This is a genomic window from Pseudomonas weihenstephanensis (assembly GCF_001043055.1).
GTDB classification, from domain to species: Bacteria; Pseudomonadota; Gammaproteobacteria; order Pseudomonadales; family Pseudomonadaceae; genus Aquipseudomonas; species Aquipseudomonas weihenstephanensis.
This window is the reverse complement of sequence record NZ_JYLF01000002.1, coordinates 629,705-745,047: the sequence shown is the minus strand read 5'-3', so window position 1 is coordinate 745,047 and position 115,343 is coordinate 629,705. Positions and strand designations below refer to the sequence as shown.

Here is a 115,343-nt window from a genome sequence, read left to right as displayed (position 1 = left end):
GGATGAATTTTCTCTTCTATATGTCACTGCGCAGCGTTCCACTAGGAATTGCGGTCGCGCTTGAATTCACCGGCCCTCTAGCAGTTGCCATTTACGCGTCGCGAAGAGCAATCGACTTTGTCTGGATCGGCCTGGCCATCACCGGACTATTGCTACTTATCCCTACCGGGGGCAGCAGCGAAGGGATTGATTTGGTGGGCGCAGGATATGCTCTTGGTGCCGGCGTTTGTTGGGCGCTGTACATTCTATTCGGACAGAAAGCAGGCGCGGACAACGGCGTCCAGACCGCCGCCCTAGGCGTAATGATTGCTGCGTTGTTCATTGCACCTATTGGCATTGTTCATGCCGGCGCAACACTCCTAACCCCCAGCCTGATCCCGCTAGCCATTGGCGTTGCCGTGTTATCTACCGCCCTGCCCTACACGCTGGAGATGATTGCTCTCACTCGCATGCCAACCCGTACGTTCGGTACGCTCATGAGCATCGAACCGGCCTTTGGCGCCCTTTCGGGGTTGCTGTTCCTCAATGAGGTGCTGTCGCTTGCACAATGGATGGCCATCTTGTGCATCATCATGGCTTCAGTGGGCGCTACATTAACAATGCGCGGCCATATAACGCCTTCAGCCAAGGCCGACTAGCATCACAATTGATACAAGCTCTAGTAATTGACTCTCATTTAGGAGATGTTTACTCCCGGTGAAAGTCACAGGGGGGGGGGGGCAATTCCGGATAGGGATATCTATAAATAGCCACAGCCAACGGCAGTTTGGTACCCACATCCCGCAAATCCGACGCTAACGCTTAAGGACAGGAATGAAACGCTTTTTGATAGCTTTAGCAGCACTGGCTTTAGCAGGCTGCGCAGCAACCTCTGAAACCTCTGTAAAACATGGTAAACGAGGTTTACACATCAACTGCTCCGGACTGTCTTCGTCGTGGGACAAATGTTATGCAGAAGCAGCAAGGTCCTGCGGGGACAAAGGGTATCGCACGATCGCCAAGTCAGGTGATTCTGCCGAAGAGCCCGGGGATTACCCATTTGGTTTGAACCCTGCCGGCTACACGAGCCGTAGCATGATCGTCCTCTGTAAATAATCATTGTCGACACTCTCAGCCACGCAACCGCTCAAGTCGACTGCGTGGCCCCCTCTCCCTACCCTGTTGCGCCAACAGGTTCAGTTCGTGCTTTCAGCCATTCGAGTGCATACCCGTCAAGCAACGGACCAAGACGCTCACGCACCTCTGCATGATAAGCATCCAGCCACTCAACCTCGTCGCGTGTGAGTAACGATGGCTCCAGACAGCGTGTATCAATAGGACACATCGTCAGCGTTTCAAACTTCAAGAATGTTCCGAACTCCGAACTCCCCGCCTCCCTGTTAAGTACCAGGTTTTCAATCCGGACTCCCCAGCGGCCAGGCTTATATGTGCCAGGCTCAATCGAAGTAATCATCCCTGGCTGCATAGCTGTCTGCGGCGCGGGGGCGGCCTGATAAGCAATGACCTGCGGCCCTTCGTGCACATTTAGAAAGTAACCCACGCCATGCCCCGTTCCGTGCCCGTAATCGACCCCGTCAGCCCAGAGTGGTGCCCGAGCAATCGAGTCCAGCAATGGAGACAAAATGCCTCGAGGGAAATGAGCTTTAGAGAGAGCAATCACACCTTTAAGCACGCGCGTGCAATCCCGCTTTTGCTCATCGCTGACCTTACCCACCGGCACCATGCGCGTGATGTCAGTTGTCCCCCCCAAATACTGTCCACCGGAGTCAACCAGCAAGAGGCCATCGCCCTCAATCAGCGCATGCGCCTGCTCGGTGGCATGGTAATGAGGCATTGCCCCATTCGCATTGAAAGCTGCGATGGTATTGAAACTCAGCGAAACAAAATCGGGGCGGCTAGCTCGCGCAGCCGTTAGGCGCTCATCGATGGTCAGTTCGGTAATACGTTCACGCCCCCAAGCGGATTCCAGCCAGGCAAAGAACTCACAAAGCGCAGCACCGTCCTGCTCCATCGCCTGACGGATATAAAAAGCGTCATCAAGGCTCTTTTGTGATTTAGCCAACGTGGTCGGATTCAAACCTTCAATCAGCTTTACGCCCGCTTTAAGATTGCCGAGCAGCCCGCACGTTACACGTGCAGGATCCACCAGCAAACGGGTCGACTCAGGTAGCGCGAGCAACGCCGACGCGATTTCGTTGTAATCACGAAGTGTCACACCCTCCTTCAATAAAGAGTCCCGCAGCTCAGAACTGACTTTCGTCAGGTCCACGAACAACGTCGCTTGCCTCTCTTGAATCAACGCAAATGAAACGAAAACCGGGTTGAAGGGTACATCCGCTCCCCGCAGATTAAATAACCATGCGATATCGTCGAGAGTGGCAATGAAATGCGCATTGGCTTTGCGCTGCGTGAGTGTTTCGCGCAGTTGAGCCAGCTTTTCAACCCGGCCAACCGTTGCCTGAGGCGCCAAGTGCTCGTACAAAGGCTTGACGGGCAAGGATGGACGCCCCTCCCAAACCAGGTTCAGCAGGTCGATATCCGTGCGTAAAAACGCACCGCGCTCTTTAAGCCGACTTTCCAATGTTCGGGCGGATGCCAGCGCAAAGACAGCGCCGTCAACGGATACGGTCTCGCCCTTAGGGGTCTGCTCCGCCAACCACTCCAGCGGCCCTGGCTGACCCGGCACCAGCTTGACCAGCTCAATAGTGCTGCCAGCCAGCTCTTTGGACGCCTGCTCCCAATAACGGCTATCAGCCCACACACCTGCAAACGTCGGCGTAATAATCAAGGTGCCGACGGACCCGTGAAAACCTGACAACCATTGCCGCCCCTGCCAATACTCCGGCAAGTACTCCGATAGATGGGGGTCGGCTGACGGCACCAGCAACGCATATATACCGTTCTGGCTCATCACCGCTCGGGCACGCGCCAAACGCTGTACCACTCCCCCCTGATTCAACGACTGAGTACTCATCCTTTCTCCTGCTGGTCACGGGTCATTATTATGATTCGCTCATGTTGTATCAGCGTCTAAGGTTGAGCAACCGCCCAAAAAGGAGCCGGTACCGTTGTGGCGACCTGTATCGCTTTGGCCAATGCATCAACATCCTGATTCGACGTAAAACGTCCGAAACTTAAACGGATGGTTCTGCGCGCCTTTTCAGCATCCAGACCTAATGCCAGCAGCACATGGGACGGCGCATTACTGGCCGAATTACAGGCTGAGGTCGCGGAATAGGCGACGGCTGCACTCAACGCTGCGCTGCTGAAGTGCCCCTCACTGAACGTAAGACTTAAGGTATGAGGTACCCGGCTTTTCTGACTGCCATTACATTGCAGCCCGGCAATGCCCGCCAGATGGCCCAACAGGCGCTCACGCAAACTTGATACATGGGCCAGCTCATCACTCAAAGACTGTTTCGCCACAGCAAACGCATGCCCCATGCCCGCAATCTGGTGAGTCGCCAACGTGCCTGAGCGCAGACCGAACTCATGCCCGCCGCCATGCATCTGGGCCTGCAACCGGTCTTGCGCCCTTGGCCCGACATACAACGCGCCAATCCCCTTGGGACCGTAAATTTTATGACCTGAAAAGGACATTAAATCGACTGCCCACTGAGCGACATCGATAGCGAGTTTCCCCGCCCCTTGAGCAGCATCCACATGGAACAGCGCACCGTGTTCACGCACATATTGGCCAATGGCAGGTATGTCATTAACGGTGCCCAACTCATTGTTTACCAGCATCAACGACACCAGCAGCGTGTCTGCACGGAGTGCAGACCGGACTTTATCGGCACTGATAAGGCCATCTGCATCGGGAGCCAGATACGTGACTTCAAAGCCTGACTGCTGCAAAAAACGCGCCGTATCCAGAACTGCCTTGTGCTCGATCTGGCTGGTAATGATGTGCCCGCGTGATTGACCACTCCCAAGGGCGACACCTTTAAGTGCCAGGTTGTTGGACTCGGTGGCACCTGAGGTCCAGACAATATGTTCTGCCTTGGCATTTATAAGTTGCGCCACTTGCTCCCTGGCCAACTCAACAGCAGAGCGGGCCTGCTGACCGTAAGCGTGTGAGCCGGAGGCCGGGTTACCAAAATTACCCTCAAACCCCAGGCAATCAACCATCACCTGAATGACACGAGGATCCACAGGTGTGGTGGCAGCGTAATCGAAATAAAGAGGTCGTTTGTCCATCGTGCAAACCCACAAAACAAGTTCCGACATCAGGCAATGCGTGATAGCAGAAGATTAAGGCCACGCTGAAAGGGATCGCTCAAACTACCCTATCGAGCCCAGTGAAAAAAGAGGTGCCAATAGGAAAGGCCGTAGGAGCCTTCCCAAATTTATGCACTGAGCGACTATGACCTTATAAAGCGCCAGAAACACGGGGAAGCGCAAGTCTTATATGCAATAAGGATATATAAATATGGAATTAGGTTAGTTTACGGAATATAAAAACCCCCTTATAAAGTCGCCTTCGGCTTACCTTTTGTGGGCAGAGCCCTCGTTAGAAGGAGCTGACAATGCAGCTTTTGACGTTACCTGCGACCCCCTCCCTGGCGACTTCCATCCGAGCCACTGCTCAGGTGTTCGAAGACCCCACGTCCAAGGCGCTATTGGCCCACCTCCAGCAAATTGCACCCAGTAATGCCAGCGTGTTGATCATGGGTGAAACGGGGACCGGTAAGGAGTTAGTCGCACGCCATATCCATCAACTCAGCGCTCGCCATCAACAACCCTTTATCGCAGTTAATTGCGGCGCGTTTTCCGAGTCCTTAGTAGAGTCCGAGTTGTTTGGCCATGAAAAAGGCGCGTTTACCGGTGCGCTCAGCGCAAAAGCCGGCTGGTTTGAAGAAGCGGATGGCGGGACATTATTTCTGGACGAAATCGGCGATCTGCCGCTGCCCATCCAGGTGAAACTGTTGCGCGTACTCCAGGAGCAAGAGGTAGTGCGCCTTGGCTCACGTAAAAGTACGCCCATCAACGTGCGCGTCCTGGCGGCCACCAATGTCAATCTGGAACACGCCATTGAAGCGGGACATTTTCGTGAAGATCTGTACTACCGCCTGAACGTCGTCAGCCTTGCACTGCGCCCCTTGCGCGAGCGTGTGGGGGACATTCTGCCGTTGGCGCGACATTTCCTGCACACCTATCGACAACGATTACCCCATGGCCCAACCGCCCTCAGCGGGTGCGCAGAAAACACCCTTAAGCACCACCCGTGGCCAGGCAACATCCGCGAACTGGAAAACGTCATCCACCACAGCCTGCTGCTGTGCCGCAATCAAACCATCACAGTCGAGGACCTGCGTTTGCCACAACCCCGCGCAACGCGCAAAACAACCACCGCGCATGCCCCTCAAGACACAGCCAACGATTTACTGCAGCGCGCCTTTCGCACCCTGTTCGAAGAACACAATGATGGGCTGCATGAAACGGTTGAAGATGCCTTGCTCCGCGCCGCTTATGAGTTCTGTCATCACAACCAGGTGCACACTGCAAAACTGTTAGGCCTGAGTCGCAATGTCACCCGTACGCGCCTGATCAAGCTGGGCGCACTGACAGTGACTACCCGTCGCCTCGAAACCGGCACCGCCGTCTGAAATCTTCAGCAGTTGCTCTGTGACAACTGCTGAAGATCGTATCCGACCCTCAGCGCTCTATACGCCGTAATCCGCGCTACTTGCCGGGCCAGTACCCGCCAGCAGGATTTTGAATCAACCTGCGTCACACCCCAACATCTCAAATATCGAATGAGGCATACGTTGCACAGCCGTAAAGTGCTTGTCGCCGCCCTACCGGGTTATGGGTAAGATGACGCCCTTGTGGCGCACCTGCGCTGTACGTCCCGCCGAATTAAGTCGATCCCATGCCTTTTGAACTCAGCGTAGATTTGACCACCCTCGCCATTCTGGCTGCCGTTGCCTTTGTTGCCGGTTTCATCGACGCCATTGCTGGCGGTGGCGGCCTGCTCACCACCCCTGCATTGCTCACGGCGGGCTTGGCGCCACATCTGGTGCTGGGCACCAACAAACTCAGTTCGACCTTTGGCGCAGCCACTGCCAGCTTCACTTTTTATCGGCGAAAGCTGTTCCATCCACGCGAATGGAAACTGGCCATATTCGGCACCTTGGCAGGCGCATTGATTGGCGCCATCGTGGCCCACTACATGCCTGCCGAATGGCTGAACAAAATGCTGCCGGTGATCGTATTTGCGTGCGGCGTGTATCTGTTATTTGGCGGCACACCCAAAACCCCGATCGACAACGATGCTCCGATCAAAAAGAAATGGCAGTTACCTCAAGGTTTCAGCCTGGGGTTTTACGACGGCGTCGCCGGGCCGGGTACGGGCGCCTTCTGGACCGTCAGCAGCATGCTGCTGTACCCCATCGACCTGGTGAAGGCCAGCGGCGTGGCGCGCAGCATGAACTTCGTCAGCAACATTGCAGCGCTGTCGGTGTTTATCTTCTCGGGCCATGTGGACTGGGTCATCGGCTTGACCATGGGCTTTGCCGTGATGGTCGGCGCCTTCTTTGGCGCCCGCAGTGCGATCAGCGGCGGGGCCAAGTTCATTCGCCCCGTGTTCATTACCGTGGTACTTGGACTGACCGTGCGCCTAGCCTGGCAGCACTGGTTCGGGCAAGCCTAAGCGGCGAGCCACATACAGGTCGATGAGATAACGCGCAATGGAGCGCGAAGCCGGCAAGGGTGGCAAATCATGCACATTGAACCACTGCGCATCTTCGATCTCATCGGCCTGCGGCACGATATCGCCGCTGGCATATTGCGCATGAAAACCGAGCATCATTGAATGCGGAAACGGCCAGCACTGACTGCCCACGTACTCAATGTTCTTCACTTCAAGCTGCACCTCTTCACGCACCTCGCGGATCAAGCAGTCTTCGGCAGACTCACCCGGCTCGGCAAACCCTGCCAAGGTACTGTAAACGCCGGGCACAAAACGCGGCGAACGCGCCAGCAAAACCTCATCGCCCCGAGTGATCAACACAATCATGCTCGGAGAAATTCGCGGATAACTGCGTAACTCGCAAAGCGCGCAGTGCATGGCACGCTCTCTGGGCACCTGCGTCATCGCCTGCCCGCAATTGCCGCAAAAACGATGCTCACGCGCCCAAGTGCCAATTTGCGCGGCATACCCCAACACTTTATAGAGCGTGTGATCACCTTCCAGCATGAACGTGCGCAAGCCCTGCCAATGACAACGCTCAAGCTCGACCGAACTCTCAAGTTCCAGCAGATACACCGGCTCGCCATCCAAATGACCAATGCCGTGCTCTGCCAGCACGGGTAAATCTTGTGACTTGAGCCATTCACGCGCGAACAGCGGGCCATTATCGTCCACCAGAAAACCTTCCGGGCTACGTGCTACAGCCCAACCGCCCGAAAGATTTGTGTCCAGTACTGCCGTGGTCCAACGCGGTGTCATACAAGGTCCTTGTCAGGGTTAAACGCAGACGCCGCGCAGGCGTCAGTCGAGGAATTCTGGCTTTTGCTTGGTCATGTGCGCCGTCATGGCCACGCGCATGTCCGTGGATTGCAGCATCGCAGCGTTCCAGGTGGCGACATACTCCAGGCCGTCGTCCACGCGGTGATCGCGCATGTAACCAATCATTTGTTTGGTACCGCCAATGGCAATCGGCGACTTGCCCGCGATGTCCTCGGCGATACGCATCACACCATCGAGCAACGCCGCTTGATCAGAATAGACGCGGTTAACCAACCCAATGGCACGCGCCTCTTCGGCATCCACCATACGCCCGGTGTAGGCCATTTCGCGCAGCATGCCATCACCAATGATGCGTGGCAGGCGCTGCAAGGTGCCTACGTCCGCCGCCATGCCCATGTCAATTTCCTTGATCGAAAATTGTGCGTCCTCAGCGGCGTAACGCATGTCGCACGCAGCGATCAGGTCAATCGCACCGCCCAGGCAATAGCCTTGAATGGCGGCCAATACTGGCTTGCGACATTGATCGACAGCCGTGAACGAGGCTTGCATTTGCAGAATTTTACGCCGCAGAAGGCGCGCATTGCGCCCCACATCCTTGCCCATCTCATTGGCGACCGAGGCCAATAACATCAGGTCGATGCCCGCCGAAAAATGCTTACCCGCGCCACTGATTACCACCACGCGCACGGCGTCGGTTTCATCAATCCATTGGAAAATCTCGATGATTTCCGTCCAGAACGCGGCATTCATCGCATTGACTTTTTCCGGCCGATTGATCTGCACATGGGCAATGCTGCCCGCTAAGTCAACCTTAAAAGCCTGGTACTCGGACATAACCTGAATCCTTTGGAGGGTGCCGTTGCCGGTCGAATAAGCCGAGGACTATAACAAGCTGAACAGGCACGAAGCAGGCCGCGATAACGCCAAAAACCGGACAAAATGACCTGCTATTGAGGCCCAATGGTCAGAATAAAACGCTCGATCGCTTGCGCTACACCGTCTTCAACATTACTGCCAGTCACGTGGTCGGCCTGCTTGCGAATCGACTCATCGGCCTGCCCCATAGCAACCGAGAGCCCTGCCTTGGCAAACATCGCCGGGTCATTACCGCCATCGCCAAGGGCCATAGTGCATGCCAGTGGCACATTCAGCATGTGCGCCAGCGCGACCAAGGCTTCACCTTTGTTCGCCTTGAGCGCTGTGACGTCCAGATAAAAGGCCTGCGAGCGGCTGGCCAGTGCCTCGCCTTCAAGCAAGCCATGCAGTTGTTGTTCAAGTTCGATCAACAATTCAGCGTCACGACTGGCGCCCACGATTTTGTCGACCCGGTGCAGATGAGGCTCAAAACTGTCAACCACCACCGGCGCGTAACCCAATGCGCTTTGCTCATGAGCAACCATCGGGCCCTCGGTGCTTTTCAAATACCACTGATCACTGGCAAATACCCAAACGTCTACCGGATAGTCAGACAGCAAATCCAGCGTGTGCCGCACGGCCGCAATCGGCACATGATGTGACAGCAAGTATTGGCCCTGCGCGTCAACCAGCACCCCGCCATTGAATGCAGCGGTCGGCAATTTAATACCCAACTGCGCGATCTGCTCACGCATCGCTCGCGGCGGTCGGCCCGTGGCGAGGGTGAAATGGACGCCTGCGTCTTGCAACTGTTTGACCGCTCTGACAGTTGCCGCACTGATGCTGTGATCAGGCAACAACAAGGTGCCATCCATGTCACACAGCACCAATTGAATCGACTCGTGCTTCACGCTGCTCATCCTATGTTCAGCCATACACGGCCATCGCGTGCCAGCAGGTTTTTGGCCGCTTCAGGGCCATCTTCGCCCGCCTTGTAGGATTGAACCTCAGCATGCTCACGCCAGGCATCGAGAAAAGGCTGAACACCTCGCCAGCCGTTTTCAATATTGTCCGCTCGCTGAAACAGCGTTTGATCGCCGGTCAGGCAGTCATAAATCAAGGTTTCATAGCCCGTGGAAGGCTGCATTTCGAAGAAATCCTTGTACGCAAAACCCAATTCGATATTGGCCATTTTCAGGCCCGGTCCCGGACGTTTGGCCTGCAAGTCAAACCACATGCCTTCATTGGGCTGGATCTGAATACGCAGGTAGTTGGGCTGCAAACGCTCAACGTCCGTGTCACGGAACTGCGCATACGGCGCAGGTTTGAAGCAGATGGCAATTTCGGTATCACGCGCACTCATGCGTTTGCCGGTGCGCAAATAGAACGGCACACCCACCCAACGCCAGTTGTCGATCATCACCTTGAGTGCAACATAGGTTTCGGTCGTGCTGTCGGGCGCCACGTTGTTCTCTTCGCGGTAACCCGGTACCGTCTTGCCACCCGACTCGCCTTGGGTGTATTGCCCCCGCACCGAGTTTTTGCGTGCATCTTCAACTGACCAAGGGCGAATGGCACCGATCACTTTGGCCTTCTCCCCGCGCACGGCATCCGCGCCGAAAGCGGCGGGCGGCTCCATCGCCACCATCGCCAATAGCTGGAATAAGTGATTGGGCAACATGTCGCGCAATGCGCCAGTGTGTTCGTAAAAACTGCCACGTGTCTCTACCCCCACGGTTTCGGCCGCAGTGATTTGCACATGGTCAATGTAATGATTGTTCCAGAAAGCTTCAAAAAGCCCATTGGAAAAGCGGCTGACCAAAATGTTCTGGACGGTTTCTTTGCCCAGATAGTGGTCAATCCGGTAGATCTGCTTTTCGCTCATGACACTCAACAGGCAAGCGTTCAACGCCTGGGCTGTTTGCAGGTCCGAGCCAAAAGGTTTTTCAATCACCACCCGGCGAAAAGCTTCCGGGGTTTCATTGAGCAGCCCGCTGGCCCCCAGACGCTGCACCACTTCGCTGAAAAAGCGCGGCGCAGTGGCCAGGTAAAACACCGCATTGCCCGTGCCACTGGCGATGATTTTCTGTTCCAGCGCCGCATAGGTGCTGTCCTCCAGAAAGTCGCCTTGCACGTAACTGATGTTTTTGGCCAGCGAGGCCCACAACTCGGCGTTTAAGCCATGACCCTCAGGATGATCCACTTTGCCGGCGGCTTCGGTGCGAATGAAGTCCTCCAGCTTCTTGGCAAAACCCTCATCGCTGATCGCATTGTGGTCAACCCCCACAATACGCAAGCCATCGTCCAGCAAACCGTCACGGCTCAAGTTATAAAGCGCGGGCATCAGCAAGCGCTTGACCAGATCACCGTGGGCACCAAACAGAAACAGCGTGGTGGGCGGTGCTGGTTTGGCGGTGGATTTGCTGGACAGGTCGGTCATTTCTTAGCTGTCTCCACGTGGCCGCCGAAACCAAAGCGCATGGCCGACAACATTTTGTCGCCATACAGGCTTTGTTGGCGCGAGCTGTAACGGGCAAACAAGGCGCTCGACAATACCGGCACCGGCGTCGACTGCTCCATGGCCGCTTCAATCGTCCAGCGACCTTCGCCGCTGTCCGCCACCGCGCCCGAGTAACCGTCCAGCTGTTCGTCGGTTGCCAGTGCATCGGCTGTCAGATCGAGCAACCAGGAGGACACCACGCTGCCGCGACGCCACACTTCGGCAATATCACCCAGGTTGAGGTCAAAGCGCTGATCTTCAGGCAGGTTTTCAGAAGCCTTCATCTTCATCACGTTGAAGCCTTCGGCGTAGGCTTGCATCAACCCGTACTCAATGCCGTTGTGCACCATTTTCACGAAGTGCCCAGAACCGGCAGGACCGGCGTGAATGTAGCCACGCTCGGCGCGATCATCGTCAGAAGTACGGTCTTTGGTGCGCGGGATATCGCCCATGCCTGGCGCCAATGTAGCGAACAGCGGGTCCAGGTGCTTAACCACCTCAGTGTCACCACCGATCATCATGCAGTAGCCGCGTTCCAGCCCCCACACCCCACCCGAGGTGCCGACATCGACATAACGAATGCCTTTTTCCGACAGCGACTTGGCGCGACGGATGTCGTCTTTATAGAAGGTGTTACCCCCGTCGATGATGATGTCATCGGCGTCGAGCAGTTGGCTCAAGGTTTCAATGGTGTCTTCGGTCGGTGCACCGGAAGGCAGCATCACCCACACCGCACGAGGTTTGGACAGGCCGTCGACCAGCGCTTTAAGGTCGGCAACGCCCGTGGCGCCGTCCTTTTGCAGCGCGCTGACGAAGTCGGTATTGCGGTCAAACACCACGGTGGTATGCCCATTGAGCATCAGACGCCGCGCGATGTTACCGCCCATACGGCCCAATCCAATAATTCCCAACTGCATGTACTGATGCTCCAAACGACAAAATAAAAAAGGGTTACAACACTCTAGTGCAGCGATGCTTCAAGTGCCTCGCTGAGGATTAGTCCTAGCGCATGGCGCATAGTTTCGCACAAGCAGGGTGTCAGATTCCCTATTCAATACGTTCTGGCGACGGATGAAGGCACGCAGACCGCAAAAAATATAAAAGTTCACTTGGCAGGCAAAAGAAATCACAATCGGCCCCGACAGTGACCCACGACCCGCAGCGGGCCGTTCGGGTACTCGATTGAACGATGTCCGCTACGAGGTGAACCATGAACACAGTACTGTCCGCGCGCCCTGCACAAACCCTCTATGTCACGATCCGTCGTGATGAGTTGCGTCAACTCAAGGACGAACACGCACAGTTGCTGCAACAGGTCGAACAGTTGCGTCAACAGTTGGCCCTCGTTCAATCCCCGCTTTCTGTTTCCCACAACACCCCGCGCATCGCCTGACACAGGCCCGCCACGGCGAGCCTGGCTCGCCGCTCCCCCCCGCAACAAAGTTTTCACATGCCCTTGTTGATACTTAAACACTTTGTTGCTGCTCAGCCTTGAAGCAGCACTGACGCGTTGGCCGCGCATTGCAGTGCCAACCATCCAAGTGGTTATCAGCTGGAGCGCGGTATGGGGATGTTCAAACGCAGTAACACCTCTGCAAAAGGTTTCGATTGGGCAGGTCTGGGTTGGCTGTTCCTGTTTTTCTGGTACTTTTCCGGCATCACGCAGTTACTGATCCAGCTCACAGGCACCTCGGGCTTTTCCGGGTTTCGACAAGCCTTTGTGATGAGCGCCATCTGGTTGGCGCCGATGCTGCTCTTCCCCGCCCGCACCCGCGCATTGGCAGCGATTATCGGCGTAGTGTTGTGGGCTTGTTCCATGGCCAGCCTCGGCTACTTCTTCATCTATCAGCAGGAGTTTTCCCAGAGCGTCATCTTCATCATGTTCGAGTCGAACATCTCCGAAGCGGGCGAATACCTGACCCAATATTTTGCCTGGTGGATGGTGCTGGCCTTTTTGGCCCACACCGCCATTGCCGTATTCCTGTGGAGCCGCCTGCGACCGGTGTACTTGCCCCGCGTTCAGGCATGGGCCGCAGCCGTCGGCATCCTGGTGGCCGTCATCGGATACCCGCTGATCAAACAAACCCTCAAGCACGACACCATGGCCGCAGCGATGGAAAGCTTCGAAAGCCGCGTGGAGCCGGCGGTGCCGTGGCAGATGGTGGTGGCTTATCGCCGCTACCTAGAGCAACTGGACAACATGCAAGGCATGCTCGCCAGCGCCAGCAAGATCCCGCCACTGACCCACCTCAAAGACAATGAAGCCGGCAAACCGACCACATTGGTGCTCGTCATCGGTGAATCAACCAACCGCCAGCGCATGAGCCTCTATGGTTATCAACGCGAGACGACACCCAATCTCGACAAATTACGCGACCAACTGGCCATTTTCGACAACGTGGTGACCCCGCGCCCCTACACCATCGAAGCGCTGCAACAAGTGCTGACCTTTGCTGACGAAGAGAACCCGGACCTCTACCTGAGTACGCCTTCGCTGGTGAGCGTGATGAAACAGGCGGGGTATAAAACCTTCTGGGTGACCAATCAACAGACCATGACCAAGCGCAACACCATGCTCACCACGTTCTCCGAACAAGCCGACGAACAGGTCTACCTCAACAACAACCGTAACCAGAACGCCCGCCAATACGATGGCGACGTGCTGGCGCCGTTCTCCAAGATCCTGGCCGACAGTGCACCGCGCAAGTTGATCGTGATTCACCTGCTCGGTACGCACATGAGCTACCAGTACCGCTACCCGCCTACGTTCGACACGTTCACCGACCGTACCGGCGTGCCAAGCGGCTTGAGCGACGATCAGGTGCCGACCTACAACAGCTACGACAATGCCGTGCTGTACAACGATTTTGTGGTGTCGAGCCTGATCAAAGACTTCGCCAAGACCGACCCTAATGGTTTCTTGCTGTACCTGTCAGACCATGGCGAAGACGTCTTTGACTCAGTGGGTCATGACACACTGGGCCGCAATGAAGCCAAACCGACAGCGCCGATGTACACCATCCCGTTCATGGTATGGGCCTCGCCAAAATGGCGTGAAACACATGCCTGGAATTTTGCCAGCGACTTGAGCCGCCCCTACAGCAGCTCACAGTTCATCCACACCTGGACCGATTTGGCCGGGCTCACGGCCAATGAGCTGGACGACAAAAAGAGCGTGGTGAGTGATCAATTCGTCGCCCGACCTCAGTTGATTGGCGACCCCTACTCTCGACCGCAAAAAGCGTTGATCGATTTCAGCTTGCTAAAACCCAAGCATCCAACGCCCAGCGAAATCGCCAAGCACTAATTAAACGGCGGAGTGCCCACCGCTCCGCCGCTTTTAAGTTCCCCAAAGAAACACCCGGAAACAAGAATCGTTCTCGATTATCTAATTCCCAGCCTTGCCATTCGTTTGAAGCACTAAGCAACTTCACAACAATGACAAGGAGCCGGCAGCGATGTACGCGCCCACTACCCGTTCGATGACGTTAACCCTCGGCCTGCTCAGCAGTACACTCAGCCCGCACCTGTGGGCAGACACCGAGATCAAGGATGAAAGCCAAAAAAGCGCCCGTTCACTGGAGCTCGACAGCACCCGCATCACGGCCCAAGGACTGGGCGCAACGACTGAGAACACCGGCGCCTACACCACCGGCTCAACAAGTACTGCGACCAAACTCAACCTGAGTATTCGCGAAACACCTCAGTCTATTTCGGTGGTCACCCGCCAGGAAATGGACGATTTCAACCTCAATACCCTGACCGAAGCCATGCGCCACACCACCGGCGTGGTGGTGCAGCACAACGACTCGGACCGGGTCAGCTATTCATCGCGCGGTTACACCCTCCGTAACTTCCAGATTGACGGAATGCTCAACACCTTCAGCTTCATGAAATCTGACGCCGACACCATCATCTACGACCGCATCGAAGTCATCCGTGGCGCCACCGGACTGACTACCGGCGCTGGCGATCCTTCGGGCACCATCAACATGATCCGCAAACGCCCCACCCACGAACTTGAAGCCAAGGTCGGCGTTAGCGGCGGCAGTTACGACGACTATTACAGCTTCGTGGATGTGGGTGGCCCGCTGGCATTTGACGGTCGCTTGCGCGGGCGTACCGTTTTGGCTTACCGCGACAGCAAATCCTTTCGCGACAACTACGCCCTCAAGCGCGAAGTGGCTTACGGAATTCTGGAAGCCGACCTGACAGACGACACCACCGTCGCCGTGGGTTATGACTATCAAGACAAGCAAGTAAAAGGCACCACATGGGGTACGCTTCCGTATTGGACGGGCACAGGCGAAAAAGCCCATCTGGGCCGCTCCACCAACTGGGTTGCTCCGTGGAGTTCATGGCCCATGAAGGATAAAACCGCGTTTGCCACCCTCGACCAGCGGTTGTTCTATGACTGGCGACTTAAAGCGGCCTACACCTATCGCACCAGCGATTCAGACGGTTCTGTGTACAACGCCAGTGCGGGCTTCCCCAACGCTGACCGCAGCGGAATGCTCGCCAACAGCAAGCATATGACCGGCGACGAATACATGACGGCCGTCGACATCAATGTCTCAGGTACATACCCGCTGTTCGGGCGCGACCACGATCTGATGCTCGGTTATGGGCAAGCCAAAAACGACAACACCTCACCCTGGTTAATCGAGCGTAATCCCGATAACTATGGGGTGATCCCTGACTGGAGCGATTTGGGCAGCGTGCCCAAGTTCAATGACATCGACACCGGGCGTGAGGGCAGCCGAGACATCATCAAGCAAAAAGCGGGTTACCTGGCCACGCGCTTTAACCTGACGGATGACTGGCATGCCGTACTGGGAACACGCTATGGCAGTTGGAAAAGCTCGAACAGCAGCAAGGAATATGACGAAAATACCTACCAACTGACTCAAGCCACTAAGGTTACCCAACAACACAACGACATGCTCACCCCTTATGCGGGGCTGCTGTATGACTTCACCGAACACTTCACGGCTTACGTGAGCTACACCGATATTTTCAATCCCTCTGACGAGAAAACGGTCAACAAGACCTACCTGGAACCGGTGGTCGGCAGTAACTATGAAGTGGGCATTAAAGGCAGCTTTATGGATGAGCGCCTGAACCTCTCCAGTGCCGTGTTTTGGAGCAAACAAGACAACGTGCCCGTCATTGACGACTCCGGACCCCGAGGCCCTAACGGTGAGGAATATTACAAATCCGCTGGCAAAGGCAACAAGGTCAATGGCTTTGAAGTAGAGCTGGCCGGTGAAATCATGCGCGACTGGAACATGATGGCGGGTTACACCTACACCCACTCACGGGACGGTGACGGCAACCGCATGAACAGCACATCACCCTTGAACATGGTCAAGCTTGCCAGCAGCTATCGCCTGCCAGGCAACTGGAAGGCCATGACCGTGGGCGCCGCCGTGAACTGGCAGAGCGACATATTCCGCGGTGCCTGGCGCCCGACAGGCGAAAAAGACGCCGATGGCGAACACATCACCGTGAAGGAAAATATTACTCAGAAGTCCTACACCCTCGTCGACCTGATGGCCCGCTACGAATTCGACCCCCATGTATCGGCTACGTTGAACGTTAAAAACCTGCTGGATCAGAAATACTACGACAACGTTGGTTTCTATAACGGCGTGTTCTGGGGAGATCCACGCACCGTCAGCCTGGGCCTTGAATGGAAGCTCCTGTAGTCGCTGCCGAGGGACGAGGCTGCGATCGGCCGCGAAGCGGTCGTAAAACCAATCACCGCGCCGTGTCTGGCACACCCAGGTTGAAGGCGTTACGACGACGCTGTCGCCGCGCGTAGCCTCGCGTTACTCGTCAACGCCTACAAAAACTGCATTCATCACCTGTAGTCGCTGCCGAGGCACGAGGCTGCGATTGGCCGCGAAGCGGTCGTAAAACCAATCACCGCGCCGTGTCTGGCACACCCAGGTTGAAGGCTTTACGACGACGCTGTCGCCGCGCGTAGCCTCGCGTTACTCGTCAACGCCTACAAAAACTGCATTTATCACCTGTAGTCGCTGCCGAGGGACGAGGCTGCGATCGGCCGCGAAGCGGTCGTAAAACCAATCACCGCGCCGTGTCTGGCACACCCAGGTTGAAGGCTTTACGACGACGCTGTCGCCGCGCGTAGCCTCGCGTTACTCGTCAACGCCTACAAGAACTGCATTCATCACCTGTAGTCGCTGCCGAGGCACGAGGCTGCGATCGGCCGCGAAGCGGTCGTAAACCCGATCACCACGCCGTGTCTGGCACACCCAGGTTGAAGGCTTTACGACGACGCTGTCGCCGCGCGTAGCCTCGCGTTACTCGTCAACGCCTACGGGCCTGCATTTATCACCTGTAACCGCTGCCACCACGACGCGCCTTACAGGTATTTATTCCAGAACAGCATGTGTCCGTAGGCCGGGTCCAGCTGGCCATCACTGAAACCAAACTTGCGATAGGCACCCTGCGCCACCGGGTTGCCTTCTAGCACTTCAAGGGTGATTTTGCAGCAACCGCGCTCACGGGCGATGTCTTCAACCTTTTCCAACATTTTGTGGCTCAAGCCCAAACCCCGAAACGTATCCACCACCGACACGTCGTGAACGTTAACCAATGGCTTGCCAGCAAACGTAGAAAACCCTTCAAAACAGTTGACCAACCCTGCCGCCACATCATCGACAAACGCGAGCACGCTAAAGGCATGCGCACGCTTGGCCAGTTCAGCCGGCAAAGCGTCCAGCACCTGCGCCGAGAGTGCTTCACCGCCACCCATAGGATCCTTGGCGTAATGATTCAGCACATCCCTGAGGGCCTGTGCATGAACGGGGTTTGAATAGTCTGCCTGCACCACAACGATGTCCGACATACCACTTCTCCTCATTGAGACTGCTGATAACAGCCCCGGACATTAACGTGGCCCAGGGCGCGTATTCAAGTCTCAATCAGGTGCCTGAGCAGATACATCGACGGACTTCATCAGCGTCTCGATCTCACCTGCCAGCAGGGCCGCATGGGTGTAGATGTGCACATGCCTGAACTGTGAGTGGTCTGTGCGCAACTGCGCCTGATCCAACCCCGCTGCATTTGCCAAGTCTTGACTGATGAGCAATACGTCAAAAGCATCCACCTCTGCATCGCACAACCCCAATAACGCTTCAACACGCTCCAAGGGTGCAATGCGGTAATAGCCCAAGCCGTTAAGCGCCTTCTCTATCTTTAAAGCCTCTGTTCGCTCGGCATCGGCGATCAAGATTCGTAATGATTTAGTCGGCATTTGCGTTGAACCGTCTTCAAATTATGTTTCATCGAAAATTCAAACAATCCACCTCTGTGGACAGCCACACGTCACAGCTAGATAAGTACAAACGTATGGATTTCAAGAGGCCGCTCACCGCCTCAGGCCCGCAATTCATCGCTGTCGGCGTAGGCTTCAAGCAACGCCTCAAGGCGCTCCATACTCTGGTGGAGTTTATTGACATAGTCGGTCAGCGCTAACGCCGGGGTCGATGCACACGCAACTTCCAATTGTTCACAAGATTCAACCAACACCTGGGCATCAATGAGCATGGCGCCGCCTTTGATCCCATGTGCCAGTTCCATGAGGCCTTGACGATCATCGCTGACAAAAAAAGCCAGCAGACGCCCAATATCCTTGCGATTACTAATGGCCAGTTCGTCCAGCATTTTTCTAACCAGGCTTTCATCACCTTGGCTCATCTGCTTGAGATAACTCAGATCCAGCTCTTTAGCCCCCTGTACAGGCTCATAAATCGGCCCGGCTGGTACTACTCCAGCCAGGCAATCATCCAGGTCCTTGAGACTGATGGGTTTAAACAGGCAGCTGTCCATCCCGGCAGCCAGGCAGCGATCAACTTCTTCGGGTTGAGCGTTAGCCGTAAAGCCAAGAATCAGGCAGGGTTCTGAGCCGAGCAAGCGCTCTTGCTCGCGTATCGAGCGCGTTAATTCGTAGCCATTCATAACCGGCATATTGCAATCGGTGATCACCACATCAAAAGACCTGGCGTGCCAGACTTGAAGTCCAAGCGCACCATTTTCAACATCCACTACGCTGTGCCCCAGATAGCTCATTTGCTGTACCAGCAGCATGCGGTTCGCGGGGTAGTCGTCCACCACCAGTACGTTTAGCGCGCTGTGTTGTTGCTCAGCCTCAGGTTCTGGCGCCACTTTGATGCTCTCAGGCTCAAGAACAGGCACCTGCACTGCCATCTCAACCTGTGTACCCACACCCTCCACGCTGTCCAGCCGCAAGGTGCCTCCCATCATCTCGCAGAGCGTTCGACAAATGACCAACCCCAGGCCAGAGCCACTGCGTGCCGATTGGGTGTTATTGCTGGCCTGAATAAACGGGCTGAACAAACGCGCCTGATCCTCCTGTGAAATCCCCATGCCGGTGTCCTGCACACGCACGCGCACCGAACGATGAGTGGGCGCGTGACCTGCTCCCACGTGCAACTCAATGCGTACTTCACCCCGATCAGTAAACTTGATCGCATTGCCCACTAAATTGGAAATAATCTGTTTAAAGCGCAAAGGATCAATCAGCACATCTGAGTCAGGCACCTCAAAGGTCAATGTACTCACCAAACTCAGGTGTTTTTGCCGCGCCAGCCCATCAAACATACGCACTACCGATTCAACCAGTGCCTGCAAGTTGGCGCGTTCGGGGCTTAATGAAAGATGCCCGGACTCGATGCGTGCGATGTCCAGAATATCGCCGATTAGCTCCAGCAGTTCACGGGCCGAACCTGATGCCACCTCAATAGCAAAACGGTCCAGTATCCCTTGGTCGGCTTTTTTCATCGCCAGCTCAAGCATGCCGATCACGGCATTCATGGGGGTGCGAATTTCATGACTCATCGTGGCCAGAAACGTGGTTTTAGCCCGATTGGCTTCGTCTGCACGTTGCTTGGCTGCCTGTAGTTGGTCTAACAGCTGCTGGCGTTTACTGATCGCACGGCGCAAATAAGCGATCCACACCAGCGCCACCAACAGCAAAGCCGCTGCAATCGCAAAGCCTTGCACAATCGCGGCACGGTTACGCAACCAGTAACTGTTGCCCGCTTGCGTGGCGGTTCGCCAGCGATTGGTCAAAGTGCCCATTTCCTCAGGGGTGATGCTGAGCAGAGCTTTATCCAGAATGGCGCTTAATTGTGGGGCGTTGTGCGAGGTTGCAAAACCAATCTGCCCCGGCTGTGTCCCCACGGTGCTGGTGATATGCAATTGATCACTGAAATGGAGCGAGATCATGTAGCGGGCACTGACCAACGCATTAATTGCCGCATCCGCCTTGCCCTGGGCCACCCAACTCATGGCATCCCATGCGTTTTCGGCCTCCAGCAGTTGAACCTGCGGGTAGTGTTGCTGCACATAGTCGCGCAGCACATTACCCCGCACCAACACCACCCGCTGCCCCGCCATCTGGTCCAGCGTGACAGGGCTTTGCGTTTTCAATGGCGTTACCAACACAAAGGGGGTGGTGAGATAGGGTCGGGTGAAACGCAATTGGTTTTCACGCGAGACGCTGGGTGTAAAGGCCCCCATCATGTCAGCTTTACCACTGGCCACCAGCACTGCCAGATCCTCGACTGACTGGGCTTTGACCGCCTCGAATACAAGTCCGGTTCGGGCGCTGATATGGGCCAGCACATCGGCACTGATGCCTTTAAATGCGCCTTGCTCATCAATGAACGACAGCGGCAGGTATTGATCGTTGATCGCCACTTTAATGCGCGGATGTTGGTTGAGCCAATGCTGCTCACTGTCGCTGAGGTTCAGCCGCCAATGGCTGGTTATTTGGGGCCCTTCCGAACTCCAGCGGCGCAGGATGGTCATGCGTTCACTGGCAGGAATCGCCGCCATCGCCGCATTCACCACACGCAGTAACCGAGTGTCGGTGCGCCGTAAAGCAAAGGAAAAGGGCGTGACCTCCAGACGTGAAAAATCCGCCACCTGCACATTGTTCAAGTAGTTTTTGTTGATCAGGTAATTGGCGCTGATGAAATCACCCAAATACACATCGGCTTGGCCAAACGCCACGGCACCGATCGCCGTCAGGGTGGAGGGATACAGTTGCAACGTGGCTCGGGGGTAAAACGCCCTGACTTTGTCTGGCGGCAAATAGTGATCCAGTAACGCCACACGCTTGCCCGCCAGGTCAAAGGGCAAGTTGTTGCGGTTACTGGTGCGGGTAACCAGCGTCGGGGAGTCTTCGGCGTAGGCCCGGGTTAACTTCAGCGCTGGGTCCTGCGTTTCAAAGTCGTTGGCGCTGCCCAGTAAATCCACTTCGCCCTGTTTGAGCGCCGCCATGGCCACGGGCCTTGAAGGATAGCGTTTGACCTCGACGCTAACGTTCAGTAACTCCGAAACAAGCTCGGCATAGTCCGCCGTCAAACCTTCAAAATACTGCCCGTCCGCCGTTACATCGAAGGGGGCGTAATCGGGCGCAGAGACGCCTAAGCGCAACGTACCTTTTTGGCTCAGCCATTGTTTGTCCGCTGGTTCAAGCACCACGCTGTAATCTTCAACGTTGGAGCGGCCTAGCAATTGCAGGGTCTGAACCGATGCCTGCGCCGCCACGCTTGACCAGCACACGCTCATCAAGCACAGCCCCATCACACATTGGCGTACAAATACCTTCATTTAGAGCAGGCCGTTACGCTTGGCAAACTCGGCCAAGTGCACCACAGATTCAATCTTTAGCTTTACCTTCAAGCGGGTCTTATACGTACTGATGGTTTTACTGCTCAAAGCCATGTCTTCGGCAATCTTTTTATTACTTACCCCCTGCGCCAGATGCAGCAAAATAGTGAGTTCACGCGGGGACAAACCTTCAATCAACACCTGCTCACTCAAACTCCCATCACTGTTACGAACAGAACTGCTCGCCACACTCGGAAAAAAGCTATAACCCCCCATCACGACTTTGACACCCCGCAAAACGTCGTCCATCCCCTTGGTTTTGTTAATAAAACCATTGGCACCGGCACGCATACATTGCGCCGAGAAATGCGAATCCTGGTAAGAAGTCAGCACCAGAACCCGAACTTCGGGCTTGTAGGTTTTTATTCGATTAAGGACATCCAGCCCATCAATGCCAGGCAGGCCAATGTCCAGAATCACGAGGTCAACCGGGTGATTGCGAATAAATTGAATGGCTTCGCTGCCCGTGCCGACGTCTCCTACCACCTCATAGTTTTGTGCTGCCAGCTCGAGCTTCATCACAGAGCGGATCAAAGGATGATCATCGACAATCAAAACTTTATACATAGGTACCTCAGTCCATTGCATCAACGCCGGTGCAAACTTCGTGCTAAACACCGTTTTGAATAGATACGATTTTTCAGAAACCCAAAAAGACAGATTTATTGACACTCGAGTGAAGTATAGGAAATTTCCCACAAATTTCTTTCAAATATCCGAAACAAATAAAACTCCCCTCTGAAGGCCGCGTGAAATTCAGCCGAGGATAATCGCCAATTAAGCACTAGGAGCATGAAGGGTGATTTCGACTACGCTTGTAGGGTATTTCTTAAGCTGGCCACGCCGACACCGGCATTATTCCGTGGTACTCGGGCTCCAAAAGGCTTGAACCACCAACGTTGAGGTCGAGATCCGGGCAATCAACGCATCCAGCTCATCCCCGTCCACAGAGGTTGCAACCAGCGTGCCTTCAATTTCGACTTCATCCTGACCAAAGGCATGCACATCCAAATCCCGGGCCGGGTAATTGCTGCGCTCCAACTCTGCTTCGAGCAAGGCCAGCACGGCCTTTTGCTGATGACGTCGCGCAATCACGTACACCATGTAGGTCACTTCGGACGAAATCACGTCCAGTGGCTGACGGTTAATATTGTTGACGATGGGACGCAGCAAGGTGTTGGCCGCCAACACGAATAACGTACCCAGCAACGCCTCCAGAATCAGGTCTGCACCTGCACAGGCGCCAACGGCCGCTGACGCCCATAACGTGGCTGCCGTGTTGAGACCGCGCACATTGCCTTCTTCGCGCATGATCACCCCGGCCCCTAAAAAACCTATACCTGAGACCACATACGCCACCACCCGCACCGCACCTTCAGCGCCGCCCAGCCGGTTGGCCATGTCGACAAAAATCGCCGCGCCCACCGCCACCAGCACATTGGTGCGTAACCCGGCGGTACGTTGGCGATACTGGCGCTCGAAACCGATCAAGCCGCCAAGGATAAAGGCCGCACTGAGGCTGACCAGCGTGTCCACCAGCGAGGTGAGGTTGATATTGTTGAGTGCTTGCATGATTTCATCCTTGACTCGATCACTATGCGCAGTCGCTGACGCCCTTGGCGCCAGCGACGCCAGACGCCTGCTTTACTGCCAGCCAAACTTACGAATGTAGAAGCCTTTCACCGCTTGGGTCAGGGCCATGTACGCCAGCAAGATCATCGGCAAAAACACGAAGTACAGCGGTGGCAACGCCTCCAGTTTAAAGTAGCTGGCCAATGGCCCCATCGGCAGAAAAATACCTACTGCCATGATCACGCCCGTCATCACCATCAATGGCATCGCCGCGCGGCTTTGCAGGAAGGGAATTTTAGGCGTACGGATCATGTGCACAATCAGGGTTTGCGTCAGCAGGCCGACCACGAACCACCCGGATTGGAACAGGGTTTGATGCTCAGGCGTATTGGCCTGGAACACGTACCACATCAGGCCAAACGTCAAAATATCGAAAATCGAGCTGATCGGGCCAAAGAACAACATGAAGCGCCCCACTTCAGCAGGCTGCCAGCGCTGTGGTTTTTTCAGCATGTCTTCATCGACGTTATCGAACGGGATGGCGATCTGCGACACATCGTAGAGCAGGTTTTGCACCAGCAGGTGCATCGGCAGCATTGGCAAAAACGGAATAAACGCACTGGCCACCAACACCGAGAACACGTTGCCGAAGTTGGAACTGGCGGTCATTTTGATGTACTTGAGCATATTGGCGAAGGTACGACGCCCTTCAAGCACGCCCTCCTCCAGCACCATCAGGCTTTTTTCCAGCAAGATGATGTCCGCCGCTTCCTTGGCGATGTCCACTGCACTGTCCACCGAAATACCAATGTCCGCTGTGCGCAAGGCGGGCGCATCGTTGATCCCGTCGCCCATGAAGCCAACCACATGGCCATTGGCTTTGAGCAAGCGCACGATGCGTTCTTTGTGGGTGGGTGTGAGCTTGGCGAACACATTGGTGGTTTCCACTGCCACCGCCAGCTCAGCATCGCTCATGCGTTCAATGTCATTGCCCATCAGCAGCCCCTGCTGATCCAGGCCCACTTCGCGGCAAATTTTCGCCGTTACCAACTCGTTATCACCCGTCAGCACTTTGACCGCGATCCCGTGCTCAGCCAACGCCTTGAGTGCGGGCGCCGTGCTTTCTTTGGGCGGATCAAGAAACGCCACGTAACCGATCAGCGTCAGTTGCTGTTCATCCGCCAGGCTGTAAGTGTCACGGCCTGGCGCCATGGAACGCGCCGCGACACCCACAACGCGCAAGCCTTCTTCGTTGAATGCCGCGGTAACGCTACGAATCCGCGCCAACAGTTCATCCGTCAGCGCCTCTTCAGACTCGCCATGACGCACGCTGTTGCACACCGACAACACTTCTTCGACAGCGCCTTTGCAAATCAATACGTGAGGCTGGTCTTGCTCGGCCACCACCACTGACATCCTGCGGCGCGTGAAGTCGAAAGGAATTTCGTCAACCTTGTTGAACGCCGTGCCCACGTTCAATTCACGGTGAACCTCAACGTGCTCCAGCACGGCCACGTCCAGCAGGTTTTTCAACCCGGTCTGGTAGTAGCTATTGAGGTAAGCCATTTCCAGCACGTCGTCAGACTCTTGCCCCCACACATCCACGTGCCGGGCAAGGAAGATTTTATCCTGGGTCAGCGTGCCGGTTTTATCGGTGCACAGCACATCCATCGCGCCAAAGTTCTGGATCGCGTCCAGCCGTTTGACGATGACTTTTTTACGCGACAGAAATACGGCGCCTTTGGCCAGGGTCGAGGTCACGATCATAGGCAGCATTTCGGGCGTCAGGCCCACTGCCACCGACAGCGCGAACAGCAGTGCTTCTGTCCAGTCGCCCTTGGTAAAACCATTGATGAACAGCACCAGCGGCGCCATCACAAACATAAAACGGATCAACAACCAGCTGACTTTGTTAACCCCGGTCTGGAACGAAGTCGGCCCGCGGTCGGTCGCCCCGACTCGTTGCGCCAAGGCCCCGAAGTAGGTGTTGTTACCCGTGGTGAGTACCACTGCCGTGGCTGCCCCGGACACCACGTTGGTGCCCATGAACACAATATTGTCCAGCTCCAGCGGGTTGCGGGTGTCGCGGTCAGTCTGGTGCGCAAATTTTTCCACGGGCATCGATTCGCCCGTCATTGCGGCCTGGCTGACAAACAGGTCCTTGGCGCTGAGTACCCGGCAATCGGCAGGAATCATGTCACCGGCAGACAGCACAATCAGATCACCCGGCACCAATTGCTTGATCGCCAGCTCGATGCGCTGCGCGCCTTTGATGTTCAGCGACGCGCCATAGAACTTGCCAAACATTGGCGCGGCATCGGCACTGAAATCGCGACGCATCACCGTGGCCGTGTTGCTGACCATCGCCTTAAGCGCATCTGCTGCTTTATTCGACTTGGCTTCCTGCCAAAATCGCAGCACGGTGGACAACACCACCATGGTGCCAATCACCACCGCGGCCTGAATGTCATCGGTGGCCAACGACACGGCCGCCAGTAAGGTCAACAGCAAGTTGAAGGGGTTTTTGTAGCAGTGCCACAGGTGCACCCAGCGGCTCAGGGGCTGTTCGTGCTCGACCTCGTTAAGCCCATGCTGCTGACGCAGCGCTTGCGCTTCAACTTCACTCAGGCCATCGGTGTGGGTGCCCAGCGTGTCGATCAGTACCGCACTGTCGCTGTTGGCCGCAGCGACCAGGGTTTGCGCCAATGTCGCGGGAACTTCGCGGCTGACCGTGGTATGGCTCAGGCCATCCAGAACGGCCAGACGACGAAAGTGCCGCCCGATGTGACGCGTGCGCAGAAAACCTGCGAAGAATTCTTTCAGGGTGAGTTTCATGGTGCTACTCCTGCGCCGCCTGCGCTCACCCCCAGCGGGGGCTTACCCAGACGGCCTTAATCTCGAACCGTCATTCATGGTGTTACAACCCGGATACAGGCCAAATGCCTGTGATTTTAGTGAGGCAGTCGTACGCAGCCCGGCAAGGCAGGCCGATGATGACGACGGTGGATGAGTCTGAAAATGTTGCCCATGGTGATTCCCCTAACACGTGGTGTCAGCGGTGTTGCGCAGCAGGTACAGACGAGCGCAAGCCGTGCGCCATAAAGGCGGGGCATGAACCTGCGCCCTGATGCGATCCGCGGCCGTAGAGGCTGTGATCACACAGGTTTCAGTGTCGAAGAGAAGGTTTCGAGGTTCAGGTCACCACTGACCCGATCAAGACACCGTTTCTCGCTGATCAGCAAGAAACGGCAGGGGAATCTGCGCGTTAGCTTGCCGAGGTGATGCCGGTCTTTAACACCGGCCGACTACTGTCACTCGAACTGGTACCCACTGAGGGACTCCGCTATTGATGAAAACGCCGGCAGCTTACGCCCGACGTTTTAGAGAGTAAACCGTAGGAAGGCTTACGTTTGATGAATCAGAAGGTTCTTCAGGAAGGGTTCAGAAACCAAAAAGCGCTTACCTGAATATCAAGCAAGCGCTTTGGGGATGCCGTGGGTCGCAGGCAAACATGCGGCCATTGTGGGTTCGCGACAGGTTCAGCCTTAGACGGCGGTGGCCAGCAATTGCTCCGCGTTGATGGGGCCCTTGGTGCGGTGTTTATCGTGGGTGTACAGCGACCCGCAAATTTCCTCGGCACGGATCGGCAGCACCGACAGCAACGTGTCGCTCAGGCCGTGGCTGGCCTGGCAAAAGCCCTGCATATAGATGCCCGCCTTGCAGCGCGCGTCGGTGGCGATGCGGTAATCGCGGCCCACTTCAAAGTCGCCCAAGTACTCGGCCAAAGGTGCCAGCAAATGACGATGCATCTGGCGCTCATAGCCTGTGGCCAGAATCACCGCATCGTAATGCTGCTCGCTAAGCTCACCGCTGGCGGTGTTGCGCAGCGCCAGCTTGATGCCCTGCGCGTCAACCACTGCGTTTTCAATGCTGGTCAGGCTGCGGAACGCGTGACGGGCAATGCCCGAGACTTTCTGACGATAGAAAATCCCGTAAATACGTTCGATCAGGTCAATGTCGACCACTGAATAGTTGGTGCTCTGGTACTCATTGATCAGCCGTTCGCGCTCGGCGGTGTTTTGCTGGTACACCAGGTCAGTGAACTCCGGCGAAAACACTTCGTTGACGAAGGGACTGTCATCGGCCGGTTTGAGCGCCGAGCCGCGCAGGATCAAGTCCACTTGCGCCGACGGAAAGCTGTCATTCAAGTCAATGAAGGCTTCGGCGGCACTCTGACCGCCGCCAATGATCGCGATGCGCATTGGCTTACCGTTCACACACGGCTGTTTGGCCATACGTTCCAGGTACTGCGAGTGGTGGAATACCCGGCTGTCATCTTTGAGCGCGTTGAAGGCCTCTGGGATTCGCGGTGTGCCGCCTGCACTCACCACCACCGAGCGGGTCGTGCGCACGTGTTGTTGGCCCAGAGCATCGCGCGAGATCACGCGCAGCGCTTCAACCTGTTGCTGATGCAATACCGGCTCGATGGCCAGCACTTCTTCGCCGTAACGGCTTTGCGCTTCGAAGTGCGACGCCACCCAGCGCAGGTAATCGTTGAACTCCATGCGGCACGGGTAAAAAGTACCCAGGTTGATGAAGTCCACCAGACGCCCGTGCGCCTTGAGGTAATTGACGAAAGAATACGGGCTGGTCGGATTGCGCAACGTCACCAGGTCTTTGAGGAACGAGATTTGCAGTTCGCTCTGGGTCACCAGCGTGTTGCCGTGCCAACGGTAGTCGGCCTGTTTGTCCAGAAACAGCACGTCCAGCGGGCCTTGCACCTGTCCGCGCTCTTCCAGGGCGATGGCCAAGGCCAGATTGGAAGGCCCGAAACCGATGCCGATCAGATCATGAACGACGGCCGAAGCGATTGCCTGTGTCATTTCCAGTGTCCTCTGGATTACCCCTCAACAGAGGGAAGAAAAAGCCCATGACCTGATTGCTCTGTGGCAGAACAGCAGGTCGTCTGTTGAGTAGGAACGAGGCTACAGAAATAAAATTTAGGCGTTATCCCACTGCCGAATACGAAACCGGCAATGCTTCATGGCATTCACGATGTGCTTCTCCACCACACTGCGTGACACACCGAGGCGTTCGGCAATCTCGGGGTGAGACAGGCCCTCAAGCTTGCGCAACAAAAAACTGTCACGGCAGGCTTCAGGTAACTCGCTCAACGCACGCTGCACCATCTCCAGGCGCTGACCGTGGTCCATGGTGGCTTGAGGAGAGGGGCAGAAAAAACGCTCATCGGTGTCCAGCACCTCCAACGGTTCAACCTGACGCAAGGTATTGCGCCGATGACCGTCGATCACCAGATTGAGCGCCGTGCGGTACAAGAACGCCCGCGGCTGCTCAATCGGCTCATCACTGGAACGTTCCAGCACCCGCACATACGCGTCATGCACCACATCTTCAGCGGCCTGAGCATTGCCCATGCGGGCACTCAAAAAGCTCACCAATTCACGATAGTAGTTTTCCAACATGACTCCTGACCGCAGCGGGGCGCGGTAACTTTCCATGAGCGCAGAACATGGCCGTATGACATAGCGGCATGATGATGGCACTTTTGCAGACGTAATTTATAGTAATTCTCATATAGATTTAAAGCCCGACCGTTCAAACTCTCAGGAAATATTCAGTAACAGCCCGCCCTGCACAGCCTTAAATTGCGCGCCTGAGCGTTCGTTTACTCAACAGCTCCCCGTGTCTGTCGCCTCGCCGACAGCGTTAGCTGTTGGGCATTTCGGCTCAATGACATGACGACGGGCCGAATCTCATTGGCCGGAACCCTGCATGAAACGCCCCCGACAGACCCTCCGCGCACTGCTGATTACTCTCTCGTTACTGCTGGTTGCCGCGCTCGTTGCGTGGCCTTTTCTCACGCCCAGTCGGGACGCGTATGACACCGTCCCCGTCACACGTGGCGACATCGAAAACAGCGTCACGGCCCTCGGCACATTACAACCGCGCCAATATGTCGATGTGGGAGCACAGGCTTCGGGGCAAATTCACAAGATCCATGTCGAGGTCGGTAACGAGGTCAAAGAAGGCCAATTGCTGGTCGAGATAGACCCCTCCACGCAGACGGCCAAGCTCGATGCCAGCCGGTTCGCCATTGAAAACCTCAAGGCCCAACTGCAAGAACAGCGCGCCCTGCACGACCTGGCCGAACAGAAATACCGGCGCCAGCAACATCTGGTCCAAGGCGGCGCCACCCGCGAGGAAGACGTGCAAAGCGCACAGGCCGAGGTCCGCACCACTCAGGCCCGCACCCAGATGTTCCAGGCCCAGATTCGCCAGGCACAGGCCAGCTTGCGCAGCGATGAAGCGGAGCTGGGTTACACGCGCATTTTTGCGCCGATGGCCGGCACCGTGGTGGCGATTGACGCTCGCGAAGGCCAAACCCTCAACGCGCAACAACAAACACCGTTGATTTTGCGCATTGCCAAACTGTCTCCGATGACAGTCTGGGCCGAGGTCTCGGAAGCCGACATCGGCCACGTCAAACCCGGCATGCAGGCTTACTTCACCACCTTGAGTGGTGGCAACCGGCGCTGGAACAGCACCGTGCGGCAAATTCTGCCGGTGCCCCCCAAGCCGCTAAACGAGGCCAGCCAGGGCGGCGGCAGCCCCGCCAGCTCAGGCAAGAGCGGCAGCGCGCGCGTGGTGCTGTACACCGTATTGCTAGACGTCGACAACACCGATCAGGCGCTGATGCCCGAGATGACCACCCAGGTCTTCTTCGTGGCCGATCAGGCCAAAGACGTACTGCTGGCACCTATTGTGGCCCTGCAAGGCAGTACCGACAGCGATCGTCAGACGGCGCACATTGTCGCCAAAAACGGCAAAGTCGAACCCCGCGACATTCGCACCGGTATCAGTGATCGCCTGCGCGTGCAAATCCTCGAAGGGCTGAACGAAGGTGATCACCTGCTGATCGGCCCAGCCACCGGCAACGGAGGCTAAATGGCCACTCCCCTGATTGACCTGCACGACATCCGCAAGGTCTACGGCGGCATCGACACCCCCGAAGTCCACGTACTCAAAGGTGTCAGCCTGTCGATTCACGCGGGCGAGTTCGTGGCCATCGTCGGCGCCTCGGGTTCGGGCAAATCGACGCTGATGAACATCCTCGGCTGCCTCGACCGACCCACGTCCGGACGCTATCTGTTTGCCGGTGAAGACGTGGCCCGGCTGGACTGCGACGAACTGGCCTGGCTGCGCCGCGAAGCCTTTGGTTTTGTGTTTCAGGGCTACCACCTGATCCCGTCGGCCTCAGCCCAGGAAAACGTCGAAATGCCGGCCATTTATGCCGGTATGCCCGCCGCCGAGCGGCACGCGCGCGCGGCCACCCTGCTCGACCGACTGGGCCTGGCCGAGCGCACGGCCAATCGCCCGCACCAACTGTCTGGCGGCCAACAACAACGCGTGTCCATTGCGCGCGCCTTGATGAACGGCGGGCACATCATCCTGGCCGACGAACCCACCGGCGCCCTGGACAGCCACAGCGGCGCCGAAGTCATGACGCTGCTCGATGAACTGGCCAGCCAGGGCCATGTGGTGATCCTGATTACCCACGATCGCGAAGTGGCGGCACGGGCCAAGCGCATCATCGAAGTGCGCGACGGCGAGGTCATCAGTGACACTGCCAGCGACGCACCAGCATCCAGCGACAACCCCAAAGCGTTACAGGCCATCGATTTGCGCCAACGCCTGAGCGAAGGCAGCGAGGCCAGGGGCGCCTGGAAAGGCGAGCTGGTAGACGCCGTGCACGCGGCCTGGCGGGTGATGTGGATCAATCGCTTTCGCACCGCCCTGACCTTGCTCGGTATTGTCATTGGCGTGGCCTCGGTGGTGGTGATGCTGGCCGTGGGCGAAGGCAGCAAACGCCAGGTGATGGCCGAAATGGGCGCCTTTGGCTCCAACATCATTTACCTCAGCGGCATGTCGCCCCGCCCCAGAGCACCGCTGGGCATTGTCACCCTCAGCGACGTGGCGGCGCTGTCGACCCTGCCGCAAGTGAAAATGATCATGCCGATCAATGGCGCCGAGATCGGCGTGCGCTTCGGCAACGAAGACCACACCCTGTACACCGGCGGTAACGGCATCGACTTCTCGGCGATCTTCAACTGGCCCGTGGTGCAAGGCAGTTTCTTCTCCCAGGCCGATGAAGACGCTGCCGCCGCTGTCGCGGTGATCGGTAAAAAAGTGCGCGAGAAAGTGCTCAAAAACGTACCCAACCCGATTGGCCAATACATCCTGCTGGAGAACGTGCCCTTTCGCGTAGTCGGCGTGCTGGCCGAGAAAGGCGCCAGCTCCGGCGACTCCGACAGTGACACGCGCATCGTGGTGCCCTACTCCTCGGCGAGCGTGCGCCTGTTTGGCACCCATAACCCGGAATACGTGGTGATTGCCGCGGCCGATGCCAGCAAGGTGAATCAAACCGAAAAAGCCATTGAGCAACTGATGCTCAAACTGCACCACGGCACACGCGATTTCGAAATCACCAACAACGCCGCGATGATCCAGGCCGAAGCCAAAACCCGCAACACCCTCTCGCTGATGCTCGGCTCAATTGCCGCCATCTCATTGTTGGTGGGCGGTATCGGGGTGATGAACATCATGCTCATGACGGTACGCGAACGTACGCGTGAAATCGGTATTCGCATGGCCACTGGCGCGCGCCAGCGCGACATTCTGCGTCAATTCCTCACTGAAGCCCTGATGCTATCGGTCGTGGGCGGTGCAGCGGGCATCGGCCTGGCATTCATCGTGGGAGCCGTACTTTACCTGTGCGACGTTGCCGTGGCGTTTTCGTTGGTAGCCGTCCTGGGCGCCTTCGGTTGCGCACTGGTGACTGGCGTCATTTTCGGCTTTATGCCGGCCCGCAAAGCTGCCCGGCTCGACCCGGTCACGGCCCTTACCAGTGAATAAACGATTGATGAAGCCGTCTTTGAGCCTGTTGTCCGCCTGCCTGTTGCTGGGTGCTTGCAGCCAAAATACCCCCCACGACGATCACGACGTCCTTTTACCCGCCACCTGGCAGTCAGCCCACACGCTCGCCAACCCGCTGACCCAGCAACAGTGGTGGCAACAATTTGGCAGCCCCGAACTGGATCGCCTGATTGCCCAGGCTCAGGTGGGCAGTTATGACCTGGCGGGCGCCGTCGCACGGGTACGACAAGCTCAAGCCAGCGCCGTGATCGCCGGGGCCCCCTTGCTGCCCGAAATAAAACTGGGCGGCAGCGGCAATCGCGAAAAACTGTTACGCGGCAAGGGCTACAGCCAACTGGACGCCACGGACAACAAAAAGGCCGTCGATTACTTTGACGCCCGCTTGACTGCCAGCTATGAAGTCGATTTTTGGGGAGGCAAAGCGGCTGCGCGTGACAGCGCGCTACAGGCACTCCAAGCCTCCGAATTTGATCGCGCGACGGTTGAGCTGACCTTGCTCAGCGGCGTTGCCAACAGTTACGTGCAAACCCTGGCGCTCGACGAGCAGTCGCGCATTGCCCGATTTAACCTGAGCAATGCACAACGTGTGCTTGGCGTGGTGCAAACGCGCTATGACGCTGGCTCCGCGACAGCGCTGGAGCTGGCCCAGCAAAAAAGCCTGGTCGCCCGCCAGCAACGCCAACTGCCGCTCATTGAGCAACAGGCGCAAGAGGCCCGCATCACCCTCGCGGTGCTAATGGGTAAGCCTGTGCAACAACTCACTCTCGGCGACACCGCGTTCGCCCAACTGCACTGGCCGAGCATCGGCAGCGGGGTACCCAGTGAACTGCTAACCCGGCGCCCGGACATCGCCAGCGCCGAAGCCAAACTGGCGGCCGCCCACGCGGATGTCATTGTGGCCCGCGCCGCCATGTTGCCGAGCTTGACACTGGGAGCCAGCCTCGGCTCGGGTGCCGACCGTTTGAGCGATGTGCTGCGCAGCCCGTTTTACAACCTGACGGCAGGGCTGACCGCCCCCCTCTTCAACAACGGGCGCCTGAGTGCCGAGCGCGACAAAGCCAGTGCTCGCCAACAGGAGCTGCTGCAAACCTACCGGGCAAGCATCATCAACGCCTTCGCCGACGTTGAAAAAGCCCTCAACAGCGCCAACGGTCTGGACCAGCAGCGTCAGTGGCAAGACGAAGAGCTGAAACAGGCACAGCAAGCCTTCGACATTGCCGAAAATCGCTACAAGGCAGGGGCTGAAATGCTGCTGACCGTTCTGCAAACACAAAACACGCTGTATCAGGCCCAGGACCAACAGGTGCAACTGCGCATGGCCCGGTTGCAGGCCAGCATCGCACTGTACAAAGCGCTAGGCGGCGGTTGGCAAGCGATGTGATTTAACACCCCCCGTTTCCGTTGGCGCGATTGAATACAGACCGACGATGCTTACTTTCAGAACCCTTATAGATATGTACATCTTCATTGCGTATGCAGCGTTGTATTTTTACTCCATCTCAACACACCGCCCGCCTAAAAATATGCAGCATGGAGATTTAAATGAGCACTCAAACGCATCACACCGGTCAAACGGTCCCTCATGACAAGCAGACAGGCACTTCCGTTGAGGACATACCCTGCGAGCCCTGGGAACTGATTCTTCCAATTGAAGGCACCCAGATTGCCAGTGGCGTTGCAACGGTTGAGTTCCACGACAAACTGTACGTCTTCTTTATCAAAGAGAAACAACCCGACGTCTTAAGCCTGGGTTACTTGGTGATGATCAAGAATGCGCACAGCAAACTCGTGGTAGAGAGTAGGCATGAGTTGACCGTCGCTGCGGTTGGCCGCTTTCGACCCGCAGTGACGGTCTATGACAATCACTTGTTCTGTTTTTACACCGGCACTGATCAGCGCATACGTTACCTCGCCTATTCCGGCGTGCAATGGTCACCCACTATTTTGGTGCCCCATCTTTTAACCGCCGATGCCCCCGCGGTTGTCAGCCATGAACAAGCATTGTATTTGGCACTGCAAGGGACAGTAGAGGGGCAGTTTTTTCAAAAAGTCTTTGAAAACTTCACATGGGGAAAGAATATCCAGAGTCCCACCCTCCGAATAACAGGAAGTCCTGCTCTGTGCCTCTTTAATGACAAGCCCACTGCCGCGATCGAAGGACTGGACGGTTTATTGCACATATTTGAATTCAGTGACAATACGTGGCAAAGAACTTACAAATCTTCGTTACCCGGCACCTTTGGCTCTCCTGCGCTTAATGTGTGGAACGGTTTGCTTATTTACGGTTTGCAAAAGCACGTCAGTAAGCGCTATGTCACTGAGGCGGTACACAGTGCAGGCACTTCGCCGTATTACAGCAAGACAATAGGTGCTTATCTCTCGCCACCCTGCCTGAGCGTTTACAAGGGCGACTTTTATTTGATCGGCCAACGTCCATGTAACGACATAGGGGTCTCTTTGTTTAACCCTGAGTGCCTGTAGTTTTTCTCTGCTGACGTTCAGCGCACGCCGCCCACATCGACACGCACTCAGGTAGGCCGCGCCAACAACACATAGGCCCCGTCAGACCGCTTACGCCTTGACCGACAAATGCCGCGCATACCAAGGACGTCGCGGGACTTTGCGCAACAAATTGCCAAGGGTCTTTTCATCGCCAAAGGTAATACGCAATGCCAGCTTCATGGTTTCGGGGTCCATTTCAACCGTTTTGCCCATCGCCAGCCCCGGCGTCGTGCTGCACCCATGCGTTATCGGTCCAAGCCAGGGATCCTCCACTTCCACCCAGCGCCCCGGTGCAAACCAGGGCACGCCGTTGACCTCCTGACGCGTCAACTCGCCGGGATGAAAGCGCTGGTGAGCAGCAAACCAGTCTTCAAGGCGGTCATCGATCCAGCCGTGGAAACTCCAGAACACCGGGTTCACATGCGACGAAAACGGGTCGCCAAGAAAGTCATTTTCAGGCACATACCAACGCGCCGAGAAATCGGCCGGATCTCGCGCAAAAGGCACCGGGGCGCCATTGGATGGATCGCGTGGCACCGAGGCCCAGCGCATGTGCAGCCAGTCGTGCAAACCCAACTCCACCTCTGACCCAAACTGGCCCAGGGTCAATGTCGACAGGTAACGCGGGTCGCGATAGCGCGATTCCCACACCTCGAAGTTGCTGTGAAAGGTTTCGGGCTGTTTGATATCACTCAGCCATTGGGTATAGACCGCGTCACCTTCCGCCAGCCAGGTCGGCGGCAAGGCACTGCCGTCATGGTTATCAAAATAACGGGCGAAACCCGCCCGGTCGCGTACAAGCTCTGGTTGCGGCAACGGAAAGGCCAGCCACGAAGGCAGGTCTTGCATGGAACGCGCCGTGCGCAGCATGTGCCGGTGCATAAAAAAGAAGTCCACCCCCGAACCATTGCGGTCTTTACGCGGCCCCCGGGCGTCCCGCTCCTTGTCACGCTGACCGGGTTGCCAGCCGATACCGCGCAGGGCATTGCGCTTGTCCTCCGTCAGTTCATGCCAGGTATCGCGCGAAGCATGCCAGAGCTGGTGAAACAGGCGGTGCTCGGGCGACACCAGCCAGGCCAACAACGCAGGATTCAGGCCAGTGCGCTCACGCGCTTCGGGAAACGTATGCTTGACGGCGACAAAACGGTTATCCAGCTCGGGCCATGCCAGCGCACGATCCAGGCGCTGCACCCGACCACTCAACGTGCCACTGCCCGCGTTGCCATACAGGCCCCACACTTCATCAAGACTGAAACTGAATTCGTAATCCGGCTGGCCCTGAGGCGCGTCACTGCGCGTAAGACGCCAATGCATCCGCTTGGCGTCGGGTTCGACCAGATCACCCAAGATGCGGTAACGCGGCGTCTGCGCGCTGTGCAAGACCTGCGCGGTGTCCAGAAAGCCACGCACCCCACGGCCACGCGGTGCAATATCCAGCCACACTTGCAGGTCATCCGCAGGCAAGCCTTCAAGCCCTGCGTCGCGGCCATCGAAACGGATTGTCCACACACCCCGCAGTTGATCCGCCAGTTGCTGCCCGGCGGTGTCCGCCAGGTCGACCGTCGCCTCGCCGGGCGTGATCGGGTCATCCACCCGCGTCAACTCGCGATGCCCATAGAACGCTGCTGGCGCCACTGCGCCGGTGATCGCTAAACCCGCGATGAACCCTCGTCGAGAAATCGTCATTGTCCTACCTGTCCCAGCCTGAATGCAGGCGTATCCAAGCTAGAACGTTTGTTGCGCGCTCAAATTTAGCCCCGCAGCCACAGCCAGATTTCAGGAACTCTCCCCTCCAGCTGAACTCAGTGATTCATGACCTGTGGTCAAGAGTGCTTTGTCTGATGCCGGGTTTTTCCCACGTATCAGGCCGAGGATACTCAGCCTCATTCTTACGACACCCAAGGAGTTATCCATGACAGTTCCAGCATTCGGCCTCGGTACATTTCGACTAAAAGGCCAAGTGGTGATCGACTCGGTAAAAAACGCCCTTGAACTGGGTTACCGCGCCGTGGATACCGCACAGATTTATGAGAACGAAGCCGACGTGGGCCAGGCCATTGCCGAGAGCGGCGTGGCCCGTGATCAGCTGTACATCACCAGCAAGATTTGGGTCAGCCACTTCAGCAAGGACGCGTTGATCCCCAGCCTCAAGGAAAGCCTGAAAAAACTGCGCACGGACCATTTGGACCTGACCTTGATTCACTGGCCATCGCCCAACAACGCAGTGCCCGTTGCCGAGTTTATGGGGGCATTGCTGGAAGCCAAACAACAGGGCCTGACCCAAGCAATCGGTGTGTCCAACTTCACCATCGCGCTGATGAAAGAAGCCATTGGCGCGGTGGGTGCCGAAAACATTGCCACCAACCAGATTGAGTTGCACCCGTACCTGCAAAACCGCAAGGTGGCCGAGTTTGCCAAAAGCCAGGGCATTCATATCACCTCGTACATGACTTTGGCCTACGGCGAAGTGCTCAAAGATCCGGTCATCAATGCCATTGCCAAGCGTCACAACGCAACGCCAGCACAGGTCACACTGGCGTGGGCCATGCAACTGGGCTACTCGGTGATTCCGTCCTCTACCCAGCGGGCAAACCTTGAAAGCAACCTCAAGGCGTGCGAACTGCGCTTGACTGAGCAAGACATGCAGCAGATTGCAGCCCTGGACCGCGGGCATCGCCTGACCGATCCGCAAAGCGTTGCGCCTGCATGGGATTAAACAGACCGGTAGTCACTGACGAGTAATGCGAGGCTGTGATCGGCGCCAGCGCCGTCGTAAAACCATACGATCACGGTGTTTCAGATACGCCGCCATGATCACCTTCACGACCGCTTAGCGCCCGGTCGCAGCCTCGTGCCTCGCCAGCACCTACACAGAGCACCTACTGCACGCCAAACCTCTGCAACTGCATCTCTTGCAAGCGACTCAAGGTACGGCGGAACGCAAAGGCCAGATAGCCCTGCGTGTACAACTGGTCCATGGACACCTGCGCCTCAATGCACACCGCCACCTTGCGGTCGTAACACTCATCGATCAGCGCAATGAAACGCCGCACGCTGTCGTCATATTTGGACAGTTGCGGCAGTTCACGGTCGCCCGCCTCAACTTTTACGGCCCCATCTTCCGTACCCCGCGCGATTTTACCTTCACGCTGTTCGGCACTCAGGCATGGCACCTCGCTGAGCAAGATGACGCTGTACCGGTCACACATCTGCATAAATTCAGTGGCGGCCAGGGGCTGCTCGCACAGTTCGTGAAACGTACACCACAGCACGGTGTCGCTGGCAGACAGGGTTTTCAATACCCGATGCCCCACAGCAATCGGTTGCTCAGACACCACCTGCCCTTGGGTCAGACGCTGGAACAGCGGCCCCATTACGCTCGGTTGCCCCGCTGCCGTCAGCCAATAACGCTGCTCGGCAATCCCCGGATGCAATCGGTGATCCTGAGCACCGTCTACCGACACCACGGCCATATGTTTGACAATCGCGGTGATCGCCGGCGCAAACCGGTCGCGATTGAAACCCTCGCCATACAGCTGCTCCGGTGGCTGATTGGAGGTGCACACCAACACCACACCTTCCTCAAACATCACCTGAAACAGGCGCCCCAGGATGATCGCGTCACCAATGTCATTGACAAACAACTCGTCAAAACACAGCACTCGCACCTCTTGGGCCAAACCTTGCGCCAGTGCCTTGAGCGGGTCCTGAGTGCCAATGAGCTGAAACAGTCGCTGATGCACCCATTGCATGAAATGGTGAAAGTGCTGGCGTCGCGCTGGCACCGACACACTCTGGTAGAACTGATCCATCAGCCAGGTTTTACCGCGCCCCACCGGTCCCCATAAATACACGCCCCTGACCGGCTCAATGCCTTGGCTTAGTTGTTCGTGACAATGCTGCAACGCTTGCACCGCACGCCACTGAGCAGGGTCCTGGACAAATCCGTGCTGTGCAATGGCCCGTTCCCAGGCAGTGATGGGGGATTCAACATTCATACGATGACCGGCTCCTGAATCTGACGGGCCAGTATGCCAGCACGGCATCAGGCCGAGGCCCTTGAAACGCTGATCGACGTCACTACATTGTTACTCAAGCGGTAACAGAGCGTTTTGCCATCAAGTCTTTTTCAATCATTCAAACGGCGTAAACTTGGCGACATGCACTGAACCGCACTTGAAACTTAAACACGGAACTTCGTACGCATTCATTGACTACTTATTCGGGCGCGTAACTTCTACCCGCCTGCACGGCACATGAAGTCAGTCACTGTTCCTATTTGATTACTTTAGAGGCCACTCACATGAAACATCTGATCGCTTTATTACTGGCCGGCATAGCGACCACCGCCCTGGCCGGTGAAACAACCCCCACTTCGCAACCGACAGTTGAACACTATTCCTACGGAACAACGCTGGACATTGCCAATGTCATCAGTATGTCCAGCATCCCGAAAGTGTGCGAAGTGGTACCGGCGCAAATGACCTATGAAGACCATCAAGGCCAACGCCACACCGTCGAATACCAGGTCATGGGTGACGGTTGCAGCACTCACTAAACACAGGCCGTGCCCAAGGTTGCACGCACGGATGCGACCCCAAGCCCCCTCTTTCGAGGGGGCTTTCTTTTGCACAAAATAAAAACAGCATTGTTACCATTCCAACAATACTTCTTGGCATTCTTTTGACTTTAATCAATGTATTGATTCGGTATCCTATGTTCATCCCTCGCTGAAACATTGAAACAGGGCACGGTACTTCGTGTTGCGCCACACGTCTTAAAAGGCGCAACAACTTCTCCCGCCAGCATGGCAATGGAAGTCAGTGATACGTGATTGTTTTAAGGTCTGAAAAAAATGAAAGGTTTTATCGCACTTGCTTTGATGGGTATTGCGACAGTGGCCGCCGCTGACGACGTTCAAGTTGCACAGGCCCAACCGGTGGTTGAACAGTACACTTACGCCACTGACCTGGACGTGGCCCACGTGATCAGCGTGACCCCGACTGCCGATGTATGTGAAGTGGTGCCGGCGCAAATGATCTATGAAGACCACCAGGGTCAGCGTCACATTCTTGAGTACCGGGTCATGGGTAACGGCTGTTCCAACGGCTGAGCTAGTCAACAACGATAATGCTGCACACCAGGCCTGCGTTGAACGCGGGCTTTTTTATGCAGCCGTGGTGACCAAGTGATGCCCGGCCCTGCAATGGCAAGACCGGGCGAAAAGCGCTCGCAAGCGATTCAGGTAGCGAGAATCAGTCTTTCTTCTCGGAAATCACTTTGCCCGTGTGATCAAACGTGGTTTCGACTTCGACTTCCACTCCATCGATTTTCTTCACGCCTTCCGCTTTCCAGATACCGGTAGCCGGATTCTCCAGTTCAATTTTTTTAATGGTGACGTAGCCATTCTTGGTTTTGAGGACTTCAACCGCTTCTTTGGAGAACGCCCAGTTCGCATCGGGTGTAGCAGCCATCGCAGCGCCAGCGCTCAACACAACAGCAGCAGTGATTGCAGCAGCAAAGGTTTTCTTCAACATTGTCTTAACTCCATTAATTGATGTTGCGTCTGTTACGTAGGTTGCCGCAGTAAACGTAGCAGAGAAAAAAACCTCCATGATGGGTAAATGACATGCTTTTGACATACCTCATGTTCTCGTTCGCTCTAGCACAGGGTTAGAATGCACAAAACCAGGAAGAGCCAATGAGCGAAACACGCCTCACCGAAGCCCAATACGATGCCATCACTGAAGCGGCTGCCCAGTGGTGTATGCGTTTGCATGAGCCTGATTGCACTGACCGGGAACGTGAAGCTTTCGCTGTGTGGCTGAACGCTGACCCACTGCATGCGTTTGAATATGAGGCCATGCTCGACATCTGGGATGTCAGCGAGCACCTGCCAAGCCCCGAGCCTATAGGGGCACACGTGGTGCAACTGCCCCACGTGGCGCGGCGCAGCACCTGGCAAAAATACGCCACGGCAGCGGCCATCACCCTGCTCGCGGTGCCTGTGGCAGCGTACAGCGGCTGGGAACTGGGCTGGGTGCCCAATGCCTATGAGCGCCATCAGGCCGATGCCCAATTGCAAACCGTGACCCTGCCAGACGGCAGCCAGGTGGAGCTGAACCTGGGCACACAACTGACGTATGCCAACTACAAAGACCAACGTCGCGTCACCCTGAGCAAAGGCGAAGCCTTTTTCAAGGTGAGTCACGATGTCGCACACCCGTTCATGGTGCAGGCTGCTGAAGGCCGGGTGCGCGTGACCGGCACCCAGTTCAATGTGTGGATGTACGAAGATCAGGTCAAAGTCACGCTGCTGGAAGGCTCAGTGCTGGTCACCAGCAACAAACAACTTAGCGGTGACGGCTTGCGCCTGGAACCGGGCATGCAAGCGCGATACAAGGCTGGCGACTATACCCCGCAAATCAGCCAGACCTATGCCAACGCACCGGATCTGGCGTGGCGCAATGGCAAATTGGTGCTCGATAACCTGACACTGGCTGACGCCTTGCCCATGATCAACCGTTACCTGGGCACGCCATTGGTACTGGCAGACTCTGCCACCCGCCAATTGCGCATCGGTGGCGTATTCAACACCCAAGAAATCAACAACCTCGTGACCTCCCTGCCCAAAGTGTTGCCGGTGTACCTGAGCGTGAATCAGGACGGTAACCCCGTGCTCAACGCCCTGCCGCGGGGCTGATTGAACACCGTTCCCCCGCGCCGTTGACACAGGCTGCGGCAGCCTGCGTCGGGCGTGTGCAGAGTATTTATTGACGAATGTGCGTCAGCTCATAGTTAGGGTCGGCCTTGATCTGCGCCTCAGTGAAAGGCAGCGTTTGCCATTGTTTCTTCGAGAACGCCCGGGTTTGATCCCGTACATGTTTTGACGCCGGGTCGCTGGAAATCGAAAACGCCAGCATCCCTTGCGCCTGTGGCCCCTGCTCGTCAAACGTGACCGTTTGCAGGTAGCTGGTGCCGCTGACGACCTCTTGCTGTCCGCCTTCACCCGGCACGCTTTGCATGGCGTTGTAGACACCCAGTACCGCAGGGCCACCGTGAATCGGCGTACGCTGGCCGCCACTGTTGACGCCCTGAATCTCACCCCACGTCGTGTCGGCACTCAACCCTGCTTGCGCCACCTGCGTCGCCGACGCTTTGAGCGCGTCATGCACCGCCTGACGTACCGCCGGATGATCGATGTTCAAACCTCGCGGTGTATGTTGCGGGTCTGCGGGGTTGAACGACACGCGCCACACGTCAGGCACTTCAAACAACTGCGCCATAAGGTGCTGGAAATGCACCAGCCCCATGCCGCTGTCCAGATTCGCCTGCTGATCCCATGCCTTGAGGCTGGCGCACACCGCTGCCGGCGTGGCCTCACGCTCACCTTCACACACCTCAAGGATGTCCGGCATGACTTGCCCGGCCAGGTACACCCGGTTGTCCATCACCATGCCTTGCAAGTCCGATACACCGAGGGCACCGGGCTGGCTTAACCGCTGAAGAGCAAAGCGTGCTCGCGGCCCCAGTGGCTGGCCCTCTTGACTGATCAGCGGCGAAAAACCGCTCAACGGTGCCAGAGGGTTGGCCATCCAGGCGGAGTCGTTGGAATGCTGCACGTAGTCTTTGCGACGCAGTTGCGGTAACTGGCTCGCCGGATAAATGCCTTGTTGTGCCGCGCTGGCGTCAACCGTCCACGCACAGGCACTGCGACTACCGTCGAGCACGATCATCTCCAGCCCCACCCGTGGGTCGCTGCACGCGGCCAATTTGGCCTGATCGACATACGGCACCACGGACAGGTTCATGTACAGCGCCTGCCCTTTGTCATCCACGGCCAGGGTGTTGACCCACGGGATGCCTTGAATCTTGTTCACCGACGCTTGCAAGGCAGCGACGCTCTCCGCCTGATTCATCGCGTACCACTGCTGCAATACGCGATCGTTGCCGAGGTTCGCATCACGCAGGCTAAAGGCCACATTATCGTCCCAGTCCAGCTTGCCCGGCCATTGCACAATCGGCCCGAACACTGAACTGTAAATAACCCGCGACTGAGGCTTGAGGCTGCCATCGGCCTGTTTGACCTCAACGCTGACGGTGTGCTCTTGCAGCGGGTAAGAATTGCCGTCCAGCAGATAACGGGTCGGGTCATGCGGGTCGAGGGCAAGCCGGTACAGGGTGAAGTGCTTTGAGGTGTCGACCGTGTGGGTCCAAGCCACGTGCTGGTTGAAACCGATGTTGATCAACGGCAGACCGGGCAGCGCGGCGCCCATCACGTCAAGCTTGCCGGGGATGGTCAATTGCATCTCATAAAAGCGCATGCCGCCTACCCACGGAAAATGCGGATTGGCCAGCAACATCGCCCGCCCGGTCTTGGAACGCTCACTGCCGATAGCCACTGCGTTGCTGCCACGCTCCAGCGCAAAACGCTGCATGCGTTGCTCAGCCACTGCAAAGCCCCTGCTGTGCTGAGCCCATTGCGCCGTGGCGCGTGGCGGCGTTGCGCCCACCAGCGCTTGCGCAAACTGACCCACGCCCCCCTCGACCAACAGGCGACGGGTCAACTTGACCAGATCCCGGCTCGTGAGGGGCCGCACCGAGGCATTGTCACATTGCGCTGGCAGACCGTTGCGCTCGCTGAGCTGACGGTTGTAACCGGCCACATACCCCTCAATCAAATCTCGCACCTGCGGCGTTTGCGCCAGCCAAAAGGCATCGACCGCCTGCGGGGTATTGAGCCACTTGAAAAAAATGTCGCTGGACAGGTTGTCGCGCTCCTCCAGGGTCAACGCGTCAGGCCCGTAGTATTTAGAGCGCTCACCGTTCACCGTGACCACCTCATTGGCCAGTAAACACAGGTTGTCCTGGGCATAGGCATAACCAATGCCATATCCCAGGCCACGCTCATCGGCGGCCTGAATATGCGGTACACCAAAGGTGGTGCGGCGAATGTCGGCACTCACGTCTTTGGCCGGGGTCTGAGCCAGAGCAGAAACACTCAGCCCCAGACACAGCCCTGCAACACACGCTTTGCTCAATGACCTGAAAATAATCACGCGCACTCCTGCTCGTTCAATATAAATGCCCGTTGCGCACCATGGGGACGCCGCCACCGGGCATGTGCCTGCACTAAAGACGAAGCACATTAAAAAAAATTAATCACCGTTAAAAACCTGACTACAAAGCGGCTTGGGTCCAATCAAACGTATTTGACGACAAATTTTCTACATCCAAATGTTCATGATTTCGGCGGCTCATTCGTCTAGTACCTTAAGAGCCGTTTTTATTTTCCTGATCAGGCTCTGATAAGGAGTTATTTGCATGCACAACTCGCAAATGCCAGCGGACGGTCATCAACAACGCAAATCAGCTTTTCAGCCCGACAACGGGTTGCTGGAGGCACAGGTGCAGTTACACGGCAATGAACGTATTCGTCATTTACTTAAATGTTTTGGGCTGCGCACCAGCCTGGTGCGGCTCAAGGTCATCGACGCGCTGTTAACCGCCGCCGGCAATGATCGTCGACTCGGGGTGCGCGGCATGCACAGCCATTTACAAGCGCTGGATATCCCGCTGTCTTTTCTCAGTGTGCGCGAAGTGCTCAAGCGCCTGTGCAGCGAGGGGGTGGTGGTGCTCAACAGCGACAAGAGCTACAGCCTGCATCCGCAGGCCGAAGCTGTTTTGACGGGGCAGATCGACGCTTAGATTTTGGTTTTGCGGCGCATGACGCCGTTGATGACTACCACAATCACTGCCACGCCAATGGCGACGTACTGAAACATCTTCTCGGAGATCATGCCGGCGTTCTGCATGTACGAAAGACCAAACATGATCCCCAGTACAACCAGGGAGATCAAAATCGAGTATTTCAAGCGCTGCGAAGGAGTCATTGCCTGTTCCTGAAAAAATGGGACTTGAATCAAAGCCAAAAGGTGCACATGCGTAGGGTCTACGGGTAAGCCCACCCTCAACGGTGGGCCATGTTACAACCGCACATGGGTTTTAGCTCGTCATCTGGCGACAAAATCCGCTACCCGGTCGAGCACACACAGCCACCAACCAGTCAACAAAGACGCGCACCCGTGGGGATAACTGGCGATGTGGCGGGTATAAAGCGGTCAGCGCCAAAGGCGGCGGCAAGCATTCACTGAGCACTTCTTGCAAGCGCCCCTCACGCACCCATTGGGCCACATGATAATGCGGCGCCTGCACCAAACCATAACCGGCCACACACGCTGCCAAATACCCTTCAGCACTGTTAACCGACACCTGTTTGGCCAAGTTGATCAACTGCACGTCTGGCCCTTGCTGAAACTCCAGCCCGTAACGTTTGCCCGACACGCCAGAGAAATACTCCACCATCAGATGCCCACTCAAATCGGCCACCGTGTGCGGTATACCGCGAGCACGCAAATAGTCGGGACTGGCGACAGTCACTTGGTCCATCAGCACCAAGGGCCGGGCCACCAGCGAATCATCCACGGTCAAACCGGCGCGAATCGCGCAGTCCACACCTTCACGAATCAAATCCACCGGGCGGTCGTTAAGCCCGATTTCCAGCGCTATCTGCGGATAACGCCGGGTGAACTCAGGCAGCGCAGGCAGCACCAGACGCCCCACCGCTGCGGGCATCTCGACCCGCAGCGTGCCCTTGGGTTGGCTTGCGCTGAACACCCCTTCGGCCTCTTCAAGGTCTGACAACACGCTGACGCAACGCTGGTAATACGCGGCGCCGTCCAGCGTCGGGCTGACCTGACGCGTGGTGCGATGCAACAGTTGCACGCCCAAGTGCGCTTCCAGTTGTTTGATCAGCACCGTCACTGAAGCACGGGGCATTTGCAGGCTGTCGGCGGCTTTGGCAAAACCGCCCAGCTCGACGATACGGGTAAAGACGCGCATCGCGTTGAATCGGTCCATATCCCCTCGCTTGGCTGGCATGGATGAGTGGGCTCATCCAGACAGTGACGCATCATTCTTGCGGGCTTCACATTCGCGCTGGCTGGGCCAGTTCCTACCAACCTGCAGGAACTGACGCGTCAAGCGAGGCTGTGATCGGCGGCGTCGCTGAGTCTGGCGTTTTAAAAATCGCGTTTATAGAAGATATCCAGCGAGCTGGCAAAGCCGCTGGCCACTTCCACGTACACCCGCTTGCTCAGTTTGTAGCGCAACGCAATGGTGCTCGCTGGTTCAAACACGCCCACGCCATACCGCACACTCAAACGTTCGTTGATCTTGCCGCTTGCAACCACGGCGGTGTTGTCGCCGCTGCCCTCCGTGTCCAGTTCAAAGTCCTTGATACCCAAATGGTTAGCGAGGCCGGAGGTAATGCCTGCACTGCCCATCAACCCCAGCCCCAAGGCTGCCTGGGCCAGCATGTTGTTGTCTTCCCCGGTGCCCGACAACGGACGCCCCAGGATCAAGTAAGACAACGCTTGCTCTTGGCTCATCGCCGGTTCCGAGAAGATTTGCGTGGTCGGCTGTTCAGCGCTACCGCTCAAGCGGATGCCCGCGATCACATCATCTGTCTGGCGAATCGCTTCAATGTCCAGATACGGCTGGGCAATCGGCCCGGCAAACAATAGCCGCGCACGGCGAATGGTCAGGCGCTGGCCATACGCACGGTAACGGCCATTGTTCAGGCGCAGTTCGCCGCGTGTATCGAGGTTATTGCCAATATGCACCTGGCCCGCCAAATCGGCGTTCAGACCAAACCCGGAGAACGTCAGCCGTTCTTGCCCCACCACCACGTTGATGTCCATGTCGACCACCATCGGCACTTCGCCCTCAGCCACCTGCTGACCGACGATCACGGTGTCATCCGAAACCTTGACCGTGGACGGCGGCAGTTCGCGAACGGTGATTTCACCTTTTGGCACGTTGACCGTACCGGCAATCAACAGGGTGTTGTTTGCGTTCAGCGTGATGTTCAGATCGGGCGCCACGTCCAGCTTGGCGTACGGCTCCACCGTCACCGGCAAATGATTGCCCTTGACCAGCACGTTGACGGCCACCGTCTTGCCCCATGCCACGTCACCACTGATGCTGCCCTGCCCTTGCGGGCCGCTGGTCCAGCCGCCGTTGAGTTGCGCGGTTTCGCCGACGATGTTGGCCGTCAGTTGCAGGTTTTCAAAGTTGGTCGGTAACTGCGGGCCGGAGATTTCACCGCCAGTCAGCGACACCTTGCCGTTGATCGAGGGCGCGAGCAAACCGCCCGAAATGCTCCCCGCACCATTCAACTGCCCGGTGAGCTTTTCCACCATCGGCACAAACGGACGGATCACCGACACATCCAGCCCCGAGAGGCGGAACTCGCCGCTCACCGGTTTGCTTTTGGGCAACGGATTGATGCGTGCGTTGAGCATCAATTGCCCGAGCTTGCCGCCATTGAATTCAAACTGTGTGTCGACCCGGCTGGGCGTCAGGTGACTGGTCAACTTGAAGGTCTGGTACGGGAAGGCCAGCCACTGACCTTTGTCTTTGATACGCAAGGTGCCGCCGCTGGCGTCCACCACCACCTGACCTTTAGGACCGCTGGCCGGCACGTCCATCAGCACGTCGGCGTTGAGTTGGCCTTGCCACTGAAAGTCGTTGGGCAACCACTGCGCCAGGCTGTCGAGGGGGAATTGCTTCAGGTGCAAACGCAATTTGGGGTCGGGCATCAAGCGCTGATCTTCCGCGCACAGGCTGGCAGGCCCGGACATCCAGCACTGCGCACCCAAGGTGATACGACCATCGGCCAGCCGCTCCAGACGCGCCGGGTTTTGCAGCACCCAGCTCTGGCCGCCCGCCTTGACGTCCCCGCTGAGCAAACGCCCGCGCCAGTTGTCTTTGTCCAGCCCCCCCTCCAGCGCCAGCCCCAGTTGCAGCATCGGCCCTTGCAACGCCAGTTTCAGTTGTTGGCGCTTGAGGTCACCGCTGCCATTGGCTGTCAGTACGCCCAGTTGTGTGTCGCCGGTCTGAATCCCACTGCCTTTGAGGTCAATTCGCCCGTTTTGATTGCGATCCAGCGAGGCATCTAGCGTCAGGTTTTGCAGGTGATTGTCGGCAAAGGCCAATTGCTGACCTGTAAGTGCCACCTTGCCTTGCGGTGCCTTGAGCGTACCGCCTACATCAACCCGACCTTTGAGCTGACCGCGCAGATCCGGCCACAGCTGACCCAAACGCGGCAAGTTCAGATCCAGTTGCGCCTTGAGTTGCTGCTGCACACTGGCGCTGCCGTTGATGCGGTTATCGCCCAGGCGAATGTCCAGAGCGCTCAGGGTGAAATCTTCGCCAGCGCCTTGAGCCTTGGCTTGCAAGACGGCGGGCAAGCCGCGCAAACGGCCTTTTAAATCAAGGTCGGCATTGAGTTCAAGGCGCTCATTTTTGAACGAACCGGTGCTGCGCAACGGGCCACCCAGGTTACCCGGCAGCTCGGCGACCCAATACGCCGGGTTGATGGCGCTCAAGTCCAGTGCGGTGTCCCACGCCACGCCCTCGGCGAACTGCACGTTGACGTGGCCCTGCGCCTTGCCTTGCCCGGCGACCAGTTGCAGTTGCGGCAAAAATATTTTGCCCAGATCACCACTGAACGGGCTGGCCAGACTGAACGCCCCGGCCGGGCCATCCAGATCGGCTTTGAAATGGCCCAAATAGTTGCCATCGGTGTAAGACACTTCGCCCTTGAAAGTGCGCAGGTCTACATCGGGCTTGGCAATCAGCGGGTACAGGGTGTGCCACGGAAACTTAAGCCAGTCGATAGTGGCGTCGGCCTTCAAGCCTTCTTGCCAATCCACTTGCCCGGACAGTTTCAAACGTTGCTCGGGGCTAACGGTTAAATCCAGCGCCGAGATTTGCGCCCCCTTGGCATCCACCCGGCCTTTGAGCACCAGACTGACCGGGGCTTTTTCAGCAGGCAGGCTGGCGCTGCCGTTCAGCACATAACCGGCCTTGAGATCACCTTTGGCGCTCAATACGAGCTGGTTGACTTGCAGGGTATCGGGCAACTGCGGGCTGGCTTTGAACGCCTCAGACGTGAGGCTGATCTGCGCGGGCAAGTTCTCGGCCAGTGGCTGCAATTGGCCCTTTAACTGTGCGTTGAGATACCCCGTGCTATCGGCGGTCAGGTTCAGTGAAGTACGCACATCACCGTCGACCTTCAGCGCCAGCGCCCAGGGTTTGTCTTTATCGGGAGATGGCAGGTTGATAGCGCCCTGCAAGGTCAAAGGCCAATCGCCATTGGGTTGCAACAGGCCAGACAACTCGACGCTCATATCCTCGCGGTCTACGTGCACCGAGTCGATCTGCAAGCCCTTGGGCGTCCACTGCGCCGCCATCTGCAAGCCCTTGAGCTGCTCGATACCGTTGAACAACACGTTGCCGACCTTGATCACGCCCACCTCGATGGACAGCGGCAGTTTCAGCTCCGGCAGGCTGACCGGCCCGCTGCTGCTGTCTTCGCCGGGCGGAAATTGCAGGCTCACGCGCTCTGCCTGCAATTGATCGACACACAAGGTCAGGCGCGTCAGGCACGCGGGCGACCAGGCAAAAATCGGCCGCTCCACTTCCACACGGCTGCTGCCTTGCTCCCACAACAGATGATCGGCACTCCACTGGCCACCCAAACGACCGGCAAAGTTGTCGATCTGTAAACCCGGCACCTGGCCCAGCACCCAGCGGCTGCCCGCTTGTGTACCCAGCACGAGGCCCAGCGCCAGCAGCACTGTCAGCAACACCAGACCCGCTATTTTCACACCACGAATCACAGTTCTGGCCCCATGGAAAAGTGCAAACGAACGCCGCCATCGTCATCCAGCGCATGAGCCAGATCGAGACGGATCGGGCCAACCGGCGAAATCCAGCGAATACCCATGCCCACCCCGGTTTTTAAACTGGGGAAGTCGAGGCTGTTGAACGCGTTGCCTTTGTCGACAAAGGTCGCCCAGCGCCATTTTTCGGCGAACTGATATTGATACTCGACGCTGCCCGCCACCATGTAGCGGCCACCGATACGGTCGCCATCAGAGTTCTTCGGCGACAGGCTCTGGTAGTCATAGCCGCGCACGCTTTGGTCGCCACCGGCAAAAAAACGCAGGGACGGCGGGATCGACTTGTAACCGTTGGTGGCGCTGCCGCCAAACTGAACCCGACCCAAGAAGCGGTGTTTGTCCCACACCGTGGTCAGCGCTTTAAATTGCGCATTGCCGTGCAACAAGTTGGTGTCCGACATCAGCCCTTCCTTGGCCACTTGCGCATCCAGCGACACGCTGTAGCCGTGGGTAGGATCAATGCGGTTATCGCTGCGCAGTACCGAATAGCTGACACCGGGCATTAATAAGGTGCTCAGGCCCGAGTCATCGCCCAAACGGTATTCTTCGTGCTGCCACTTGAGCGAGACAATGCGCGTCCAGCCGTTGTCCAGTTTGCTGTGCCACTCCGGCCCCACTGTCAGCAACTTGCTCAAGGTGTCGGTATTGGCGATTTCTTCGTACTGATAACCGGCTGCAAAACGCAGTTTGTCGGTGAGCGGCGGATCAAGCGGGATGTCATACCAGGCGCCGACGTTTTGCTTGGGCTGGGAAATTTCCGACTCAAAACCGTAACTGTCGCCACGGGCGTTGTCCCAGTGGCGCATCCAGCTGGCCTTGCCGCGCGGCCCGGTATCGGTCGAGTAACCCAGGCCCAGCGTCATGGTGCGTGGCTTGCGAGTGTGCAACTCAACGTCGACCGGAATCACTTGCCCCACTGCCGTGCTGGGCGCGGCATCAACGCGCACCACTTCAAAATAACCGCTCGATTGCAGGTTTTGATTAAGCTCGTTCACCAGCTGCGAGTCATAGGGCGTATCCGGCTTGAAAGGCACCATGCGTTGCAACAGCACCTCATCAAACGGCGTGTCGCCACCAAAACTGACCTTGCCGAGCAAAAAACGCGGCCCGCTGCGGTAAACCAGATTGATATCGGCGTAGCCGCCCTTGGGGTCGACCAGCAGTTCGTGCTTGATAAATTGGCCATTGAAAAAACCGTAACGTAGCGCCCGGTTCTGGATCATTTGCTTGGCGCTTTCGTAATCGCCCTGATTGAGCACCGCCCCCGGTTTGAGGTCGTCACTGGCGGGGATCTGAAAGGCCTTGAGCGAAGCGGCCTCACCTTCGACGCGCACGTTGACGTTACGCAGATGCACCGGCTCGCCGGGATCAATGCTCAACACCAAACGCGGCGGATCACCGGGTTTAACTTCGCTGTCAATGGTGGGGTTGTAATAACCCAAGGCTTGGGAGGCTTTGAGGGCTTGCTCTTGCGCACCGCGTTTGAAGCGCAACAAGGCCGCCTCGTCACGATCGCCGAGGCTGCCTATATAGCCTTCCACGTTGGCCTTGAGGGCGCTATTGGCGGGTTTGACCTTAACCACCAGCTCGCTTTGCGCAAAGGCTGCAAAGCTGCTGAGCAGCAGGACCACACCACTGGTAAATCTTCCTGGAAACGTCATAGGCGCGGATGCTAACACGGGCAAGGAACGTCATAGAGCCTGCCTAAGGTGAGAAGTTCGCCCTTAAGCCGTTGCTGTATGTAACACCTGCGGGTTGGCGTGGAAAAACACGTGCTCGCGCACCGGCCCGACGGCCACTTCGCCAATCTCGACGTAACCCTGTTTTTTGTAAAACGCCAGGTAACGCGGATTGCCCGTGTCGAGCACCACGCCTTCGGAGTGCTCATCCTCGGCACACCAGTTGTGCACCGCCTCAAGCAACTGCTCGCCATAATGCTGGCCTTGAAACTCCGGGTGAATCCCCAACAACGGCAGCATATGCACCGCATCACCTGGCACGCACGCCAATACCGCCTGATGGTATTCCAGATAACGCCGGGTACAGCGCAGCCCTGTGCTCAGCACCATGCGCAATTGCCAGGCCCAGCTTTCGGTGATGTCCAGACGCCGCAGCGGCGGTGCGATCAGGGCAATGCCGACCAGCCGATCATTGACCAGCAGCCCAAGCCCTGGCCGATCCTGCAAAAAATGCTGCTTGACCAACTCGCGAACGGTTGCCCGCACCCGCTGCTCATAGCCCCTGCGATCAGCATCGAACAGATAGCGAAATGTCGGCTCATGCCGATAAGCCTGATACAGCAACGAACGCGCTTCGCGTGAATAACCCCCATCGAGCAGTTGAATCTGGCCTATGGCATTCGACGTTTGCGTCATGACGTTCAATCTCCCTGGCGGCGCTTGGATGGCGGCGCTTCTAGTGAGTACGAGCCCCCGAGAGCCACAACAGTTCAATCATGGCTACATGCAACCTACGTTAGCAGCGCATTTGCCCTACTGCACGCTGGCCGCTTGCGCGCCAGTCCGCTAGCATCGCAGTTTTGCTCTGGACTGCCCGCCCATGAAAATTGTGTCATTCAACATCAACGGCCTGCGCGCTCGGCCCCATCAGCTGGCAGCGCTGATTGAAAAACACCAGCCCGACGTGATCGGCCTGCAAGAAACCAAAGTCAGCGATGAGCAGTTCCCCTTCGCCGACATTGAAGCCCTGGGTTATCACGTGCATTTCCACGGCCAGAAAGGCCATTACGGCGTTGCCCTGCTGTCGCGTCAGGCGCCCCTGAGCATCCATAAAGGCTTTGCGAGCGATGAAGACGACGCTCAGCGGCGTTTTATCTGGGGCGAATTCGCGGATGAAAATGGCCAGGCAGTGACTGTCATGAATGGTTATTTCCCACAAGGTGAAAGCCGCGATCACCCGACCAAATTCCCTGCCAAGCAGCGGTTCTACCGTGACTTGCAGCAGTTGCTCGAAAGCCAATTCAGCAACGAACAGCCGCTGGTGGTGATGGGCGACATCAACATCTCACCGCAAGATTGCGACATCGGCATCGGCGACGTTAACGCCAAACGCTGGCTGAAAACCGGCAAGTGCAGCTTCTTGCCTGAAGAACGCGAGTGGATGGAACGCCTCAAGGGCTGGGGGCTGGTCGACAGCTTTCGCTACCTCAACCCGGACGTGACAGACCGTTTCAGCTGGTTTGACTACCGCAGCCGCGGCTTTGAAGACGAACCCAAACGCGGTTTGCGCATCGACGTGATTCTGGCCTCTAAGGGCCTGGTGCCACGCATCAAAGACGCGGGCGTCGACTACGAACTGCGCGCCATGGAAAAACCCTCGGACCACGCACCGATCTGGCTGGAACTGAGCTAAACCGCTCGCAGCCTCGTGCCTCGTCAGTGCCTACAAAACGTTGGCGCATAACCCGTAGGAACTGACGAGTAAGGCGAGGCTGTGATCGGCGGCAAAGTCGTCGTAAACCCCTTCAACCCACAGCGTCAGATACGACGCGCCGGGTTCAGGCGGGCTGTCATCGCGCTGCAATCTTTCTGACTTAAATTGCTGGCACGTTTATGGCCCCAGGAAGGTCGCCGCTGATGCTGCGTTTTATGTCATGGATCATGCTGTGCGCCTTGTCGGGGATGGCCCTCGCCGCGCCAGTCGCTGACTTGAGGATTCAAGGCTCCAACACCATGGGTGCCAATCTCGGCCCGGCGCTGGTGGCTGCCATGCTCGCTGCGCACGGCGTGCGCGACATTCATAGCGTGCCAGCCCCCACTCCCAACGAGCACACGCTGATGGGCACTGATGCCCAAGGCCAACCCGTGCGGGTGGACGTTGCCGCCCACGGCTCAGGCACCGGATTTACCGCGTTAAACGACGAGCACGCCGATGTGGTGGCCTCGTCGCGCCCGATCAAGGACCACGAACTGGTGGAACTCGAACGCCTCGGCGACCTGAAAAGCCCAGAGGCTGAACAGGTGATTGCCATCGACGGTTTGGCCATCATCGTGCACCCGCGCAACCCGCTCACGACCTTGAACACCGAACAACTGGCGCAGGTCTTCAGCGGCAACATACAGACGTGGGAAGCGTTAGGCGGCGTCGGCGGGAGCATTCATTTATATGCGCGGGACGATCAGTCCGGCACGTGGGAGACCTTCAAGGAATTGGTGATCAGCCGCGCGGGGCTACGGTTGAGCGCAGCCGCCAAGCGCTTCGAGTCCAGCGAGCAGTTGTCCGATGCTGTCAGCCAGGACCCGCAAGCCATTGGTTTCATCGGTTTGCCCTACATCCGCGAAGCCAGGGCTGTCGCCATTGTCGATGGGGCTTCGCAACCGATGCTGCCGCTTAACAGCCTGATCGCCAGCGAAGATTACCCGCTGTCGCGACGCTTGTACTTTTACCTGCCACCTGCAGCGAATAATCCTTGGGCTAAAGCGCTGATTACCTTCACCCAAAGTGCGCAGGGCCAAGCCATCGTCGCGCAAAACGGTTTTGTGGCGCAAAGCGTGGTGGCCGACAGCGTGCTGCCCGGCCCACACATGCCGCAGGACTATCAGGCGCTGACCCAACAGGCACAGCGTTTGTCAGTCAACTTCCGTTTTGAGGAAGGCAGTGCGTCGCTGGACAACAAGGCGCGTCAAGACTTACTGCGTGTTGTGGACTATCTGCAACGTCACGCAAAACTCACCAAGCAGGTGACGCTGGTAGGCTTTGGCGATGCCAAGGACAACCCCGAGCGTGCGCAATTGCTGTCAAAACTGCGGGCAATGGCGGTGCGCCGTGAGCTGGTGAAAAACGGCGTGATCCTGCGCGAAATACGCGGTTATGGCGCACAAATGCCCGTCGCGACCAACACCGAAGATGAAGGCCGCCTGAAGAATCGTCGCGTTGAGGTGTGGGTGTATTAGCACCAGCCTCCTAGCCGTTACTTCGATAACGGGGCGTACTTGTCCAGCTCACACTTGCCCACGGCCGCGCGGTGTACTTCATCCGGGCCGTCGGCCAAGCGCAGCGTGCGCTGCATGGCATACATATACGCCAGCGGGAAATCCGCACTGACCCCCGCCCCGCCATGCAACTGGATCGCCCGGTCAATCACTTTCAACGCCACGTTCGGTGCCACGACCTTGATTTGCGCAATCTCGCTTTTGGCCACTTTGTTGCCCACGGTGTCCATCATGTACGCCGCTTTCAAGGTCAGCAGGCGCGCCATGTCGATCTCCATGCGCGAATTGGCGATCTTGTCGATATTGCCGCCCAAGCGGGCCAGGGGTTTGCCAAAGGCGCTACGCGCCAGCGAACGCTGGCACATTAACTCGAGCGCTCGCTCGGCCATGCCGATTGAACGCATGCAGTGGTGAATCCGCCCAGGTCCAAGCCGCCCTTGGGCAATTTCAAACCCGCGGCCTTCACCCAGCAGCACGTTTTCGTAAGGCACCCGCACGTTGTCGAACAGCACTTCGCCATGACCGTGAGGCGCATCGTCGTAGCCGAACACTGGCAAGGGACGTACGATTTTTACCCCCGGTGTGTCGACCGGCACCAGGATCATGGAGTGCTGCTGATGGCGCGGGTTGTGCGGGTTACTCAGCCCCATGAAAATCATGATTTTGCAACGCGGGTCGCAGACGCCGGAGGTCCACCACTTGCGCCCGTTAATCACCCACTCGTCGCCCTCACGCACGGCACTCGCCTGCATATTGGTGGCATCCGACGACGCCACCTCCGGCTCGGTCATGGCGAACGCCGAACGAATCTCACCGCGCAGTAAAGGCTCCAGCCACTGTTGTTTCTGTTGCGCATTGGCATAGCGCACCAGCACCTCCATGTTGCCAGTGTCGGGCGCCGAGCAGTTGAACGGCTCGGAGCCGAGCATGGAACGCCCCATGATTTCGGCCAGCGGCGCGTACTCAAGGTTGGTCAACCCCGCGCCCTGTTCTGAATCCGGCAAAAACAGGTTCCACAGCCCCTCGGCTTTGGCTTTGAGCTTCAAGGTTTCCATGATGGCGGTTGGCTGCCAGCGATCACCTTCAGCCACCTGTTGATCGAAAATCGCCTCTGCCGGGTACACATAAGCGTCCATAAACGCCGTAACACGCTCACGAAGAGCCTGAACTTTAGGGGAATAAGCGAAATCCATGACTGGCTGCCTTTACCGGGAATGTGGGAAGTATCACCCGATGCTAATTCAGCGCCCCATCATTTACCCAGCCTATTGACAGCGTGTATTACCATTCATAAGCAATATATGATTCAGTGCTGCCAGCCCCCCTCAATAACAAGAGTTGCCCCGCATGAACTTGAACAAGGTCGATCTCAATCTGTTTGTCGTCTTCGATGCGATCTACACCGAGGCCAACCTGACCCGCGCCGGGCAGATCATCGGCATCACTCAGCCTGCGGTGTCCAATGCATTGGCCCGTCTGCGCGAGAGCTTCAACGACCCGCTGTTTGTGCGCACCGCCCAAGGGATGGTGCCCACGCCCATGGCACAAAACATCATCAGCCCTGTGCGCAGCGCGTTGGCGTTATTGCGCGTATCAGTGCAGGAAAGCCGCACCTTCAACCCCTTACAAGCCAACAAAACCTTTCGCATCAGCATGACCGACCTGACAGAAGCCGTGGTTTTGCCACCGCTGTTCCAGCGCTTGCGCAAGCAGGCTCCGTCGGTGGTCATTGAAAGCTTTTTAGCTCATCGACGTGAGACCACCAGCGACCTGGCGGCAGGACGTCTGGACTTTGCCATCGACGCGCCGCTCAACACTGACCCGCAAGTGCGTCACGTCAAGTTGATGGAGGACCGCTATGTGTGCGCCATGCGCGCCGGGCATCCGTTGGCCAGTCAAGCCAGCCTCAGCCTGGACGCGTATTTGGCGCTGACCCACATTCATATTTCTACGCGCCGTAACGGGCTGGGCCAGGTCGATCTGGCGCTGGGCAAAATGGGCCTGCAACGCAAAATCACCCTGCGCTCGCAGCATTACTTGATGGCCTCCAATGTGTTGCATCACACCGACATGGTCATGACCGTGCCCGAACGGTTCGCACGGCGCAATGCGTTGCATTTTGTGGCGTTGCCACTCAACGAGATGCCCAACGTGGAAACCCATTTGTATTGGCACGAAAGCACCGAGCAAGACCCGGCCAACCGCTGGATGCGCGAATTGTTGATTGAGGTGTGTCAGCAGCAAGTGGCTCAGGAAAAGAAAGTGCTGGCGGCGAGCTTGCTTGACGTATACGTCAACCAACCATTAGCTTAATCACACGATTTCTCCAGAGCGCGCCCATGAGCAGCCAGACATACAGTATTTCCGACCTTGCCCGCGAACTGGACATCACCACCCGTGCCATTCGTTTTTATGAAGAACAAGGGCTGCTCGCGCCTGAGCGCCGGGGCCAGGAGCGGGTGTATTCAGCGCGTGACAAAGTCAGCCTTAAATTGATTCTGCGCGGCAAGCGCATTGGCTTTTCGTTGGCCGAATGCCGCGAGTTGATTGAGCTGTACGACCCGACCAGCGGCAATCAAAAGCAGCTGACCAGCATGCTGGCCAAAATCGCCGAACGCCGTGAACAACTGGAGCAACAGTTGCTGGATATTCAGCAGATGCAGTTGGAGCTGGACACGGCGGAAGAACGTTGCACGCAGGCGCTGGAGCACACCATCAAAAGTCAGACGGCCTGACATCTGCCCTTCGCGAGCACGCTCGCTCCTACACAAACCGGTGACCCCATGACACTTCCTACCCATGTGCGCCTGATAGAAGTCGGTCCGCGTGACGGCCTGCAAAACGAAGCCCAGCCCATCAGCGTGGCCGACAAGGTGCAGTTGGTTGACGCGCTGACTGATGCAGGGCTCGATTACATCGAGGTCGGCAGTTTTGTCTCGCCCAAATGGGTGCCGCAAATGGCGGGTTCGGCCGAGGTCTTTGCCCATATCCAGCGCAAACCCGGCGTGGTGTATGGCGCACTGGCGCCCAACATGCGCGGTTTTGAAGACGCCGTAGCCGCCGGGGTCAAGGAGGTCGCCGTGTTTGCCGCCGCCTCCGAAGCGTTTTCACAACGCAATATCAATTGCTCGATCAGTGACAGCCTGGCGCGTTTTGTCCCGCTGATTGAAGCCGCACACCAGCATGGGATTACCGTGCGCGGCTATGTGTCCTGCGTGCTCGGCTGCCCCTATGAAGGCAACGTGCCGGCGCAGCAAGTCGCCGCCGTGGCTAATGAGTTGTATGCCATGGGCTGTTACGAGGTTTCGCTGGGCGACACCATTGGCACGGGCACGCCCACGGCCACGCGCGCACTGTTTGAAGCTGTGACTGCCTACGTGCCGCGCGAAATGCTCGCCGGGCATTTCCATGACACTTACGGCCAGGCACTGGTGAATATTTACGCCAGCCTGCACGAAGGCATTGCCGTGTTTGACAGCTCGATCGCAGGCCTTGGTGGCTGCCCCTATGCCAAGGGCGCCAGCGGTAACGTCGCCACTGAAGATGTGCTGTACATGCTCAACGGCATGGGCATTGAAACCGGTGTCGACATGGACAGGCTGCTGCTGGCCGGTGAGCACATCTGCCGTGTGTTGGGCCGTGTTACCGGCTCGCGCGTCGCGAAAGCGCGCCAGGGCTGAAAAGTGTGCCGCAGTGTTACCGAGCGGTAACCCACACGAGTAACAAGGAAACAAACCGGCCCCTCAAGGGACCGGTTTTTTTCATCAAAAAAAAATAAACTATTGATTTATAACGCTTTTTAAAAGTTGGCACGGCTTCTGCTATCTCTATGGCATAACAAAAATAAAAAGTGCAGCAACATAATAAAAACAATACGAAACGACTCTGACATAACAAAAACAACACGGCAGAGACGCAGCTAACAGATTTTTTTGGAGAAGATTTACTTTTCCGAGGAGCCATAAGCCACCTCGCAACCGGGCTGAGAATAATAAAACTACCTTCAGGTAGCACCCGTTCAGGTTGGATCACAGGTGTGATAGCCGGTGATAAAAGTGGATCAGCGCTCAAAAAAATACGTTTGCTCTTGATCCCGGATGGGGATCGCAAAAACAGCAACAAAGGGCCACGGTTCCAAAAACAACAACAGACCGCCCCTCAATAATAAAAAAAGAGCACGCAACGACACGTTAAAGGGGAGCTTCGGCTCCCCTTTGTGTTATCTGCAATGACCCTTTACCCCTCCCCAAGCTCTTGAATGCTGATTTCACGCATCTTGAATTTCTGTATTTTGCCTGTCACGGTCATGGGAAATGCTTCTACAAACTTGAAGTGACGCGGCGTTTTGAAGTGTGCGATGCGCGATTTGCACCAGGTTTGCAGCTCCAGTTCGTTAGCCGTATGACCGGGGTGAAATTTGATCCAGGCCACCACTTGCTCACCGTATTTGGCGTCCGGAATGCCCACTATCTGCACATCTGCAACGGCCGGATGGGTGAAGAAAAACTCCTCCAGCTCACGCGGGTAAATGTTTTCTCCGCCGCGAATAATCATGTCTTTGTTACGCCCGACGATGCAGACATAGCCGTTTTCATCCATGTGCGCCAAATCACCTGTGTGCAGCCAGCCCTCGCTATCAATGGCTTGATCCGTCGCCTGCGGGTTGTTCCAGTAACCGAGCATTACGCTGTACCCGCGCGTGCACAACTCGCCAATCTCACCACGGGCAACCACTTCGCCCTGCGCGTCAATCAGCTTGTTTTCCAAGTGTGGCTGGGTGCGGCCCACGGTGGTCACACGCAATTCCAAGCCATCCGCAGGACCGGTCTGTATCGACACCGGGCTGGTTTCAGTCATGCCATAGGCAATTTGTACCTCACCCATGTGCATGTCGCTGATCACCCGGCGCATCACTTCAATCGGGCAGGTGGCCCCAGCCATGATGCCGGTGCGCAAGCTCGACAGGTCAAAATCGGCCCGTTGAGGATGATCGAGCATGGCGATAAACATGGTGGGCACGCCGTATAACGCGGTGGCGCGCTCTTGAGCAACCGCTTGCAGGGTCAGGCCAGAGTCGAAGGCGTCAGAGGGGTAAATCATGGTGGTGCCGTGGGTGACGCAGCCCAGATTGCCCATCACCATGCCAAAACAATGGTAGAGCGGCACCGGAATCACCAGCCGGTCTTGAGCCGTCAATCCAAGGCTTTCACCCACCATGTAGCCGTTATTCAAGATGTTGCGATGACTGAGGGTCGCCCCCTTGGGGAAGCCGGTGGTGCCCGAAGTGTATTGAATATTGACCGGGTGTTGAGGCTGCACAGCGGCCTGGCGGGCATGCAAGTGTGCGGTGCTGACCCCCGCCCCCAGCACGGCCAGCTGTGCCCAGGGGATAAACCCGGCGGGGGGCTGCGCACCCAGACTGATCACCGCGCGCAAGTCACCAAAACGTTCGCTGTTGAGGGGGCGCTGTGCCAGCTCAGGCACCAGCGTCTGCACCATGGCGTGGTAGTCCGAGGTTTTGAACGCCTGCGCGCACACCAACCACTGACACGCCGATTGTTTGAGCACGTACTCCAGTTCAGAGAGCCGGTACGCAGGATTGATATTGACCAGAATCACGCCGATGTGAGCGCTGGCAAACTGGCAAATAAACCATTCCAGGCAGTTAGGTGCCCACACGCCCAGCCGGTCACCCGCTTGCATGCCCAGCGCCATAAAGGCCCTGGCATGCAGATCGACCGCGTGCGCCAATTGCTGCCAGGTCAATCGTTGCTGTTGATGACGCACAATCAGCGCCTCGCCGTCAGGGTAACGCATGCACGTTTGATCGAACGCCTGGCCAAGGGTCAGGCTCAGCAGGGCTTTGTCCTGTGCGCCCTGGCTGTAACTGGGGACAGATGGCAACTTCATGGCAACTCCTCTTGTGATTATTGTCGGGAGCATGAGCACGGTGCGCGCAAGCGCCGTCTCAAGGTGAAGAATAGACAATCACTCTGGCTTAAGTTGACGTTAACGTAAAGGTCATTGACAGCCCCTGACGCCAAGTTTACGTTAACGTAAAGCATACCCATGGCGACGCAGTTACCGCCTCTTATAAGAACAACGATCAAGGTGCCCCATGAGCTACCCGACTTTGAACTTCGCCCTGGGCGAAACCATCGACATGCTGCGCGATCAGGTTCAGGCCTTCGTGGCCGCTGAATTGGCGCCGCGGGCTGCGCAAATTGATAAAGACAACCTGTTCCCCGCCGACATGTGGCGCAAATTCGGCGACATGGGCCTGCTGGGCATCACCGTCCCGGAAGAATACGGCGGCACGGGCCTGAGCTACCTGGCACACGTGGTGGCCATGGAAGAAATCAGCCGCGGCTCAGCCTCGGTCGCTCTGTCGTATGGCGCACATTCCAACCTGTGTGTAAACCAGATCAACCGCAACGGCACCCACGCACAAAAACTCAACTACCTGCCCAAGCTGATCAGCGGCGAACATGTCGGCGCACTGGCCATGAGCGAACCGAACGCGGGTTCTGACGTGGTGTCGATGAAACTGCGCGCCGACAAGCGTGGTGATCATTTTGTGCTCAACGGCAGCAAAACCTGGATTACCAACGGGCCAGATGCCAGTACCTACGTGATTTACGCCAAGACCGACATCGAGAAAAACGCCCACGGCATCAGCGCATTTATCGTGGAGCGCGACTGGAAAGGCTTCAGCCGCAGCAAACATTTCGACAAGCTGGGCATGCGCGGCTCGAACACCAGCGAACTGTTTTTCGACAACGTAGAAGTGCCCGAAGAAAACCTGCTCGGCCCGCTCAACGGTGGGGTCAAAGTGCTGATGAGCGGCCTTGATTACGAGCGTGTGGTGCTCTCGGGTGGCCCGACCGGCATCATGCAAGCGTGCATGGATCTGGTGGTGCCTTACATCCACGACCGTAAACAGTTCGGTCAAAGCATCGGTGAATTCCAGCTGATCCAAGGCAAAGTCGCTGACATGTACACCCAACTCAATGCCAGCCGCGCCTACCTGTATGCCGTGGCCGCTGCGTGCGAACGTGGGGAAACCACGCGCAAAGACGCCGCCGGGGTGATTTTATACAGCGCCGAACGCGCGACCCAAATGGCCCTCGACGCGATCCAGATTCTGGGCGGCAATGGTTACATCAATGAATTCCCGGCGGGTCGCCTTCTGCGCGACGCCAAGCTGTACGAAATCGGCGCGGGCACCAGCGAAATCCGCCGAATGCTGATTGGCCGCGAACTCTTTAACGAAACCCGCTAAGGAGGACGCGCATGTCCATCTTGAACACGACGATCAACCCGCGTTCGGCCGAATTCGCGGTCAACCGCGAGGCCATGCTCAAGCAGGTCGACGCCCTGCACCGCCTGCTCGCCCACGTGCAACAGGGCGGCGGCACTAAAGCACAAGAACGGCATACTTCACGGGGCAAACTGTTACCCCGCGAGCGTATCGACCGGCTGCTGGACCCCGGCTCGCCATTCCTTGAACTCAGTCAGCTCGCTGCCTACGAGGTGTACGGCGAAGACGTGCCAGCGGCCGGAATCATCGCAGGCATTGGTCGGGTCGAAGGCGTGGAGTGCATGATTGTGGCCAATGACGCCACCGTCAAAGGCGGCTCGTACTACCCGCTGACCGTCAAAAAACACCTGCGGGCGCAAGCCATTGCCGAGCAGAACCGTTTGCCCTGCATCTACCTGGTGGACTCCGGCGGCGCCAACTTGCCGCGCCAGGACGAGGTATTCCCGGACCGCGAACACTTCGGCCGCATCTTTTTCAATCAGGCCAACATGAGTGCTGCGGGCATCCCGCAAATTGCCGTGGTGATGGGCTCGTGCACCGCGGGCGGCGCGTATGTGCCGGCGATGGCTGACGAAGCGATCATGGTGCGCCAGCAAGCCACGATCTTTCTCGCCGGGCCGCCCTTGGTCAAAGCGGCAACGGGTGAAGTGGTCAGCGCCGAAGACTTGGGCGGAGCCGATGTGCACTGCAAAATCAGCGGCGTCGCCGACCATTACGCCCAGAGTGATGAACACGCGCTGGCATTGGCGCGACGCAGTGTGGCCAACCTTAATTGGCGAAAACTGGGCCAGCTGCAACAACGCACCCCGTCGGCGCCGCTGTATGCCAGCGACGAGTTGTATGGCGTGGTGCCCGCCGAGGCCAAGCAACCCTATGACGTACGTGAAGTGATTGCACGGTTGGTCGACGGCTCGGTGTTCGATGAATTCAAAGCCTTGTTCGGCACCACGCTGGTGTGCGGGTTTGCCCATTTGCACGGGTATCCGGTGGCGATCCTGGCCAATAACGGCATCTTGTTTGCCGAGGCGGCACAAAAAGGTGCGCACTTTATCGAACTGGCCTGCCAGCGCGGCATCCCGTTGGTGTTCCTGCAAAACATCACCGGATTTATGGTCGGCCAAAAATACGAAGCCGGCGGCATCGCCAAACACGGCGCCAAGTTGGTGACCGCTGTGGCATGCGCCAAAGTGCCTAAATTCACCGTGATCATCGGCGGCAGTTTTGGTGCCGGCAACTACGGCATGTGCGGTCGCGCCTATGACCCGCGCTTCTTGTGGATGTGGCCCAACGCTCGCATCGGCGTGATGGGCGCCGAACAGGCAGCCGGGGTACTGGTGCAGGTCAAGCGCGAACAAGCCGAACGCAACGGCACAACGTTCAGCGATCAAGAGCAAGCGCAGATCAAACAGCCCATCCTTGATCAATACGAACATCAGGGCCACCCCTACTACTCCAGCGCCCGCTTATGGGATGACGGCGTAATTGACCCGGCACAAACCCGCGAAGTGCTGGCGTTGGGCTTGTCCGCAGCGCTGAACGCGCCCATCGACAGCACGCGCTTTGGCGTATTCCGTATGTAACCCCAGCCTCACGGTAGGCGCGAGCTTGCTTGCGATGGCCGCACTCCACCGCAAGCACCTGCACAGCAGGCACAATCTTTTACACGTACAGCCATCCAAGGACTGACGGACATGATTGATTTCAACACCCTTGAACTGCACACCGACCCCCGGGGTTTTGCCACCTTGTGGCTGAGTCGCGAGCAGAAAAACAATGCGTTTAACGCTGAAATGATCCGTGAGCTGATCCTGGCGCTGGACGCCGTGCAAAGTGATGCCAGCCTGCGTTTTCTCATACTGCGCGGGCGCGGCAGGCATTTCAGCGCCGGGGCCGATCTGGCCTGGATGCAGCAGTCGGCCGAGCTTGATTACAACACCAACCTGGACGACGCCCGGCACTTGGCCGAGCTGATGTACAACCTCGCCAAGTTGAAAATACCGACCCTGGCCGTGGTGCAAGGCGCGGCCTATGGCGGGGCCTTGGGCTTGATCAGCGCGTGTGACATGGCCATCGGCGCCGATGACGCCCAGTTCTGCCTGTCTGAAGTGCGCATCGGCATTGCCCCCGCCGTGATCAGTCCCTTTGTGGTGCAAGCCATCGGCGAGCGTGCCGCACGACGGTTTGCCCTCACCGCCGAACGCTTTAGTGGCGAACGTGCCCGCCAATTGGGATTGTTGTCAGAAAGTTACCCCGTGGCCGAACTCGAACAACAGGTGGCGCGCTGGACCGACACCCTGCTGCTCAACAGCCCACATGCCATGCGCGCCTGCAAAGATTTGCTGCGCGAAGTCAGCCACGGCGCACCGACGCCAGCCATTCGCCGCTACTGCGAAAACGCCATTGCGCGCATTCGTGTCAGCCCTGAAGGCCAGGAAGGTCTGCGTGCCTTTCTCCAAAAGCGCACCCCGAGTTGGCAGCTCGACTCATCCAGTCAGGAGCCGCGCCCATGAACCCATCGACAATTACCTGCGTGCTGGTGGCCAACCGCGGCGAAATCGCCTGCCGCGTGATGCGCACGGCCAAAGCGTTGGGGCTGACCACCGTGGCGGTTCACAGCGACACCGACCGTGATGCCCGGCACTGTCGCGAGGCGGATATCTGCGTGAACCTGGGCGGCAGCAAAGCCGCTGACAGCTACTTGAAAATCGACAAGATCATTGCCGCCGCCAAAGCCAGTGGCGCTCAGGCGATTCACCCCGGCTACGGTTTTTTGTCCGAGAACGCAGGCTTTGCGCGGGCGATTGAAGCCGCGGGCCTGATCTTTCTGGGCCCGCCCGCTTCGGCTATTGATGCGATGGGCAGCAAATCCGCAGCCAAAGCCTTGATGGAAGTGGCAGGCGTGCCGTTGGTGCCGGGTTATCACGGCGAAGCCCAAGACGTGGACACTTTTCGCACCGCAGCAGACAACATCGGCTACCCCGTATTGCTCAAGGCCACGGCAGGGGGCGGTGGCAAAGGCATGAAAGTGGTCGAAAACGACAGCCAACTGGCTGAAGCGCTGGCGTCGGCGCAGCGCGAAGCGTTGTCGTCATTCGGCGATGCCCGGATGCTGGTAGAGAAGTACGTGCTTAAACCCCGGCACGTCGAGATCCAGGTATTTGCCGATCAACAGGGCAACTGCCTGTACCTCAACGAGCGGGACTGCTCGATTCAGCGCCGTCATCAAAAGGTCGTTGAAGAGGCGCCGGCACCGGGCTTGAGCGTTGCGCTACGGCGCGCGATGGGCGAGTCCGCAGTGCGCGCCGCGCAAGCCATTGGCTATGTGGGCGCCGGTACGGTGGAGTTTTTGCTGGACGCCCGCGGTGAATTCTTCTTTATGGAGATGAACACGCGTTTGCAGGTTGAGCACCCGGTGACAGAAGCCATCACCGGTCTCGATCTGGTGGCATGGCAGATCAAAGTCGCACGCGGCGAAGCACTGCCCATCACCCAGAATGAAGTGCCCTTGCGCGGTCATGCCATCGAAGTGCGCTTGTACGCTGAAGACCCCAGCCATGATTTCCTGCCGCAAACCGGCCGCCTGGCCGTGTACCGCGAATCGGCCGCAGGTGCGGGACGCCGGGTGGACAGCGGCGTGAGTGAAGGGGATGAGATTTCACCGTTTTACGATCCCATGCTCGGCAAGTTGATTGCCTGGGGCGAAGACCGCGAACAGGCTCGGTTGCGCCTGCTGGCGATGCTGGATGAGTTTTGCATTGGCGGGTTGAAAACCAACCTGAGCTTTTTGCGCCGGATTATCGGGCATCCAGCCTTCGCGGCGGCTGAACTCGACACCGACTTCATCCCGCGCTATCAGGCGCAATTACTGCCGCCTGCTGAGCCTTTGCCTGACGCATTTTGGACTGCGGCCGCGCAGGCGTATGCGCAAAGCCTTACACCCGTTGTTCACGAAGAGGATCGCGCCTCACCGTGGGCGGTCAGCACCGGGTTTCGCAACGGATTAGCGGCGCACACGTTGCTGGCACTGAGCAGCAACGGCGAACAACGCACCGTCAGCCTCAGCGGTGTTGGCAGCCCGTTGCGCGGCGATCAGTTGTTGAGCGAGCACGATGGGGTGCGCAGCAAACACCTGGCCATTCGGCGCGCAAACACGTTGTATCTGCGCTGGGGCGGCGAACTACAGACGGTGAACGCCTATGACCCGCTGGCGGCTACAGGGGCCAGTCATACGCAACAAGGCGGTCTGACAGCCCCCATGAATGGCAGCATCGTGCGGGTACTGGTCGAGGTTGGGCAAAGCATTGAAGCCGGTACGCAACTGGTGGTGCTCGAAGCAATGAAAATGGAGCACAGCGTGCGTGCGCCCCGCAGCGGTACCGTCAACGCCCTTTACTGCCAGGAAGGGGACATGGTGGTCGAAGGCGCGGTGTTGGTCGAACTGGCCTGAATGTCGGGCATTAAAAAGGCGGACACCGGTGTCCGCCTTTGAGCTGGATGCATGGAGGGCTGGCAATCAGAACTTGGTCGTTGCCTGCACCACCACACCCAGAATACGGCTGCGCTCATCGAGCAGGGTTTTGGGATACGTCGGGTTTAGCGGCTTGAGATAGCGCCGACCACTCTCTTCGATCAACTGGCGAAACGTCGCGGCTTCACTGTCCGGCGTGCGCACAACCACCATCTTGCCGGGTTCGGCTTCCAGGTCCGGGTCGATCAGGATCATCATGCCTTGGGGGATGCTGATGCCCACCGGGGCCGTCATCGCATCGCCTGTCACTTGCAGCCAATAGGCATCACCTTTGGCGTAGTGATCGCTCATCTCAAACACCGTGGACGGCTGATAACCCTGCCGGGCTTTCTCGTTGATGTGCCCGGCACTTTCCCAGTCCGTGACGGGGTAGCGATACGCCGAGGTGATGTCGTAGACCGGCTCGGCGGTGTTTACGTCATCGTTACTGGCCTTGCGTTCACGTACCACGATCGCGACTTCAAGGTGCCCCAGCCCAAGGGCATGCAGCACTTTGTTCATCGTTTCGAGGTCGGGCTGACGACGTTTGTTAAGCCAATGACCAACACCGCCCTGGGAAGCCCCGACGCGTTCGGCGAGTTTTTCTTGCGTGAGTTTCAGCTCGCGCAATTTCGTTCTGACTAAAGCGATCCATTTATCCATCTGGCGAACAATACGGAATGCCTGAGCCGCAACAATACACATATTGTATTATTTAACTTTTAGATATAAATACTCATTGTACTAATCTGCATTGGCTGATTCGATTAATCTCAGAGACGCAGGAAAATCATGACTCCCATAACAAAAATTCCGCTCAAGACTGAACCCGATGCAGAGCTAGAAGCGCTCAAAGACAGTGCCGCAAGGCAGCGTGCACTCGATTATTATTTGAAACCATCTGTAACTCAGCGCAGTACTGAGCACAAAGTGTTCACTGTGCGCGAAGGTTTGAGTTTGGAAGAGGCGATGGTCCATGCCTCAGAGTTGCTGCGCTATGCACTGGCCTACGCCCATGAGTGCGCTGGAAGCCTACAAGGCGCGCAACGGGATCTCACACTTGGCGCGGTGCATTTCATCGAGATGGCCAAAGACCTGGTCGACAACACGGTGGACACACACAAGGTCGCCGGGGGCTGACACCCGGCGACCTGATTGAGAGTGCCGCCGTTGCAGGTCAAGCAGCCCTTGCCTGACCTGCTCACGTATCAGCCGTTAAGGCGCTCTTGAGCAAGGCTGTCGGCAACGGCGGTGGTATTGCGATCCTCAGCTTTGGCTCGCACAAAGATCTGACGCAAAGTTTCGCCTATGCCTTCAACGTGCCGACGGACCTGCTCGGGTGTACCGCCGTGGTACTCGTAAGACACGTCAATGATGCCGCCCGCATTGATCGCATAGTCGGGGGCGTGCAACACCCCCCTGCGCCACAATTCATCGGCATGGGCGGCGGTGGCCAGCTGGTTGTTGGCTGCACCGGCAATCACCGGCGCACGCAACAGTTGCAGGGTGTGATCGTTGATCACCGCCCCCATGGCACACGGCGAGAACACATCCACCTCCAGCCCGTAAATGTCTTGCGCACTCACAGCATGGGCACCCAATTCATCGACGGCCCGGCGTACATTCGCGTCCTGAATATCGTGTACCCATAACTGCGCACCGGCGGCCTTGAGTTGCCGGGCAAGATCAAACCCCACCTGCCCAAGCCCCTGAATGGCGACACGCAAGCCGTTAAGGTCTGAGCGACCCAGACGCTGCGCGACCGCTTCGCGCAGGCCGATAAAGACGCCAAGGGCCGTTGCCGGCGAGGGATCGCCGCTGCGCGTGCCGCCACCCAACTGCTCGCGCGTACCGGCACCCACCACATGCCGTGTGCGCTGGCCCATCAGCGCCATTTCGGCCACGCCAGTGCCCGAGTCTGCGGCCGTGATATAACGCCCGCCCAAGCTGTCGACAAACCCGCCCATGGCCTGGAACAACGCCTCGCTCTTGCCTTTGTGCGGGTCGCCGATGATCACCGCCTTGCCACCGCCCAAGGGCAGCCCGGCCAAGGCAGATTTATAGGTCATGCCGCGCGACAAGCGCAAAACATCATTCAACGCCTGCTGTTCATCGGCGTAGGGCCACATGCGACACCCGCCCAAGGCTGGGCCCAGACGTGTGTTGTGCACCGCAATGATGGCTTTGAGACCCGTGGCCTTGTCGTGGCAGAACATGACCTGTTCATGCTGATCAAATTCGGGATGAGCAAAAATCGGCATTTCATTTCTCTCTTGTTGTTAGTCAGTGAGCGACGCCAGACCTGAGGGTCACTGCGCGACCCGGCCTGCGGGTGCGTAACCCGTCGTAAGAGAGTGAAGGTTTGCCAGAGGATTTTTCTTTCTTATTTTTAGGAAATGCAGTGCTAGGCTGCATGAAACATTCAACAAAAATAAGAAATCAGATTAATTCATGCCGATTAAATTAAGCACCATCGACCGCAAGATCCTGCGCTTGCTGCAACACAACGCTGACCTGTCTGCCGCTGAAGTAGCCGAACACGTTGAGTTGTCGCAATCGCCCTGCTGGCGGCGCATTCATCGCTTACAGGAAGAAGGCTTGATCGAGCGCAAAGTCGCCCTGCTCAACCCGAAAAAACTGGGACTCAACGTGGTGGTGTTCGTCAATGTGCGGCTTTCTGGCCACGGCAGGCGCCATCTGACCGAGTTTGAAGAAGCGATCACCGGTTATCCGGAAGTCATCGAGTGCTACACCATGGCAGGCGATATGGATTACCTGCTTAAGGTCGTGACCCATGACATCGACAGCTACGAGCGTTTTTTGCGCGATCACCTGCTGCAAAAGCCACACGTACAGGAAGCCCACTCAAATATCGCCATGAGCGAAGTCAAGCGCACCACTGAGCTGTTGTTGGACTAGCGGGACAGAGCCTTGGAGCGAGGAATGGAAAAAAAATTTCCGAAATGCGCGGAAAAACACTTGCTTTGCAAATGATAATGATTACTATTGCATGCAGCTGGTCGCGAGATCAGCCGATCATTCAAGGGACCTTAGGTCGGTTCTTTGAATAATCTCCTCATCAGGCTAATCACGGTTATTTGACCCGGCTTCTGGCCGGGTCTTTTTTTTGTGGCCAGTTATCTGGCTCAGCTTGCTTCAGGCTAATGAAGTCTGGTGTGCGGCCGGTTTTTTTCGGTGACCGCTACGATGCCGGCGATGATAGCAAAAGAACATCGACCGAAGAAAGCCTGAAGTCCAAGACTATAGCCGTAATGGCAATTTAGCACTTGAGAATCAATCGCAAAAACACTAGAATTGCGCCGCGTCAAGGATGACGCCCCCCTCGTATTTTTCTCCTCTTTTTTCGCCTGCTTTTACCTACATTTTCGTATTGGCCCGACGCCATGACGCGGTACAGTAACGCCCACAATTCTTAGACTCAGGGATCTGGACGATGACTGTGGCGCCCTCTTCACTTCACATCAGCAGTGACTTCGACAGCGGCAATATTCAGGTGCTGGAGGCCAGCGACCCGCTGAACGTAAAACTGGCCATCAAGCCCGATTCCAAAAGTCAGCACTTTCAGTGGTTTCATTTCAAGGCCAGCGGTCTGACCCCAGGGCAAAGCCACACCTTTTGCCTGACCAACGCCAGCCAGTCTTCCTACAACAAGGCGTGGGATGGCTACAACGCCGTGGCGTCCTACGATCACGAGCATTGGTTCAGAGTGCCCACCACCTTTGACGGTGCTTCGCTCAACATCACCCTGGACGCCGAGCACCGCGAGGTGTGGTTTGCCTATTTCGAACCTTACAGCCGCGAACGGCACGACCGGTTGATCAAGGACGCGCAGCAGTGGTCGGGCTGCGAGGTGCTGGCCGTCGGCAAAAGTGCCGAAGGTCGCGATATTGAGCTGTTGCGCAAGGGCACTGGCGCTGCGAATAAACACAAGATCTGGATCATCGCGCAGCAACATCCCGGTGAGCACATGGCCGAGTGGTTCATGGAAGGGATTTTCAAACGTCTGGAACAAGGCAGTGACCCGCAGTTGCGCAAGTTGTTGGACTACGCCGACTTATACCTGATCCCCAACATGAACCCGGACGGTGCCTTACATGGCCACTTGCGCACCAATGCCAACGGTCAAGACCTGAACCGCGCCTGGCAAACCCCCTGCTCGCAGGTCAGCCCTGAGGTGTTCTTTGCCTTGGAGCAGATGAAAAAACACCGCGTCGACCTGTTTCTGGATATCCACGGCGACGAAGAAATCCCTTATGTGTTCACCGCGGGTTGTGAAGGCAACCCTGGCTATACGCCGCGCCTGGCCGCACTGGAAGCACGCTTTCGCGACGACCTGAAGGCTCGCACTCAGGACTTTCAGACCACCCACGGCTATACCCGCGACGAACCCGGCCAAGCCAACATGACCTTGGCCTGCAACAGTGTCGGCGAGCTTTTCGACTGTTTGTCGCTGACCCTGGAGATGCCGTTCAAGGACAACAACGACGCGCCAAACCCGCGGACCGGCTGGGATGGCCAACGCTCGATGCAATTGGGCAACGACGTGTTGAGCACCCTCTCGGCAATGGTCAAGGAGCTGCGCTAAAACCCGACATCCAGGACCACGTTGTCGATATAAGTCCCGGCGGGCGGGGTGGCCTGATCGGTGTAGATTTTGGCGTTGAAGTTAAATACCTGACTGCCGACGCCCAACCCGTTGCCAGGGTTGATCTCAGCATCCGAGCTTGCCCGTCGGGCGCTGCCGACACGGCCCTAACGGGTGGTGCCGGCACTTTTGAAAATGTCATACGCCAAAAAATTGCTCCCCGAGATCATCTGCCGTCGCCCACCCACACTTACCGCCTGGGCACCGTCACTCAAACCCACGGTATAGGCGCTGCCCTTGGTGCAAGACAGGCTGATGGTCTGGCTGGTGACCGGGGTGAATGCGCTGATCACCGGCGCGCTGCCAAAGCTGATGTTGAGCGCGGAGATGGTGCAGTCATTGGCCACCGTCAGGGTGACGGTCAAGGGCGTCGACTTGCTGCCAGCGTTGGCCCCGATGCAAATGCCACCAATGCCGATACCGGGGCAGTAGTACCAGTCCCATTGAATATTCAGCGTTTCGGTGTACACCCCCGCCGCCACATTGCTCCCCGTAATGGTGCTGATGTACAACGGGATGTATTTGGGCGACGCACTGCCAATCAGCCCCAACAACGACAGCAAACCGTTACTTGCGAAGTCAAAGCCGGGTGCCCCGCGGCTGATCGGGTAGGTGGTGGCATGGGTGGCGTAAATCGTATACCCGATCACATCACCGGTCGGCCCGACCATGCCGCTGGTGGCCGAGGTGATGGTGGCCTTGAACATCGAGGTGCCGAACAGCGTAATGCCGGTGCCCACGCAACTTAGCCCCGAATTGAGCGTGGAGGTGGATTGCCGCGTGTTTTTCACCGCCATCGACCCCACCAAACCAAACGCTGCGGGGGGTCGTGGTGCCCACACTACACGCCGCCTGTGCACTGACTGACAACCCGCACAGGCCGCCCAGCGCGAGCCACATCGCAAGGCGTTTCACTGGCACACCACCGGCCCGATCAAGGGCACTTGATCGCCTTGGGGCGGTAACGCGAATGAAGCTCTGCACTGCGCGCCGTCGGGCACTATCACCTGCAACGTGTTCTGCGCCGTCAGGTCTTCCAGGTACACCAGGCCGTCCCAGCCCACCACGGCCCGCGCGCCGTTTTGTTCATTGAGCACCGCGCTGCTCAAGGCCTCAGTGCGCGGGTAGGTCGAACGCGCCCCGATCCGTTGTTCCGGCAGCCAGTCGGGCGGTACTTGCAGCAATAGACGCTGGGCCTGGCTGTCGTACTCGCTGTGTAAACCGGGCACGCTGTCCAGCCCCACCTCTGAGGGGCCTGAGGCAGGCAAGCGAATGCCGACCGCCTGCAATTCACTGGCGCTCACAAACAGCTGCCCTTGGCGTTGTACAACCGGCACCACGCGCGGGGTGTTCATCTGATTAACCACCAGTTCCAGATACAACAGTGCATCGGCGACGGCCTCCATGCTGGCAGGCGGCGGGGGCAATTCGCCCGCCAGCACAGTCGTGCGGGCCCACCCCCCCCCGCGGCACACGCTGATTGAGCAGCGCCGCATTCAATGGCCCGGAGCCACTGTCCAGACGTGAGATACGCCCAAAATCAAGCACACCCAAAGGCTCGATCCCGGCGTTGCGGGTTGAGCCAATCAACTGGCAACCGCGTTCCACGGTCACCCGCACCTGGACTTCGTACTCAGCCGAAGGGTCAACGCACTGCGTGGCGCGGGGTGTGCGCAAATTGCCTGAAACCTGTAAACGATTAATCGCTATCATGCGCGGCACTTTTCATCGATTTACACGAGTGCACACCGCCTGCTTATGGATACCCTCGCTAAACTGCGCGCCGGTCAATTGAAAGGCCTCAAACGTCTGGACCTGGCCTGCGGGCTGACCGAGTTCCCGGACGAAATCTTCCAACTGGCCGATTCGCTGGAAATCCTCAACTTGAGCGGCAATGCCTTGAGCCGCCTGCCTGACGATTTGCATCGGTTAACCCGGTTGCGCATTTTGTTTTGCTCGGACAACCACTTCACCGCGCTGCCCGAGTGCCTGGGGCGTTGTGCCAACCTGAGCATGATCGGCTTCAAAGCCAACCAGATCGTGAACGTACCGGGTACGGCGCTGCCACCGTTGTTGCGCTGGCTGATCCTCACGGATAACCACATCAGCCAATTGCCTGACGAACTGGGGCAGCGTCCTTTGCTGCAAAAACTGATGCTGGCCGGTAACCGCCTGCAACAATTGCCGCGCAGCCTGGCCGGGTGCGAACGCCTTGAACTGATCCGCCTGGCCTCCAATCAGCTCGCTGAACTGCCCGACGGGCTACTGGCCATGCCCCGCCTGAGCTGGCTGGCCTATTCGGGCAATCCGCTGGCCGACGAAACCCGCACTCAGCAGGCAGACGACCACACACCGAACATTGACTGGTCGCAATTGACCCTTGAGCAGCCACTGGGTGAAGGCGCCTCCGGGGTAATTTATCAAGCGCAATGGCGTGAACCGGGGCAACCGGTGCGGGCGGTCGCGATCAAACTCTACAAAGGCAGCATCACCAGCGACGGCTCACCGCTGCACGAAATGAACGCCTGCATCGCCGCAGGCCAGCACCCGAACCTGATCAAGGTGCTGGGCCGGGTAGTCGGTCACCCTGAGGCGCAAGCGGCACTGGTGATGGAACTGATCGATCCCTCGTTCACCAACCTGGCGGCCCTGCCCAGTTTTGACAGTTGCAGCCGCGACGTGTATGCCGACAGCACCCGCTTCACCGCTGACAGCGCGCGACGTATTGCTCGTGGCATTGCCTCGGCCGCGGCTCATTTACACGCGCAGGGCATCTGTCATGGCGATTTGTACGCGCACAACATTTTGTTCAACGCACAGGGCGAATGTTTGCTGGGCGACTTCGGTGCCGCGTGCTTTCACGCCACAGACGACAGCCCACACACCCGCGCCCTGCAACGTATTGAAGTGCGCGCGTTCGGGATTTTGCTGGGGGAGTTGCTGGCGCGCATCGACTCAGGCTTGAGCGATGCCCAACGCGGCGACTGGCATCAACTGCACGAACGTTGCATCCAGCCGAACGTACTGGCCCGGCCAGATTTTGCAGCCATCAGCCGCGCGCTGGGCTGAGCCTGTCGCGATCCACGTTGCCGTTGCCGAAGGCGACGACCGCTACGCGCCCGGTCGCCGCCTCGCGTTACGCCTCAGCGGCCACAGGATTGAGATGCGCGTGGCTTGATCGCCAACAGATACCGATTAGGCCAATGCCACAAACATGTCTTGTACGTCGTCCTGCTCTTCGAGCTTGGCCAAAAATTCCTGCACCTCAGCCATCTGCTCGTCAGTCAGGCCCGAGACCGGGTTTTTGGGGATATAACCCAGCTTGGCGGACAGCACGGTGAAACCCTGTTCTGGCAGCGCTTTGTGCACGGCATCCAGGTCGGTAGGTTCGGTGATGAACAAGGTGGTGCCTTCTTCGTCGCCTTCTTCAAAATCCTGAGCGCCTGCTTCAATGGCCGCCATTTCAGGATCAGCGTCCGGAGTGTCAGCCTTGGCTTCGATCAGGCCGACATGGTCAAAGTCCCATGTTACCGAGCCGGAAGTGCCCAGTTGACCCTTGCGAAATGCCACGCGGATTTCAGCCACGGTACGGTTCACATTGTCGGTCAGACATTCAACAATCAACGCCACCTGATGCGGGGCAAAACCTTCGTACGTGACGCGGTGATATTGCACCGCCTCAGTGCCGATACCCGCACCTTTGTTAATGGCACGCTTGATGGTGTCGGCTGGCATGGAGGCCTTTTTCGCTTGTTCATACACTAGGCGCAAATGCGAGTTCATGTCCGGATCGGCGCCGTTACGTGCAGCAACGGTCAGTTCTTTCGCCAGTTTGCCGAAAATCTTGCCGCGGCTATTGGCGGCGTCCGCTTTGTGTTTAACCTTCCACTGTGCGCCCATTTCTTACTCTCTCAATCGTGTGTGTCGCGGCTCAAAGGCCATCGAATGGGCGCAAGTTTATACGGCAAGAAGGTCTCAATCGACCAAAAAAATTCGCGTCTACCCATTGGACTGTGGCGCCAGCGCCATAAACGCCTTGATCAGTCGCAACTCGGCACGGCGTTCCATGCAGCCAATCATGTGCCGATTGGTCAACCCCGTGCCGTTGATGGGCACGGCGCAAACCCGCGGGTCCTGGCTGACTTCAACTGAGGACACAACTCCCACGCCAAGCTGCGCAGCCACGGCCTCGGTCACCGCTTCGCGGCTGTCCAGCTCCAGCAGCACACGCGGGCTTACCCCCGCCTTGGCGCACGCCTGATCGAACGTACGCCGAGTGGTGGACGTGGGCTCGCGCAAAACCATGATCACTTGGTCCAACTGCGCAATCTCGATGCCATCCGTCAACGCCTGCCACGGATGGGCGGCCGGCACCAACGCGCATACCCGCGATTGATTGAGCGGCCGTAACGTTAACCCCTTACGCGGCTCAACGTCGGTCAGCACGGCCACGTCCACGTGCTCCGAGAGCAAAGCGGCGAGGGTTTCCTGCGCATTGCCCAGACGCAGATTCACGGTAATGCCGGGGTAACGCTCGCGCAGGTTCGCCAGCATTGGCATGACCAGATGCGGGCCATCGGCGGCGACTTCGAGGCGCCCGGTGAGCAACTGGCGATTGGCCTCCAACATGACCTGCGCTTCATCCACCAAACCGAACATGGCGCGGGTGATGGCGGCGAGTTTAATGCCCTCTTCAGTCAGCTCCACACGCCGCGCCGTGCGCCGCAACAGGGTGATCTGGTAGTGATCTTCGAGCGCTTTGATATGGCCGGTGACCGCTGGCTGACTGATAAACAACCGTGCGGCGGCGCGGGTGAAGCTGCCTTCGCGCGCCACCGCATCAAACGCACGCAGTTGGAAAAGATTCATATGTATAAGCCTCACTGATGGCCGGCATAACAACAAACAATTTGATTGATAACAACTCAAACTGCAATTTATGCCGTGTATTCAGTAGCCATCCCAAAGCTTGTGAGGAAACCAGAATGAGTTCTGCCGCGCCGACCCTGCTGACCCCAGGCCCACTGACCACCTCGCTGCGCACCCGCCAGGCCATGCTGCAGGATTGGGGTTCATGGGATGACAGCTTCAACAGATTGACGGCCAGCCTGTGCGAACAACTGCTGGCCATTATCAACGGCGCCAGCAGTCACCATTGTGTTCCTTTGCAAGGCAGCGGCACGTTCGCCGTGGAAGCGGCAATCGGCACTCTGGTTCCACGCGATGGCAATGTGTTGGTGCTGATTAATGGCGCATACGGCAAACGCCTGGCCAACATCTGCGACGTGCTGGGCCGTCGTTTCAGCACCTTTGAAACCGCCGAGGATCAGCCCACGACCGCCGCAGACGTGGAGCGCCTGCTCAACGCCGACCCGGGCATTACCCATGTGGCGCTGATTCACTGTGAAACCAGCACCGGGATTCTCAATCCCTTGTCAGAAATTGCCGAAGTTGTAGCCAAACAAGGCAAACGCCTGATCATCGACGCCATGAGTTCATTCGGTGCCCTGCCCATCGATGCACAAAAAACACCCTTCGATGCCTTGATTGCAGCGTCCGGCAAATGCCTGGAAGGCGTACCGGGTATGGGCTTTGTCTTTGCGCGCAAAGACGCATTGGCCCACGCGGCGGGCAACTCTCATTCCTTGGCCATGGACCTGCACGACCAGCACACCTATATGGCCAACACCGGGCAATGGCGCTTTACCCCGCCAACTCACGTGGTCGCAGCGCTGCACGAGGCGCTGGCGCAATACAACGAACAAGGTGGTTTGCCAGCCCGTCATCAGCGCTACAGCAAGAACTGCCAGACCCTGCTCGACGGCATGGCCACCCTGGGCATTCGCAGCTTTGTGCCAGCGGCCATTCAAGCGCCGATTATCGTCACCTTCCATGCCCCAAAAGACCCGCGTTATCAGTTCAAGGATTTCTATGAGCGGGTCAAGGCCAAGGGTTTCATTCTGTACCCCGGCAAATTGACTCAAGTCGATACCTTTCGTGTGGGCTGTATCGGTCATGTTAATCACGCCGACATGCAGGCCGCGGTTAATGCCGTGGCGCAGGTACTGGAGGAAATGCAAGTGCTGGACATCTGACAGCCGGACGGCTGTCACAAACCCAAATTTCGCCGTGCGGCACGGGCCGCTCACACAGGATCAAAAGACATGAACTACACCCAACCAAGCAAGCTTCAAGCAGCCATCCTCGATTGGGCCGGTACTGTGGTCGATTTTGGCTCTTTTGCCCCCACGCAAATCTTTGTCGAAGCCTTCGCTGAATTTGATGTGCAGGTGTCTATCGAGGAGGCACGCGGCCCGATGGGGATGGGCAAGTGGGATCACATCCGTACCCTGTGCGACCAACCGCAGATTGCCGAACGCTATAAGAAGGTATTCGGCCGCACCCCGTCTGACGATGACGTCACGGCCATTTACAAGCGCTTCATGCCGTTGCAAATCGAGAAAATCGCCGAACATTCCGCGTTGATTCCGGGCGCGCTTGAGGCCATTGCAACACTGCGTGCCCAAGGCATGAAAATCGGTTCCTGCTCGGGGTATCCGGCGCAGGTCATGGCCAAGGTTGTGGCGCTGGCAGCCACCAATGGTTACGTTGCCGACCATGTGGTCGCCACCGATGACGTCCCCAACGGCCGTCCGTGGCCCGCTCAGGCACTGGCCAACGTCATTGCCCTGGGCATCGATGATGTGGGCGCCTGCGTCAAAATTGACGACACGGTGCCGGGCATTCTCGAAGGCCGCCGCGCGGGCATGTGGACGGTAGCACTGGTGTGTTCCGGCAACGCACTGGGCCTGACCTACGAGCAATACACCGCTCTGGACGCTGTGACCCTGGCCGCTGAACGCACCCGGATTCACACCTTGTTCGAAGGCTCGCGCCCGCATTATCTGATCGACACCCTCCGCGAGCTGCCTGCGGTCATTGCGGATATCAATACCCGCCTGGCCCGAGGTGAAATGCCGCAAAGCAGCTAAGGCGCTATCAGCTGACGGCTGACGGCTGCGGCCAACCCCATCGCAGTCGCCAGCCGGGTTCTGTTTATTGTTGACGAACTTGCCAGAACGCTTGATCCGCCCAGCGTTGCTCACGCCGGTACTGAATATCCAGCATGCGCACATACGCCCGCCTGATACTCAACAGTTGCGCAGTGTATTGCTGCGTCGATTCATGCTGGCCTGACAACGCCGCCTGAACCGTCTGCGCTCCACGCATGGCGCTGTACAGCGCATTGAAAATGCCTTGGGACGACAACGGGTCAAAGGCCAGCGCTGCGTCCCCGACGGCCAGCCACTGCTCACCTGCTACTTGCTGTAAATAACTACCGCCTGCTTCGCACGCGTGAGGGGGCGACCACTCGCCTGAACCGCTGTGCCGCCGGATGTAACGCGTTTTATCCCATTGCGCCAACCACCCATGACGGTCTTTAAGTACTTTTTGTGCGTCACACGGTGTGAGGTGCAAGGCTGCAATCCGTTGGTCGCCGGGCAACGCCGCGCTGTACCACCAGCCGTTTTTCACCGCCTCGATACAGGTGCGTTGATCACCAGCAACGTGTTGCGTACGTGAGTAAAGCGCAATCAGCCGTTGATCTCGCTCGCGCTTGACCCCCAGGCGCCGGGCCACACACGCGCTGCGGCCACTGGCATCTATCACCCAGCGCGCGCCCACCTGCTCCTCGCGCAACGTCAGCAACCAACGGTTCCCTGCGCGCTGCACCTGCTCAAATCGCTGCGTACACCCGGTAACACCGGCATCACCCGCGGCGTTGCGCAACGCTGCATCAAACGCTTGGCGGCAGAGATGCCAACCCGCTCCATACGGTTCGCGCATAAAGTCCCGGCAATAGAGCGCCTCTTGGCCCCATGACACTACATTGCCCACGCAGGGCAGCGGTTGACTGGCGTGCAGCCAAGGTAACAATCCCAGCTCAAACAGCAGCGGATAGGCTGACCCCGGTAAACTCTCACCCACTTTAAGCACATGAGAGGTGTCATCAATCAGCAATACCTGATGGCCCGATAACGCCAGGCACCTGGCCGCGACAGCACCTGCGGGGCCCGCCCCGACTATCGCGACATCAAATGTTTTCACGTCTGACTATCCGGCGAAACTCCTCGCATTGCTCCTGGCTCTCCCACCCTGCCCGCTCGATATCGGACAAGGACCGTTTTGCCCCCCTACGCAGGTCCGGCGCGGGGGGCGCAACAGGGCTTTGGCCACCCGACACGCTTTCGACCATCATGATCGCGGGCAAGTCCGGGTCATTCTCAACGCCTGGCCGTGCTTCAATCACTCCCACGCGCGCCATATCGCCGACGAGTTGTGTGGCCTGGTCGATAAAGCTCCCGCGCAATTTACGCCCCCAGTAAACCCGGCGGTTAAACGCAGCTACGCGCTGCTCTCGGGGTAGCGCCATGTCGGTTGAGACGTGATAGTCCGCCTCACTGAGCACCTGATCAGGCACACCGGCTGGCCAAAACGTGGGCAGATAGGGATCGTAATCGGCGTCATACCCTGAGCGACAACCCACCGCATCCACCTGCCAGGGCAATGCCATCCACCGGCTCAGCCCACCCGGAGGTTGGGCATACAAAGGTCCGTCGACGGCCAATGCCAGGCGTTGATCCAATACGGGACCGAAGTCCGGCAATGGCTGGTCTTCAGGCAGGGCTTTAATACGAAAAGGCGCGCGGTACAGGGAGATGTGGCGCATGGGCCATGACAGCTCAATTCCTGGATGGAAAGCATCCGCCAGGCAAAAGTGCAGCGCGGCCTGATCCAGCATGGCGGGTTGATCGGCCAAATTGACATCATCCAGATGCGCGGGCGGTTTATGGTCCGGTGTCCAGTCCGCATGGAATTCACCTTTGACCCATCGTTTTAACAACTGGCTGCGATAAGGCGATGGGGCCAGGTGATCGTGCGCACTCTCTTGATCAGCGCCAAAAGTGTCGCCGTACAACCAGGGCCAGGTTCTGGGTTCATGTACCGCGTTGTTTGCCCCACGAAACGCATTGAACACCGCTTGGCGCAGATGGCTGAAGGTCTCGTCGGTGCGCGACAGTTTGGCCAATAACAGTGGGTTATTAAAATCGAAGGGCGCGCCCTGCCCGAACAGGGTTGCGAAACCTTTGTTAACCCATTGCAGGCCGCTCAGGCGCTGAAAAATCGGTAGCACATCGCGACTGAAGGAAGGCCGCTCGGGCGGTGCCAACCAGCCATTGGCGTGGTAAGTGTCTGTCATCAAGTCATAAAGCGTGCGCCAGCCGACTGTGTTGGGTGAAAAGTCCGGCTGGGCCACCACCACCCAAGCGGATTCGACGGGGATCACAACCCCATTGATTTTTACCGACGCCGAGACCGGGCCGTCAGAGGTGTCGTCAAACCAGCCGGCCGCATTGGCGAAGTGATTACTCACATTGGGATCATAAATCGGCATACCCGTGGGAGATCCGGAGTGGCCATAGCCGCCCAACACCAGCAGCCGCCCCGACTCATCGGTGCGCAACTCACCGAGCGAAACCGGCATGCCCAAAAATGTACCGCCTGTAAACTCATGGGCAGGGCCGCTGACCGTTCTGCCCGAGACGGCTCTGGCACCCGCGTCGATGACCAGCGCTTCGCGCTCAGCGCCCACCCTGTCGGCATTGCGTAAACGAAGTTGAGTGTGGGCGGCATCCTCTATGTCCATCGCCTTTTCAAACTCAAACCACTCAGCCTTTCGATTGACCACATGGGCGCGCCATTCAATGTCAGCGTCGTCCAGCGTCAGCTCACCGACCACCTCGTTCTCGAGGTTGTAGCCGTAAATACGAAAACGCGCGGCCTGACGTTTAATGGCACCGTTTGCATCGTGGCGACTTCCAGCGCTGACCCATTGCGGGGCTATGGTTTCAGGGCTGATGACGTATTCGTCGCGACTGTTACCTAAGCGTGCGATGCCAATACCAGGATGTATCGAGGCCCGCACAACTGTTTTAAGTTGTTGCCGTGTGAGTGTTTTACTGTGCATAGCATCACGTCCATGTGGGATGACTGTGTACAAACAAGCAAATGCATTCGCTCATCTATTTAAGGCTTAAGTTGCGCCGGGCGTTCAACTTGAGGTTCACCCAACACATTGCCATTGTAATGACGACGCACAGTGGCAGACGCTTGATAGATAACTTTGCGGGCATCGGCAAGACTGCCGACCGGCTGATGTTCTTTCAATGTTCGCCAGGGATTGAATGCCAGGGTTTCGCCATACACCGACTGGTTACGTGAATCGATGTCCTGTATCGGCAATATTAAAGTGGCCACATGAACGGGCGCAGACGTTACTTCATCCCACTCATGAGTCGCCGTGTCCAACGGCATACAGTCATCATCTTCTTGCAGTTGCACCATAAAACGTAGACGCACCTCTGCCGTCATCAGGCGTTGATGTAGATCGGCCTTCAAATAACCGGGCGCATCAAAATCAGGTTCAGGGCCTAACGCGATCACTTCAGGCTCAATTTTATATTTACAAAATTTTTGCAACCCAAAATGAAAAGGAATAACGCTCCACAACTCACTCTCCAAAACGCTTTTCACATCCTTGCGCATCGCGGCCAGGATTGCCTTGGTGTCTTCATGCGCCTCAATCCAGGCCGCGAAATCCCTGAAGGCCAAGGCCATGTCCTGCGCATCATTAACGAAAAAAACCGGATGATTCTGAAGCAGGAAGTCGACGGTAGGAGACGATTCGTCTGGCTCCAGGCATTTTTCACCCTCAACGCCGAAGAGCTTGATGCCCAAGCCAACCGTTTCACCCCGCTCAGGTGCACCGTCTGGAATGTCACACGAGTAACGCACCCATGCAGGGTAGGTTTTAGCCTGTGCAAACAGGCCCACTTTTAATTCATCGGGCAGATCTTCAACCACTTCAAAACGGCCATGCGCCACCCCGTTCAAACGTAAAAAAACGGGGCGCCTGACAGGGCATTGTCCGGCTCGTATTCGCCTCATTTGGGTTTTTTCAATAAACAGTTCTTCTAACTCGGCAATGGGGTCTTGTACATGAGTGCTTACGTTAATTACGGATGACGTACTGCGTAGATTCGCCATAATCATGAGCTTCCTTTCTCGAAATCAAACGTCTTGAACACTCAACATTAGTTCACCCCCCTGCTTGTGCACGCCGTGCACTCTCCCAATACGTAACAAGATACATGTAACTTATGCATCTCCGTCGCCCAACCTTATAGACATTGTTTTGACCGATATAAAAAACACCGCCTAAGCGGTGTTTTTAAAGAACAGCACTGACGCGATCAAACACCTTTAACTGTCTCCACCCACTGACTGTAAGCATCAATAAACGCTTGCAAGAACGGTCGGGTTTTCTCAGATAACTGGCCAGCCTCATCGAAGGCACTGCCTGCGCCACCCAAGTAAGCTTCAGGTTGTTGCATACATGGCACATTGAGAAACACCAGGGATTGGCGCAAATGATGATTAGCGCCAAACCCGCCAATCGCACCCGGCGAAACACTGATCACAGCGCCCGGTTTGCCACTGAACACACTTTGACCGTAAGGGCGTGAGCCTACGTCGATGGCATTTTTCAGCGCACCTGGGACCGAGCGGTTGTACTCCGGCGTGACAAACAGCACCGCATCAGCCTGGCGAACCTGATCACGAAACGCAGTGTAGGACGCCGGAGGTGGCGTAACGTCAATGTCTTCGTTATACAACGCCAGCTCACCGATCTCGACAATGTTCAGCTTCAAGTGAGGGGGGGCCAACTGCGCCAAGGCATGGGCCACTTTTCGATTGAGAGAGTCCTTTCTCAGACTGCCGACCAACACTGCAACGCTGTAGACCTTACTCATGGAAAACCCCCGCGGCTCAAGCTGTAGGAAGATTAGTTATAGATGATCGGACGCCTTTCTTGCAGCGCCATTCACCCTATCGGCCAACAAGCCTGTAAAGTAGCGAGACTATTTTTTCCACCGCGCTAAACTTCCCCTGCTGATCAACGGTCTACAAGAACCGCAAATTGGGTGTTTATCTCCAGAGGTTCTCTACAAATGGCTGCAGTTCTCGTTGGACAATTTCATGCAAGAGACGCGGAAGGCCGTGTCTATTCGGTGCATGAGTTTCAAGATTCCACACCTGGGACAGACGGTCAGCCAGTCATCACCTATAAGCTGGCTATTGGCGATCGCGTTAAGAAAAACTCTGATACCGAGTTCGAGCTGGTGCAATCAGGCGTGATCCTGATTCGCGAGCCTGAATCCGTCGTGCCAGCGTAAGAAAAAACTGTAGGAGCGAGCGTGGCACGCTCGCTCCAGCGGTGGCTACTGCAAGAACCGGCGCTGGGATTTATGTCCGGTTTTCGAACAGCAGGTACCAAAAGATCGCCACTTCAGCGGTCTGCGGGTCAATCCCGCGATAGCGCAAATGATCAATCCCACCTACCTGATAACCGCAACGTTCGTACAAGCGGCAGGCGCCGATATTGTTGTTTTGGGTTTCAAGCATGATGCCCGGCAATTTTTTTTTGTGGCTCCAAAACTTCACCACGTCTAACAATGATTTGGCCACGCCATGACGACGAGCGCCCGCGATCACTGCTAGCTCATCCACATGCGCGAAGCCGTTCCAATTGGTACTGACGACCACATGCCCCACCGGCTGGTTGTCCAGGTACGCCATGAAAACTGCGCTGTCCGGCGCACCGCGATAGCTGGCGAACTCATCCGGGTCGATGCCATAACACTTGCGGTACGGCGTGACCATTGCCAATGGCCAGTGCTCTACGTTCAGCTGCGCTTCTACTTGCGCATAGGCACGCACTTCAAAGCTGAAATCGTTACACCATACATACGGTGCAAAACCTTCATCAGCCAACCGGACCGAGACTTCAGGATTTTGAGGATTAATAACCAGATGCATAGATCAAAGAGTCCTTGTTTCTGGCACACCCGCCTGCCCACGCTGCCGCATGCTGCGCGAAGGGCCTTGAGCCCTTATTCAAACGCACAAGGGTTCGGGTTATTGCACGGTCTGGCTTTTGGCTTCGAGCAGTTGCGTCCATAGCGATGGCGCTCCGGCTGACTTGGCAATGGCTTCAAGCCGGGCAGCATGCTCAGCCATATCGCTTTCACTGGCGCGAATAATCCGACCCGGCTGGCGGTCCGCTGCCAAACGACGAATTTGCGTCGCCTGTTGACCCGAACCCTCACCCGAACCATTGCCATCTGAAGCGTTGCCGGCCAACGACAGACTGGTCTGCCCGCCGGTCATGGTCAGGTAAACGTCTGCCAGAATCTCGGAGTCGAGCAAGGCGCCGTGCAGTTCACGTCCCGAGTTATCGACCCCATAACGCTTGCACAAGGCATCGAGGCTGTTGCGCTGACCAGGGTGGCGCGCACGGGCCATCATCAACGTATCGAGGATGGTGCAGTGCTGCGTGAGGTCAGTGCGATTGGTTTGCCCGATCAAGGCAAACTCATTGTTCAGAAAGCCGATGTCGAACGCAGCGTTGTGAATGATGAGCTGAGCGCCTTTGATGAACTCAAAAAACTCATCGGCCACTTCAGCAAAACGCGGCTTGCCCACCAAAAATTCGTTAGTGATGCCGTGAACGCCGATCGCGCCCTCGTCACTTTCGCGATCCGGTTGCAGGTACACGTGAAAATGCCGTCCGGTCAGACGGCGGCCCATCAGCTCAACACAACCGATCTCGATCACCCGATGGCCATCGGTGACCGGCATACCTGTGGTTTCGGTATCGAGTACGACACTACGCATGCTTGATACCTCTCATTTCATCCACGCCACGATTGGCCAACTGGTCAGCGCGCTCGTTGCCGTAATGGCCAATGTGCCCACGTACCCACTGCCATTTCACGGTATGCCGATTGACTTGTTCATCCAGCAATTTCCACAGATCGGCATTTTTGACCGGCTCCTTGGCGGCGGTTTTCCACCCGCGTTTTTTCCAGTTGACCATCCATTCGGTGATGCCTTTCATCACGTACTGGGAGTCGGTCACCAACAGTACTTCGCACGGGCGCTTGAGCTCTTCAAGGCCACGAATGGCAGCCATCAGTTCCATGCGGTTATTGGTGGTGTTGGGTTCGCCGCCCCAGAGTTCTTTCTCGACGCCCTGGCATACCAGCAAGGCACCCCAGCCGCCAGGGCCAGGATTGCCCTTGCAGGCACCATCGGTGAACATTTCAACGCTATCGCTCATTACAACCTATCCAGAAAAGGGTGTTGTGGCCTGCCCATCATGGATGGACAGCACCAGAGACCGGATCACGCCAGCCTTTCGTTAATCAAGAGGGACTAGGGTTCACTGTGACGCCGATTGACCTTGGCCATCGGCAAAGGAATCAGTTTGCCCATGGGTTCACGGCGCAATGGATTGACGGGCCGCAAACCCACCACCATTTTGCGTGCAACTAATATGTAGAAGCCGCCACCGGCCAGTTGCCAGCTACCCGCCTTGCGCTCCCAGCCCGACAAACGGCGTTGCCAGGCAGGTGAATCGAGCGGCGGACGATAGCACCCGAAGCGGCGTTTCTCCAGCGCAAAGCCCAGCAAATTCAGCCAGTCCGCCACGCGCGAGGCAGAAATGCAGCGCGCCTTGCTTAACGCGTCCTTGGCGAAAACGTGCCGAAGCCCCCACGTGCTCCAGGGGTTGATTCCCACGATCAACAGGTGCCCGCCGGGGCGCACACTGCTGGCGGCTTCGCGTAGCAAGCCATGAGGCGACAGGCAAAAATCCAGACCGTGTTGCAGCACCACCACATCGGCGGCGTGCTCACATAAAGGCCATGCTTGCTCTTCACAAAAAATCTCGACACCCGGCAAGGGCGCACCCAAGCGCACATTGCGTTGCACCTGTGGGGCACTGGGCGGTGCGTCGGCGCCTGGGCCGTAATGCACCAGGTAACCGCCAAAAAATCGACCGAGCTCCTCTTCCAGTACTCGCTGTTCATCCTCAAGCAACAACTGCCCGTGAGGACCGGACAGCCATTCGCGCGCGGAACGGATCAGCGCCAGCCACTCAGGGTCAGCCTGAGCCAATGCTTTATCGGTCATTGCTCCTCCAACTCGCCTTACACCCATTACAGGCCCTAAGATGCGCCATTGTTTCGCACTTGGGAATTGCACAATGCTACAGATCGACGCCCTGCCCGCCTTCAACGACAACTACATCTGGTTGTTACAAGACAATGCCAGCAAGCGCTGCGCCGTGGTCGACCCGGGTGATGCCGCACCGGTCCAGGCGTGGCTTGATGGACATCCGGACTGGACGTTGAGCGACATCCTGGTCACTCACCACCATTTTGATCATGTCGGCGGCGTTGAGCACCTGCATAACCTGACAGGCGCCAAAGTTTGGGGCCCTGCACTCGAAAACATCCCCGCGAGACAGCAGGCGCTCAACGACCACGACTGCATCGAGGTATTGGGCCTGACGTTCGAGGTTTTCCTGCTACCCGGCCATACCCTCGGTCACATTGCCTACTATCAGGCAGCGCCCGCCGCCCCCTTGCTGTTTTGTGGCGATACGCTGTTTGCCGCCGGTTGTGGCCGACTGTTCGAGGGTTCCCCCGAACAAATGCATCACTCGTTAAGCCGACTGGCCGCGCTGCCTGCCAATACCTCGGTGTTTTGCGCCCATGAGTACACGTTAAGCAATTTGCGCTTTGCACAAGCGGTCGAGCCAAACAACGCCGACATCCAGGCGCGACTCGATGAAGTGACCCGATGGCGCGCAGAAGGTCGCATCAGTTTGCCGTCCACGATGGCGCTGGAATTACGCACCAATCCCTTTTTACGGGTCAGTGAAACATCCGTTAAACAAAAAGCTGACGAGTGGAACGAGCAGGACAATGCCTCGCCCTGCGCCGTCTTTGCCAGCTTGCGCAGCTGGAAAGATAAGTTCTAATCAGGGTCGCGGTTGGCACAAAAATTCTGAACAGTTGACCGCGCCCCCCCTGCTTTCTAGAATCGCCCGACATTTTTGCCCGGAACTTACTTCCAGCCAATGTCGTCATCTATACGTAACTTCATCAAAACAGACACATTGACGCGTCTTGCGCAAGCCATCGCGCTGGCCGTGTCCGCTGTACTCGCGGGTTGTCAAAGCATGGATCAATCAGCCAAAACGGCCGAAAGACCCACGTTGAAACTGACCAAACGCATTCCTCAGGAGCCGATCTGGCTCAGCGAAAAACCCAGCCCTGTAGCCCCACAAGATGTGTGGGAGCGGATGCGTCAGGGTTTCAAGTTGCAGGAAGGCGTAGAAGTTAACCCGCGAATCGAACAACAGCGCCTGTGGTTCGCCAGCAACCCTTCGTTTCTCGAAAACGCAGGTGAGCGTGGCAGCCTTTATATTCACTACATCGTAGAGCGCCTCGAAGAACGCAACATGCCGCTGGAACTGGCTCTGCTGCCCGTCATTGAAAGCGCTTACAACCCGATGGCGTATTCTCACGCCAATGCCGTGGGTCTGTGGCAGTTCATTCCATCGACCGGCCGCTACTTCAACCTGCGCCAAACCCGTGCCTATGACGGGCGTAAAGACATCACCGCCTCAACCCTGGCGGCCATGAATTATCTGACCCGTCTGCATGACATGTTCAATGGCGACTGGTTGCTGGCGCTGGCGGCTTACAACGCAGGCGAAGGCACCGTAAGTCGGGCCATCGAACGCAACGAAAAGCTCGGTTTGCCGACGGATTACTGGAACCTGCCCCTGCCGCAGGAAACCAAAGACTACGTTCCGAAATTGTTGGCTCTGTCCCAAGTGGTGATGGCCCCTGAAGCCTATGGCATCAACCTGAACCCGATTGCCAACGAACCGTACTTCGAAATGGTTGAAATCAAACAATCCATGGACTTGTCCCGCGTTGCTGCGCTGGCCGAGATCGACGAAGACGAAATGTTTCAGCTCAATCCGGCTTACAAGCAACGAGCCACCACGGATGGCCCGCAGCATCTGCTGGTGCCGACCTCCAAAGCTCAGTTACTGACCACCAGCCTGTCCAACCTCAGACCTGATGAACTGATCAGCCTGCGCCCCAAAAAAGCGGTATTCGACAATGTGGCCAGCAACACGGCCGTGCGCCTTAACCGTAAGTACAAGGTCAAAAGTGGCGACAACCTGACCACCATTGCCAAGGCCAACAAGGTCAATGTCCGTGACTTGCAGCGCTGGAACAAACTGACCGGCAAAAACCTCAAGAGCGGCCAGATGCTGGTGATGCAGGACACGCGCAAACCCGCAGCCAGCAAGAAAGCCACCCAATACAAAGTGAAAAAGGGTGACTCGCTGTACATCGTCGCCAAACGCTTTAACGTCGAGATGCAACACCTCAAGCGCTGGAACCCTAACAGCGCCAAGGCACTCAAGCCTGGGCAAATGTTGACGGTTTCAAACCCACGCTAAGCGATTGCATAACAACACTGCGGGCAAGTTGACTCCTACATAAAACCAGGAAGCCACTTGCCCGCGGTGCTTTCTAGCGCAGCCTTTTTCCCGCAGATACAAGCTGTTACTGTAACCAAACCTAAGCCCAACGCCTGGATCGGATCTCTGACGTGATGCGTCCCCTCCTTTCGCTACTTATCTACCTGGCCTTGAGCTTTCCTGCCCGCGCAACCCTCAGCGAAAGCCACGGTTATGCGCAGTTCGGCACACTCAAGTACCCGGCCACGTTCACCCATTTCGATTGGGTCAACCCTGATGCGCCCAAAGGCGGGACGCTCAAGGTCATGGCCTTTGGCACCTTTGACACGCTCAACCCCTATACCTTCAAAGGCACAAGCCCGGTATCTACCCCCAACTTTCTGCAATATGGGGTCAACGAGCTGAATGAAACACTGATGGCAGGCACTGGCCAGTACGCGCCATCAGGCGACGAGCCGACCTCCAGTTACGGGTTGATCGCGCAATCCGTGGAGTACAACGAGACACGCAGTTGGGTGGTGTTCAACCTGCGGCCTGAGGCGCGCTTTCACGATGGCACTCCGATCACGGCCTCCGACGTTGCGTTCTCCTACAACCTCTTACGCAAAGAAGGCCACCCGCAGTACCGCACTCATTTGCAAGAAGTGCAGCGGGTGGACATTTTGGGCCCCAAGCGCATACGTTTTGTGTTCAAACGCTCTGGCAACCCGCTGCTGATTCTGCGACTCGGCGAACTGCCCGTTCTGCCTGAGCACTACTGGGCCAAACGCGACTTCAAAGCCACGACCTTTGAACCACCGCTGGGCAGTGGCCCTTATCGGATCAGCAAAGTCACACCGGGCCGCCACGTGGTCTTCGAACACGTCAAGAACTGGTGGGGCGCCAACCTGCCGGTCAATCGTGGCAAATACAATTTCGACCGGGTTGAGGTCGAGTTTTATCGCGACAGCGATGTCGCGTTCGAAGCCTTCAAGGCCGCAGAGTTCGACATCTACATCGAGCATCAGGCCAAGAACTGGGCCAACGGCTATAACTTCCCGGCCGTGCGCCGGGGGGATGTAATCAAAGCTCAAATCCCTCATCACATCCCGACTCAAACCCAGGGGCTGTTCATGAACAGCCGCCGCAGCACCTTCAATCAAACCAAAGTGCGTGAAGCGATGGGTTTGATGTTTGATTTTGAATGGGCGAACAGGGCGCTGTTCAATGGGGCCTACCAGCGTGCAACGAGCTTCTACCCCAACAGTGATTTCTCGGCCAGCGGCATCCCGCAGGGCCACGAATGGTTAATGCTTTCACCCTGGCGCACACAACTGCCGCCCGAATTGTTTACCCAGGCTTTTCGCCTGCCACAGACCGAGGGGCGTGGCATCCCTCGCCAAACCCTGCGCCGTGCGCTGGGTCTATTCGCTGAGAGCGGCTGGAAACTCTCAGGCCAGCGCTTGCTCAATGCAGACGGCAAGCCGTTAACCTTCGAAATATTGCTGGTAAACCCCAACCTTGAGCGCATTCTGCAACCGTACGTGGAAAACCTGGCGAGCATCGGCATTGCTGCACGCCTGCGTACCGTCGACCGGGCACAGTACAAGCAGCGCCTGGACCAGTTCGATTTCGACATGATCCTCATGACCCTGGACCAAACCTTGAGCCCCGGTCTTGAGCAGTGGCAGTACTTCCACTCCAGCCAGGCCAACGTCAAGGGCAGTAAAAACTATGCGGGGGTGGCCAACCCGGTTGTCGATCAATTACTTGAAAAACTGCTGGCGGCACAAACCCGCGAAGAACAACTGGCCGCTGGCCGGGCACTGGACCGCGTCTTGTTATGGCAGTACTACAGCATTCCTAACTGGTATCTGAACTATCACCGCCTGGCGTACCGCAACCGGTTCGCCTTCGTGACTACGCCGCCCTACAACTTGGGCCTGAGTGCGTGGTGGCTAAAGCCTACGGAGAAATCCCAATGATGCCTTTGCGTACATTGCTCAAGCCCCTCAGTGGCCTGCTATTGGCCGGCCTCAGTTGCCTGGCGCTCGCGGCGCCACAGCACGCGCTAACCCTGTACGACGAACCACCCAAATATCCGGCCAACTTCAAGCACGTTGATTATGTGAACCCGAATGCGCCAAAGGGCGGGACATTTCGCAAATCCGCCTTGGGGACTTTCGACAGCCTGAACCCGTTTATCAACAAAGGCGTACCGGCCGACAGCATCGACCTGACGTACGACACCCTGGCCCGCCAGAGCCTCGATGAACCCTTCACCGCATATGGCTTGATTGCGCAGAAAATTGAAAAGGCGCCCGATAACAGCTGGGTGCGTTTTTATCTGCGGCCCGAAGCCAAGTTCAATGATGGCCATCCCATTCGCGCTGAAGACGTCGTGTTCAGTTTCGATACGTTGATGAAAAACGGCTCGCCCTTGTTCAAGGGGTATTACAGCGACGTCGAAAAAGCGGTCGAAGAAAACCCGTTGCAAGTGACGTTCGTCTTCAAACACAACAAGAACCGCGAGCTGCCATTGATCCTCGGCCAATTGCCGGTGTTACCAAAACATTGGTGGGAAACCCGAGATTTCAGCAAGGGCAACCTCGAAATACCTGTCGGCAGCGGTCCGTACACCATCACTGAGATCAAGCCGGGGCGCTCGATTCGTTACGAACGCAACAAGGACTACTGGGGCAAAGACCTGCCCATCAACAAGGGGCTGTATAACTTTGACGCCATCACCATCGATTATTTCCGCGACAACAACGTGGCATTCGAAGCGCTCAAGGCAGGCCAATTTGACTACTGGTTTGAGATCAGCGCCAAAAATTGGGCCAGCGCTTATCACGTACCGGCGGTCAAACAGGGCCGTTTAATTAAAGAGGAAATTCGCAATGCCAACCCCACTGGCATGCAAGGCTTCATTTTTAATCTGCGCCGACCCATGTTCCAGGACATTCGTGTGCGCGAGGCGCTGAGCCTGTTATTCGACTTCGAATGGACCAACAAGCAGTTATTCAACGGTTCATATACCCGCACCAGCAGTTATTTCGAAAACTCGGAAATGGCCGCCAGCGCTCCGCCGACTGAAGAAGAGCTGGCAATTCTGGAGCCTTTGCGCGGGCAAATTCCCGATAAGGCATTTACCGAGGTATTCAAACCCGACGTCACCAATGCCACGGGCATGATTCGCGACCAACAGCGTCGCGCTTATCAATTACTGCAGGACGCCGGCTGGCGCATCGTTGACGACAAGATGGTCGATGCTCAGGGCAAGCCGGTGCGCATTGAGTTTCTAGTGGCGCAAACCGAATTCGAGCGCATTCTGCTGCCCTTCAAGCGCAACCTCCGCGACTTGGGCATCGACATGCAGATTCGCCGGGTCGATGTTTCGCAATACTTGAACCGTCTGCGCTCACGGGACTTCGACATGATTATCGGCAGTTTTCCGCAGTCCAGTTCTCCCGGCAGCGAGCAGCGCGAATACTGGGAGTCGCAAAGCGCCGAAAAACCCGGCAGCCGCAACTTCATGGGGCTAAAAGACCCTGCCATTGACCAACTCACCGAAGGTCTCATCCATGCCGATTCGCGCCAGAACCTGATCACTCATGCCCGCGCCCTGGACCGTGTGCTGCAATGGGGCTTTTACGTCATCCCTAACTGGCACATAAAAACCTGGCGCGTGGCGTATTCCAACCATATCGGCCACCCCACCGTGACCCCGTTGTATGACATCGGAATAGACACCTGGTGGGTCAAGCCCGATGTCGAACCGGTGACCTCCACCCAATCCACAAGCGAAAGCCTGGAGCCTTAGATGCTGGCGTATATATTCAGGCGACTGCTGTTGATCATCCCGACCCTGTTCGGGATCTTGCTGATTAACTTCATCATCATCCAGGCTGCGCCGGGTGGTCCGGTGGAGCAAATGATTGCCAAACTCGAAGGCTTCGACGGGGCGACCAGCCGTATCGCAGGCGGCGGCTCTGAGGTTTCGGTGGCAGGTTCCAACTACCGTGGCGCCCAAGGACTGGACCCGGCGCTGATCCAGGAAATCGAAAAAATGTACGGCTTCGACAAGCCCGCTCCCGAGCGCTTGTGGATCATGATCAAAAATTACGCCCACCTGGACTTCGGCGAGAGTTTTTTCAGGGATGCCAAAGTCATCGACCTGATCAAGGAGAAAATGCCTGTCTCCATCTCGCTTGGACTCTGGAGCACCTTGATCATGTACCTGGTGTCGATCCCGCTGGGTATCGCCAAAGCTACGCGACACGGCAGTCATTTCGACGTGTGGACCAGTTCGGCGATCATTATCGGCTATGCCATCCCGGCGTTCCTGTTTGCCATCTTATTGATCGTGGTCTTTGCCGGCGGCAGCTATCTGGACTGGTTCCCGCTACGCGGGCTGACCTCCAACAACTTCGACGAATTGAGCCTGGGCGGCAAAATCCTCGACTATTTCTGGCATCTGGCCTTACCCGTGACGGCATTGGTCATCGGCAACTTCGCCACGATGACCTTACTCACCAAAAACAGTTTTTTGGACGAGATCAACAAGCAATACGTGGTGACCGCCAAAGCCAAAGGACTGACCCATCATCGCGTGCTGTATGGCCACGTGTTTCGCAACGCGATGTTGCTGGTCATTGCCGGATTTCCATCAGCCTTTATCGGCATCTTCTTCACCGGTTCGCTATTGGTTGAGGTGATTTTCTCGCTGGATGGGTTGGGGCTTATGAGCTTTGAGGCGGCGATCAACCGCGATTACCCCGTTGTTTTTGGGACCTTGTTCATCTTCACCCTGGTCGGCCTGCTGGTGAAACTGATTGGCGACTTGTCATACACCCTGGTGGATCCGCGCATCGACTTTGAAAGCAGGGAGCATTGAGATGAAGTTATCGCCCCTCAATCGACGACGCTTCGCCCGCTTTAAAGCCAATAAACGCGGCTGGTGGTCACTGTGGATCTTTTTGGTGCTCTTCGGGCTGAGCCTGGGGGCCGAGTTAATTGCCAACGACAAACCGCTGGTGATCAGCTACGACGGCGAACTGTATTTCCCGGCTCTCAAACGCTACCCAGAGACTGACTTTGGCGGCGAGTTCCCACTGGAAGCGAACTACAAAAGCCCCTACATCCGCGAACTGCTGGCCAAGAAAGATGCCTGGGTGCTGTGGCCACCAATCCCCTATAGCTATCAGAGCATCAACTACGACTTGAAAGTCCCTGCCCCCGCACCGCCATCCGCTGAAAACTGGCTCGGCACCGACGATCAGGGTCGGGATGTGTTGGCCCGTGTGATTTATGGTTTTCGCATCTCCGTACTGTTTGCACTGACCCTGACTATTTTGAGTTCGATTATCGGCGTGATTGCCGGGGCGCTTCAGGGGTTCTATGGCGGCTGGGTAGACCTGGCAGGTCAGCGATTTCTGGAAATCTGGTCGGGCTTACCTGTCTTGTACCTGCTGATTATTCTTGCCAGTTTTGTGCAACCCAACTTCTGGTGGCTGCTGGGCATCATGCTGTTGTTTTCGTGGATGAGCCTGGTTGACGTGGTGCGGGCCGAATTCCTGCGCGGGCGTAACCTGGAATACGTACGCGCCGCCCGTGCCTTGGGCATGCAAGACATGGCCATCATGTATCGGCATATTTTGCCCAACGCGATGGTATCGACCATGACGTTCATGCCGTTCATTTTGACCGGTGCCATTGGCACTCTGACCGCACTGGACTTTTTAGGCTTCGGCCTTCCGCCGGGCGCGCCGTCTCTGGGCGAACTGGTCGCACAGGGCAAATCCAACTTGCAAGCGCCGTGGCTGGGTATCAGCGCCTTTGCGGTGCTGGCAATCATGCTCAGTTTGTTGGTGTTTATCGGTGAGTCCGCTCGCGATGCTTTCGACCCGAGGAAATGAGATGACGCAGGACAATCTGATAGAAGTGCGCGATCTTTCCGTGGAGTTTGTAGCCGGTGAGCAGCCACAACGCGTGGTGCAAAACATCAGCTTTGATATCAAGCGTGGCGAAACACTGGCGCTTGTAGGCGAAAGCGGATCAGGCAAGTCAGTCACTGCCCACTCCATCCTGAGACTGCTGCCCTACCCCATCGCTCGCCATCCCGGCGGTAGCATTCAGTATGCCGGGCAGGACTTATTGAGCCTGGACGAAAAAAAACTGCGCCATATTCGCGGCAATCGAATTGCCATGATTTTTCAAGAACCCATGACCTCGCTCAACCCCCTGCACAGCATTGAAAAACAAATCAACGAAGTGCTCGGCATCCACAAAGGGCTGTCAGGCAAGGCCGCCACTGAGCGCACGCTGGAGCTGTTGGAGCTGGTGGGCATCCCTGAGCCGCGCAAACGCCTCAAAGCCTTGCCACACGAGCTCTCCGGCGGCCAGAGACAACGTGTAATGATTGCCATGGCCCTGGCGAATGAACCCGAGCTGTTGATTGCGGACGAACCCACCACGGCGCTGGACGTCACCGTGCAGCTCAAAATTCTTGATTTGCTCAAGGATTTGCAGGCACGGCTGGGCATGTCGCTGTTACTGATCAGTCACGATTTGAACCTGGTTCGACGAATTGCGCACAGAGTATGTGTCATGCAGCGCGGTTGCATCGTCGAACAAGCATCGTGTGAACAGCTGTTCCGTTCGCCACAGCATCCCTATACCCGGGAACTGCTCAGTGCAGAACCCCGTGGCGGCCCGGCCGATACCGTTGCGGGCCCGCCATTGCTGGAAGTCGAGAACCTGAAAGTGTGGTTCCCGATCAAGAAAGGACTGTTGCGCAAAACCGTTGATTACGTAAAAGCGGTCGACGGCATTAACTTCAGCCTGCCCCGCGGTCAAACGCTGGGCATTGTGGGGGAAAGCGGATCAGGCAAATCGACCTTGGGTCTGGCCATCTTGCGACTGATTGCAAGCCAGGGCGCGATTCGTTTCGAAGACAAACAGCTAAACTGCTTGTCGCAAAAAGAAGTCAGGCCGTTACGACGGCAAATGCAGGTGGTGTTTCAAGACCCGTTTGGCAGCCTCAGCCCACGCATGAGCGTCAGCGAGATTGTGGGTGAGGGATTGCGTATTCACCAAATGGGCACCGCGCAAGAGCAGGAATCAGCAATTATTGAAGCATTGCGTGAAGTAGGTCTGGATCCGGAAACCCGGCACCGTTACCCTCACGAGTTTTCAGGTGGTCAACGGCAGAGAATCGCCATTGCCCGCGCATTAGTGTTAAAGCCAGCGTTGATTCTGCTGGACGAGCCAACCTCTGCGTTGGACAGAACCGTACAACGCCAGGTCGTCGAGCTCTTGCGCTCGCTGCAAGCCAAGTACAACCTGACGTATTTGTTTATCAGCCATGATCTGGCGGTAGTCAAAGCGCTGAGCCACCAATTGATGGTGGTCAAGCAAGGCCAAGTGGTCGAACAAGGTGATGCGCAACGTATTTTTGCCTCACCGCAACATGCATATACACAACAGCTACTGGAAGCTGCCTTTTTGGCACCAGTGGCTGTCGATTAATCTGATAGAGGAACAACACATGGGTTTTCTCGCCGGTAAGCGCGTCCTGATCGTCGGTGTCGCTAGCAAATTGTCCATCGCTTCTGGCATTGCTGCCGCCATGCACCGTGAAGGCGCTGAACTTGCTTTCACTTATCAGAACGAAAAGCTTAAAGGCCGCGTTGAAGAGTTCGCAGCAGGTTGGGGTTCCAACCCTGAGTTGTGCTTCCCTTGTGACGTTGCCAGCGATGAAGAAATCGCCAAGGTCTTCGAAGACTTGAGCAAGAAGTGGGACGGCCTGGACTGCATCGTTCACTCCGTAGGTTTCGCACCGGGCGACCAACTGGATGGCGACTTCACCGACGCCACCACCCGTGAGGGCTTCCGCATTGCTCACGACATCAGCGCCTACAGCTTCGTGGCCCTGGCCAAAGCCGGTCGCCCGATGATGAAAGGCCGCAATGGCAGCCTGCTGACCCTGTCCTACCTGGGCGCTGAGCGCACTATGCCTAACTACAACGTGATGGGTATGGCAAAGGCCAGCCTTGAAGCGGGCGTACGTTACCTGGCGGGTAGCCTGGGCCCGGAAGGCACCCGTGTTAACTGCGTGTCAGCCGGTCCGATCCGCACCTTGGCTGCTTCGGGCATCAAGAACTTCCGTAAAATGCTGGCGGCTAACGAAGCGCAAACGCCGCTGCGTCGTAACGTCACCATCGACGAAGTCGGCAATGCTGGCGCCTTCTTGTGCTCCGACCTGGCGTCGGGCATCAGCGGCGAAATCATGTACGTAGACGGCGGCTTCAACACCACCGCAATGGGCAGCCTCGAGGAATAAACCTTCGCTGGCGCTCCATTAAAAACGCCCGACGCAGTGATGCGCCGGGCGTTTTTCGTTGCAGGGGACAAGTGGTTTTTTGCACCGATCACAACGGCGCGTATGACACGCGGTATTAAATGGTATTGATCACAGGCCATTTGATTATCGGTGTTGGTGTTGGCGTTGCCGCATGGGTAGTTCGATTGCGAAGCAGTCGTAAACCCGATGACGGCGGTGCGCTTGACACACCAACCTGAATGATTTTACGACCGCTACGCCTGTGGACGTAGCACCGACATGCCTTCGCTGCCATAAAAAATGGCCGCTCATTGAGCGGCCATTTTTAGTGAAGCGCGTGATCCAACGCTTAGTAGCGCTCGACCTTCGCTTCGTTTTCCAACTGCTTGCGATACGCAGCAAAGTCTTGCTGGCCTGCACGCGAAGCGAGGAAGCGACGATAAGACGCTTTTTCCTCTTCAGTCGGCTTGGCGGCATCGTTGACACCGTTCAAACGCAACACAACCACACTGCCATCGGCCAAGGTCACACTGCCAAACGCCGGCTTGTCCTTGGCGGCAGGCTTAGGCATACGGAACACGGCTTGCAGCACGGCCGGGTCAATCCCGTCCTGACTACGCGCCACCGCCTCCTCAACCGTCCAAGACTGACCATCAATTGGCTCATTCAACGGCAACTTGCCATCACGCAGACCTTTAATGATGTCTTCAGCTTTGGTTTTGGCCGCCGCACTGGCGTGTTCTTTAACCAACTGAGCACGGATGCTTGAAGCAACGGCGTCCAGCGGCAACTGCTCTGGCTTGCGATGCTCTTTGACACGCAGCACAACAACTGTCTCAGGATCGAGTTCGATGGCGGTGCTGTTGGCACCTTCATCCATGACTTCGGTGCTGAAGGCGGCTTGAACGACAGCGCGATTGGCGGCAACGCCCTCGCCCCCTTCACGGCCAAATGGCGCAGACGTATGAACTGTAAGCTTCAGCTCTTGAGCAGGCTGGGCAAGATCAGACGCTTCGAAAGCCGAATCTTCAAGCTGCTTGCTGGCATCGACAAAACGCTGCTCAACCTGTTGAGTCTTCAGATCACGCGTCAATTTGTCTTTGAGACTGGCAAAGCTTGGAACCTCGGGCGCTTCAACGTCCAACAGCTTGATCAGGTGATAACCAAAGCTGGTGCGCACAGGCTGCGATACTTGATCTTTGTTGAGCGCATACAGTGCTGTTTCAAAGACAGGATCGTAGACACCCGGCCCGGCGAAGCCCAGATCACCACCACTGGCGGCCGAACCCGGGTCTTGAGAGAACTCTTTGGCTAACGCCTCGAAGCTTTCGCCTTTATCCAGGCGCTGCTGGATTTCAGCAATCTTGGCCTTGGCTTGCTCATCGCTGACTTTGTCGTTGACCTCAATCAGGATGTGCGCAGCACGACGCTGCTCGGCCAGATTGGCGATCTCTTTCTGATACAACGCTTGCAGCTCTTCGTCCTTAACCGCCACCTGATCGAAAAAGGCTGACTTCTTCAATTCGATGTAGTCGATAACGACCTGATCAGGGGTCATGAACTCTTTTGCGTGCTCGTCGTAGTAAGCCTTAACTTCGTCATCGGTCAATTTCACCGCAGCCGGATCGGCCTTGATGTTCAACGAAGCGAAATCACGGGTTTGTTTTTCAAGACGGGCGAACGCGTTGACCTGTTCATCGGTTACAAAACCGCTACCTGCCAAGCCGGCACGTACCTGACCGATCAACATTTCCTCAGCCAGCATGTCGCGAAATTGCAGGCGGCCGTAACCAAGCTGACGAATCACTTGATCGAATCGCTCAGGGCTGAATTTGCCATCCACCTGGAATTCAGGCGTTTGCAAAATAACCTGATCCAAGGCTGCTTCCGAGAAAGAGAACTTGGCCTGGTTAGCACCCTGGAGCAACAGCTTGCGATCAATCAACCCTTTGAGGGCCGCTTCACGCAGCATCTTCTCGTCCAGCAAAGAGGCATCAAAATCTTTGCCTAGCTGCTGCATCAACTGGCGACGTTGCATGTCGACAGCTTGGCTGAGCTCGGTTTGAGTGATCTCTTCACCGTTTACCTTGGCGGCATCCTTGCTGGTAGAGGTGGCTTGAAAAATGGCATCGAAACCGGTCAACGCCATTAACGCGACGATGACACCGATGATGGTCTTGGCAATCCAGCCTTGTGAATTGTCCCTGATATTTTGCAGCATGCTTCCCCCAGAAACGGTCTTACTTAATGAACAACCGTGGAGCGTGGGTAGAGTCCGGATAGAAGAAAGGCGCATCCGAGGATGCGCCTTCTCGTAACTGGCGGAGCGGACCGGGCTCGAACCCGCGACCCCCGGCGTAACAGATCGATGTTGACATCAACTGCACTACCGCTCCGCTGCCAAGCCTGGCGTGCGCCTGACCCGGTTGGGTAAAAGGTATTACAGAAACTTAGTTAACCGCTTCTTTCAGTGCTTTACCGGCTTTGAAGCCAGGTTTTTTAGCAGCAGGAATTTCCAGCGTTTTACCGGTCTGTGGGTTACGACCCGTACGAGCAGGACGATCGGTCACAGAGAAAGTACCAAAGCCAACCAGTACCACAGAGTCGCCAGCCTTAAGAGCGCCAGTGACGGATTCGATCACTGCGTCCAGCGCACGGCCAGCAGCAGCTTTCGGGATATCAGCAGATGCAGCGATAGCATCAATCAGTTCCGACTTGTTCACTCTAAGTCCCCTTATATCTATCTGAGAATGTTTCTAAAGTTTTTTTGGTAAAAGCAAAACGACTGCTGAAGCACTTACGGACACTTATTGAGCCGCTTTATAACAAGGGCTCTAAACAGCGTCAAGAAAGCCCATCAGGCGAATCCGTATTAATGCGTGCTAATTCTTTCCTTAGAGTCAGACTCGCGCTTGTCGTCCTTGGCAACAATCTCGGGAGCCACATCCGGCAAGGGCTCCGGCGCGTATTGCAGCGCAATTTGCAGGACCTCGTCAATCCATTTAACCGGTTTGATTTGAAGATCCTGTTTGATGTTGTCAGGAATTTCCTTCAGATCGCGGACATTTTCTTCTGGAATAATGACTGTCTTAATTCCGCCCCGATGAGCAGCCAATAATTTTTCCTTCAGGCCACCGATCGCCAATACCTGACCACGCAGGGTGATCTCACCCGTCATGGCGACATCCGCACGCACCGGAATCAGTGTCAGTGCGGAGACCAACGCCGTGCACATACCAACACCCGCGCTCGGGCCATCCTTGGGTGTAGCCCCTTCCGGCATATGGATGTGAACGTCACGTTTTTCGTTGAAATCCAATGGGATACCAAGGCTTTTGGCACGACTGCGAACGACCGTCAGCGCCGCCGTGATCGATTCGACCATCACGTCACCGAGCGAACCCGTCTTGATCAATTGCCCTTTACCCGGCACAACCGCCGCTTCAATCGTCAGCAATTCGCCACCGACCTGAGTCCAGGCCAAACCCGTCACTTGACCAATCTGGTCATGCTGCTCGGCCAGTCCATAACTGAATTTTCTTACACCCAAAAAGTGCTCAAGAAGGTCAGCGGTGACCGTAACGCAGAAGCGTTTCTCCATCACATGCTCTTTCACTGCCTTGCGGCAGATCTTGGCAATTTGACGCTCAAGGCCTCTAACGCCCGCTTCACGTGTGTAGTAACGAATGATGTCGCGAATAGCTTCGTTATCAAATGCCAGCTCACCTTTTTTCAGGCCGTTGGCCTCAATTTGCTTGGGCGCGAGGTACTTGACGGCAATGTTGATTTTTTCGTCTTCCGTGTAACCCGGCAAACGAATGACCTCCATCCGGTCCAACAATGCGGGCGGAATATTCATCGAGTTGGAGGTGCACAAGAACATGACGTCGGAAAGGTCGTAGTCGACCTCCAGGTAATGGTCGTTGAAGCTGTGATTCTGCTCAGGGTCGAGCACTTCAAGCAGTGCAGACGCAGGGTCGCCACGCATGTCACTGCCCATCTTGTCGATCTCGTCGAGCAAGAACAATGGGTTGCGAACACCCACCTTAGTCATTTTTTGAATCAATCTACCGGGCATCGAACCGATGTAAGTACGGCGGTGACCGCGAATTTCTGCTTCGTCACGCACGCCGCCAAGGGCCATACGCACGAACTTTCGGTTTGTAGCGTGAGCAATCGACTCAGCAAGAGACGTTTTGCCCACACCTGGAGGCCCTACCAGGCACAAGACCGGACCACGAATCTTCTTCACGCGCTTTTGCACGGCGAGGTATTCAAGGATCCGCTCTTTGACTTCCTCCAGACCATAATGGTCTGCATCCAGGATGTCTTCAGCACGCTTGAGGTCAAGGCGAACCTTGCTCTGCGCCTTCCACGGCACCTGAACCAACCAGTCGATATAAGACCGCACAACCGTGGCTTCAGCCGACATCGGAGACATTTGCTTGAGCTTGTTCAGCTCAGCCAGCGCCTTGGTCATTGCATCTTTAGGTAGGCCTGCCGCGTCAATGCGCTTTTTCAGTTCTTCAATTTCATTGTGACCTTCGTCACCATCACCCAGCTCTTTCTGAATAGCCTTCATCTGCTCATTCAGGTAGTACTCACGCTGGCTGCGCTCCATCTGCTTTTTGACACGACCGCGAATACGCTTTTCAACTTGCAGCAGGTCAATCTCGGCATCCAGCAGGGCCAGGACGTGTTCAACCCGGGTTTGCAAATCGATGATTTCGAGAATTTCTTGCTTCTGCTCGATCTTGAGGGCCATGTGGGCCGCCATCGTGTCGACCAAGCGGCTTGGCTCATCAATGCTGTTAAGCGAGGACAGCACCTCAGCCGGGACCTTTTTGCCCAATTGCACATACTGCTCAAATTGAGAAAGCAGGCTGCGTACAAACACTTCAGACTCACGCTCTGGCGCTGCGGTCTCATCAATCAAAGAGACTTCAGCACTCAGATAACCTTCAGCCTGACCAAATTTCTCGACTGCACCGCGCTGCTCGCCTTCAACCAACACCTTGACGGTGCCATCTGGCAGCTTAAGCAGTTGCAAAACGGTGGCAATGGTACCCACACCATAGAGTGATTCAGCACTCGGGTCGTCGTCAGCAGGGTTTTTTTGAGCTAACAGCAAGATCTGCTTGTCGCCCGTCATCGCTGCCTCAAGGGCCTCGATCGATTTCTCGCGTCCCACGAACAGTGGGATCACCATGTGCGGATACACAACGACATCACGCAACGGCAGGAGAGGCAATTCGATGGTTGTCTTCATGATTTCGCCTCTACGGCGGCCATAAGGCCGTAATCAGATGGAAGTAAGCTTGAAGCCAAGATGGGGGCTGTCTCTAAAAAAAACAAGCGCTGAAGAGCAGGAAAAACAAAGGGGCCCTAAGGCCCCTTTGTTAACACGCACGATGTAACAAACAGCTACACAATTACGCGTCGGGTGCAGCCTTGGCAGTCGCTTCGTTGTTTTCATAAATCAACAACGGCTTGGACTTGCCTTCTATAACGCTTTCGTCGATCACCACTTTACTCACCTCGGACTGCGAGGGGATTTCATACATAGTGTCGAGCAAGACGCCTTCAAGAATCGAACGCAAACCACGAGCGCCTGTCTTGCGCTCAAGCGCACGCTTGGCCACAGCTTTCAAAGCATCAGCCCGGAACTCGAGATCAACACCTTCCATCTCGAACAGCTTGGCGTATTGCTTGGTCAAGGCGTTCTTCGGCTCAGTGAGGATCTGCATCAACGCAGCCTCATCCAGTTCGTCCAACGTCGCCAAAACAGGAAGACGGCCGACAAACTCAGGGATCAGACCGAACTTGACCAAATCGTCAGGTTCGACTTCACGCAGGGATTCGCCAACCTTCTTGCCCTCTTCCTTGCTGCGTACTTCGGCGCTGAAGCCGATACCGCCACGCGTCGATCGAGCCTGTACAACCTTCTCCAGACCCGAGAACGCACCGCCACAGATAAAGAGAATATTGCGGGTATCAACCTGCAAAAACTCTTGCTGCGGGTGCTTACGGCCACCCTGAGGCGGAACGGAAGCAACAGTGCCTTCAATCAATTTCAACAAGGCTTGCTGTACACCTTCACCGGAAACGTCACGGGTGATTGAAGGGTTATCAGACTTGCGCGAAATCTTGTCGATTTCATCGATGTAAACGATGCCCATCTGGGCCTTCTCTACATCGTAATCGCACTTCTGCAGCAGCTTCTGAATGATGTTTTCGACATCCTCACCCACATAACCCGCTTCAGTAAGCGTGGTTGCGTCAGCGATTGTGAAAGGCACATTCAGCAGACGAGCCAAGGTTTCCGCCAGCAGGGTTTTACCCGAACCGGTAGGACCAATAAGCAGGATGTTGCTCTTGCCAAGCTCGACATCGTCGTTCTTTTTGTCACGCTGGTTGAGGCGTTTGTAGTGGTTGTATACCGCTACAGCCAAAACCTTTTTGGCACGTTCCTGACCAATAACGTATTGATCAAGGATGCCGCTGATTTCTTTTGGCGATGGTAATTTATGCGCGCTGCTCTCGGCCTGGGCTTCCTGCACCTCCTCACGGATGATGTCATTGCACAGGTCGACGCATTCGTCGCAGATAAAGACCGAGGGGCCGGCAATCAATTTGCGCACTTCATGCTGGCTTTTGCCACAGAAGGAGCAATAGAGCAATTTGCCGTTGTCCTCGCCGTTGCGGGTGTCAGTCATTCGATCGATCCAAATCCGATAGGCTTGCAACACAAGATGAAGGCAACTGCGGGCTTTTTCAAGTCCGCAGGTGGTCGGTTAATCCAACCACCCACATTTGCGCTGCTTAAGCGGGCATTTGACGCTTGCTGAATACTGAGTCGATCAGGCCATACTCGGCTGCACGCTCGGCACTCATGAAGTTGTCACGCTCAGTATCACGCTCGATGGTCTCGAGTGTTTGACCCGTGTGATGCGCCAACAGCGAGTTCAAACGATGACGGATATTGAGGATTTCCTTGGCGTGAATGTCGATATCCGACGCCTGGCCCTGGAAACCGCCCAATGGCTGGTGAATCATCATGCGCGAGTTAGGCAAGCAGTGACGCTTGCCTGGTGCGCCGCCAGCCAACAGGAATGCACCCATGCTGCACGCTTGACCAATACAGATGGTCGACACGTCTGGCTTGATGAACTGCATGGTGTCGTAGATCGACATACCTGCAGTTACCGAGCCGCCAGGAGAGTTGATGTAAAGATGGATGTCCTTGTCCGGGTTTTCGGCTTCAAGGAAGAGCAACTGCGCCGCAACCAGGTTCGCCATGTAATCTTCTACAGGGCCTACCAGGAAGATGATCCGCTCCTTCAACAGGCGCGAATAGATGTCATAGGCGCGCTCGCCACGGGCGGACTGCTCAACAACCATCGGGACCAAGCCGCCAGCGGCTTGAATGTCAGAGTTCTGCTGCATATAAGAATTGCGGGACATGTCCTGCAGTCACTCCCAAATAGTTCTGTCTTGAATACGCATAAGCCAGCGCGAGGCTGGCTTATGGTAGTGTTTTCCAACGAGTCCGAAATCAGTCGGCTTGTGGAGCTTCCACCGGCTTGACAGCTTCTTCGTAAGAGACCGACTTGTCGGTCACCTTAGCCTTCTGCAGAACAGTATCCACAACTTGCTCTTCCAGCACAACCGAACGAACTTCGTTCAATTGCTGGTCGTTTTTGTAGTACCAAGCTACAACCTGCTCTGGCTCCTGATAGGCGGAAGCCATTTCCTGGATCATTTCGCGAACGCGATCTTCATCGGGCTTGAGGTCGAACTGCTTAACCACTTCAGCCACGATCAGGCCCAGCACTACGCGACGCTTGGCTTGCTCTTCAAACAGCTCAGCAGGCAGTTGATCCGGCTTGATGTTACCGCCGAACTGCTGGACTGCCTGAACGCGCAGGCGGTCTACTTCGCTCGACATCAGAGCCTTTGGCACCTCAATCGGGTTGGCAGCCAGCAGGCCTTCCATTACCTGATTTTTGACCTTGGACTTGATGGCCTGACGCAGCTCACGCTCCATGTTCTTACGAACTTCGGCGCGGAAGCCTTCAATACCTGTCTCTTTAATACCGAACTGAGCGAAGAATTCTTCGTTCAACTCAGGCAGTTTTGGCTCCGAAACAGTATTCACAGTCACCGTGAACTCAGCAGTTTTACCTGCCAGGTCCAGGTTCTGGTAGTCCTCAGGGAATGTCAGGGTCAGAACGCGCTCTTCGCCTGCTTTGGCGCCGACCAGGCCATCTTCAAAGCCCGGAATCATGCGGCCCGAACCCAGTACCAGCTGAGTACCCTTGGCGGAGCCGCCTGCGAATACTTCACCATCAACCTTGCCAACGAAATCGATATTCAGTTGGTCTTCGTTCTGAGCAGCACGCTCAGTCACTTCAAAGCGGGTGTTCTGCTTGCGCAGCACGTCCAGCATTTTGTCCAGGTCGGCATCAGCCACTTCAGCGCTCAGGCGCTCAACAGCGATGGTGTCCAGACCCGTGACTTCGAACTCCGGGAAAACTTCGAAAGTTGCGATGTATTCCAGATCCTTGCCTTTTTCGAACACTTTAGGTTCTACGGATGGCTGGCCCGCCGGGTTCAGCTTTTGCTCAACCACTGCTTCATAAAAAGAAGCCTGGATGATGTTGCCCAGCGCTTCTTGACGCGCATCAGCTTCGTAACGCTGACGGATCACGCTCATTGGCACCTTGCCTGGACGGAAGCCCGGGATCTTGGCCTTTTGGGCAGTCTGTTGCAGACGCTTGTTGACTTCAGCCTCAATACGCTCAGCTGGCACGCCAATGGTCATGCGACGCTCAAGAGCGGAAGTATTTTCAACAGAAACTTGCATGGATATTCCTCGTTGCACAGACGTTAGCCGGCCGTTTCCGACCCCATAATCAAGGGCATGCATTCTAGTGGGTCAAACTCAAGAAGTCACCCTACCGCATTCGTGCAAAGAAACAGCAGACACATTAATAAGGTGCAAACAATCATTTGCTTACCACCTCAGTACACATTTTTTACGCTCAAGCCCTAATTTAGAGGCTCAACAGATGCCACCCACTCACCCAGCAGACACCTGAGCACACCGTTACAAAAAACGAACGATGCGCTGCACGCATTAACGCAACACGTACAAAGCTAACCAGGAACGCATAACGAACCCGATAAATTAAATCGCCAGAACGAAAAAAGCGCAGCCCTTTTCAGGTGCTGCGCCTTTTTTCAGCTGGTAGATGAACTACCAAATTTGGTGCGGACGGAGAGACTCGAACTCTCACACCTTGCGGCGCTGGAACCTAAATCCAGTGTGTCTACCAATTCCACCACATCCGCATTTCAAACTTTTGAAGCAAAGACGCCAGACTATTAATCTGGCGTCTTTCTAAATATGGGGTGGACGAAGGGGATCGAACCCTCGACAACGGGAGTCACAATCCCGTGCTCTACCAACTGAGCTACGCCCACCATATTGCCTGTGTTGCCTTACTTGTGCCAAAGCTGCCTAATGGCGCACCCGGCAGGACTCGAACCTGCGACCATCCGCTTAGAAGGCGGATGCTCTATCCAGCTGAGCTACGGGCGCCTTATTAATCTGTATTCTGTGACGACTACAAACTAAGTGCTTTCAGTATCACCAAGCTAGACATCAACTTCGCTCTACCTTCTTAACCAGTGCTAGGCTGTGCCCGACAAGTGCGACGAATGTTATAGGTGAGTCGGGAAGTCGTCAACTCTTTTTTGAAAAAAGTTTAGAAATATAAAGGGGTTAGGGGAATAAGCAGACCAAGCGCCTTTGCCCTCATGCCACGGCATGCGAGAATGCACGCCCTTTTTCCACCCTTTTCGATGGTTAATCACGCGTAATGACTGCACAACTAATCGACGGCAAAGCGATCGCCGCCAGCCTGCGCCAGCAGATTGCCAAACGTGTCGCCGAGCGTCACGAGCAAGGCCTGCGCACTCCTGGTCTGGCAGTGATTCTGGTAGGCAGTGATCCTGCCTCCCAGGTTTATGTTTCGCACAAGCGTAAAGACTGCGAAGAGGTAGGCTTTCTTTCACAAGCCTATGACCTGCCTTGCGACACCACCCAGCAAGCACTGACCGATCTGATCGACCGCCTTAATGAAGACGCGAACATCGATGGCATCCTGCTGCAACTGCCATTACCTGAGCACCTGGATGCATCCAAGCTGTTGGAACGCATCCGCCCGGACAAAGATGTCGACGGCTTCCACCCCTATAATGTCGGCCGCCTTGCACAACGCATCCCTCTGCTGCGTCCTTGCACCCCTAAAGGCATCATGACCTTGCTGGAAAGCACCGGTCAGGATCTCTACGGGATGGACGCCGTCATTGTAGGCGCCTCCAATATTGTGGGCCGACCGATGGCGATGGAGTTGCTGCTGGCAGGCTGCACCGTCACGGTCACCCACCGCTTCACTAAAGACCTGGCCGGCCACGTCGGCCGCGCCGACCTGGTTGTGGTTGCCGCCGGCAAACCGGGCCTGGTTAAAGGTGAGTGGATTAAAGAAGGCGCCATCGTGATCGACGTAGGTATCAATCGTCAGGCCGATGGCAAGCTGGTAGGCGATGTTGTGTACGAAACCGCCCTGCCCCGCGCCGGCTGGATTACACCCGTTCCAGGCGGTGTAGGCCCAATGACCCGTGCCTGCCTGCTGGAGAACACACTCTACGCAGCCGAAACCCTGCACGGCTAAGCGTCTAAAGCGGCATTGCCAACGGCACCTTCGGGTGCCGTTTTCATGCGCCCAGCTAAACGATCACCCAAACAAAAGCCCGCACTGGGCGGGCTTTAGTTCACAACACGAGCAACTTAGTCAGCCAGACGCCAAGTTGTCCCGCCTTTTCCGTCTTCAAGCACCACACCCATTGCGCTCAATTGATCGCGAATGCGGTCGGACTCAGCCCACTCTTTGGCCGCACGAGCGGCCAAACGCGCCTCGATCAAAGCGTCCACTTGAGCAGCATCCACCTTGCCTTCCGCGCCAGCCTGCAAGAACTCGTCTGCTTCGAGCTGCAATACACCCAGCACATCAGCCAACTGCTTGAGACGCGCAGCCAAACCCGCAGCCGCGTGCAGATCGGTTTCACGCAGGCGATTGATCTCGCGCACCATTTCAAACAGCACGGCGCACGCTTCCGGAGTACCGAAATCGTCGTTCATCACCTGGGTGAACCGCTCGACAAACGCTTCCCCACCCGCAGGCTCTGCGTTTGGCAGGCCTTTAAGTGCGTGATAGAAGCGCTCAAGCGCCGCTTTCGCGTCCTTAAGGTTGTCTTCGGAGTAGTTGATCGAACTCCGGTAGTGGCTGGACACCAGGAGGTAGCGCACCACTTCCGGGTGATATTTCTCCAGCACATCGCGAATAGTGAAGAAGTTGTTCAAGGATTTGGACATCTTCTCGCCATTGATGCGAATCATCCCGCAGTGCATCCAGGCATTGGCGTAGGTTTTACCTGTCGCTGCTTCACTCTGGGCAATTTCGTTCTCATGGTGCGGAAACTCAAGGTCACTGCCGCCACCATGAATATCGAATGTCTCGCCCAAGCAGCATGTCGACATCACCGAGCACTCGATGTGCCAGCCCGGACGCCCCGGACCCCACGGTGATTCCCAACTCGGCTCGCCCGGTTTGACGCCTTTCCACAGTACGAAATCCAGCGGATCGTCTTTGGATTCATCAACCTCGATGCGTGCGCCAATGCGCAAGTCTTCGATCTTCTTGCGCGACAGCTTGCCGTAACCCATGAACTTGGCAACGCGGTAGTACACGTCACCATTACCCGGGGCGTAGGCATAGCCTTTGTCGATCAGGGTCTGAATCATTGCGTGCATGCCCGCAATGTGATCGGTGGCTCGCGGCTCCATGTCCGGTTTACGGATGTTGAGCCGCGCTTCATCTTCATGCATCGCCGCGATCATGCGCTCGGTCAGCGCCTCAAACGTTTCGCCGTTTTCACGGGCACGGTTGATGATCTTGTCGTCGATGTCGGTGATGTTGCGCACATAGGTCAAATCGTAACCACTGAAACGCAACCAGCGGGTCACCAGGTCAAAAGCAACCATGCTGCGGCCGTGACCAAGGTGGCAGTAGTCGTATACGGTCATGCCGCACACGTACATACGCACGTTGTTGCCATCCAGAGGCTTGAACACTTCTTTGCTCTTGGTGAGCGTGTTGTAGATCGTTAACACGAAGATTTCCTTAAAACTGACTCACTGGCCCCACGAATCTCGCAAGGTCACAGTGCGATTGAATACCGGACGACCTGGCTTCGAATCCTTGATATCAGCGCAGAAGTAACCTTCGCGCTCAAACTGGAAACGGTCTTCAGGCTGCGCATTGCCCAGCGAAGGCTCTGCACGACAACCGGTTAAAACCTGCAGCGAGTCTGGATTGATGTTTTCCAGGAAGCCCGCGCCATCTTCAGCCTTTTCAGGGTTCGCAGAGCGGAACAGTCGATCATACAAGCGCACTTCACACTCGACGCTGGCTGCTGCCGGCACCCAATGCACCACGCCTTTGACCTTACGGCCTTCAGGGTTTTTGCCCAGGGTTTCAGGGTCGTATGAGCAATGCAGCTCAACGATGTTGCCATCGGCATCTTTGATGGCTTCGTCGGCACGAATCACGTAGCTGCCGCGCAAACGCACTTCGCCTGCTGGCTCCAGGCGCTTGTAACCTTTTGGCGGCTCTTCCATGAAGTCGTCACGGTCGATATAGATTTCACGCGCGAACGGCAACACGCGAACACCCATGTCTTCTTTCGGGTGGCACGGCAGCTCAAGGGTTTCAACCTTGTCTTCAGGGTAGTTGGTGATGATGACTTTCAACGGACGCAGTACGCACATGGCGCGCGGTGCGCTGTGGTCCAGGTCGTCGCGGATGCTGAATTCCAGCATGCCAAAGTCGACCACGCCGTCAGAACGGTTGGTGCCGACCATGTCACAGAAGTTGCGGATCGACTTGGGCGTATAACCACGGCGACGGAAACCCGACAACGTGGACATGCGCGGATCGTCCCAGCCATTGACGTGTTTTTCATCAACCAATTGCTTGAGCTTGCGCTTACTGGTGATGGTGTAGTTCAGGTTCAGGCGCGAAAATTCGTACTGACGCGGCTTGCTCGGCACCGGCAGGTTGTCGAGGAACCATTCGTACAGTGGACGATGCCCTTCAAATTCCAGGGTGCAGATCGAGTGAGTGATGCCCTCGATCGCATCTGACTGACCATGAGTGAAGTCATAGTTGGGGTAGATGCACCACTTGTCACCGGTTTGATGGTGATGAGCATGGCGAATGCGATACAGGATCGGATCACGCAGGTTCATGTTGGGCGAGGTCATGTCGATTTTGGCGCGCAGTACGCGCTTGCCGTCTTCGAACTCGCCCGCTTTCATGCGTGCGAACAGGTCGAGGTTTTCCTCAACGCTACGCTCGCGGAACGGGCTGTTTTTACCCGGTTCGGTCAGGCTGCCGCGGTATTCCTTGGCTTGCTCGGGGGTCAGGTCGCAGACATAAGCCTTGCCCTCTTTAATGAGGTAAACCGCCCACTCATGCAGTTGGTCAAAATACTGCGAGGCATAGCGCACTTCGCCGGACCACTCAAAGCCCAGCCATTTCACGTCGCTTTCAATCGCGTCGATGTATTCCTGATCTTCTTTGGCCGGGTTGGTGTCGTCAAAACGCAAGTGCGTGACGCCGCCAAACTCTTGAGCCAGCCCAAAGTTCACGCAAATGGACTTGGCGTGACCGATGTGCAGATACCCGTTGGGTTCTGGCGGGAAGCGGGTCACGATCTGTTTGCATTTACCCGAGTCAAGGTCAGCCTGAACGATTGGACGCAGGAAATTGGCCGGGACAGCAGGGCCAGCCTTTGAATTCAGAGTGGTGTCGACAGTGGGCTTGCTCATAGGATCCTTGAACATAACGAGTGCGCGGCCTGGGGCGGCCGACTAAATCAAAGCGCCTATCATAGCCGATGCTGTCAAGTCACTGACAGAGCAGGCACGCAATCAGGCACCTTGAAATGCCTGCTTTTAATGCCCATATAGCAAAAACAGCATCGAAATGCCGGGCGGGCAGGCTAAACTCCGCCGCTGGGCCGTACCTTGGCCAAGAGCGGCAAGCCATACGCACACGCCCCACGAATTCATTAGATAGAGCGACAGCAACCATGACCCAAGTAAAACTGACGACCAACCACGGCGACATCGTGATCGAACTGAACGCTGAAAAAGCGCCGATCACCGTCGCCAACTTCATCGAATACGTAAAAGCCGGCCACTACGAAAACACCATTTTCCACCGTGTCATCGGCAATTTCATGGTTCAAGGCGGCGGTTTCGAGCCTGGCATGAAAGAAAAGAAAGACAAGCGCCCAAGCATCCAGAACGAGGCTGACAACGGCCTGTCGAACGACAAATACACCGTTGCCATGGCCCGCACCATGGAGCCGCATTCGGCATCTGCCCAGTTCTTCATCAACGTGGCTGACAACAGCTTCTTGAACCACAGCGGCAAAAACGTTCAGGGCTGGGGCTATGCCGTATTCGGTAAAGTCACCGCAGGCCAAGACGTTGTCGACAAGATCAAAGGCGTGTCGACCACCTCCAAGGCCGGTCACCAGGATGTACCCGCAGACGACGTGATCCTCGAGAAAGCCGAGATCATTGAGTGATACTGCTGATTTCAGACTTGCATCTGGAAGAGGAGCGCCCGGACATTACCCGGGCGTTTCTGGATTTCCTGACCGGGCGTGCGCGCTCGGCACAGGCGCTGTACATTCTGGGTGATTTTTTTGAAGCCTGGATTGGCGACGACGCCATGACGCCCTATCAGCGCTCAATCTGTGAGGCACTGCGCGCCCTGAGCGACAGCGGCACACCGATTTTCCTGATGCACGGCAATCGAGATTTTCTGCTTGGCCAGACCTTTTGCAAGGCCGCTGGCTGCACCCTACTCAAAGACCCGAGCGTGGTAGATTTCTACGGCGAACGGGTATTGCTGATGCACGGCGACAGCTTGTGCACCCGCGACGAAGCTTACATGCGCCTGCGACGCTACCTGCGTAATCCTGTGACGCTCTGGGTTTTGCGGCACCTGCCACTGAGCACCCGGCATAAACTGGCGCGCAAACTGCGCAGTGAAAGCCGTGCTCAGACCCGCATGAAAGCCAACGACATTGTCGATGTGACCCCCGAAGAAATCCCCCGAATCATGACCCAGTACGGCGTCCACACCTTGATTCATGGCCACACCCATCGCCCGGCGATTCACAAACTGCAAATCGGCGAGCACGCCGCCAAGCGCATTGTGCTCGGTGACTGGGACCGTCAAGGCTGGGTATTGCAAGTAGATGAGCAAGGCATGCAACTGATGCCGTTTGATTTTCAGCGGGCATTACCGCCCGCCGCTTGATCTCTGCAGGCACTGCCGAGGGCTGCTAGCGTTCAAAAGATGGCAGCTGTCGCCAGCGCCTGCGGGCGGGTGACAAACGATTCATCAATGCCCGCTTGCCGCCGGACCCGCCTTCGCTGCGAACGGTGGCTTGGCCAGCCACACGATCAGAATCAACCCCATAAACAGCCAGCCCATCATCGTGAAGTAGTCCACGGTAGAGAACATGTACGCCTGGCTTGTCAGGATTTGGTCCATCTGCGCATAAGCCTTGGTGCTTGCACCGCCCAGATTTTCCAGCGCATGCCGGGTAACAGGGTCATAGGTGCTCATGCTTTCACTCATGTAGGCATGATGCTGATCAGCCCGACGAATCCAGATCCACGTGGTCAGCGATGCGGCAAAGCTGCCGCCCAACGTACGCAGGAAGGTGGCCAGCCCTGCCCCGTCCGCGATCTGCTGCGGCGGTAAGTCCGACATCAAAATGCTCAGGGTCGGCATAAAAAACAGTGCGACACCAATCCCCATAAACAACTGCACCATCGCAATGTGCTGGAAGTCCACCTCATGGGTGAACTCGGCGCGCATAAAGCAGCTCAAGCCAATGGCTAAAAAGGCCAGACCGGCCAGCAGTCGCAAATCAAACTTGTGCGCGTACTTGCCCACGAACGGCGACATTAATACCGGCAAGATACCAATCGGCGCCACCGCCAAACCGGCCCAGGTAGCGGTGTAGCCCATCTGCGTTTGCAACCATTGCGGCAAGATCAGGTTGATGCCGAAGAAACCGGCATAGCCCAACACCAGCACAATGGTGCCGATTCGAAAATTGCGATGAGCGAACAGGCGCAGATTGACGATCGGGTGCTTGTCAGTCATTTCCCAAATCACAAACGCCGCGAGCGCAACCACCGACAGCGCCGTGCCCAAGAGGATGAAGTTGGATTCGAACCAGTCCAGGTCATTGCCTTTATCCAGCACAATTTGCAGCGCGCCCACCCCAATGATCAGGGTGATCAACCCCACGTAATCCATAGGCTGACGGGTGATCACCACCGGCCGCGCCTTCAATTGCTGGCGAACGACCATCACCGCAAAGATGCCAATCGGGATGTTAATAAAGAAGATCCACGGCCAACTGTAACTGTCGGTGATCCAGCCGCCCAAAATCGGCCCCGCAATGGGCGCGACCACCGTGACCATGGCCAGCAATGCCAGTGCCATCCCCCGTTTCGCGGGTGGGTACACCGCGATAAGCAGGGTTTGCGTCATCGGATACAAAGGCCCGGCAACCAACCCTTGAAGCACCCGAAAGCCCACCAGCTCAGGCATTGAGGTGGAGATGCCGCATAAAAAGGAGGCCAGCACGAACAAAATCGTGGCCCACAGAAACAGCTTCACCTCGCCAAAGCGTCGGCTTAACCAGCCGGTCAGCGGCAAGGCAATCGCATTACTGACAGCAAAAGATGTAATCACCCACGTGCCCTGCTCCGAACTCACGCCCAGGTTGCCGGAGATGGTCGGCAAGGCGACGTTGGCAATGGTGGTGTCGAGCACTTGCATAAAGGTCGCCAGCGACAGGCCAATGGTGGCGAACAGCAAGCTTGGCGGGGTAAATGACGCGTTTGTACTCATCGCAAATCCTTTAAAACAGGCGGCGCAGCCCCGCCAGTGCGACGGGGCTTATGGATTGGCGAATCAACGCGTAGCGGCAGAGTTGCCCGAGGCGGCACTGTTGCTGTCGATCAGGCGCGCAATCAGCGCCTCGGCATCCGCCAGTTGCTTGTCGTACACATTGGTGGTGAAGGTGGCTTTTTGCGGCGGCTGTTGCGCCAGCACCGGGCCACTTTGGTCACGCAGGTTCACGTCCACTACCGTCGACAACCCCACTCGTAATGGATGTTGTGCCAACTGATCGGCATTGATATGAATGCGTACCGGCACCCGCTGGACGATTTTGATCCAGTTACCCGTCGCGTTTTGCGCAGGCAACAGCGCGAACGCGCTGCCCGTACCGGCGCCAATGCTGTCGATGGAACCGCTGTATTTCACATCGCTGCCATAAATGTCCGACTCGATCTCAACCGGCTGACCGATGCGCATATTGTGCAGTTGGGTTTCCTTGAAGTTGGCGTCGATCCACAGCTGGTTCAGGGGAATCACCGCCATTAGCGCAGTGCCCGGCTGAACTCGCTGCCCCAGTTGCACAGTGCGTTTGGCCACATAGCCCGTGACGGGCGCAATCAACGTGGTGCGGGCGTGCTCCAGGTACGCTTGGCGCAACTGCGCGGCAGCGGCCAGAACGTCCGGGTGATTGGCGACCGCAGTGTTATCCACCAAAGCCGTGGTGGTATTAAGTTGTTGCTCGGCGTGACGCAGCGCACTTTGTGCGGACGCTAGATCGTCCCGCGCATGAGACAGCTCTTCCTGAGAAATCGCCCCGCCTGCCGCCAGACTCTTACGGCGACTGTAGTTGTCTTGCGCTTTCTGCACGTCAGATTTTTGTGCCGCCACTTGAGCCTTCATGCCGTCCACATCGCTGAACAGGCCACGGACCTGACGCACCGTGCGCGCCAAGTTAGCCTCGGCACTTTGCAAGCCGACTTGCGAGTCGCTCGGGTCAAAATTGAGCAACACCTGCCCTTCGTGCACCAAATCGCCATCATCGGCGCCGATGCTCACCACCGTACCGGTGACCAAAGGTGTGATTTCAACCACGTTGCCATTCACGTAAGCGTCGTCGGTACTTTCAGCCCAGCGACCATACAGCTCATGCCAGGCCCACACGCCCACTACAGCGAGCACGACCAGCAGTGCCAGACCGCCCAGCCAGAGTTTACGTTTGCGCGTATTGCCCGCGTCTTCGGTGTGTTGCGTTTCATTCGGTGTTTGCACAGTGGCCATGACGAGTACCTGAAATTATTCTGCCAGCGAGGCTTGGGAAGGAACGGCCAGCGCCGTGTGGGCGGGCTCAAAGCCGCCGCCCAGGGCCTGCATCAATTGAATTGAGAGGTCGATCTGTTGTGCATTCACGTCTGCCAACTGACGCTGGGCCTCAAGCAATTGCTGCTCAATACTCAGCACCTCCAGATAGTTGCCGACACCCGAGCCGTAACGCTGCAACACCGTGTCGTACGAGTTCTGTGCAATCTCGGTTGCCCGCTGCTGCGCGGTGATTTGTTGACCTGTAGCGCGCAACTGCCCAAGGGTGTCGCTGACATCGCCGAGCGCCCCCACCAACATTTTGTTGTACTGCGCG

The 115,343-nt window shown here is 56.8% G+C and carries 93 protein-coding genes, 3 tRNA genes and 2 pseudogenes (2 of these 98 running past the window's edge); 43 read left to right on the top strand and 55 right to left on the bottom strand.

The window, feature by feature from the left end; all coding sequences use genetic code 11:
• Both rhtA and TU86_RS22360 read left to right on the top strand, forming a co-directional pair.
• A protein-coding gene (gene rhtA, locus TU86_RS07610) for a threonine/homoserine exporter RhtA (protein ID WP_048363672.1) crosses the window boundary here: on the top strand, positions 1-638 show its 3' portion. It extends 250 nt beyond the left edge of the window; 638 of the gene's 888 nt are visible here — the last part of the coding sequence; its start codon lies beyond the left edge, outside the window; its stop codon occupies positions 636-638.
• 175 nt (positions 639-813) lie between these two features.
• Positions 814-1,095, top strand: coding sequence for a hypothetical protein (locus TU86_RS22360; protein WP_082149332.1), 282 nt, complete (start codon positions 814-816; stop codon positions 1,093-1,095).
• 58 nt (positions 1,096-1,153) lie between these two features.
• Here the strand turns inward: TU86_RS22360 and TU86_RS07605 are convergent, their stop codons facing one another.
• Positions 1,154-2,974, bottom strand: a complete 1,821-nt coding sequence (locus tag TU86_RS07605; RefSeq protein WP_048363671.1) for an aminopeptidase P family protein — start codon at positions 2,972-2,974, stop codon at positions 1,154-1,156.
• Positions 2,975-3,030: 56 nt separating this feature from the next.
• Positions 3,031-4,200, bottom strand: coding sequence for an aminotransferase class V-fold PLP-dependent enzyme (locus TU86_RS07600; protein WP_048363670.1), 1,170 nt, complete (start codon positions 4,198-4,200; stop codon positions 3,031-3,033).
• 329 nt (positions 4,201-4,529) lie between these two features.
• On the opposite strand from TU86_RS07600, the gene TU86_RS07595 reads away from it, so the two are divergent.
• On the top strand, positions 4,530-5,609 hold the full coding sequence (locus TU86_RS07595; RefSeq protein ID WP_048363669.1) for a sigma-54 interaction domain-containing protein: 1,080 nt from the start codon (positions 4,530-4,532) through the stop codon (positions 5,607-5,609).
• Between the two features lie 266 nt (positions 5,610-5,875).
• Positions 5,876-6,655: a TSUP family transporter gene (locus TU86_RS07590; RefSeq protein ID WP_048363668.1), complete on the top strand. Its 780-nt coding sequence runs from the start codon at positions 5,876-5,878 to the stop codon at positions 6,653-6,655.
• Here the strand turns inward: TU86_RS07590 and nudC are convergent.
• The 5 genes from nudC to gnd form a co-directional block, all read right to left on the bottom strand.
• Positions 6,623-7,453, bottom strand: a complete 831-nt coding sequence (gene nudC, locus TU86_RS07585; protein ID WP_048363667.1) for an NAD(+) diphosphatase — start codon at positions 7,451-7,453, stop codon at positions 6,623-6,625. The two genes, TU86_RS07590 and nudC, sit on opposite strands and share 33 nt — an antisense overlap.
• Positions 7,454-7,495: 42 nt before the next feature.
• Positions 7,496-8,308, bottom strand: a complete 813-nt coding sequence (locus tag TU86_RS07580; RefSeq protein WP_048363666.1) for a crotonase/enoyl-CoA hydratase family protein — start codon at positions 8,306-8,308, stop codon at positions 7,496-7,498.
• Positions 8,309-8,421: 113 nt separating this feature from the next.
• Positions 8,422-9,249 carry a Cof-type HAD-IIB family hydrolase gene (locus tag TU86_RS07575; RefSeq protein ID WP_048363665.1) on the bottom strand — a complete coding sequence of 276 codons (828 nt, stop codon included), beginning with the start codon at positions 9,247-9,249 and terminating at the stop codon, positions 8,422-8,424.
• The gene (gene zwf / locus TU86_RS07570) at positions 9,246-10,769 is read right to left on the bottom strand and encodes a glucose-6-phosphate dehydrogenase (RefSeq protein ID WP_048363664.1); all 1,524 of its coding nucleotides are present in this window, start codon (positions 10,767-10,769) and stop codon (positions 9,246-9,248) included. Before zwf ends, TU86_RS07575 begins: the two co-directional genes overlap by 4 nt.
• A complete protein-coding gene (gnd, locus tag TU86_RS07565) occupies positions 10,766-11,746 on the bottom strand; it encodes a phosphogluconate dehydrogenase (NAD(+)-dependent, decarboxylating) (protein WP_048363663.1) in 981 nt (326 codons plus the stop codon). The genes zwf and gnd overlap by 4 nt, the downstream gene beginning before the upstream one ends.
• Before the next feature lie 293 nt (positions 11,747-12,039).
• On the opposite strand from gnd, the gene TU86_RS07560 reads away from it, so the two are divergent.
• The 3 genes from TU86_RS07560 to TU86_RS07550 all read left to right on the top strand — a co-directional run bounded on the left by TU86_RS07560 (position 12,040) and on the right by TU86_RS07550 (position 16,537).
• Positions 12,040-12,222: a DUF6026 family protein gene (locus TU86_RS07560; protein WP_048363662.1), complete on the top strand. Its 183-nt coding sequence runs from the start codon at positions 12,040-12,042 to the stop codon at positions 12,220-12,222.
• A 171-nt stretch (positions 12,223-12,393) separates the two neighbouring features.
• On the top strand, positions 12,394-14,136 hold the full coding sequence (locus TU86_RS07555; RefSeq protein ID WP_048363661.1) for a phosphoethanolamine transferase CptA: 1,743 nt from the start codon (positions 12,394-12,396) through the stop codon (positions 14,134-14,136).
• Positions 14,137-14,287: 151 nt separating this feature from the next.
• Positions 14,288-16,537 carry a TonB-dependent siderophore receptor gene (locus tag TU86_RS07550; RefSeq protein WP_048363660.1) on the top strand — a complete coding sequence of 750 codons (2,250 nt, stop codon included), beginning with the start codon at positions 14,288-14,290 and terminating at the stop codon, positions 16,535-16,537.
• Positions 16,538-17,217: 680 nt separating this feature from the next.
• Here TU86_RS07550 and TU86_RS07545 read toward each other — a convergent pair.
• The 8 genes from TU86_RS07545 to TU86_RS07510 all read right to left on the bottom strand — a co-directional run bounded on the left by TU86_RS07545 (position 17,218) and on the right by TU86_RS07510 (position 28,612).
• The gene (locus TU86_RS07545; RefSeq protein ID WP_048363659.1) at positions 17,218-17,703 is read right to left on the bottom strand and encodes a GNAT family N-acetyltransferase; all 486 of its coding nucleotides are present in this window, start codon (positions 17,701-17,703) and stop codon (positions 17,218-17,220) included.
• Between the two features lie 72 nt (positions 17,704-17,775).
• On the bottom strand, positions 17,776-18,111 hold the full coding sequence (locus TU86_RS07540) for an ANTAR domain-containing protein (protein WP_048363658.1): 336 nt from the start codon (positions 18,109-18,111) through the stop codon (positions 17,776-17,778).
• 122 nt (positions 18,112-18,233) lie between these two features.
• Complete coding sequence (locus TU86_RS07535; protein ID WP_048363657.1) at positions 18,234-21,497, bottom strand: transporter substrate-binding domain-containing protein; 3,264 nt, start codon at positions 21,495-21,497, stop codon at positions 18,234-18,236.
• Positions 21,498-22,124: a response regulator transcription factor gene (locus TU86_RS07530; protein ID WP_048363656.1), complete on the bottom strand. Its 627-nt coding sequence runs from the start codon at positions 22,122-22,124 to the stop codon at positions 21,498-21,500. It abuts the gene before it with no gap.
• 288 nt (positions 22,125-22,412) lie between these two features.
• Positions 22,413-23,129 (bottom strand): MgtC/SapB family protein, encoded by a 717-nt coding sequence (locus TU86_RS07525; RefSeq protein ID WP_048363655.1) that lies wholly within the window; start codon positions 23,127-23,129, stop codon positions 22,413-22,415.
• 72 nt (positions 23,130-23,201) lie between these two features.
• Positions 23,202-25,964 (bottom strand): magnesium-translocating P-type ATPase, encoded by a 2,763-nt coding sequence (mgtA, locus tag TU86_RS07520; RefSeq protein ID WP_048363654.1) that lies wholly within the window; start codon positions 25,962-25,964, stop codon positions 23,202-23,204.
• Positions 25,965-26,674: 710 nt separating this feature from the next.
• Positions 26,675-28,012, bottom strand: coding sequence for a lysine N(6)-hydroxylase/L-ornithine N(5)-oxygenase family protein (locus TU86_RS07515; RefSeq protein ID WP_048363653.1), 1,338 nt, complete (start codon positions 28,010-28,012; stop codon positions 26,675-26,677).
• 117 nt (positions 28,013-28,129) lie between these two features.
• Positions 28,130-28,612 carry a sigma-70 family RNA polymerase sigma factor gene (locus TU86_RS07510; RefSeq protein ID WP_173426968.1) on the bottom strand — a complete coding sequence of 161 codons (483 nt, stop codon included), beginning with the start codon at positions 28,610-28,612 and terminating at the stop codon, positions 28,130-28,132.
• Between the two features lie 310 nt (positions 28,613-28,922).
• On the opposite strand from TU86_RS07510, the gene TU86_RS07505 reads away from it, so the two are divergent.
• The 4 genes from TU86_RS07505 to TU86_RS07490 all read left to right on the top strand — a co-directional run bounded on the left by TU86_RS07505 (position 28,923) and on the right by TU86_RS07490 (position 34,565).
• Positions 28,923-30,095 carry an efflux RND transporter periplasmic adaptor subunit gene (locus tag TU86_RS07505; protein WP_048363652.1) on the top strand — a complete coding sequence of 391 codons (1,173 nt, stop codon included), beginning with the start codon at positions 28,923-28,925 and terminating at the stop codon, positions 30,093-30,095.
• A complete protein-coding gene (locus tag TU86_RS07500) occupies positions 30,096-32,063 on the top strand; it encodes a MacB family efflux pump subunit (protein WP_048363651.1) in 1,968 nt (655 codons plus the stop codon).
• Positions 32,064-32,070: 7 nt separating this feature from the next.
• Positions 32,071-33,465 carry an efflux transporter outer membrane subunit gene (locus tag TU86_RS07495; RefSeq protein ID WP_048363650.1) on the top strand — a complete coding sequence of 465 codons (1,395 nt, stop codon included), beginning with the start codon at positions 32,071-32,073 and terminating at the stop codon, positions 33,463-33,465.
• A gap of 161 nt (positions 33,466-33,626) precedes the next feature.
• Complete coding sequence (locus TU86_RS07490; protein ID WP_048363649.1) at positions 33,627-34,565, top strand: hypothetical protein; 939 nt, start codon at positions 33,627-33,629, stop codon at positions 34,563-34,565.
• Positions 34,566-34,655: 90 nt separating this feature from the next.
• On the opposite strand, the gene pvdP is transcribed toward TU86_RS07490, so the two are convergent.
• On the bottom strand, positions 34,656-36,272 hold the full coding sequence (gene pvdP / locus TU86_RS07485) for a pyoverdine maturation tyrosinase PvdP (RefSeq protein WP_048363648.1): 1,617 nt from the start codon (positions 36,270-36,272) through the stop codon (positions 34,656-34,658).
• Positions 36,273-36,498: 226 nt separating this feature from the next.
• Here pvdP and dkgB point away from each other — a divergent pair, with 226 nt between their 5' ends.
• On the top strand, positions 36,499-37,302 hold the full coding sequence (dkgB, locus tag TU86_RS07480; protein ID WP_048363647.1) for a 2,5-didehydrogluconate reductase DkgB: 804 nt from the start codon (positions 36,499-36,501) through the stop codon (positions 37,300-37,302).
• Between the two features lie 163 nt (positions 37,303-37,465).
• Here the strand turns inward: dkgB and zapE are convergent, their stop codons facing one another.
• Positions 37,466-38,584 carry a cell division protein ZapE gene (gene zapE / locus TU86_RS07475; RefSeq protein WP_048363646.1) on the bottom strand — a complete coding sequence of 373 codons (1,119 nt, stop codon included), beginning with the start codon at positions 38,582-38,584 and terminating at the stop codon, positions 37,466-37,468.
• A gap of 305 nt (positions 38,585-38,889) precedes the next feature.
• On the opposite strand from zapE, the gene TU86_RS07470 reads away from it, so the two are divergent.
• Positions 38,890-39,144: a DUF2790 domain-containing protein gene (locus tag TU86_RS07470; RefSeq protein WP_048363645.1), complete on the top strand. Its 255-nt coding sequence runs from the start codon at positions 38,890-38,892 to the stop codon at positions 39,142-39,144.
• A gap of 297 nt (positions 39,145-39,441) precedes the next feature.
• Entirely contained in the window at positions 39,442-39,699 is a 258-nt protein-coding gene (locus tag TU86_RS07465) for a DUF2790 domain-containing protein (RefSeq protein ID WP_048363644.1), read from the top strand.
• Positions 39,700-39,841: 142 nt separating this feature from the next.
• On the opposite strand, the gene TU86_RS07460 is transcribed toward TU86_RS07465, so the two are convergent.
• Positions 39,842-40,123, bottom strand: coding sequence for a PepSY domain-containing protein (locus TU86_RS07460; RefSeq protein ID WP_048363643.1), 282 nt, complete (start codon positions 40,121-40,123; stop codon positions 39,842-39,844).
• A 164-nt stretch (positions 40,124-40,287) separates the two neighbouring features.
• Between TU86_RS07460 and TU86_RS07455 the strand changes: the two genes are divergently transcribed.
• On the top strand, positions 40,288-41,289 hold the full coding sequence (locus TU86_RS07455) for a FecR family protein (RefSeq protein WP_048363642.1): 1,002 nt from the start codon (positions 40,288-40,290) through the stop codon (positions 41,287-41,289).
• Positions 41,290-41,356: 67 nt separating this feature from the next.
• Here TU86_RS07455 and pvdQ read toward each other — a convergent pair whose 3' ends face one another.
• The gene (gene pvdQ, locus TU86_RS07450) at positions 41,357-43,645 is read right to left on the bottom strand and encodes a bifunctional acylase PvdQ (protein ID WP_048363641.1); all 2,289 of its coding nucleotides are present in this window, start codon (positions 43,643-43,645) and stop codon (positions 41,357-41,359) included.
• A gap of 265 nt (positions 43,646-43,910) precedes the next feature.
• Between pvdQ and TU86_RS07445 the strand changes: the two genes are divergently transcribed.
• Positions 43,911-44,294 carry a hypothetical protein gene (locus TU86_RS07445; protein WP_048363640.1) on the top strand — a complete coding sequence of 128 codons (384 nt, stop codon included), beginning with the start codon at positions 43,911-43,913 and terminating at the stop codon, positions 44,292-44,294.
• Here TU86_RS07445 and TU86_RS07440 read toward each other — a convergent pair.
• The 5 genes from TU86_RS07440 to TU86_RS07420 form a co-directional block, all read right to left on the bottom strand.
• The gene (locus TU86_RS07440; RefSeq protein WP_048363639.1) at positions 44,291-44,479 is read right to left on the bottom strand and encodes a hypothetical protein; all 189 of its coding nucleotides are present in this window, start codon (positions 44,477-44,479) and stop codon (positions 44,291-44,293) included. The two genes, TU86_RS07445 and TU86_RS07440, sit on opposite strands and share 4 nt — an antisense overlap.
• A 112-nt stretch (positions 44,480-44,591) precedes the next feature.
• A complete protein-coding gene (locus TU86_RS07435; protein ID WP_048363638.1) occupies positions 44,592-45,506 on the bottom strand; it encodes a LysR family transcriptional regulator in 915 nt (304 codons plus the stop codon).
• 161 nt (positions 45,507-45,667) lie between these two features.
• The gene (locus tag TU86_RS07430) at positions 45,668-49,333 is read right to left on the bottom strand and encodes a translocation/assembly module TamB domain-containing protein (protein WP_048363637.1); all 3,666 of its coding nucleotides are present in this window, start codon (positions 49,331-49,333) and stop codon (positions 45,668-45,670) included.
• Positions 49,330-51,057 carry an autotransporter assembly complex protein TamA gene (locus tag TU86_RS07425; RefSeq protein ID WP_048363636.1) on the bottom strand — a complete coding sequence of 576 codons (1,728 nt, stop codon included), beginning with the start codon at positions 51,055-51,057 and terminating at the stop codon, positions 49,330-49,332. Before TU86_RS07425 ends, TU86_RS07430 begins: the two co-directional genes overlap by 4 nt.
• 63 nt (positions 51,058-51,120) lie before the next feature.
• On the bottom strand, positions 51,121-51,771 hold the full coding sequence (locus tag TU86_RS07420; protein ID WP_048363635.1) for a GNAT family N-acetyltransferase: 651 nt from the start codon (positions 51,769-51,771) through the stop codon (positions 51,121-51,123).
• A gap of 184 nt (positions 51,772-51,955) precedes the next feature.
• Between TU86_RS07420 and xthA the strand changes: the two genes are divergently transcribed.
• Together xthA and TU86_RS07410 are read left to right on the top strand one after the other, a co-directional pair.
• Positions 51,956-52,768 carry an exodeoxyribonuclease III gene (gene xthA, locus TU86_RS07415; protein ID WP_048363634.1) on the top strand — a complete coding sequence of 271 codons (813 nt, stop codon included), beginning with the start codon at positions 51,956-51,958 and terminating at the stop codon, positions 52,766-52,768.
• Between the two features lie 224 nt (positions 52,769-52,992).
• Positions 52,993-54,309 (top strand): substrate-binding domain-containing protein, encoded by a 1,317-nt coding sequence (locus TU86_RS07410; protein ID WP_048363633.1) that lies wholly within the window; start codon positions 52,993-52,995, stop codon positions 54,307-54,309.
• A 17-nt stretch (positions 54,310-54,326) separates the two neighbouring features.
• Here the strand turns inward: TU86_RS07410 and TU86_RS07405 are convergent, their stop codons facing one another.
• The gene (locus TU86_RS07405) at positions 54,327-55,541 is read right to left on the bottom strand and encodes an acyl-CoA dehydrogenase (RefSeq protein ID WP_048363632.1); all 1,215 of its coding nucleotides are present in this window, start codon (positions 55,539-55,541) and stop codon (positions 54,327-54,329) included.
• A 154-nt stretch (positions 55,542-55,695) separates the two neighbouring features.
• Here TU86_RS07405 and TU86_RS07400 point away from each other — a divergent pair, with 154 nt between their 5' ends.
• The 3 genes from TU86_RS07400 to TU86_RS07390 are packed head-to-tail and all read left to right on the top strand — an operon-like array spanning position 55,696 to position 58,028.
• Positions 55,696-56,661 (top strand): LysR family transcriptional regulator, encoded by a 966-nt coding sequence (locus tag TU86_RS07400; protein WP_048363631.1) that lies wholly within the window; start codon positions 55,696-55,698, stop codon positions 56,659-56,661.
• Positions 56,662-56,687: 26 nt separating this feature from the next.
• Positions 56,688-57,083: a MerR family transcriptional regulator gene (locus TU86_RS07395; protein ID WP_048363630.1), complete on the top strand. Its 396-nt coding sequence runs from the start codon at positions 56,688-56,690 to the stop codon at positions 57,081-57,083.
• Between the two features lie 48 nt (positions 57,084-57,131).
• The gene (locus TU86_RS07390) at positions 57,132-58,028 is read left to right on the top strand and encodes a hydroxymethylglutaryl-CoA lyase (RefSeq protein ID WP_048363629.1); all 897 of its coding nucleotides are present in this window, start codon (positions 57,132-57,134) and stop codon (positions 58,026-58,028) included.
• A gap of 556 nt (positions 58,029-58,584) precedes the next feature.
• On the opposite strand, the gene TU86_RS07385 is transcribed toward TU86_RS07390, so the two are convergent.
• The gene (locus TU86_RS07385) at positions 58,585-60,258 is read right to left on the bottom strand and encodes an AMP-binding protein (RefSeq protein WP_048363628.1); all 1,674 of its coding nucleotides are present in this window, start codon (positions 60,256-60,258) and stop codon (positions 58,585-58,587) included.
• Positions 60,259-60,466: 208 nt separating this feature from the next.
• Here TU86_RS07385 and TU86_RS07380 point away from each other — a divergent pair, with 208 nt between their 5' ends.
• The 4 genes from TU86_RS07380 (at position 60,467) to TU86_RS07365 (ending at position 66,116) form a co-directional block, all read left to right on the top strand.
• Complete coding sequence (locus TU86_RS07380) at positions 60,467-61,630, top strand: isovaleryl-CoA dehydrogenase (protein WP_048363627.1); 1,164 nt, start codon at positions 60,467-60,469, stop codon at positions 61,628-61,630.
• A gap of 11 nt (positions 61,631-61,641) precedes the next feature.
• Complete coding sequence (locus TU86_RS07375) at positions 61,642-63,249, top strand: carboxyl transferase domain-containing protein (RefSeq protein ID WP_048363626.1); 1,608 nt, start codon at positions 61,642-61,644, stop codon at positions 63,247-63,249.
• Positions 63,250-63,360: 111 nt separating this feature from the next.
• Positions 63,361-64,179 (top strand): gamma-carboxygeranoyl-CoA hydratase, encoded by an 819-nt coding sequence (locus TU86_RS07370; protein WP_048363625.1) that lies wholly within the window; start codon positions 63,361-63,363, stop codon positions 64,177-64,179.
• A complete protein-coding gene (locus TU86_RS07365) occupies positions 64,176-66,116 on the top strand; it encodes an acetyl/propionyl/methylcrotonyl-CoA carboxylase subunit alpha (protein ID WP_048363624.1) in 1,941 nt (646 codons plus the stop codon). The genes TU86_RS07370 and TU86_RS07365 overlap by 4 nt, the downstream gene beginning before the upstream one ends.
• 66 nt (positions 66,117-66,182) lie before the next feature.
• On the opposite strand, the gene TU86_RS07360 is transcribed toward TU86_RS07365, so the two are convergent.
• Positions 66,183-66,839: a LexA family protein gene (locus tag TU86_RS07360; protein ID WP_048363703.1), complete on the bottom strand. Its 657-nt coding sequence runs from the start codon at positions 66,837-66,839 to the stop codon at positions 66,183-66,185.
• Between the two features lie 129 nt (positions 66,840-66,968).
• Here TU86_RS07360 and TU86_RS07355 point away from each other — a divergent pair, with 129 nt between their 5' ends.
• A complete protein-coding gene (locus TU86_RS07355) occupies positions 66,969-67,316 on the top strand; it encodes a DUF6124 family protein (protein ID WP_048363623.1) in 348 nt (115 codons plus the stop codon).
• Positions 67,317-67,384: 68 nt separating this feature from the next.
• Here the strand turns inward: TU86_RS07355 and TU86_RS07350 are convergent, their stop codons facing one another.
• Positions 67,385-68,437, bottom strand: coding sequence for a Glu/Leu/Phe/Val dehydrogenase dimerization domain-containing protein (locus TU86_RS07350; protein WP_048363622.1), 1,053 nt, complete (start codon positions 68,435-68,437; stop codon positions 67,385-67,387).
• A 190-nt stretch (positions 68,438-68,627) separates the two neighbouring features.
• Between TU86_RS07350 and TU86_RS07345 the strand changes: the two genes are divergently transcribed.
• Positions 68,628-69,095 (top strand): Lrp/AsnC family transcriptional regulator, encoded by a 468-nt coding sequence (locus TU86_RS07345; protein WP_048363621.1) that lies wholly within the window; start codon positions 68,628-68,630, stop codon positions 69,093-69,095.
• 535 nt (positions 69,096-69,630) lie between these two features.
• Positions 69,631-70,782 (top strand): M14 family metallopeptidase, encoded by a 1,152-nt coding sequence (locus tag TU86_RS07340; RefSeq protein WP_048363620.1) that lies wholly within the window; start codon positions 69,631-69,633, stop codon positions 70,780-70,782.
• Here TU86_RS07340 and TU86_RS07335 read toward each other — a convergent pair.
• The 3 genes and pseudogenes from TU86_RS07335 to TU86_RS23850 all read right to left on the bottom strand — a co-directional run.
• Positions 70,779-71,742, bottom strand: a pseudogene (locus TU86_RS07335) (Csu type fimbrial protein). The gene TU86_RS07340 and the pseudogene TU86_RS07335 sit on opposite strands and share 4 nt — an antisense overlap.
• 11 nt (positions 71,743-71,753) lie before the next feature.
• Positions 71,754-72,338 (bottom strand): FimD/PapC C-terminal domain-containing protein, encoded by a 585-nt coding sequence (locus TU86_RS23255; protein ID WP_048363619.1) that lies wholly within the window; start codon positions 72,336-72,338, stop codon positions 71,754-71,756.
• Positions 72,307-72,519, bottom strand: a pseudogene (locus tag TU86_RS23850) (hypothetical protein); the annotation flags it as partial. The pseudogene TU86_RS23850 and the gene TU86_RS23255, both read right to left, overlap by 32 nt.
• A gap of 81 nt (positions 72,520-72,600) precedes the next feature.
• On the opposite strand from TU86_RS23850, the gene TU86_RS07325 reads away from it, so the two are divergent.
• The gene (locus TU86_RS07325; protein WP_048363618.1) at positions 72,601-73,911 is read left to right on the top strand and encodes a protein kinase; all 1,311 of its coding nucleotides are present in this window, start codon (positions 72,601-72,603) and stop codon (positions 73,909-73,911) included.
• 126 nt (positions 73,912-74,037) lie between these two features.
• Here the strand turns inward: TU86_RS07325 and TU86_RS07320 are convergent, their stop codons facing one another.
• On the bottom strand, positions 74,038-74,742 hold the full coding sequence (locus TU86_RS07320; RefSeq protein WP_048363617.1) for a YebC/PmpR family DNA-binding transcriptional regulator: 705 nt from the start codon (positions 74,740-74,742) through the stop codon (positions 74,038-74,040).
• A 99-nt stretch (positions 74,743-74,841) separates the two neighbouring features.
• Positions 74,842-75,711 carry a LysR substrate-binding domain-containing protein gene (locus tag TU86_RS07315; protein WP_048363616.1) on the bottom strand — a complete coding sequence of 290 codons (870 nt, stop codon included), beginning with the start codon at positions 75,709-75,711 and terminating at the stop codon, positions 74,842-74,844.
• A 116-nt stretch (positions 75,712-75,827) separates the two neighbouring features.
• On the opposite strand from TU86_RS07315, the gene TU86_RS07310 reads away from it, so the two are divergent.
• Positions 75,828-76,937: a 2-aminoethylphosphonate--pyruvate transaminase gene (locus TU86_RS07310; RefSeq protein WP_048363615.1), complete on the top strand. Its 1,110-nt coding sequence runs from the start codon at positions 75,828-75,830 to the stop codon at positions 76,935-76,937.
• Positions 76,938-77,006: 69 nt separating this feature from the next.
• Positions 77,007-77,834, top strand: a complete 828-nt coding sequence (phnX, locus tag TU86_RS07305; protein ID WP_048363614.1) for a phosphonoacetaldehyde hydrolase — start codon at positions 77,007-77,009, stop codon at positions 77,832-77,834.
• Between the two features lie 64 nt (positions 77,835-77,898).
• Here phnX and TU86_RS07300 read toward each other — a convergent pair whose 3' ends face one another.
• The 4 genes from TU86_RS07300 to TU86_RS07285 all read right to left on the bottom strand — a co-directional run bounded on the left by TU86_RS07300 (position 77,899) and on the right by TU86_RS07285 (position 82,718).
• Positions 77,899-78,951, bottom strand: a complete 1,053-nt coding sequence (locus TU86_RS07300; protein ID WP_053075992.1) for a tryptophan 7-halogenase — start codon at positions 78,949-78,951, stop codon at positions 77,899-77,901.
• Positions 78,938-80,872 carry a LodA/GoxA family CTQ-dependent oxidase gene (locus TU86_RS07295; protein WP_048363613.1) on the bottom strand — a complete coding sequence of 645 codons (1,935 nt, stop codon included), beginning with the start codon at positions 80,870-80,872 and terminating at the stop codon, positions 78,938-78,940. The genes TU86_RS07300 and TU86_RS07295 overlap by 14 nt, the downstream gene beginning before the upstream one ends.
• A 59-nt stretch (positions 80,873-80,931) precedes the next feature.
• Entirely contained in the window at positions 80,932-81,951 is a 1,020-nt protein-coding gene (locus tag TU86_RS07290) for a catalase family protein (RefSeq protein WP_157395884.1), read from the bottom strand.
• 206 nt (positions 81,952-82,157) lie between these two features.
• Positions 82,158-82,718, bottom strand: a complete 561-nt coding sequence (locus tag TU86_RS07285) for an NADPH-dependent FMN reductase (RefSeq protein WP_048363611.1) — start codon at positions 82,716-82,718, stop codon at positions 82,158-82,160.
• A 198-nt stretch (positions 82,719-82,916) separates the two neighbouring features.
• Between TU86_RS07285 and TU86_RS07280 the strand changes: the two genes are divergently transcribed.
• Complete coding sequence (locus TU86_RS07280) at positions 82,917-83,141, top strand: hypothetical protein (protein ID WP_048363610.1); 225 nt, start codon at positions 82,917-82,919, stop codon at positions 83,139-83,141.
• Between the two features lie 70 nt (positions 83,142-83,211).
• Here TU86_RS07280 and TU86_RS07275 read toward each other — a convergent pair whose 3' ends face one another.
• The 4 genes from TU86_RS07275 to TU86_RS07260 form a co-directional block, all read right to left on the bottom strand.
• Positions 83,212-83,784 (bottom strand): GNAT family N-acetyltransferase, encoded by a 573-nt coding sequence (locus TU86_RS07275; RefSeq protein ID WP_048363609.1) that lies wholly within the window; start codon positions 83,782-83,784, stop codon positions 83,212-83,214.
• Positions 83,785-83,883: 99 nt separating this feature from the next.
• Positions 83,884-84,642 carry a DNA polymerase III subunit epsilon gene (gene dnaQ / locus TU86_RS07270; RefSeq protein ID WP_048363608.1) on the bottom strand — a complete coding sequence of 253 codons (759 nt, stop codon included), beginning with the start codon at positions 84,640-84,642 and terminating at the stop codon, positions 83,884-83,886.
• Positions 84,635-85,087: a ribonuclease HI gene (gene rnhA, locus TU86_RS07265; RefSeq protein WP_048363607.1), complete on the bottom strand. Its 453-nt coding sequence runs from the start codon at positions 85,085-85,087 to the stop codon at positions 84,635-84,637. The genes dnaQ and rnhA overlap by 8 nt, the downstream gene beginning before the upstream one ends.
• A gap of 95 nt (positions 85,088-85,182) precedes the next feature.
• Entirely contained in the window at positions 85,183-85,941 is a 759-nt protein-coding gene (locus TU86_RS07260; protein ID WP_048363606.1) for a methyltransferase domain-containing protein, read from the bottom strand.
• A 73-nt stretch (positions 85,942-86,014) separates the two neighbouring features.
• On the opposite strand from TU86_RS07260, the gene gloB reads away from it, so the two are divergent.
• From gloB to fabI, 8 genes are all read left to right on the top strand, one after another.
• On the top strand, positions 86,015-86,794 hold the full coding sequence (gloB, locus tag TU86_RS07255) for a hydroxyacylglutathione hydrolase (RefSeq protein ID WP_048363605.1): 780 nt from the start codon (positions 86,015-86,017) through the stop codon (positions 86,792-86,794).
• A 99-nt stretch (positions 86,795-86,893) separates the two neighbouring features.
• The gene (locus tag TU86_RS07250) at positions 86,894-88,297 is read left to right on the top strand and encodes a transglycosylase SLT domain-containing protein (RefSeq protein ID WP_048363604.1); all 1,404 of its coding nucleotides are present in this window, start codon (positions 86,894-86,896) and stop codon (positions 88,295-88,297) included.
• Positions 88,298-88,452: 155 nt separating this feature from the next.
• Positions 88,453-90,282 (top strand): extracellular solute-binding protein, encoded by a 1,830-nt coding sequence (locus TU86_RS07245; protein ID WP_048363603.1) that lies wholly within the window; start codon positions 88,453-88,455, stop codon positions 90,280-90,282.
• Positions 90,279-92,120 (top strand): extracellular solute-binding protein, encoded by a 1,842-nt coding sequence (locus tag TU86_RS07240; RefSeq protein WP_048363602.1) that lies wholly within the window; start codon positions 90,279-90,281, stop codon positions 92,118-92,120. Before TU86_RS07245 ends, TU86_RS07240 begins: the two co-directional genes overlap by 4 nt.
• Entirely contained in the window at positions 92,121-93,194 is a 1,074-nt protein-coding gene (locus TU86_RS07235; RefSeq protein ID WP_048363601.1) for a microcin C ABC transporter permease YejB, read from the top strand. It abuts the gene before it with no gap.
• A gap of 1 nt (position 93,195) precedes the next feature.
• Positions 93,196-94,215, top strand: coding sequence for an ABC transporter permease (locus tag TU86_RS07230; RefSeq protein WP_048363600.1), 1,020 nt, complete (start codon positions 93,196-93,198; stop codon positions 94,213-94,215).
• 1 nt (position 94,216) lies between these two features.
• Positions 94,217-95,827, top strand: coding sequence for an ABC transporter ATP-binding protein (locus TU86_RS07225; protein ID WP_048363599.1), 1,611 nt, complete (start codon positions 94,217-94,219; stop codon positions 95,825-95,827).
• 19 nt (positions 95,828-95,846) lie between these two features.
• Positions 95,847-96,641, top strand: a complete 795-nt coding sequence (fabI, locus tag TU86_RS07220; protein WP_003441378.1) for an enoyl-ACP reductase FabI — start codon at positions 95,847-95,849, stop codon at positions 96,639-96,641.
• Positions 96,642-96,990: 349 nt separating this feature from the next.
• Here fabI and TU86_RS07215 read toward each other — a convergent pair whose 3' ends face one another.
• The 9 genes from TU86_RS07215 to TU86_RS07175 all read right to left on the bottom strand — a co-directional run bounded on the left by TU86_RS07215 (position 96,991) and on the right by TU86_RS07175 (position 106,245).
• Complete coding sequence (locus TU86_RS07215) at positions 96,991-98,862, bottom strand: SurA N-terminal domain-containing protein (RefSeq protein ID WP_048363598.1); 1,872 nt, start codon at positions 98,860-98,862, stop codon at positions 96,991-96,993.
• A gap of 229 nt (positions 98,863-99,091) precedes the next feature.
• Positions 99,092-99,364: an HU family DNA-binding protein gene (locus tag TU86_RS07210; RefSeq protein WP_003183171.1), complete on the bottom strand. Its 273-nt coding sequence runs from the start codon at positions 99,362-99,364 to the stop codon at positions 99,092-99,094.
• Positions 99,365-99,513: 149 nt separating this feature from the next.
• Positions 99,514-101,910 carry an endopeptidase La gene (lon, locus tag TU86_RS07205; protein ID WP_048363597.1) on the bottom strand — a complete coding sequence of 799 codons (2,397 nt, stop codon included), beginning with the start codon at positions 101,908-101,910 and terminating at the stop codon, positions 99,514-99,516.
• A gap of 163 nt (positions 101,911-102,073) precedes the next feature.
• Positions 102,074-103,357, bottom strand: a complete 1,284-nt coding sequence (gene clpX / locus TU86_RS07200) for an ATP-dependent Clp protease ATP-binding subunit ClpX (RefSeq protein WP_048363596.1) — start codon at positions 103,355-103,357, stop codon at positions 102,074-102,076.
• A gap of 106 nt (positions 103,358-103,463) precedes the next feature.
• On the bottom strand, positions 103,464-104,105 hold the full coding sequence (clpP, locus tag TU86_RS07195; protein WP_047276599.1) for an ATP-dependent Clp endopeptidase proteolytic subunit ClpP: 642 nt from the start codon (positions 104,103-104,105) through the stop codon (positions 103,464-103,466).
• A 91-nt stretch (positions 104,106-104,196) separates the two neighbouring features.
• A complete protein-coding gene (tig, locus tag TU86_RS07190) occupies positions 104,197-105,507 on the bottom strand; it encodes a trigger factor (RefSeq protein WP_048363595.1) in 1,311 nt (436 codons plus the stop codon).
• 403 nt (positions 105,508-105,910) lie between these two features.
• Positions 105,911-105,995: transfer RNA gene (locus tag TU86_RS07185), tRNA-Leu, on the bottom strand.
• 56 nt (positions 105,996-106,051) lie between these two features.
• Positions 106,052-106,127 (bottom strand) — tRNA-His (locus tag TU86_RS07180).
• Positions 106,128-106,168: 41 nt separating this feature from the next.
• Positions 106,169-106,245: transfer RNA gene (locus tag TU86_RS07175), tRNA-Arg, on the bottom strand.
• 280 nt (positions 106,246-106,525) lie between these two features.
• Between TU86_RS07175 and folD the strand changes: the two genes are divergently transcribed.
• Complete coding sequence (gene folD / locus TU86_RS07170) at positions 106,526-107,380, top strand: bifunctional methylenetetrahydrofolate dehydrogenase/methenyltetrahydrofolate cyclohydrolase FolD (protein WP_048363594.1); 855 nt, start codon at positions 106,526-106,528, stop codon at positions 107,378-107,380.
• A 116-nt stretch (positions 107,381-107,496) separates the two neighbouring features.
• Here the strand turns inward: folD and cysS are convergent, their stop codons facing one another.
• Both cysS and TU86_RS07160 read right to left on the bottom strand, forming a co-directional pair.
• Complete coding sequence (gene cysS, locus TU86_RS07165; protein WP_048363593.1) at positions 107,497-108,879, bottom strand: cysteine--tRNA ligase; 1,383 nt, start codon at positions 108,877-108,879, stop codon at positions 107,497-107,499.
• Positions 108,880-108,900: 21 nt separating this feature from the next.
• A complete protein-coding gene (locus TU86_RS07160) occupies positions 108,901-110,598 on the bottom strand; it encodes a glutamine--tRNA ligase/YqeY domain fusion protein (RefSeq protein WP_048363592.1) in 1,698 nt (565 codons plus the stop codon).
• 263 nt (positions 110,599-110,861) lie between these two features.
• On the opposite strand from TU86_RS07160, the gene TU86_RS07155 reads away from it, so the two are divergent.
• Both TU86_RS07155 and lpxH read left to right on the top strand, forming a co-directional pair.
• A complete protein-coding gene (locus tag TU86_RS07155; protein WP_048363591.1) occupies positions 110,862-111,365 on the top strand; it encodes a peptidylprolyl isomerase in 504 nt (167 codons plus the stop codon).
• A complete protein-coding gene (gene lpxH, locus TU86_RS07150; RefSeq protein WP_048363590.1) occupies positions 111,362-112,105 on the top strand; it encodes a UDP-2,3-diacylglucosamine diphosphatase in 744 nt (247 codons plus the stop codon). Before TU86_RS07155 ends, lpxH begins: the two co-directional genes overlap by 4 nt.
• A gap of 84 nt (positions 112,106-112,189) precedes the next feature.
• Here lpxH and TU86_RS07145 read toward each other — a convergent pair whose 3' ends face one another.
• The 3 genes from TU86_RS07145 to TU86_RS07135 all read right to left on the bottom strand — a co-directional run.
• Positions 112,190-113,719: a DHA2 family efflux MFS transporter permease subunit gene (locus TU86_RS07145; RefSeq protein ID WP_048363589.1), complete on the bottom strand. Its 1,530-nt coding sequence runs from the start codon at positions 113,717-113,719 to the stop codon at positions 112,190-112,192.
• Between the two features lie 63 nt (positions 113,720-113,782).
• Positions 113,783-114,988 (bottom strand): HlyD/EmrA/EmrK family protein, encoded by a 1,206-nt coding sequence (locus tag TU86_RS07140; protein WP_048363588.1) that lies wholly within the window; start codon positions 114,986-114,988, stop codon positions 113,783-113,785.
• A gap of 15 nt (positions 114,989-115,003) precedes the next feature.
• Positions 115,004-115,343 carry the 3' end of an efflux transporter outer membrane subunit gene (locus TU86_RS07135; RefSeq protein WP_048363587.1) on the bottom strand. It continues 1,130 nt past the right edge of the window, so the window shows 340 of its 1,470 coding nt (coding positions 1,131-1,470); its start codon lies beyond the right edge, outside the window — the gene reads right to left on this strand; it ends in the stop codon at positions 115,004-115,006.

Coding starts and splice junctions, on each gene's coding strand:
- TU86_RS07360 (WP_048363703.1), bottom strand. CDS start 66,839: ATGGATAAATGGATCGCTTTAGTCAGAACGAAATTGCGCGAGCTGAAA.
- TU86_RS07250 (WP_048363604.1), top strand. CDS start 86,894: ATGTCGTCATCTATACGTAACTTCATCAAAACAGACACATTGACGCGT.
- pvdP (WP_048363648.1), bottom strand. CDS start 36,272: ATGACGATTTCTCGACGAGGGTTCATCGCGGGTTTAGCGATCACCGGC.
- TU86_RS07510 (WP_173426968.1), bottom strand. CDS start 28,612: ATGTTGGAAAACTACTATCGTGAATTGGTGAGCTTTTTGAGTGCCCGC.
- TU86_RS07440 (WP_048363639.1), bottom strand. CDS start 44,479: ATGACTCCTTCGCAGCGCTTGAAATACTCGATTTTGATCTCCCTGGTT.
- TU86_RS07460 (WP_048363643.1), bottom strand. CDS start 40,123: ATGTTGAAGAAAACCTTTGCTGCTGCAATCACTGCTGCTGTTGTGTTG.
- TU86_RS07140 (WP_048363588.1), bottom strand. CDS start 114,988: ATGGCCACTGTGCAAACACCGAATGAAACGCAACACACCGAAGACGCG.
- TU86_RS23255 (WP_048363619.1), bottom strand. CDS start 72,338: ATGCGGCGCTGCTCAATCAGCGTGTGCCGCGGGGGGGGGTGGGCCCGC.
- TU86_RS07280 (WP_048363610.1), top strand. CDS start 82,917: ATGGCTGCAGTTCTCGTTGGACAATTTCATGCAAGAGACGCGGAAGGC.
- TU86_RS07560 (WP_048363662.1), top strand. CDS start 12,040: ATGAACACAGTACTGTCCGCGCGCCCTGCACAAACCCTCTATGTCACG.
- TU86_RS07515 (WP_048363653.1), bottom strand. CDS start 28,012: ATGACACAGGCAATCGCTTCGGCCGTCGTTCATGATCTGATCGGCATC.
- TU86_RS22360 (WP_082149332.1), top strand. CDS start 814: ATGAAACGCTTTTTGATAGCTTTAGCAGCACTGGCTTTAGCAGGCTGC.
- xthA (WP_048363634.1), top strand. CDS start 51,956: ATGAAAATTGTGTCATTCAACATCAACGGCCTGCGCGCTCGGCCCCAT.
- TU86_RS07325 (WP_048363618.1), top strand. CDS start 72,601: ATGGATACCCTCGCTAAACTGCGCGCCGGTCAATTGAAAGGCCTCAAA.
- phnX (WP_048363614.1), top strand. CDS start 77,007: ATGAACTACACCCAACCAAGCAAGCTTCAAGCAGCCATCCTCGATTGG.
- TU86_RS07315 (WP_048363616.1), bottom strand. CDS start 75,711: ATGAATCTTTTCCAACTGCGTGCGTTTGATGCGGTGGCGCGCGAAGGC.
- TU86_RS07390 (WP_048363629.1), top strand. CDS start 57,132: ATGACACTTCCTACCCATGTGCGCCTGATAGAAGTCGGTCCGCGTGAC.
- TU86_RS07470 (WP_048363645.1), top strand. CDS start 38,890: ATGAAACATCTGATCGCTTTATTACTGGCCGGCATAGCGACCACCGCC.
- gloB (WP_048363605.1), top strand. CDS start 86,015: ATGCTACAGATCGACGCCCTGCCCGCCTTCAACGACAACTACATCTGG.
- TU86_RS07525 (WP_048363655.1), bottom strand. CDS start 23,129: ATGCAAGCACTCAACAATATCAACCTCACCTCGCTGGTGGACACGCTG.
- TU86_RS07345 (WP_048363621.1), top strand. CDS start 68,628: ATGCCGATTAAATTAAGCACCATCGACCGCAAGATCCTGCGCTTGCTG.
- TU86_RS07310 (WP_048363615.1), top strand. CDS start 75,828: ATGAGTTCTGCCGCGCCGACCCTGCTGACCCCAGGCCCACTGACCACC.
- TU86_RS07380 (WP_048363627.1), top strand. CDS start 60,467: ATGAGCTACCCGACTTTGAACTTCGCCCTGGGCGAAACCATCGACATG.
- TU86_RS07355 (WP_048363623.1), top strand. CDS start 66,969: ATGACTCCCATAACAAAAATTCCGCTCAAGACTGAACCCGATGCAGAG.
- TU86_RS07420 (WP_048363635.1), bottom strand. CDS start 51,771: ATGACGCAAACGTCGAATGCCATAGGCCAGATTCAACTGCTCGATGGG.
- TU86_RS07400 (WP_048363631.1), top strand. CDS start 55,696: ATGAACTTGAACAAGGTCGATCTCAATCTGTTTGTCGTCTTCGATGCG.
- TU86_RS07505 (WP_048363652.1), top strand. CDS start 28,923: ATGAAACGCCCCCGACAGACCCTCCGCGCACTGCTGATTACTCTCTCG.
- TU86_RS07445 (WP_048363640.1), top strand. CDS start 43,911: ATGCACAACTCGCAAATGCCAGCGGACGGTCATCAACAACGCAAATCA.
- TU86_RS07595 (WP_048363669.1), top strand. CDS start 4,530: ATGCAGCTTTTGACGTTACCTGCGACCCCCTCCCTGGCGACTTCCATC.
- TU86_RS07225 (WP_048363599.1), top strand. CDS start 94,217: ATGACGCAGGACAATCTGATAGAAGTGCGCGATCTTTCCGTGGAGTTT.
- gnd (WP_048363663.1), bottom strand. CDS start 11,746: ATGCAGTTGGGAATTATTGGATTGGGCCGTATGGGCGGTAACATCGCG.
- tig (WP_048363595.1), bottom strand. CDS start 105,507: ATGCAAGTTTCTGTTGAAAATACTTCCGCTCTTGAGCGTCGCATGACC.
- TU86_RS07580 (WP_048363666.1), bottom strand. CDS start 8,308: ATGTCCGAGTACCAGGCTTTTAAGGTTGACTTAGCGGGCAGCATTGCC.
- TU86_RS07160 (WP_048363592.1), bottom strand. CDS start 110,598: ATGAGCAAGCCCACTGTCGACACCACTCTGAATTCAAAGGCTGGCCCT.
- TU86_RS07145 (WP_048363589.1), bottom strand. CDS start 113,719: ATGAGTACAAACGCGTCATTTACCCCGCCAAGCTTGCTGTTCGCCACC.
- TU86_RS07590 (WP_048363668.1), top strand. CDS start 5,876: ATGCCTTTTGAACTCAGCGTAGATTTGACCACCCTCGCCATTCTGGCT.
- TU86_RS07365 (WP_048363624.1), top strand. CDS start 64,176: ATGAACCCATCGACAATTACCTGCGTGCTGGTGGCCAACCGCGGCGAA.
- TU86_RS07155 (WP_048363591.1), top strand. CDS start 110,862: ATGACCCAAGTAAAACTGACGACCAACCACGGCGACATCGTGATCGAA.
- TU86_RS07385 (WP_048363628.1), bottom strand. CDS start 60,258: ATGAAGTTGCCATCTGTCCCCAGTTACAGCCAGGGCGCACAGGACAAA.
- TU86_RS07550 (WP_048363660.1), top strand. CDS start 14,288: ATGTACGCGCCCACTACCCGTTCGATGACGTTAACCCTCGGCCTGCTC.
- zapE (WP_048363646.1), bottom strand. CDS start 38,584: ATGAATGTTGAATCCCCCATCACTGCCTGGGAACGGGCCATTGCACAG.
- TU86_RS07600 (WP_048363670.1), bottom strand. CDS start 4,200: ATGGACAAACGACCTCTTTATTTCGATTACGCTGCCACCACACCTGTG.
- TU86_RS07455 (WP_048363642.1), top strand. CDS start 40,288: ATGAGCGAAACACGCCTCACCGAAGCCCAATACGATGCCATCACTGAA.
- TU86_RS07235 (WP_048363601.1), top strand. CDS start 92,121: ATGCTGGCGTATATATTCAGGCGACTGCTGTTGATCATCCCGACCCTG.
- clpP (WP_047276599.1), bottom strand. CDS start 104,105: ATGTCCCGCAATTCTTATATGCAGCAGAACTCTGACATTCAAGCCGCT.
- TU86_RS07295 (WP_048363613.1), bottom strand. CDS start 80,872: ATGCACAGTAAAACACTCACACGGCAACAACTTAAAACAGTTGTGCGG.
- TU86_RS07395 (WP_048363630.1), top strand. CDS start 56,688: ATGAGCAGCCAGACATACAGTATTTCCGACCTTGCCCGCGAACTGGAC.
- mgtA (WP_048363654.1), bottom strand. CDS start 25,964: ATGAAACTCACCCTGAAAGAATTCTTCGCAGGTTTTCTGCGCACGCGT.
- TU86_RS07370 (WP_048363625.1), top strand. CDS start 63,361: ATGATTGATTTCAACACCCTTGAACTGCACACCGACCCCCGGGGTTTT.
- nudC (WP_048363667.1), bottom strand. CDS start 7,453: ATGACACCGCGTTGGACCACGGCAGTACTGGACACAAATCTTTCGGGC.
- TU86_RS07245 (WP_048363603.1), top strand. CDS start 88,453: ATGCGTCCCCTCCTTTCGCTACTTATCTACCTGGCCTTGAGCTTTCCT.
- TU86_RS07535 (WP_048363657.1), bottom strand. CDS start 21,497: ATGAAGGTATTTGTACGCCAATGTGTGATGGGGCTGTGCTTGATGAGC.
- TU86_RS07530 (WP_048363656.1), bottom strand. CDS start 22,124: ATGTATAAAGTTTTGATTGTCGATGATCATCCTTTGATCCGCTCTGTG.
- dkgB (WP_048363647.1), top strand. CDS start 36,499: ATGACAGTTCCAGCATTCGGCCTCGGTACATTTCGACTAAAAGGCCAA.
- TU86_RS07350 (WP_048363622.1), bottom strand. CDS start 68,437: ATGCCGATTTTTGCTCATCCCGAATTTGATCAGCATGAACAGGTCATG.
- TU86_RS07540 (WP_048363658.1), bottom strand. CDS start 18,111: ATGCCGACTAAATCATTACGAATCTTGATCGCCGATGCCGAGCGAACA.
- fabI (WP_003441378.1), top strand. CDS start 95,847: ATGGGTTTTCTCGCCGGTAAGCGCGTCCTGATCGTCGGTGTCGCTAGC.
- TU86_RS07230 (WP_048363600.1), top strand. CDS start 93,196: ATGAAGTTATCGCCCCTCAATCGACGACGCTTCGCCCGCTTTAAAGCC.
- TU86_RS07410 (WP_048363633.1), top strand. CDS start 52,993: ATGCTGCGTTTTATGTCATGGATCATGCTGTGCGCCTTGTCGGGGATG.
- clpX (WP_048363596.1), bottom strand. CDS start 103,357: ATGACTGACACCCGCAACGGCGAGGACAACGGCAAATTGCTCTATTGC.
- dnaQ (WP_048363608.1), bottom strand. CDS start 84,642: ATGCGTAGTGTCGTACTCGATACCGAAACCACAGGTATGCCGGTCACC.
- TU86_RS07320 (WP_048363617.1), bottom strand. CDS start 74,742: ATGGGCGCACAGTGGAAGGTTAAACACAAAGCGGACGCCGCCAATAGC.
- TU86_RS07340 (WP_048363620.1), top strand. CDS start 69,631: ATGACTGTGGCGCCCTCTTCACTTCACATCAGCAGTGACTTCGACAGC.
- TU86_RS07545 (WP_048363659.1), bottom strand. CDS start 17,703: ATGTCGGACATCGTTGTGGTGCAGGCAGACTATTCAAACCCCGTTCAT.
- TU86_RS07260 (WP_048363606.1), bottom strand. CDS start 85,941: ATGACCGATAAAGCATTGGCTCAGGCTGACCCTGAGTGGCTGGCGCTG.
- lon (WP_048363597.1), bottom strand. CDS start 101,910: ATGAAGACAACCATCGAATTGCCTCTCCTGCCGTTGCGTGATGTCGTT.
- TU86_RS07215 (WP_048363598.1), bottom strand. CDS start 98,862: ATGCTGCAAAATATCAGGGACAATTCACAAGGCTGGATTGCCAAGACC.
- TU86_RS07435 (WP_048363638.1), bottom strand. CDS start 45,506: ATGGACCGATTCAACGCGATGCGCGTCTTTACCCGTATCGTCGAGCTG.
- TU86_RS07240 (WP_048363602.1), top strand. CDS start 90,279: ATGATGCCTTTGCGTACATTGCTCAAGCCCCTCAGTGGCCTGCTATTG.
- TU86_RS07285 (WP_048363611.1), bottom strand. CDS start 82,718: ATGAGTAAGGTCTACAGCGTTGCAGTGTTGGTCGGCAGTCTGAGAAAG.
- TU86_RS07490 (WP_048363649.1), top strand. CDS start 33,627: ATGAGCACTCAAACGCATCACACCGGTCAAACGGTCCCTCATGACAAG.
- TU86_RS07465 (WP_048363644.1), top strand. CDS start 39,442: ATGAAAGGTTTTATCGCACTTGCTTTGATGGGTATTGCGACAGTGGCC.
- TU86_RS07275 (WP_048363609.1), bottom strand. CDS start 83,784: ATGCATCTGGTTATTAATCCTCAAAATCCTGAAGTCTCGGTCCGGTTG.
- folD (WP_048363594.1), top strand. CDS start 106,526: ATGACTGCACAACTAATCGACGGCAAAGCGATCGCCGCCAGCCTGCGC.
- rnhA (WP_048363607.1), bottom strand. CDS start 85,087: ATGAGCGATAGCGTTGAAATGTTCACCGATGGTGCCTGCAAGGGCAAT.
- TU86_RS07375 (WP_048363626.1), top strand. CDS start 61,642: ATGTCCATCTTGAACACGACGATCAACCCGCGTTCGGCCGAATTCGCG.
- zwf (WP_048363664.1), bottom strand. CDS start 10,769: ATGACCGACCTGTCCAGCAAATCCACCGCCAAACCAGCACCGCCCACC.
- TU86_RS07555 (WP_048363661.1), top strand. CDS start 12,394: ATGGGGATGTTCAAACGCAGTAACACCTCTGCAAAAGGTTTCGATTGG.
- TU86_RS07425 (WP_048363636.1), bottom strand. CDS start 51,057: ATGACGTTTCCAGGAAGATTTACCAGTGGTGTGGTCCTGCTGCTCAGC.
- TU86_RS07500 (WP_048363651.1), top strand. CDS start 30,096: ATGGCCACTCCCCTGATTGACCTGCACGACATCCGCAAGGTCTACGGC.
- TU86_RS07605 (WP_048363671.1), bottom strand. CDS start 2,974: ATGAGTACTCAGTCGTTGAATCAGGGGGGAGTGGTACAGCGTTTGGCG.
- TU86_RS07575 (WP_048363665.1), bottom strand. CDS start 9,249: ATGAGCAGCGTGAAGCACGAGTCGATTCAATTGGTGCTGTGTGACATG.
- TU86_RS07495 (WP_048363650.1), top strand. CDS start 32,071: ATGAAGCCGTCTTTGAGCCTGTTGTCCGCCTGCCTGTTGCTGGGTGCT.
- TU86_RS07290 (WP_157395884.1), bottom strand. CDS start 81,951: ATGGCGAATCTACGCAGTACGTCATCCGTAATTAACGTAAGCACTCAT.
- TU86_RS07405 (WP_048363632.1), bottom strand. CDS start 55,541: ATGGATTTCGCTTATTCCCCTAAAGTTCAGGCTCTTCGTGAGCGTGTT.